Origin of the sequence: Hyphobacterium vulgare (assembly GCF_042643335.1) — a bacterium.
GTDB lineage: Bacteria > Pseudomonadota > Alphaproteobacteria > Caulobacterales > Maricaulaceae > Hyphobacterium > Hyphobacterium vulgare.
The window spans coordinates 112282-222622 of sequence record NZ_JBHRSV010000019.1 but is presented as its reverse complement, the minus strand read 5'-3'; the positions used below and the strand labels follow the sequence as shown (position 1 = coordinate 222622).

At 65.5% G+C, this 110341-nt stretch carries 113 protein-coding genes, 2 pseudogenes and 2 riboswitches (2 of these 117 running past the window's edge); of the genes and pseudogenes, 53 read left to right on the top strand and 62 right to left on the bottom strand.

The features are described from left to right. On the bottom strand, positions 1-163 hold the beginning of the coding sequence (gene mutY, locus ACFOOR_RS10640; RefSeq protein ID WP_343164348.1) for an A/G-specific adenine glycosylase. 884 nt of this gene lie to the left of the window's left edge; the window shows 163 of its 1047 coding nt (coding positions 1-163); its start codon is at positions 161-163; its stop codon lies off the left edge, out of view. A gap of 48 nt (positions 164-211) precedes the next feature. Between mutY and ACFOOR_RS10635 the strand changes: the two genes are divergently transcribed. From ACFOOR_RS10635 to ACFOOR_RS10595, 9 genes are all read left to right on the top strand, one after another. Beyond that, on the top strand, positions 212-721 hold the full coding sequence (locus ACFOOR_RS10635; protein WP_343164347.1) for a DUF721 domain-containing protein: 510 nt from the start codon (positions 212-214) through the stop codon (positions 719-721). Between the two features lie 13 nt (positions 722-734). Further along, positions 735-1547: a thioredoxin domain-containing protein gene (locus tag ACFOOR_RS10630; RefSeq protein WP_343164346.1), complete on the top strand. Its 813-nt coding sequence runs from the start codon at positions 735-737 to the stop codon at positions 1545-1547. Continuing rightward, positions 1540-2268 (top strand): thioredoxin domain-containing protein, encoded by a 729-nt coding sequence (locus tag ACFOOR_RS10625; protein WP_343164345.1) that lies wholly within the window; start codon positions 1540-1542, stop codon positions 2266-2268. The genes ACFOOR_RS10630 and ACFOOR_RS10625 overlap by 8 nt, the downstream gene beginning before the upstream one ends. Positions 2269-2336: 68 nt before the next feature. Further along, positions 2337-5771 carry a chromosome segregation protein SMC gene (gene smc, locus ACFOOR_RS10620; RefSeq protein ID WP_343164344.1) on the top strand — a complete coding sequence of 1145 codons (3435 nt, stop codon included), beginning with the start codon at positions 2337-2339 and terminating at the stop codon, positions 5769-5771. A 113-nt stretch (positions 5772-5884) separates the two neighbouring features. Further along, entirely contained in the window at positions 5885-6220 is a 336-nt protein-coding gene (locus ACFOOR_RS10615; protein WP_343164343.1) for an AtpZ/AtpI family protein, read from the top strand. Positions 6221-6261: 41 nt separating this feature from the next. Further along, positions 6262-7035 carry a F0F1 ATP synthase subunit A gene (locus tag ACFOOR_RS10610; RefSeq protein WP_343164342.1) on the top strand — a complete coding sequence of 258 codons (774 nt, stop codon included), beginning with the start codon at positions 6262-6264 and terminating at the stop codon, positions 7033-7035. 53 nt (positions 7036-7088) lie between these two features. Further along, a complete protein-coding gene (locus ACFOOR_RS10605) occupies positions 7089-7316 on the top strand; it encodes a F0F1 ATP synthase subunit C (RefSeq protein WP_039718586.1) in 228 nt (75 codons plus the stop codon). Positions 7317-7395: 79 nt separating this feature from the next. Further along, positions 7396-7968, top strand: coding sequence for a F0F1 ATP synthase subunit B family protein (locus ACFOOR_RS10600; RefSeq protein ID WP_343164341.1), 573 nt, complete (start codon positions 7396-7398; stop codon positions 7966-7968). 10 nt (positions 7969-7978) lie between these two features. After that, entirely contained in the window at positions 7979-8473 is a 495-nt protein-coding gene (locus ACFOOR_RS10595) for a F0F1 ATP synthase subunit B family protein (protein ID WP_343164340.1), read from the top strand. Positions 8474-8546: 73 nt separating this feature from the next. On the opposite strand, the gene ACFOOR_RS10590 is transcribed toward ACFOOR_RS10595, so the two are convergent. The 7 genes from ACFOOR_RS10590 to ACFOOR_RS10560 form a co-directional block, all read right to left on the bottom strand. Next, a complete protein-coding gene (locus tag ACFOOR_RS10590) occupies positions 8547-8855 on the bottom strand; it encodes a hypothetical protein (RefSeq protein WP_343164339.1) in 309 nt (102 codons plus the stop codon). A gap of 159 nt (positions 8856-9014) precedes the next feature. Continuing rightward, positions 9015-10580: an aminomethyl-transferring glycine dehydrogenase subunit GcvPB gene (gene gcvPB, locus ACFOOR_RS10585; protein WP_343164338.1), complete on the bottom strand. Its 1566-nt coding sequence runs from the start codon at positions 10578-10580 to the stop codon at positions 9015-9017. Between the two features lie 163 nt (positions 10581-10743). Then, positions 10744-12087 (bottom strand): aminomethyl-transferring glycine dehydrogenase subunit GcvPA, encoded by a 1344-nt coding sequence (gene gcvPA / locus ACFOOR_RS10580; RefSeq protein WP_343164337.1) that lies wholly within the window; start codon positions 12085-12087, stop codon positions 10744-10746. 144 nt (positions 12088-12231) lie between these two features. Beyond that, complete coding sequence (gene gcvH, locus ACFOOR_RS10575) at positions 12232-12597, bottom strand: glycine cleavage system protein GcvH (RefSeq protein WP_343164336.1); 366 nt, start codon at positions 12595-12597, stop codon at positions 12232-12234. A gap of 26 nt (positions 12598-12623) precedes the next feature. After that, complete coding sequence (gcvT, locus tag ACFOOR_RS10570; RefSeq protein WP_343164335.1) at positions 12624-13718, bottom strand: glycine cleavage system aminomethyltransferase GcvT; 1095 nt, start codon at positions 13716-13718, stop codon at positions 12624-12626. Between the two features lie 49 nt (positions 13719-13767). Next, positions 13768-13864, bottom strand: a riboswitch (glycine riboswitch). A gap of 3 nt (positions 13865-13867) precedes the next feature. Next, a riboswitch (glycine riboswitch) is annotated at positions 13868-13958 on the bottom strand. Between the two features lie 55 nt (positions 13959-14013). Then, positions 14014-15777, bottom strand: coding sequence for an arginine--tRNA ligase (gene argS / locus ACFOOR_RS10565; protein WP_343164334.1), 1764 nt, complete (start codon positions 15775-15777; stop codon positions 14014-14016). A gap of 4 nt (positions 15778-15781) precedes the next feature. Further along, positions 15782-16333 (bottom strand): hypothetical protein, encoded by a 552-nt coding sequence (locus tag ACFOOR_RS10560; RefSeq protein ID WP_343164333.1) that lies wholly within the window; start codon positions 16331-16333, stop codon positions 15782-15784. A gap of 144 nt (positions 16334-16477) precedes the next feature. On the opposite strand from ACFOOR_RS10560, the gene ispH reads away from it, so the two are divergent. From ispH to rnhA, 3 genes are read left to right on the top strand one after another with little or no spacing between them, the layout of a single operon-like run. After that, a complete protein-coding gene (gene ispH, locus ACFOOR_RS10555) occupies positions 16478-17416 on the top strand; it encodes a 4-hydroxy-3-methylbut-2-enyl diphosphate reductase (protein WP_380214486.1) in 939 nt (312 codons plus the stop codon). 11 nt (positions 17417-17427) lie between these two features. Next, the gene (locus ACFOOR_RS10550; protein WP_343164331.1) at positions 17428-17856 is read left to right on the top strand and encodes a DUF1801 domain-containing protein; all 429 of its coding nucleotides are present in this window, start codon (positions 17428-17430) and stop codon (positions 17854-17856) included. After that, on the top strand, positions 17853-18308 hold the full coding sequence (gene rnhA, locus ACFOOR_RS10545; RefSeq protein ID WP_343164330.1) for a ribonuclease HI: 456 nt from the start codon (positions 17853-17855) through the stop codon (positions 18306-18308). The genes ACFOOR_RS10550 and rnhA overlap by 4 nt, the downstream gene beginning before the upstream one ends. 3 nt (positions 18309-18311) lie before the next feature. Here rnhA and ACFOOR_RS10540 read toward each other — a convergent pair whose 3' ends face one another. The 3 genes from ACFOOR_RS10540 to ACFOOR_RS10530 are packed head-to-tail and all read right to left on the bottom strand — an operon-like array spanning position 18312 to position 20275. Continuing rightward, complete coding sequence (locus ACFOOR_RS10540; RefSeq protein WP_343164329.1) at positions 18312-18773, bottom strand: NfeD family protein; 462 nt, start codon at positions 18771-18773, stop codon at positions 18312-18314. Between the two features lie 6 nt (positions 18774-18779). Then, complete coding sequence (locus ACFOOR_RS10535) at positions 18780-19763, bottom strand: SPFH domain-containing protein (protein ID WP_343164328.1); 984 nt, start codon at positions 19761-19763, stop codon at positions 18780-18782. A 29-nt stretch (positions 19764-19792) separates the two neighbouring features. After that, complete coding sequence (locus ACFOOR_RS10530) at positions 19793-20275, bottom strand: peroxiredoxin (protein WP_343164327.1); 483 nt, start codon at positions 20273-20275, stop codon at positions 19793-19795. A 131-nt stretch (positions 20276-20406) separates the two neighbouring features. On the opposite strand from ACFOOR_RS10530, the gene ACFOOR_RS10525 reads away from it, so the two are divergent. Continuing rightward, complete coding sequence (locus tag ACFOOR_RS10525; protein ID WP_343164326.1) at positions 20407-20973, top strand: YqgE/AlgH family protein; 567 nt, start codon at positions 20407-20409, stop codon at positions 20971-20973. Positions 20974-21156: 183 nt separating this feature from the next. Here ACFOOR_RS10525 and ACFOOR_RS10520 read toward each other — a convergent pair whose 3' ends face one another. The 10 genes from ACFOOR_RS10520 to coxB form a co-directional block, all read right to left on the bottom strand. Further along, positions 21157-22284 (bottom strand): EAL domain-containing protein, encoded by a 1128-nt coding sequence (locus ACFOOR_RS10520; protein ID WP_343164325.1) that lies wholly within the window; start codon positions 22282-22284, stop codon positions 21157-21159. Next, a complete protein-coding gene (locus ACFOOR_RS10515) occupies positions 22281-22859 on the bottom strand; it encodes a GNAT family N-acetyltransferase (protein ID WP_343164324.1) in 579 nt (192 codons plus the stop codon). The genes ACFOOR_RS10520 and ACFOOR_RS10515 overlap by 4 nt, the downstream gene beginning before the upstream one ends. 65 nt (positions 22860-22924) lie before the next feature. Further along, the gene (locus ACFOOR_RS10510) at positions 22925-23596 is read right to left on the bottom strand and encodes an SURF1 family cytochrome oxidase biogenesis protein (RefSeq protein ID WP_343164323.1); all 672 of its coding nucleotides are present in this window, start codon (positions 23594-23596) and stop codon (positions 22925-22927) included. Positions 23597-23605: 9 nt separating this feature from the next. Beyond that, positions 23606-23974 (bottom strand): DUF983 domain-containing protein, encoded by a 369-nt coding sequence (locus tag ACFOOR_RS10505; protein ID WP_343164322.1) that lies wholly within the window; start codon positions 23972-23974, stop codon positions 23606-23608. Between the two features lie 4 nt (positions 23975-23978). Beyond that, positions 23979-24830, bottom strand: a complete 852-nt coding sequence (locus tag ACFOOR_RS10500; RefSeq protein WP_343164321.1) for a cytochrome c oxidase subunit 3 — start codon at positions 24828-24830, stop codon at positions 23979-23981. A gap of 77 nt (positions 24831-24907) precedes the next feature. Further along, a complete protein-coding gene (locus tag ACFOOR_RS10495; protein ID WP_343164320.1) occupies positions 24908-25483 on the bottom strand; it encodes a cytochrome c oxidase assembly protein in 576 nt (191 codons plus the stop codon). Then, on the bottom strand, positions 25480-25719 hold the full coding sequence (locus ACFOOR_RS10490) for a hypothetical protein (RefSeq protein WP_343164319.1): 240 nt from the start codon (positions 25717-25719) through the stop codon (positions 25480-25482). The genes ACFOOR_RS10495 and ACFOOR_RS10490 overlap by 4 nt, the downstream gene beginning before the upstream one ends. Then, entirely contained in the window at positions 25719-26693 is a 975-nt protein-coding gene (locus ACFOOR_RS10485; protein ID WP_343164318.1) for a heme o synthase, read from the bottom strand. Before ACFOOR_RS10485 ends, ACFOOR_RS10490 begins: the two co-directional genes overlap by 1 nt. A 73-nt stretch (positions 26694-26766) precedes the next feature. Continuing rightward, the gene (gene ctaD / locus ACFOOR_RS10480) at positions 26767-28395 is read right to left on the bottom strand and encodes a cytochrome c oxidase subunit I (RefSeq protein WP_343164317.1); all 1629 of its coding nucleotides are present in this window, start codon (positions 28393-28395) and stop codon (positions 26767-26769) included. A gap of 11 nt (positions 28396-28406) precedes the next feature. Next, a complete protein-coding gene (coxB, locus tag ACFOOR_RS10475) occupies positions 28407-29255 on the bottom strand; it encodes a cytochrome c oxidase subunit II (RefSeq protein WP_343164316.1) in 849 nt (282 codons plus the stop codon). A gap of 224 nt (positions 29256-29479) precedes the next feature. Between coxB and ACFOOR_RS10470 the strand changes: the two genes are divergently transcribed. From ACFOOR_RS10470 to ACFOOR_RS10455, 4 genes are all read left to right on the top strand, one after another. Next, on the top strand, positions 29480-30040 hold the full coding sequence (locus tag ACFOOR_RS10470) for a tetratricopeptide repeat protein (protein ID WP_343164315.1): 561 nt from the start codon (positions 29480-29482) through the stop codon (positions 30038-30040). A 140-nt stretch (positions 30041-30180) separates the two neighbouring features. Then, positions 30181-30747: a tetratricopeptide repeat protein gene (locus ACFOOR_RS10465; RefSeq protein WP_343164314.1), complete on the top strand. Its 567-nt coding sequence runs from the start codon at positions 30181-30183 to the stop codon at positions 30745-30747. A gap of 73 nt (positions 30748-30820) precedes the next feature. Further along, positions 30821-32233: a metalloprotease TldD gene (gene tldD / locus ACFOOR_RS10460; RefSeq protein ID WP_343164313.1), complete on the top strand. Its 1413-nt coding sequence runs from the start codon at positions 30821-30823 to the stop codon at positions 32231-32233. Positions 32234-32335: 102 nt separating this feature from the next. Continuing rightward, positions 32336-34477 carry a TonB-dependent receptor plug domain-containing protein gene (locus ACFOOR_RS10455; protein WP_343164312.1) on the top strand — a complete coding sequence of 714 codons (2142 nt, stop codon included), beginning with the start codon at positions 32336-32338 and terminating at the stop codon, positions 34475-34477. A gap of 97 nt (positions 34478-34574) precedes the next feature. Here the strand turns inward: ACFOOR_RS10455 and ACFOOR_RS10450 are convergent, their stop codons facing one another. From ACFOOR_RS10450 to ACFOOR_RS10440, 4 genes and pseudogenes are all read right to left on the bottom strand, one after another. After that, on the bottom strand, positions 34575-36386 hold the full coding sequence (locus ACFOOR_RS10450) for a peptide MFS transporter (protein WP_449272388.1): 1812 nt from the start codon (positions 36384-36386) through the stop codon (positions 34575-34577). Between the two features lie 106 nt (positions 36387-36492). Next, positions 36493-37866: a glutamate--cysteine ligase gene (locus ACFOOR_RS10445; protein ID WP_380214476.1), complete on the bottom strand. Its 1374-nt coding sequence runs from the start codon at positions 37864-37866 to the stop codon at positions 36493-36495. 90 nt (positions 37867-37956) lie between these two features. After that, positions 37957-38127, bottom strand: a pseudogene (locus tag ACFOOR_RS15275) (RsmE family RNA methyltransferase); the annotation flags it as partial. A 111-nt stretch (positions 38128-38238) separates the two neighbouring features. Continuing rightward, positions 38239-39225: pseudogene (locus ACFOOR_RS10440) on the bottom strand (RsmE family RNA methyltransferase); the annotation flags it as partial. 5 nt (positions 39226-39230) lie between these two features. Between ACFOOR_RS10440 and ACFOOR_RS10435 the strand changes: the two are divergent. The 11 genes from ACFOOR_RS10435 (at position 39231) to ACFOOR_RS10385 (ending at position 48839) form a co-directional block, all read left to right on the top strand. Beyond that, positions 39231-39410: an aldehyde dehydrogenase family protein gene (locus ACFOOR_RS10435; RefSeq protein ID WP_380214515.1), complete on the top strand. Its 180-nt coding sequence runs from the start codon at positions 39231-39233 to the stop codon at positions 39408-39410. A gap of 38 nt (positions 39411-39448) precedes the next feature. Continuing rightward, the gene (gene ubiA, locus ACFOOR_RS10430) at positions 39449-40375 is read left to right on the top strand and encodes a 4-hydroxybenzoate octaprenyltransferase (RefSeq protein ID WP_343164311.1); all 927 of its coding nucleotides are present in this window, start codon (positions 39449-39451) and stop codon (positions 40373-40375) included. Between the two features lie 80 nt (positions 40376-40455). Continuing rightward, a complete protein-coding gene (locus tag ACFOOR_RS10425) occupies positions 40456-41901 on the top strand; it encodes a M16 family metallopeptidase (RefSeq protein ID WP_343164310.1) in 1446 nt (481 codons plus the stop codon). Continuing rightward, entirely contained in the window at positions 41898-43304 is a 1407-nt protein-coding gene (locus ACFOOR_RS10420; RefSeq protein WP_343164309.1) for a M16 family metallopeptidase, read from the top strand. The genes ACFOOR_RS10425 and ACFOOR_RS10420 overlap by 4 nt, the downstream gene beginning before the upstream one ends. Before the next feature lie 69 nt (positions 43305-43373). Next, on the top strand, positions 43374-44033 hold the full coding sequence (locus ACFOOR_RS10415; RefSeq protein ID WP_343164308.1) for a class I SAM-dependent methyltransferase: 660 nt from the start codon (positions 43374-43376) through the stop codon (positions 44031-44033). Positions 44034-44074: 41 nt separating this feature from the next. Beyond that, positions 44075-44512: a MarR family winged helix-turn-helix transcriptional regulator gene (locus tag ACFOOR_RS10410; RefSeq protein WP_343164307.1), complete on the top strand. Its 438-nt coding sequence runs from the start codon at positions 44075-44077 to the stop codon at positions 44510-44512. Positions 44513-44571: 59 nt separating this feature from the next. Next, entirely contained in the window at positions 44572-45348 is a 777-nt protein-coding gene (locus ACFOOR_RS10405) for an enoyl-CoA hydratase (protein ID WP_343164306.1), read from the top strand. After that, entirely contained in the window at positions 45348-46265 is a 918-nt protein-coding gene (locus tag ACFOOR_RS10400; protein WP_343164305.1) for an aminotransferase class IV, read from the top strand. The genes ACFOOR_RS10405 and ACFOOR_RS10400 overlap by 1 nt, the downstream gene beginning before the upstream one ends. Next, positions 46262-46987, top strand: coding sequence for a sulfotransferase-like domain-containing protein (locus ACFOOR_RS10395; RefSeq protein ID WP_343164304.1), 726 nt, complete (start codon positions 46262-46264; stop codon positions 46985-46987). The genes ACFOOR_RS10400 and ACFOOR_RS10395 overlap by 4 nt, the downstream gene beginning before the upstream one ends. A gap of 82 nt (positions 46988-47069) precedes the next feature. After that, complete coding sequence (locus tag ACFOOR_RS10390; protein ID WP_343164303.1) at positions 47070-47363, top strand: GNAT family N-acetyltransferase; 294 nt, start codon at positions 47070-47072, stop codon at positions 47361-47363. A 108-nt stretch (positions 47364-47471) separates the two neighbouring features. Then, positions 47472-48839 carry a serine hydrolase domain-containing protein gene (locus ACFOOR_RS10385; protein WP_343164302.1) on the top strand — a complete coding sequence of 456 codons (1368 nt, stop codon included), beginning with the start codon at positions 47472-47474 and terminating at the stop codon, positions 48837-48839. On the opposite strand, the gene ACFOOR_RS10380 is transcribed toward ACFOOR_RS10385, so the two are convergent. Continuing rightward, positions 48836-49099, bottom strand: a complete 264-nt coding sequence (locus ACFOOR_RS10380; protein WP_343164301.1) for a hypothetical protein — start codon at positions 49097-49099, stop codon at positions 48836-48838. The two genes, ACFOOR_RS10385 and ACFOOR_RS10380, sit on opposite strands and share 4 nt — an antisense overlap. Positions 49100-49224: 125 nt before the next feature. On the opposite strand from ACFOOR_RS10380, the gene ACFOOR_RS10375 reads away from it, so the two are divergent. From ACFOOR_RS10375 to ACFOOR_RS10360, 4 genes are all read left to right on the top strand, one after another. After that, positions 49225-50724 (top strand): UbiD family decarboxylase, encoded by a 1500-nt coding sequence (locus ACFOOR_RS10375; protein ID WP_343164300.1) that lies wholly within the window; start codon positions 49225-49227, stop codon positions 50722-50724. 139 nt (positions 50725-50863) lie between these two features. Then, the gene (locus ACFOOR_RS10370; RefSeq protein WP_343164299.1) at positions 50864-51082 is read left to right on the top strand and encodes a hypothetical protein; all 219 of its coding nucleotides are present in this window, start codon (positions 50864-50866) and stop codon (positions 51080-51082) included. 149 nt (positions 51083-51231) lie between these two features. Beyond that, the gene (locus ACFOOR_RS10365) at positions 51232-52536 is read left to right on the top strand and encodes a hypothetical protein (RefSeq protein ID WP_343164298.1); all 1305 of its coding nucleotides are present in this window, start codon (positions 51232-51234) and stop codon (positions 52534-52536) included. Positions 52537-52613: 77 nt separating this feature from the next. Next, on the top strand, positions 52614-53030 hold the full coding sequence (locus ACFOOR_RS10360; RefSeq protein ID WP_343164297.1) for a hypothetical protein: 417 nt from the start codon (positions 52614-52616) through the stop codon (positions 53028-53030). A gap of 10 nt (positions 53031-53040) precedes the next feature. Here the strand turns inward: ACFOOR_RS10360 and ACFOOR_RS10355 are convergent, their stop codons facing one another. The 3 genes from ACFOOR_RS10355 to purD are packed head-to-tail and all read right to left on the bottom strand — an operon-like array spanning position 53041 to position 56709. Further along, a complete protein-coding gene (locus tag ACFOOR_RS10355) occupies positions 53041-54105 on the bottom strand; it encodes a phosphotransferase (RefSeq protein ID WP_343164296.1) in 1065 nt (354 codons plus the stop codon). After that, the gene (locus tag ACFOOR_RS10350) at positions 54102-55388 is read right to left on the bottom strand and encodes a metal-dependent hydrolase family protein (RefSeq protein WP_343164295.1); all 1287 of its coding nucleotides are present in this window, start codon (positions 55386-55388) and stop codon (positions 54102-54104) included. Before ACFOOR_RS10350 ends, ACFOOR_RS10355 begins: the two co-directional genes overlap by 4 nt. Positions 55389-55413: 25 nt before the next feature. After that, entirely contained in the window at positions 55414-56709 is a 1296-nt protein-coding gene (gene purD, locus ACFOOR_RS10345; protein ID WP_343164294.1) for a phosphoribosylamine--glycine ligase, read from the bottom strand. An 80-nt stretch (positions 56710-56789) separates the two neighbouring features. Between purD and xseA the strand changes: the two genes are divergently transcribed. From xseA to ACFOOR_RS10330, 3 genes are read left to right on the top strand one after another with little or no spacing between them, the layout of a single operon-like run. Next, a complete protein-coding gene (gene xseA / locus ACFOOR_RS10340) occupies positions 56790-58355 on the top strand; it encodes an exodeoxyribonuclease VII large subunit (RefSeq protein ID WP_343164293.1) in 1566 nt (521 codons plus the stop codon). A 31-nt stretch (positions 58356-58386) separates the two neighbouring features. Then, complete coding sequence (locus ACFOOR_RS10335) at positions 58387-58611, top strand: DUF2093 domain-containing protein (RefSeq protein ID WP_343164292.1); 225 nt, start codon at positions 58387-58389, stop codon at positions 58609-58611. Beyond that, a complete protein-coding gene (locus tag ACFOOR_RS10330) occupies positions 58608-59501 on the top strand; it encodes a M23 family metallopeptidase (RefSeq protein ID WP_343164291.1) in 894 nt (297 codons plus the stop codon). The genes ACFOOR_RS10335 and ACFOOR_RS10330 overlap by 4 nt, the downstream gene beginning before the upstream one ends. On the opposite strand, the gene ACFOOR_RS10325 is transcribed toward ACFOOR_RS10330, so the two are convergent. Genes ACFOOR_RS10325 through ACFOOR_RS10310 form a run of 4 tightly spaced genes read right to left on the bottom strand, consistent with a single transcriptional unit; the run spans position 59450 to position 63361 of the window. Then, on the bottom strand, positions 59450-60394 hold the full coding sequence (locus tag ACFOOR_RS10325; protein ID WP_343164290.1) for a lysophospholipid acyltransferase family protein: 945 nt from the start codon (positions 60392-60394) through the stop codon (positions 59450-59452). The two genes, ACFOOR_RS10330 and ACFOOR_RS10325, sit on opposite strands and share 52 nt — an antisense overlap. Continuing rightward, positions 60391-61410: a tetraacyldisaccharide 4'-kinase gene (gene lpxK, locus ACFOOR_RS10320; RefSeq protein WP_343164289.1), complete on the bottom strand. Its 1020-nt coding sequence runs from the start codon at positions 61408-61410 to the stop codon at positions 60391-60393. Before lpxK ends, ACFOOR_RS10325 begins: the two co-directional genes overlap by 4 nt. Next, on the bottom strand, positions 61407-62687 hold the full coding sequence (locus tag ACFOOR_RS10315; RefSeq protein WP_343164288.1) for a 3-deoxy-D-manno-octulosonic acid transferase: 1281 nt from the start codon (positions 62685-62687) through the stop codon (positions 61407-61409). The genes lpxK and ACFOOR_RS10315 overlap by 4 nt, the downstream gene beginning before the upstream one ends. Then, the gene (locus tag ACFOOR_RS10310; protein ID WP_343164287.1) at positions 62684-63361 is read right to left on the bottom strand and encodes a lysophospholipid acyltransferase family protein; all 678 of its coding nucleotides are present in this window, start codon (positions 63359-63361) and stop codon (positions 62684-62686) included. The genes ACFOOR_RS10315 and ACFOOR_RS10310 overlap by 4 nt, the downstream gene beginning before the upstream one ends. Before the next feature lie 179 nt (positions 63362-63540). Between ACFOOR_RS10310 and ACFOOR_RS10305 the strand changes: the two genes are divergently transcribed. Next, entirely contained in the window at positions 63541-64206 is a 666-nt protein-coding gene (locus tag ACFOOR_RS10305; RefSeq protein ID WP_343164286.1) for a fused DSP-PTPase phosphatase/NAD kinase-like protein, read from the top strand. A gap of 3 nt (positions 64207-64209) precedes the next feature. On the opposite strand, the gene ACFOOR_RS10300 is transcribed toward ACFOOR_RS10305, so the two are convergent. The 10 genes from ACFOOR_RS10300 to ACFOOR_RS10255 form a co-directional block, all read right to left on the bottom strand. Further along, positions 64210-65967, bottom strand: a complete 1758-nt coding sequence (locus ACFOOR_RS10300; RefSeq protein ID WP_343164285.1) for an ABC transporter ATP-binding protein — start codon at positions 65965-65967, stop codon at positions 64210-64212. 24 nt (positions 65968-65991) lie between these two features. Further along, positions 65992-66228, bottom strand: a complete 237-nt coding sequence (locus ACFOOR_RS10295; RefSeq protein ID WP_039718533.1) for a DUF4170 domain-containing protein — start codon at positions 66226-66228, stop codon at positions 65992-65994. Positions 66229-66250: 22 nt separating this feature from the next. Continuing rightward, on the bottom strand, positions 66251-67030 hold the full coding sequence (locus ACFOOR_RS10290) for an inositol monophosphatase family protein (protein ID WP_343164284.1): 780 nt from the start codon (positions 67028-67030) through the stop codon (positions 66251-66253). Next, positions 67005-68366: a TldD/PmbA family protein gene (locus ACFOOR_RS10285; RefSeq protein ID WP_343164283.1), complete on the bottom strand. Its 1362-nt coding sequence runs from the start codon at positions 68364-68366 to the stop codon at positions 67005-67007. The genes ACFOOR_RS10290 and ACFOOR_RS10285 overlap by 26 nt, the downstream gene beginning before the upstream one ends. 43 nt (positions 68367-68409) lie before the next feature. Next, positions 68410-68802: an MAPEG family protein gene (locus tag ACFOOR_RS10280; RefSeq protein WP_343164282.1), complete on the bottom strand. Its 393-nt coding sequence runs from the start codon at positions 68800-68802 to the stop codon at positions 68410-68412. Between the two features lie 9 nt (positions 68803-68811). Beyond that, positions 68812-69273, bottom strand: coding sequence for a hypothetical protein (locus ACFOOR_RS10275; RefSeq protein ID WP_343164281.1), 462 nt, complete (start codon positions 69271-69273; stop codon positions 68812-68814). A 66-nt stretch (positions 69274-69339) separates the two neighbouring features. Then, positions 69340-69999 carry a DsbA family oxidoreductase gene (locus ACFOOR_RS10270; RefSeq protein ID WP_343164280.1) on the bottom strand — a complete coding sequence of 220 codons (660 nt, stop codon included), beginning with the start codon at positions 69997-69999 and terminating at the stop codon, positions 69340-69342. Between the two features lies 1 nt (position 70000). Continuing rightward, complete coding sequence (locus ACFOOR_RS10265) at positions 70001-70390, bottom strand: hypothetical protein (protein ID WP_343164279.1); 390 nt, start codon at positions 70388-70390, stop codon at positions 70001-70003. A 64-nt stretch (positions 70391-70454) separates the two neighbouring features. Further along, a complete protein-coding gene (locus ACFOOR_RS10260; RefSeq protein WP_343164278.1) occupies positions 70455-70868 on the bottom strand; it encodes a hypothetical protein in 414 nt (137 codons plus the stop codon). Positions 70869-70892: 24 nt separating this feature from the next. Further along, on the bottom strand, positions 70893-72110 hold the full coding sequence (locus tag ACFOOR_RS10255; RefSeq protein WP_343164277.1) for an acyl-CoA dehydrogenase family protein: 1218 nt from the start codon (positions 72108-72110) through the stop codon (positions 70893-70895). Positions 72111-72198: 88 nt separating this feature from the next. On the opposite strand from ACFOOR_RS10255, the gene ACFOOR_RS10250 reads away from it, so the two are divergent. Then, on the top strand, positions 72199-72936 hold the full coding sequence (locus tag ACFOOR_RS10250; protein WP_343164276.1) for a sulfite exporter TauE/SafE family protein: 738 nt from the start codon (positions 72199-72201) through the stop codon (positions 72934-72936). 5 nt (positions 72937-72941) lie between these two features. Then, positions 72942-73535 carry a GNAT family N-acetyltransferase gene (locus ACFOOR_RS10245; protein WP_343164275.1) on the top strand — a complete coding sequence of 198 codons (594 nt, stop codon included), beginning with the start codon at positions 72942-72944 and terminating at the stop codon, positions 73533-73535. On the opposite strand, the gene ACFOOR_RS10240 is transcribed toward ACFOOR_RS10245, so the two are convergent. Beyond that, positions 73507-73953 carry a nucleoside deaminase gene (locus tag ACFOOR_RS10240; RefSeq protein ID WP_380214513.1) on the bottom strand — a complete coding sequence of 149 codons (447 nt, stop codon included), beginning with the start codon at positions 73951-73953 and terminating at the stop codon, positions 73507-73509. The genes ACFOOR_RS10245 and ACFOOR_RS10240 overlap by 29 nt on opposite strands. Before the next feature lie 74 nt (positions 73954-74027). Between ACFOOR_RS10240 and ACFOOR_RS10235 the strand changes: the two genes are divergently transcribed. After that, entirely contained in the window at positions 74028-75038 is a 1011-nt protein-coding gene (locus ACFOOR_RS10235) for a pseudouridine synthase (protein WP_343164383.1), read from the top strand. Further along, positions 75035-75595 (top strand): 16S rRNA (guanine(966)-N(2))-methyltransferase RsmD, encoded by a 561-nt coding sequence (rsmD, locus tag ACFOOR_RS10230; protein ID WP_343164273.1) that lies wholly within the window; start codon positions 75035-75037, stop codon positions 75593-75595. The genes ACFOOR_RS10235 and rsmD overlap by 4 nt, the downstream gene beginning before the upstream one ends. Positions 75596-75757: 162 nt before the next feature. Here rsmD and mutL read toward each other — a convergent pair whose 3' ends face one another. The 9 genes from mutL to ACFOOR_RS10185 form a co-directional block, all read right to left on the bottom strand. Beyond that, positions 75758-77581, bottom strand: a complete 1824-nt coding sequence (gene mutL, locus ACFOOR_RS10225) for a DNA mismatch repair endonuclease MutL (RefSeq protein ID WP_343164272.1) — start codon at positions 77579-77581, stop codon at positions 75758-75760. A 114-nt stretch (positions 77582-77695) separates the two neighbouring features. Further along, positions 77696-78250, bottom strand: a complete 555-nt coding sequence (locus tag ACFOOR_RS10220) for a DUF3035 domain-containing protein (protein ID WP_343164271.1) — start codon at positions 78248-78250, stop codon at positions 77696-77698. A gap of 72 nt (positions 78251-78322) precedes the next feature. Then, positions 78323-78826 carry a signal peptidase II gene (gene lspA, locus ACFOOR_RS10215; protein WP_343164270.1) on the bottom strand — a complete coding sequence of 168 codons (504 nt, stop codon included), beginning with the start codon at positions 78824-78826 and terminating at the stop codon, positions 78323-78325. Positions 78827-78829: 3 nt separating this feature from the next. After that, a complete protein-coding gene (gene ileS, locus ACFOOR_RS10210) occupies positions 78830-81790 on the bottom strand; it encodes an isoleucine--tRNA ligase (protein WP_343164269.1) in 2961 nt (986 codons plus the stop codon). A 159-nt stretch (positions 81791-81949) separates the two neighbouring features. Further along, a complete protein-coding gene (locus ACFOOR_RS10205) occupies positions 81950-82900 on the bottom strand; it encodes a bifunctional riboflavin kinase/FAD synthetase (protein ID WP_343164268.1) in 951 nt (316 codons plus the stop codon). Positions 82901-82908: 8 nt separating this feature from the next. Beyond that, positions 82909-83352: a MaoC family dehydratase gene (locus ACFOOR_RS10200; protein ID WP_343164267.1), complete on the bottom strand. Its 444-nt coding sequence runs from the start codon at positions 83350-83352 to the stop codon at positions 82909-82911. An 80-nt stretch (positions 83353-83432) separates the two neighbouring features. After that, complete coding sequence (locus ACFOOR_RS10195; RefSeq protein ID WP_343164266.1) at positions 83433-84287, bottom strand: TIGR01459 family HAD-type hydrolase; 855 nt, start codon at positions 84285-84287, stop codon at positions 83433-83435. Positions 84288-84327: 40 nt separating this feature from the next. Further along, positions 84328-85539, bottom strand: coding sequence for an EAL domain-containing protein (locus ACFOOR_RS10190; protein ID WP_343164265.1), 1212 nt, complete (start codon positions 85537-85539; stop codon positions 84328-84330). Between the two features lie 165 nt (positions 85540-85704). Beyond that, a complete protein-coding gene (locus tag ACFOOR_RS10185) occupies positions 85705-86373 on the bottom strand; it encodes an OmpA family protein (RefSeq protein ID WP_343164264.1) in 669 nt (222 codons plus the stop codon). A 221-nt stretch (positions 86374-86594) separates the two neighbouring features. Here ACFOOR_RS10185 and groES point away from each other — a divergent pair, with 221 nt between their 5' ends. The 4 genes from groES (at position 86595) to ACFOOR_RS10165 (ending at position 91454) form a co-directional block, all read left to right on the top strand. Further along, positions 86595-86885, top strand: coding sequence for a co-chaperone GroES (gene groES, locus ACFOOR_RS10180; RefSeq protein WP_343164263.1), 291 nt, complete (start codon positions 86595-86597; stop codon positions 86883-86885). Between the two features lie 57 nt (positions 86886-86942). Further along, positions 86943-88586, top strand: a complete 1644-nt coding sequence (groL, locus tag ACFOOR_RS10175; protein ID WP_343164262.1) for a chaperonin GroEL — start codon at positions 86943-86945, stop codon at positions 88584-88586. A 289-nt stretch (positions 88587-88875) separates the two neighbouring features. Beyond that, positions 88876-89460, top strand: a complete 585-nt coding sequence (locus ACFOOR_RS10170; RefSeq protein ID WP_343164261.1) for a hypothetical protein — start codon at positions 88876-88878, stop codon at positions 89458-89460. After that, positions 89457-91454, top strand: coding sequence for a hypothetical protein (locus tag ACFOOR_RS10165; protein WP_343164260.1), 1998 nt, complete (start codon positions 89457-89459; stop codon positions 91452-91454). The genes ACFOOR_RS10170 and ACFOOR_RS10165 overlap by 4 nt, the downstream gene beginning before the upstream one ends. A gap of 35 nt (positions 91455-91489) precedes the next feature. On the opposite strand, the gene ACFOOR_RS10160 is transcribed toward ACFOOR_RS10165, so the two are convergent. Then, the gene (locus tag ACFOOR_RS10160; RefSeq protein WP_343164259.1) at positions 91490-91963 is read right to left on the bottom strand and encodes an Lrp/AsnC family transcriptional regulator; all 474 of its coding nucleotides are present in this window, start codon (positions 91961-91963) and stop codon (positions 91490-91492) included. 104 nt (positions 91964-92067) lie between these two features. Here ACFOOR_RS10160 and ACFOOR_RS10155 point away from each other — a divergent pair, with 104 nt between their 5' ends. Both ACFOOR_RS10155 and ACFOOR_RS10150 read left to right on the top strand, forming a co-directional pair. Beyond that, positions 92068-93186 (top strand): serine hydrolase domain-containing protein, encoded by a 1119-nt coding sequence (locus ACFOOR_RS10155; protein ID WP_343164258.1) that lies wholly within the window; start codon positions 92068-92070, stop codon positions 93184-93186. A 68-nt stretch (positions 93187-93254) separates the two neighbouring features. Next, on the top strand, positions 93255-95171 hold the full coding sequence (locus tag ACFOOR_RS10150; protein ID WP_343164257.1) for a S9 family peptidase: 1917 nt from the start codon (positions 93255-93257) through the stop codon (positions 95169-95171). Here the strand turns inward: ACFOOR_RS10150 and ACFOOR_RS10145 are convergent. Further along, a complete protein-coding gene (locus ACFOOR_RS10145) occupies positions 95168-96253 on the bottom strand; it encodes a glycoside hydrolase family 3 N-terminal domain-containing protein (protein WP_343164256.1) in 1086 nt (361 codons plus the stop codon). The genes ACFOOR_RS10150 and ACFOOR_RS10145 overlap by 4 nt on opposite strands. A 299-nt stretch (positions 96254-96552) precedes the next feature. Here ACFOOR_RS10145 and ACFOOR_RS10140 point away from each other — a divergent pair, with 299 nt between their 5' ends. Next, positions 96553-97623, top strand: coding sequence for a hypothetical protein (locus tag ACFOOR_RS10140; protein ID WP_343164255.1), 1071 nt, complete (start codon positions 96553-96555; stop codon positions 97621-97623). A 94-nt stretch (positions 97624-97717) separates the two neighbouring features. Then, on the top strand, positions 97718-97876 hold the full coding sequence (locus ACFOOR_RS10135; protein ID WP_343164254.1) for a hypothetical protein: 159 nt from the start codon (positions 97718-97720) through the stop codon (positions 97874-97876). Positions 97877-98040: 164 nt separating this feature from the next. On the opposite strand, the gene hisS is transcribed toward ACFOOR_RS10135, so the two are convergent. Both hisS and pgi read right to left on the bottom strand, forming a co-directional pair. Further along, positions 98041-99519, bottom strand: a complete 1479-nt coding sequence (gene hisS, locus ACFOOR_RS10130) for a histidine--tRNA ligase (protein ID WP_343164253.1) — start codon at positions 99517-99519, stop codon at positions 98041-98043. Between the two features lie 16 nt (positions 99520-99535). Next, positions 99536-101143: a glucose-6-phosphate isomerase gene (gene pgi, locus ACFOOR_RS10125; protein ID WP_343164252.1), complete on the bottom strand. Its 1608-nt coding sequence runs from the start codon at positions 101141-101143 to the stop codon at positions 99536-99538. Between the two features lie 68 nt (positions 101144-101211). On the opposite strand from pgi, the gene ACFOOR_RS10120 reads away from it, so the two are divergent. Continuing rightward, positions 101212-101688: a hypothetical protein gene (locus tag ACFOOR_RS10120; protein ID WP_343164251.1), complete on the top strand. Its 477-nt coding sequence runs from the start codon at positions 101212-101214 to the stop codon at positions 101686-101688. On the opposite strand, the gene ACFOOR_RS10115 is transcribed toward ACFOOR_RS10120, so the two are convergent. From ACFOOR_RS10115 to ACFOOR_RS10105, 3 genes are all read right to left on the bottom strand, one after another. Further along, the gene (locus tag ACFOOR_RS10115) at positions 101685-103760 is read right to left on the bottom strand and encodes a protein-disulfide reductase DsbD family protein (RefSeq protein WP_343164250.1); all 2076 of its coding nucleotides are present in this window, start codon (positions 103758-103760) and stop codon (positions 101685-101687) included. The two genes, ACFOOR_RS10120 and ACFOOR_RS10115, sit on opposite strands and share 4 nt — an antisense overlap. A 156-nt stretch (positions 103761-103916) precedes the next feature. After that, positions 103917-104705 (bottom strand): SapC family protein, encoded by a 789-nt coding sequence (locus ACFOOR_RS10110; RefSeq protein WP_343164249.1) that lies wholly within the window; start codon positions 104703-104705, stop codon positions 103917-103919. Positions 104706-104862: 157 nt separating this feature from the next. Further along, the gene (locus tag ACFOOR_RS10105; protein ID WP_343164248.1) at positions 104863-105495 is read right to left on the bottom strand and encodes an OmpW/AlkL family protein; all 633 of its coding nucleotides are present in this window, start codon (positions 105493-105495) and stop codon (positions 104863-104865) included. A 183-nt stretch (positions 105496-105678) separates the two neighbouring features. Between ACFOOR_RS10105 and ACFOOR_RS10100 the strand changes: the two genes are divergently transcribed. Further along, positions 105679-106113: a transcriptional repressor gene (locus ACFOOR_RS10100; protein ID WP_343164247.1), complete on the top strand. Its 435-nt coding sequence runs from the start codon at positions 105679-105681 to the stop codon at positions 106111-106113. A 19-nt stretch (positions 106114-106132) separates the two neighbouring features. Beyond that, the gene (locus ACFOOR_RS10095) at positions 106133-107047 is read left to right on the top strand and encodes a thioesterase family protein (protein WP_343164246.1); all 915 of its coding nucleotides are present in this window, start codon (positions 106133-106135) and stop codon (positions 107045-107047) included. On the opposite strand, the gene ACFOOR_RS10090 is transcribed toward ACFOOR_RS10095, so the two are convergent. Together ACFOOR_RS10090 and ACFOOR_RS10085 are read right to left on the bottom strand one after the other, a co-directional pair. After that, positions 107044-107877: a tetratricopeptide repeat protein gene (locus ACFOOR_RS10090; RefSeq protein WP_343164245.1), complete on the bottom strand. Its 834-nt coding sequence runs from the start codon at positions 107875-107877 to the stop codon at positions 107044-107046. The two genes, ACFOOR_RS10095 and ACFOOR_RS10090, sit on opposite strands and share 4 nt — an antisense overlap. Positions 107878-107922: 45 nt before the next feature. Beyond that, positions 107923-108765 carry a hypothetical protein gene (locus tag ACFOOR_RS10085; protein ID WP_343164244.1) on the bottom strand — a complete coding sequence of 281 codons (843 nt, stop codon included), beginning with the start codon at positions 108763-108765 and terminating at the stop codon, positions 107923-107925. 48 nt (positions 108766-108813) lie between these two features. On the opposite strand from ACFOOR_RS10085, the gene ACFOOR_RS10080 reads away from it, so the two are divergent. Then, positions 108814-109482 carry a hypothetical protein gene (locus ACFOOR_RS10080; protein ID WP_343164243.1) on the top strand — a complete coding sequence of 223 codons (669 nt, stop codon included), beginning with the start codon at positions 108814-108816 and terminating at the stop codon, positions 109480-109482. A 78-nt stretch (positions 109483-109560) separates the two neighbouring features. Continuing rightward, a protein-coding gene (locus ACFOOR_RS10075) for an FAD-dependent oxidoreductase (protein ID WP_343164242.1) crosses the window boundary here: on the top strand, positions 109561-110341 show its 5' portion. It continues 422 nt past the right edge of the window; 781 of the gene's 1203 nt are visible here — the first part of the coding sequence; the start codon lies at positions 109561-109563; the stop codon falls past the right edge of the window.

Here is a 110341-nt window from a genome sequence, read left to right as displayed (position 1 = left end):
GCAACATGATCTCCGACAGCCAGACCGCATAAGGGTCGGCAACGCGGCCCGCGGTCCGGTCTTCCGGACGGATCCGCCACGGCAGCCTCCGCCCGGACCGGTCATACCAGTCCAGCAGCTCGCGGCGCAGACGCCGGATGGTGTCCCGTGACAGCTTTGTCATTGCCGCAGAACTTGTGCGGACCCCCGCTCCCGGACAAGGATGGTGTGCATGAAAACGCCGCCCCGCTCGATCAGCCTGGAATCCGCCGCCGCGCGCTATCTGGCACAGCGTCGCGGCAAGGCGGCCTTTTCCGGACCGCCGAGCGCCGGACGGGCCGCCGGCAAGATCCTGAAACCCCTGTCGGAGAAATTCGGCCCCGGCGCCGATGCCCTGGCGCGGCACTGGCCGGAAATTGTTGGCGAGACGCTGGCGCAATGGTGTTCGCCCGATTCCGTTCGCGGCGGCACGCTCTATGTCACCGCACGCGGCCCCGCCGCCGCCGTGATCGAGGCGGAATCGCGCCGCATCCTTCAGCGCGTCGCCCAGTTCGCGGGGAAATCGGCCCCGGTGAAGATCCGCATCCGGCAGGGCCGTCCGAACCGTCCGGCCGCGGCATCTGCCGCAACAACGCCACACAAGGCAGAAACCGTGCGAGAAGGGGTGGAGACGGATGCCGAAGCCCGGCTAAACTCCGCCTTGGAAAAATTCGGGCGCGGTGTACGCGCCCGCGAAAGCTGACAGGACAGGAAGCATGACCATGTTCGCCAATCGACGGCTGTTCACGATCGCGGCACTCGCCGCCTCTACCGCTCTGGCCGCCTGTGGCGGGGGAAACGACCCGGGCAGTGCATCGGGCACGTCCGGGCCGCGCACCCAGTATGAGCGCGCCGGCGACCGTGCGATCGGCAGCGCCGATGCGCCGCTGACCGTGGTCGAATACTCCTCCGTCGCCTGCCCGCATTGCCGCGACTTCCACGAAGAAGTCTTTCCGATGATCCGCGAGGAATTCATCGAGGACGGGGAAGTCCGCTTCGTGATGCGCGAAATGCTGACCGGCTCCGCGCCGATCGCCATGGCCGGCTTCATGATGACGCGCTGCGTGCCGGAAGAAGAGTATTTCGGCATGATCGACCTGCTGTTCCAGCAGCAGATCGCGATCTTCCAGTCGGCCCGCCAGCCGGGCGGTGCCCGCGCAGAACTCCTGTCGGTCGCACGCACCGCCGGCATGAGCGAAGCCGAATTCGACGCCTGCCTCGACAATGAGGAACACCGCCAGTCGGTGCGTGACGCTCACGATCAGGCGATCGAGGACGGCATCAACTCGACCCCGCTCTTCGTGATCAATGGCGAAATGCTCGAGGCCCGCCGCTCCAATGGCCAGAACGTCTATTTCTGGGGCGACGAACTGATCCTGATCGATGGCGAACCGGTTCCGGGCCGCGTCGATGAGGCGACTTTCCGCAGCCTGCTGAACTACATGCTGGCCGAAGTCGGTGGGTCCGCTCCGGCCCCCGCTGAAGAGGCCGAAGCAGAAACCGAAGGCGAGGGTGTCACCGGTGAATAAGCTTCTGCAGATTGCCGCAATCGCCGGCGCGGTGACCTTCACCGCCCCCGCCCTTGCCCAGGACGACACCGCCGCTCCGGCCGGGAATCCCGGCATGGAAAGAGAGGGCGACTGGGCGCTTGGCGACGCAGACGCTCCGCTGTTGATGATCGAGTACGCCTCGGTCGCCTGCCCGCATTGCGCGCACTGGTACGAAGACAACTGGGCGATGCTGTCGGACGAGTTCATCGCGACCGGCGAAGTCCGCTTCATCCTGCGCGAAATGCTGACCGGCGAGCCGCGGCTGGCGATGGCTGGCTTCATGACCGCGCGCTGCGCCGACCCGGATCTCTATTTCGACGCCATCCACCTGCTGTTCGAGGAACAGCACGCCATCTTCGAAGCCGCGCGCAATGGCGGGCCGCGTCCGCAATATCTCCAGATCGCCAGCGCGCTGGGCATGGACGAAGCGGCGTTCGACGCCTGCCTTGAAAATCAGGACGTGCTGCAAGCCGTCGTGGCCGAGCACGAACAGGCGATCACCGACGGCGTGAATGGCACCCCGTCCTTCTTTTTCAACGGCGTGCTTGTCGCCACCGGCGCCGCGCCGGACGGTCAGGGCTATGTCTGGCATGCCGACGGAGAGCCGCTGCGAATCGACGGCGAGATCATCCCGACGAATGGCGATGCAGACTCTTTCCGCCGAATCATTCTTCACTTCCTGAATCAGGCGGGGGAATGACATCCGCCAAGGGCAGTGATGTGTAAGGGACGGGTGGTGACATCCGCCCGGGGTCCGGCGGAGGCACCGTGAAGTTCACGGCACTCAAACTCATTGGATTCAAGTCCTTCGTGGACCCGGCCGAGCTGCGCATCGAGCCGGGCCTCACGGGAATCATCGGGCCCAATGGCTGCGGCAAGTCCAACCTGCTCGAAGCCCTGCGCTGGGTGATGGGGGCCACATCGGCCAAGTCACTGCGCGGCTCGGGCATGGAAGATGTGATCTTCTCCGGCACCGACGCTCGCCCCTCGCGCGACCGGGCCGAGGTCGTCCTCACCGTCGATAATTCCGACCGCACAGCCCCGGCCCGTTTCAACGACCATGCCTCGCTGGAAGTGATCCGCCGCATCACGCGCGGTGCGGGCTCGCTCTACAAGGTCAATGGCGAGGAAGTCCGCGCCAAGGACGTGCAGTTGCTGTTTGCCGACGCCTCCACCGGCGCAAATTCTCCGGCTCTGGTACGCCAGGGCCAGATCAGCGAACTGATAGCCGCCAAGCCCGAGAATCGCCGCCGCGTTCTGGAAGAGGCCGCCGGCGTCGCAGGCCTGCGCGCCCGCCGCCACGAATCGGAATTGCGCCTGAAGGGGGCCGAATCGAATCTCGACCGGCTGCAGGACGTGATCGACGACCTCGAAGCGCGTCACGAAGCGCTGCAGCGACAGGCACGCCAGGCCGCCCGCTACCGCAATCTCTCCGGCGACATCCGCGCACTCGAAGCCGCGCTGTGGCTTAAGCGCTGGCAGGACGCCCGCGACGCGGTGAACACGGCCGAAGCGCGCATGGCCGAAACCCGATCGGCTGCCGAAGAAGCGATTCGCAAGGCCGCTGCCGCATTGTCCGCCGCCGAAGCCGCCGCGGCTTCGCTCGAACCCGCTCGTACCGCCGAAGCCGAGGCGAGCGCCGCGCTGCGTCGGCTCGAACGCGAACGCGATACGCTCCAGCGCGACGCCGCGGACGTCAGCCGGAATATCGAAGCCCTCGATTCGCGCCTGAAGGATCTCGCCGCCTCGATCGAACGCGAAGCAGCGCTGCACGAGGACGCCCTGGCCGCTGCCGAACGGGCCGTCGCCGACGTAAAGGCGCTCGAAGACGCCGCCTCACACGAGGAGACGGCGCTGGCTGGTGCCGAAGCGGTGCGCGGCGATGCCGAGGCCCGGCGCCGCAAGAAGGACGAGGCGCTCGACGCCGCCTCTCGCACCGTCGCCGCGCTCCATGCCGCGCGCGATTCAGCGCGGCGCGATGTCGAGACGCATCGTCAGCGCCTCGAAAAGCTGACGCGCCAGCTCGAAACCGCAGAAACCGCCCGCGCCGACCTCGGCGAGATGTTCGGCGAAGCGCCCGAAACCGCCGAGGCCGCACTGAAAAGTGCCGAAGCCGAACTCGCCGCCGCCCGCGAAACGCTTGAAGCCGCGGAATCGGCACGCCGGGAGGCGGAGGATGCCGAGCGCACCGCCATCGACGCGCGCCGAGAAGCCGAGGGTGAGCGCTCTGCGCTGGAACGCGAGATCGCTGCGCTCGAACGCATGCTGGCGCAGGAAGCAGTGGAGAATCGCGCCCTCGACGCGATTCGTGCGGCCCCCGGTTTCGAAAAGGCGCTCGGGGCAGCGCTGGGCGAGGATCTCGACGCTTCGCTCGATCCCTTTGCCGGCCGCCACTGGTCTGTCTCGGATATCCGCGCCGACGCCCTGCCCGCCGGTGCGGCGCCGCTGTCGAAACATGTCACTGCGCCGAAAGAACTCGCCGCCCGTCTTGACGCGATCGGTGTCGTGGACGCCGGCAAGGCCGAAGCGCTGGCGAAGCAGCTGAAACCCGGTCAGCGCCTCGTCACCAGGGAGGGCGATGTCTGGCGCTGGGACGGCTATGCTGCCCGCGCCGACGCACCGTCCGCGGCCGCAGCCCGTCTCGAACAGCGCAACCGGCTCGACGAGGCCCGCGGCGAGCTGGAAACGCTCCAGCCCCGCATGGCCGAAGTGCTGGGCATTGCCGAGGCCGCCGCCGAAACCCTGCGCACGGCTCGTGACGCCGAAGGCCAGGCGCGCGCCGCGATCAGCCCGGCCGACCGGACGGCCCGCGAGGCGATGACGGCCTTGTCACGCGCCCGGGAAACCGCTGCGCGCGAAGCCGAACGCCGAGCCTCGCTCGATGCCGAAATCACCCGCCTGACCGGTGAAAAGCAGGAGGCCGAAGCCGCACTGGCGGAGGCCGAGGCCAAATTCACTGCGGCCGAAGGCAATACCGAAGCCGAAGCCGAACTGGTGAAGGCGCGTGACGAAGCCGAACGTGCCCGCCGCGCCGCCGATGATGCGCGCACCGCCTATGACGTCGCCCATCGCGAGGCGACCGCACGCAAGCAGAAACTCGACGCCGCGCGCCGCGAACGCGAGGACTGGACCCGCCGTGCCGCCGCGGCAGGCGACCGCATCGGCGCACTGCGCAGCGAAGTGACCGAGGCCGAGACCGCCCGTACCGCGCTTGAGGACCGCCCGGCGGAAATCGAAGCCAAACTCGATACGCTGTCGGACGCGCTGGAACGCGCCGAGCGCAAGGCGAATGACGCCCGCGAAGCCGTGCTCAGTGCCGAGGATGGCGCCCGCGGCGCCGATGCCGCGGCCCGCGCCGCCGAGCGCGAAGCCTCCGCCGCGCGCGAAGCCCGCGCCGCCGACGAAGCCCGCCTGACCGGCGCCCGCGAACGCCTCGAGGAGACCGCCGATCGCCTGAGCGACGCCTGTGGCGCGGGACCCGAAGCCCTGAAGGAACAGGTCGAGGAAAAGCATCTCGAACTCGACCTCGACGATCTCGAACGCCGGCTCGACACGGCGCGCCAGAGCCGGGAACGCCTCGGTGCGGTCAATCTGCGCGCCGACGAGGAAGCGCAGGAGCTGCAGGCAAAGAGCACCGAGCTGACCAGGGAACGCGAAGACCTGCTCGCGGCGATCGACCGGCTGCGCAAGGGTATCGACGCGCTGTCCCGCGAAGGCCGGGCGCGCCTTCTGGAAGCCTTCGAGAGGGTCGACGGGCATTTCCGCAAGCTGTTCGAGACCCTGTTCGAGGGCGGGCGTGCCGAACTGCGCCTGACCGAAAGCGACGATCCGCTGGAAGCCGGCCTTGAAATCTACGCCTGCCCGCCGGGCAAGAAGCTGGAAAACATGGCGCTTCTGTCGGGCGGCGAGCAGGCGCTGACGGCCTCGGCGCTGATCTTTGCCGTCTTCCTGTCGAACCCGGCTCCGGTGTGCGTACTCGACGAAGTCGATGCGCCGCTTGATGACGCGAATGTCGATCGCTACTGCCGCATGCTCGACGAAATGCGCCGCCTGACCGAGACGCGCTTCCTCGTGATCACCCACAATCCGCTGACCATGTCGCGCATGGACCGCCTCTACGGCGTGACCATGGCCGAGCGCGGCGTGTCGCAGCTGGTTTCGGTCGATCTCCGGAAGGCCGAGACACTGATCGCCGCTGAGTAATAAAAGGCACAGCATTTCAAGAATTTAGCTATGCATGCGCATTGCTTGACTTGGGCAGACCCCTTGTCTAGCTTGCGCGCGCTCGCCGGGGGGCCTGGCGGGTACGGAATATCATGTCTGACCAAGACGAATCGAACCATAGCGATCCCCGCGACAAGGCCTCGGATTTCGAGCGGCGTCTCAACGCCAAGCTTGAAGCCAGACGCGTCGAGGAGGAGCGCCGGAACCCGAGCCGCAGCGGCTGGTCCATCGGACTGCGCTACGGCAGCGACTTCTTCGCCGGGGTTCTGGTCGGAGCGGGCGGCGGTCTGGTCGTGGACAGACTGCTCGGCTGGACGCCCTGGGGGCTGATCGTCGGGCTGTTACTGGGTTTTGCGGCGGGGACGCTGAATGTCGTCCGGGCCGCACGTGACATCAACGCCAGTGGCGACACCGGCGCGAAAAAATAGGAAGAACGCGCGCGTTCTTCGCAGGTCAGAAGGGGCCGGGCGTGGCAGACACCAACCCGATCAGACAGTTCGAAGTCCATCCCGTGCTTCCCATGGAAGTGAATGGCATCGACCTGTCCTTCACCAATTCCAGCTACTTCATGTTCCTGGCCGTCGCGGGCGTGACCCTGCTGATGGCACTGGCCACCACGAAGCGTGCCCTGGTTCCCGGCCGCGGCCAGTCGATCGCAGAACTGCTCTACGAATTCGTCGCGGGCATGATCCGTTCGACGGCGGGCACCGAAGGCCTGCGCTTCTTCCCCTTCGTCTTCACCCTCTTCATGTTCATCCTGACGCTGAACATGCTGGGCATGATGCACTACATGCCGGCCCCCGGCTGGCATGGCTTTACGGTGACCAGCCACATCATCGTGACGTTTGCCCTGTCCATGCTCGTCATGGTCATCGTCGTGGGCTACGGCGTGTGGAAGAACGGCTTCAAATTCCTGAAGCTCTTCGTACCGTCGGGCGTGCCGCTTCCGCTCTATGCCATCGTGACGCCGATCGAGGTGATTTCCTTCCTCTCGCGTCCGCTCAGCCTCTCCGTGCGTCTGTTCGCCAACATGCTGGCGGGCCACATCCTCCTGAAGGTCTTCGCCAGCTTCGTCATCATGATGGGCACGGCCGGCGTGCTCGGCTTCCTCGGAGCCGCGCTGCCGCTCTTCATGGTCGTGGCGTTGACCGCACTCGAATTCCTTGTCGCCTTCCTGCAGGCCTATGTCTTCGCGATCCTGACCTGCATCTACCTCAACGACGCCCTGCACCCGGGACACTGATCCGGACGGGACGTTTCTTCTTCAACCGCAATCCATCCAAGAGGAGCAATCACATGGAAGCGGAAGCCGCGAAATTCATCGGTGCCGGTCTGGCCTGCCTGGGCATGCTGGGCGCCGCCATCGGCGTGGGCAACATCTTCGGGTCCTTCCTTCAGGGCGCCATGCGCAATCCGGCCGCTGCCCAGCAGCAGTTCGGCAACCTGATCTTCGGCTTCGCCGTGACGGAAGCCCTGGGCATCTTCTCGCTGCTGATCGCCCTGCTGCTGCTGTTCGTCGTCTAAGGACGGCATTGCTTAACTGACGGTCTTGCCGGCGGAACGCACGCGTTCCGCCGGCCTTGAGCCATAGAAGAGACGTCCCATGACGCTCATCGAAACGGTCATCGAAGCCGCCCCGGGTGCCGAACAGGCAGCCGAGCACGGTGCGGAACACGGCGCTTCCGGCGCCTTCCCGCCGTTCGACCCGACCTATTTCGCCTCCCAGCTTTTCTGGCTGGCGATCTTCTTCACGATTTTCTACGTCCTGATGTCGCGCTGGATCCTGCCCCGGATCGGCTCGATCATCGAGGAACGCCGCGACCGCGTGGCCGACGATCTCGACACCGCCCAGCAACTCAAGGCCCAGGCCGACGAGACGCGGGACGCCTACGAGAAGTCGCTGGCCGATGCCCGGGCCAAGGCGCACGCCCTGGCCGTGGAAACCAAGGCCAAGGTCTCCGCCGAGATTGCCGAGGAAACCGCTGCGCTCGAGGCCGAACTGGCCGAACGCACCGCGGAATCGGAAAAGACGCTGGACAAGGCCCGCAAGAAGGCGCTCGGCGAAGTGCGCGGCATTGCCGCTTCGACGGCCGCGCAGATCGCCGAACACCTGTCGGGTCTGACGGTGAGCGAAGCCGACGCCGAAGCCGCCCTGCCCGACACATCGGCCCGCTAGGAGGATCGACATGGCTTACCTACTTTCCGATCCGACTTTCTGGGCCATGGTTGGCCTGGTGCTCTTCTTCGGCGTGCTCGTCTGGCAAAAGGTGCCGGGTGCCATCGCCAAGATGCTCGACAACCGGGCCGACACGATCCGCAAGGAGCTTGAAGAGGCCCGGCGCCTGCGCGAGGAAGCCCAGGAGCTTCTCGCCTCCTTCCAGCGCAAGCAGCGTGAAGCCGAGGCCGAAGCCGACGCCATCGTCGCCCAGGCCAAGAAGGACGCGAAGTCCATGCGCGCGGAAGCCCGCAAGGAACTTGCCGAACGCCTCGACCGCCGCACGGCCATGGCCGAACAGCGTATCGCTCAGGCCGAGGTGCATGCCACCCAGGAAATTCGCGCCCTGGCCGCCGACCTCGCGGTCGACGCTGCGGCAAAGCTGCTCGGCGAGAAGCTGTCGAAGAAGCAGATCTCCGACCAGATCAAGGCTGATCTCGAAACGCTGGAACAGCGCCTCAACTAGGCGCAGGCCTCAGTCCTGAAACACGAAAGGCGGCCCGACGGGCCGCCTTTTTCTTTGCCGTATCGGCGGAACCTTATTCTGCGGCCTGACGCTGCGTCTCGGCCTCGTCCTTGTCGCCGCCGAACAGGCCTTTCACGCGGTTCCAGATCGCCGGATGGCGCTTCAGGAAATTGGTGATGTGCCGGTGCGCCGTCTTCGAACTGCCGGCCAGCAGCAGCACCCCGATGATGAAGAGCGGCAGGCCGAGCGGGATCGGCGTGATCGCGAACGGGATGGAAATAATCACCAGCGCAAGGCCGAGCGCCGCGCCGATCATCCGGAACACGGTGACGATCGCGCTGCCGATCGGGTGGCCATTCATGCGCCGAAGCGTCTCGTTCATCGTCTCAACTTTCCAACCGGTCCCTGAGATAGGGTGCCGGACCGTCCGCGGATAGGACGTTACTGCAACATCGGCCGGGAAAGAGACGGGATTGCGGCGTCTCTCCGTCCCTCCCGTGAAGAAGGAACGGAAAGACAGCCGCTCCGGTTTCGCTCGGGCCTACTCGGCCGCAGTGGCCACAGGCGGAGTCCAGCGCAGCACCGGGTTGCGCGCCGCCAGCGTCTCGTCGAGACGCTTGGTCGGGGCGTGGACCGGCGCGCTGCGGAATCGGTCCGCCTCGCCGGCCTTGGCGGCTTCAGCCAGCGCTTCCAGCACGTCGCAGAACCGGTCGAGACCCGATTTCGATTCGGTCTCGGTCGGCTCGATCAGCATCGCGCCGTGGACGACGAGCGGGAAATACATCGTCATCGGGTGATAGCCCTCGTCGATCATCGCCTTGGCGAAGTCGAGCGTGGTCACGCCCGTGTCCTTCAGGAAGCGATCATCGAACAGCGCCTCGTGCATGCAGGTGCCGTCGAAGGCCGGCGTCATGACGTGCTTCAGCCGCGCCAGGATGTAGTTGGCGTTGAGCACCGCGTCTTCCGAGGCCTGCTTCAGCCCGTCCGAGCCGTGCGACAGCATGTAGGTCAGCGCCCGCGAGAACATCCCCATCTGGCCGTGGAAGGCCGTCATGCGGCCGAAGGGTTCGCCATCGGCGTCCGCTTCCTGCTCGATCAGGCGCCAGCCCTCGCTCGTCTGCTCGACCCGCGGCACCGGCGCATAGGGCGCCAGCGCTTCGGAGAAGACGGTCGGGCCGGACCCCGGGCCACCGCCGCCATGGGGCGTTGAGAAGGTCTTGTGCAGGTTGATGTGCATCGCATCAATGCCGAGATCGCCCGGGCGGACGCGGCCGACGATGGCGTTGAAATTCGCCCCGTCGCAGTAGAAATAGCCGCCCGATTCGTGGATCAGGTCGGCGATTTCCTTGATGTCGCGCTCGAACAGGCCGCAGGTGTTCGGATTGGTCAGCATGATGCCGGCCACATCGTCGCCCAGCTTGGCCTTGAGGGCTTCCAGATCGACCCGGCCCGTCGCATCGGCCGGGATCTCGTCGGTGGTGAAGCCGCATTGCACGGCCGTCGCCGGGTTCGTCCCGTGGGCCGATTCCGGCACCAGCACGCGGCGGCGCTTGGTCTCGCCGCGCGCGTCGAGCGCAGCGCGGATCGCCATCATGCCGCACAATTCGCCATGCGCGCCGGCTTTCGGCGACAGGGCGACGCAGGGCGTGTTGGTCAGCGTCATCAGCCAGTGGGCCAGCTCGCCCATCAGCTCGATCGCGCCTTCAACCGTTTGCTGCGGCTGCATCGGGTGGATGTCGGCGAGACCCGGCAGGCGCGCCATCTTCTCGTTCAGCCGCGGATTGTGCTTCATCGTGCACGAGCCGAGCGGGTAGAGCCCCAGATCGATGGCGTAATTCTTCCGCGACAGGCGGACGTAATGGCGCATCGCTTCCGGCTCGGCGAGGCCCGGCAGGCCGATCGCCGCCGTGCGGTCGAGACCGCCGAGGCGGGTCTTGATGCCCTTCGGCTCGGGCAGGTCGACACCGGTATTGTCGGTGCGGCCGCGTTCGAAGATCAGCGGTTCGGACTGATCGAGACCGCGCGAGCCGGAGAAGGTGTCGGCATAGCCGCCGGTCGAGAGATTCTCGGCCATGCGGGTCGGGCGTCCTTGGGTGTTCAAAGGCATGTCGCGTCCTCGATGACTGCGCCAGCGCCATTCCCTCCCCTTGAGGGGAGGGTCAGGGTGGGGTGTAAAACGACTTCAGAACCGGTGGTGATGGCGAACTCCGGAACGCCCCCCACCCCGTCCCTCCCCCGCGGGGGGAGGGAGAAAGCGGTTGCTGCGTTCATCACAGCACCTCTTTCAGCGCATCGGCGAAGGCCGTGAGATCGGCCTCGGTATTGGTTTCGGTGGCAGCCACGATCAGCACGTCTTCAAGCGCGCCCGGGAAGAGGCGGCTCGCGGGAACCCCGCCCAGCACGCCCTTTTCCACCAGCGCATCGACGACGCCCGCGGCGGGCTTCGGCAGCTTCAGCGAGAATTCGTTGAAGAAGCGGTCGGTCAAAAGCTCGACACCCGGGACCGAGGTCAGCCGGTCGGCAAGGTCGCAGGCCGTCTCGTGATTGAGACGGGCCAGCTGCCTCAGGCCCTTCTCGCCCAGCAGCGTCATGTGGATCGTGAAGGCCAGCGCGCACAGACCCGAATTGGTGCAGATGTTCGACGTCGCCTTTTCGCGGCGGATGTGCTGCTCGCGCGTCGACAAGGTCAGAACGAAACCGCGGCGGCCATCGGCATCGACGGTCTCGCCGGCAAGACGCCCCGGCAGGTTGCGGATGAAATTGCGGTCGTTCTTGCACGCGAACAGGCCGACATAGGGTCCGCCGAAATTGAGGCCGACGCCGATCCCCTGCCCTTCGCCGACACAGATGTCCGCGCCCATTTCGCCCGGCGACTTCACAAGGCCGAGCGACACCGGCTCGGTGAAGACGGCGATCACCAGCGCGCCCTTGTCGTGCGCAGCCTTCACAACCGGTTCGAGGTCGTGCAGGCGGCCGAACACGTCCGGCGTCTGAACGACGACGCAGGCCGTCTCCTCGGTGATGTGGTCGAGCAGCTTGCCCAGCCCGTCATGGCGGGCCGGCTCGGACACGACGTCAATGTCGAGATACTTGCACAGCGTCTTGGTGGTGTCGGCATAGTGCGGGTGCAGCGAACCGGCGAGCACCGCCTTCTTCCGCTTCGTCACCCGGCTGGCCATCACCACGGCCTCGCCGCACGCTGTCGAGCCGTCATACATGGAGGCATTGGCCACATCCATGCCGGTCAGGAGCGCGACCTGGGTCTGGAATTCGAACAGGGTCTGCAACGTGCCCTGGCTGATTTCCGGCTGGTACGGCGTGTAGGCCGTGAGGAATTCCGAGCGCTGGATCAGGTGATCCACCGTCGACGGAACGTGGTGCTTGTAAGCCCCCGCGCCGACGAAGAAGGGCACGGACGAGGCCGGCGTGTTCTTCGCCGCCAGCTTCGAGACATGCCGCTCGACCTCGAGCTCGGTCATGTGGTTGGGCAAATCGACCGTGCCGCCGAGGCGCGCCGCCTGCGGCACGTCGGTGAACAGGTCGTCGATCGACTTGACGCCGATCCTGGCAAGCATGTCCGCACGGTCCTGCGGAGTCAGCGGGAGGTAACGCATCGGGCTAGGGCTCTGTCCTTTTCGCGTGTCTCCCCCCGTTCACGGGGGGAGTGGCCCGGAGGGCCGAGGGGGCTTGCCCCCTCCACCGCTTCGCGGTCCCCCTCCCCCGCTTCGCAGGGGAGGAAACCGGTCGGCGGGTCAATCTCAGGCGATGTGCTGCTTGTAGGCGGCTTCGTCCATCAGGCCGTCGAGCTGGGACTTGTCGGCCAGCTTGATGCGCACGAACCAGCCCTCGCCGGCCGGCGCTTCGTTGACGGTTTGCGGTGCGTCTTCGAGCGCGTCATTGACCGCGACGACCTCGCCGGAGACCGGCGCATAGACTTCAGAGGCGGCTTTCACGGACTCGACCACGGCCATCTCGTCGCCCTGGCTGAAGGATTTGCCGGTCGCCGGCAGCTCCACAAAAACGACATCGCCCAGCTGTTCGGCAGCATAGGCAGTAATGCCCACGACGGCCTCGTCGCCTTCGACGCGGATCCACTCATGGTCCTTGGTGAAATGGGTGCTCATGATCTTCCCTTCCCTGATGCGGCCCCTCAGCCGCGATAATAGCGTTGTTCGACAAACGGCATTTTCGCGATCGTGGCCGGACGGGCCTTGTCGCGCACGAGGATCTCGATTTCGGTGCCGGGCGCGGCGAACTCGGTGTCGACATAGGCCATGCCCACCGGTCCGCCCACCGTCGGGCCGAACCCGCCGGAGGTGACAACACCGATCGTGTTGCCGTCCTTGACGATTTCCGCGCCTTCGCGCGCCGGCGCACCGGCCATGGTGAAGCCGACCCGCTTGCGCTGCGGTCCATCGGCGAACATCGCCATGACCGTATCGGCGCCCGGGAAGTCCTTGCGCTCGCGGCGCGGCTTGGCGACCGCCCACATCAGCGTGGCCTCGACCGGCGTCTTGGTCTCGTCCATGTCATGGCCATAGAGGCAGAGCCCGGCCTCGAGGCGCAGCGAGTCTCGCGCACCCAGACCGATCGGCTTCACTTCCGGCTCGGCCAGCAGCGCGCGAGCAACGCGTTCGGCTTCGGCGGCCGGAATGGAAATCTCGAACCCGTCCTCGCCGGTATAACCGGAGCGCGAGATGATCGCGCCGGTGCCGAGAAGGTCGAAATGGCCGCACTGCATGAAGACCATATTGGCGGCGTCCGGAGCGAGGCGCGCCATCACGTCCTTCGCCTTGGGGCCCTGCAGCGCCAGCAGCGCGCGGTCGGCGAGCACTTCCAGCGTGCCCTTGCCCTGCGTCGCCTTCGCGATTCGCGCGAAATCGGCTTCCTTCGTGGCGGCATTGACCACCAGGAAGACGCCGTCGGCGTCGGGGCGCGAGACCATCAGATCGTCGAGGATGCCGCCCTGCTCGTTCGGCAGCAGCGTGTATTTCTGTTCGCCCGGCTGCAGCGCCGTCAGATCGGCGGTGATCAGCTTTTCCAGCGCACTCTCGTCGCCGGTATAGCGCGCCTGGCCCATGTGCGAGACATCGAACAGGCCGGCAGCGTCACGCGTGTGATTGTGCTCGGCCATGATGCCTTCGTACTGCACCGGCATCGAATAGCCGGCGAAGGGCACCATGCGTCCACCCAGCTCGATATGCAGCGCGTCGAGCGGCGTGTGATGAAGGTTGGCGTCGGACATTCAGGTCTCCAGACGGGTTACGGCGCGCTTGGTTAGCCCAAGCCGCCCCCGCTGTCTTCATGACCTGAGAGATTCCGCGGCGCCCGGCGAACCCGGCCCGCTTGCTCCGTCGGTGGGATGCGGTTGCCCGCACCCGCTTTCCAGCGTTTACGCGTCCCGCGGTCCTTCGGCCTGAGCGTTTCCGGGGCGGTTGCGCCTTCGGCGCCGGCCTTTTTTGCCGGTCTCTCCCGCGGGGGCGGTCGAGGCGCCACGTTTACGGCATGGCGTATAGGAGTCAATCGCGGGATATGCCGCCCTACATGCGTTCCGGCGCGTCGATCCCGATCAGCGAAAACACGGTTTCGAGCTGCTTCAGCGTCAGCGCGGCCAGCGCCAGGCGCGAGGCCTTCACGGCCTCGTCCTCGGCCCCGAGCACCGGGCAGTTGGCGTAGAATTTCGAGAACGCCTGCGCCAGCGTGAAGGCATGGTCGCACAGATAGTTGGGCGAACGCTTGTCATAAGCTTCCGAAGCCGCGAGCGCGAAACCGTCGAGCGCGCGGACCAGCGCGGCTTCCTCATCGGCGCCGATGACAATCTCGCCCGGCGCGACGCCCTGATCCTTCGCCTTGCGCATCATCGATTTGATACGCACCGCGGCGTAGAGCAGGTAGGGGCCGGTCTTGCCCTCGAACGCCACGAAGCGGTCGAGGTCGAAGATGTAGTTCGTGGTCCGCAGATTGGAGAGGTCGGCGAACTTGATCGCCGCGATACCGACCGCCCGGGCCACTGCCTCGCGCTCCTCGGCGTCGCCCTCCTGGCCCAGCCCGGCTTCCTCGAGGCGCGCGCGCGCCTTGTCGGTCGCCATGCGGATCAGGTCGGAGAGTTTCAGGACGCCGCCTTCGCGCGTCTTGAACGGCTTGCCGTCCGGCCCGTTCATCGTGCCGAAGCCGATATGCTCCAGCTGGGTGCGGTCGAAATAGCCGGCCTTGTCGGCGGCGCGGAAAACCTTCTCGAAATGATCGGCCTGACGCGCATCGACGACATAGAGGATCAGGTCGGGATCCTGCTCCTTCTTGCGGTCGAGAATGGTCGCGAGATCGGTCGTCTCGTAGAGCGCGGCTCCGTCCGATTTCAGGAGCAGGAAGGGCGGCAGCTCGCGCTTCTCGTCCTCGCGGGCAACGGGAATGATCCACGCGCCCTGGTCCTCGTGCGTGACGCCGCGCGACTTCAGATCCTCGACCATGCCGGGGACCAGCGCATCGACATCGCTTTCGCCCTTCCACAGGTCGAAATGCACGCCGAGCGCCGCGAAATCGGTTTCGAGCGCCGCCTTGGAAACGGCCGCGAAATGCCGCCACAGCGCAACATATCCGGCCCGGCCGGCCTGCAGTTCGCGGGTCGCCTGGCGCGCTTCTTCCAGCCGCGCCTTGTCTTCCTTGCACGCCGCCGAGGCGCGCGGATAGAGCAGCTGGAGATCGTCCATCGTGACGGGCGATTCGTCGGGATAGGGCCCGGTGAAGCTGGCGTCGAAATAGGGCAGGTCCGGCATCACGCGTGCGACTTCGGTGATCAGCTGGCCCATCTGCAGGCCCCAGTCGCCGAGATGGACGTCGCTGGTCACCCGGTCGCCGCGGAAACGGAACAGGCGCTGCAGGCTGTCGCCGATGATCGACGAGCGCAGGTGTCCGACATGCATCGGCTTGGCGACATTCGGTCCGCCGAAATCGATCACCACGCCGCGCGGCACCGCAACCGGCTCCGCACCTGCCAGCGCATCACCCGCGATCTCGGCAGCGCGCATCGCGTAGACATGCGTCTTCGGCGTCAGATTGATGAAGCCCGGCCCGGCAATCTCGACCGCCTCAATCAGGTCGTCGCCTTCGAGCGCCGCGGCGACCGCCTCGGCGATCGCGCGCGGGGGCTTGCCGGCAATCTTCGCGGCTGCCATCGCGCCATTGCACTGATAGGGCGCGAGATCCGGACGGCCGGATTCCACGACCCGGCCGAGCGAGTCCGGCAGGCCTTGCGCAGCGAAGGCCGCTCCGGCCCGGCGCGTCAGGATGTCTGCAATGGACGCCACGAGCCTAGTCGTCCTGTCCCGCATCGACGCGGAAGCGCTGGCCGGTCCGGTTCCAGGCCAGCTGCTCCGGGGTCAGTTCGAAGCCGACGATGATCTCGAAATTGTCGCCTGCAGTCTCGGCTGAGGCCCGCGGGATCGTGATCTCGTCGATCGTTTCCTGCAGATAGATCCGGTCTTCGCCCGCGCGGAAGGTCACCTCGATCGGGAAGACCTGCTTTTCGATCACGGCGACGTCGCGGCGGGTTACAGCCACGAAGAACTGGTAGGTGTGCGTCGAGCCGGTCGCGGCCGGGCCACGGCCGAAACCCATGTCGAGCTCGAGGCTCGCGACGATCGGGCGGTCTTCGTAATACCGGCACAGCGAACGCACGGCCATGATCTCGCCCGTGAAGCCGACATTGTCGTACACGGCTTCACCATGAAGATTCACCACGCGCGACGCGTCATAGAGCGTCAGCGCCGAGGGGCACGGCCCCGGATTGTCCGGCGCATCGCGCAACGAGGAACAACCGGCAAGGGCGATCACGGGAGCAAGAAGGACGAGACGCTTGAACATCGGCGAAGACCTGACCTGGTGAGTGCCCGGCGTGCATTTCGCCCGCCATCGGCTTAGATAGGCAAGGGTCATACGACGCACATCGCCGGGCCGCAACGGTCGGCCCGCAGGAGTGGTAATTTCGTGTCTTCCAAGCAGCCTCAAATGCGCCTCACCCTCGCCGCGCCGCGCGGATTTTGCGCCGGGGTCGACCGGGCAATCCAGATCGTCGAGCGCGCCCTCGCGAAATTCGGCGCGCCGGTCTATGTGCGCCACGAGATCGTGCACAACCGGCACGTGGTCGAACGCCTTGAACGCCTCGGCGCCGTCTTCGTCGAGGAATTGTCCGAATGCCCGGACGACCGCCCGGTCGTCTTCTCGGCGCACGGCGTACCGAAGTCGGTTCCGGCAGAGGCCGCCGCGCGTAATCTGCTCTATGTCGATGCCACCTGCCCGCTGGTGTCGAAAGTCCATGTCGAGGCCCAGCGCCATTTCGACGCCGGCAAGGAAATCGTTCTGATCGGCCATGCCGGCCACCCCGAAGTGGTCGGCACGCTCGGCCAGCTCCCGGATGGCGCGATCAGCCTCATCGAGACGGTCGGGGACGCCTCGACCTACGAGCCGCGCGACCCGTCCCGCCTCGCCTTCGTGACCCAGACCACTCTGTCGGTGGACGACACGGCGGCGATCGTCGCCGAGTTGCAGCGCCGCTTCCCGCAGATCGCGGCGCCGCACAAGGAAGACATCTGCTACGCGACGACCAACCGTCAGGCCGCGGTCAAGGCGATGGCCGCCGATTGCGACGCCGTCCTGGTGATCGGCTCGCCCACATCGTCCAATTCCCGCCGCCTCGTCGAGGTCGCGCTGCGCGCCGGTGCGAAACAGGCCTGGCTGGTCGATGACGAGAGCGGTGTCGACTGGTCCGCGCTTGAGGGCGTGCGTTCGGTCGGCATCACCGCCGGGGCGTCCGCGCCGGAGGAATTGGTCGAAGGCCTGATCGAGGCCTTCCGCAACCGCTTCGACCTCGAAGTCGAGGAATTGCGCGTGACCGACGAGGACGTGGTGTTCAAACTGCCGCGCATCCTCAGCGAAGACGCCGCCTGACGGAGGGGCGTATGGCCGAGAACAAGACGCAGGCGACCCGGCAGAGCGCCGAGGATTTCATCGCAACGGTCGAGCCGGAAAAGCGCCGCGCCGAGGCGCAGATTCTGCTCGCCCTGTTCCGCAAGGTCACTGGCTGGGAGCCGGTAATGTGGGGCCCGTCCATCATCGGCTTCGGCGAATATCACTACATGTATGACAGCGGCCGCGAAGGTGACTTCATGGCCACCGGCTTCTCCCCTCGGAAGGCCAGACTCTCGATCTACATCCTGCCCGGATATCAGGATTATTCGGAGATACTCTCCCGGCTCGGGAAGCACTCGACCGGCAAGTCCTGCCTCTACGTCAACAAGCTCGAGGACATCGATCTGGGCGTGCTGGCCGAACTGATCGCCGCGGGCGTCCGCGACCTGTCGAAAATCTACCCGGTGAAACCCAGTTGAGTTCGGAAATCCTGATCCACACCGACGGGGCCTGTTCCGGCAATCCCGGACCGGGCGGCTGGGGCGCGATCCTGGAATGGAAGGGTCACCGCAAGGAATTGTCCGGCGCGGAACCCGACACCACCAACAACCGGATGGAACTGCTCGCCGCGATCCGCGCCCTGCAGGCGATCCGGGGCAAGGACAAGCGCGTGCGCCTGGTCACCGATTCGGTCTATGTCCGCGATGGCGTGACGAAGTGGATTCACGGCTGGAAGCGGAATGGCTGGAAGACCGCCGCGAAGAAGCCGGTGAAGAATGACGATCTCTGGAAGGAGCTCGACGAGGCCGCCCGTCAGCACGACGTGACCTGGGAATGGGTCAAGGGCCATTCCGGCCACCCCGAAAATGACCGGGCTGACGAGCTGGCCCGCCTCGCCATCGCGCAGATGCGCGACGCCGCGAAGCTGTAGGACTCAGCCCGGCTGCACCACCAGCGTCGTGCCGCGCAATTCCGACACCGTGACCGACTGGCCGACTTCCAGCGCACTGCCGTCAAGGCTTTCCGCCGGCCATTCGGTGTCGCCGGCCCGGACCCGGCCCGTCGCACCCGAAGCGGAAACCACCGTCGCGCGCTGCCCGACCAGATAGGTCGCCCTTGTGTTCAGACCGGAATCGCTTCCCGCCTTGAGCCGCGGACGGACCCAGCGGTCCCCGGCCCACAGGAAGGCAAGGGCGATGGCCGCGAAGATCACGAACTGCCATGGCCAGCCGAGCGAGGCGAAGATCATTGTCAGCAAGCCGACCAGGAAGGCGGCCGCCGCGGGCCACAGGAGATAGGTCGTGCCGGTGATCAGTTCGCCGATCAGTAACAGGCCGGCCAGCCCCAACCACCACCACAGATTCAATCCTTCAAGGAATGTGATGACTGCATCCATGAGGGATTACTCCTTGCCCCACGGCGCCGGCTTGCGGCCTCCGCCCGGAGGCGTGGACGATCCGCCGCCGCCCGTCCGGCCGCTGCCGCCCGGATCCTCGACCAGCGTCTTCAGCCCGGCCACCATCCCCGTCAGATTGGCGAAATCGGCGGGCACGATGACGGTGCGCTGCTGCTCGCTTTCGGCCAGCTTGCCGAAGGCTTCGACATATTTCAGGCCGAGAAAGTAGTTGATGGCGTTGACATCGCCCTCGGCAATGGCCTTGGAGACCATGTCGGTCGCCCGCGCTTCGGCCTCGGCTTCGCGCTCGCGCGCTTCGGCGTCACGGAAGGCTGCCTCGCGGCGGCCCTCGGCCTGCAGGATTTGCGACTGCTTCTCGCCTTCGGCCTTCAGGATTTGTGACTGCTTCTGGCCCTCGGCCTCGAGGATTTCCGCGCGCTTCAGGCGTTCCGCCTTCATCTGCCGGGCCATCGCTTCGGTGATGTCGGGCGGAGGTGACAGGTCGCGGATCTCGATCCGGGTGACTTTCACGCCCCAGGGATTGGTCGCCGCGTCGATCACCGAGAGCAGGCGGGCATTGATGTCGTCGCGGTTGGACAACACCTGGTCGAGGTCCATCGAACCGACGACGGTCCGCACATTGGTCATGGCGAGGTTGATGATCGCGAAGTCGAGATTGTCGACCTCATAGGCCGCGCGCGCCGGATCCATCACCTGGATGAACACCACCGCATCGACCGAGACCATCGCGTTGTCGCGCGTGATGACTTCCTGCTTCGGCACGTCGAGCACGCGCTCGCGCATGCTGATCTTGTATCGCACGGCATCGAAGAACGGGACCAGGAAATGAAGGCCGGGCGAGAGTTTGCGGGTATATCGCCCGAAGCGCTCAACCGTGAACTCCATCCCCTGCGGCACGACCTTGATCGTCATCGAGACGATCAGAAGTGCCAGGACAACGACCACCCCGACCAGAATGAATCCGCCCATATCCGTCCCTCCTCCGAACCGTGGCCGCGCTAGAGCTGGCCGAGCATGAAGTCCGCAGAGCTGACCTTGAAGTCGCCCGGCTCCTCGATGTTGAGCTCGCTGACGACGCCGTCCTTGACGATCATGGAATAGCGCTTGGAGCGCTTGCCCATGCCGAAACCGGTACCGTCCATCACCAGGCCGGTGGCTTCCGCGAAACTGCCATTGCCGTCGGCCAGCATGATCACGTCTTCGCCCACGCCCTGGTCCTTGCCCCAGGCGCCCATCACGAACACGTCGTTGACCGAGGTGCAGGCAATCGCGTCGACACCCTTGGCCCGCAGCTCGGCAGCCTTCTCGACATAGCCCGGCAGGTGTTTGGCCGAACAGGTCGGCGTGAAGGCGCCCGGCACGGCGAACAGGGCGACCGTCTTGCCGCCGAACACGTCCTGCGTCGTCATCTTGGTCGGACCGTCGGACGTCATCACGGTGAAGGTGGCGTCGGGAAGGCGGTCGCCGGTGGAAATCGTCATGGATTGGCTCCGTTTGTCGGCATGTTGAGAGGATTAGACCCTGTTGCCTTGCAGGAGGGAAGCGGGATGCGATCTGGACGTGTCCCCATGCTTGGCGGCATGATTGTTATCCGAAAGATCGGAACACGCCCATGCCTGCTGACGGCTATATGACCGGAAAAATCCTCATCGCGTCACCCGCGATCGGCGATCCACGCTTTGATCGCGCCGTGATCTATATCGTCGACCACAGCGACGAGCATGCGATGGGCATCACGCTGAACAAGCCCATGCGCGACCTGCGCCTGCCCATCCTCCTGGAACAGCTCGGCGTGGAAGGGGCGATTCGCGTCCCCGACCGCGCCGTGCTCGATGGCGGCCCGGTGGATCGCGACCGTGGATTCGTCCTGCATACCGGTGAATTCGGCGATGACGATGCGACGCTGATTGTGGGCGACGGCTTCGCGCTGACCGCGACCAAGGAAGTGCTCGATGCGATGGCGTCCGAACATCCGCCGCGCCGGTCCGTCCTTGCGCTGGGTTATGCCGGCTGGGGCGCGGGCCAGCTGGATGACGAGCTTCAGGCCAATGCCTGGCTGGTCGCCGATGCGGACGAGACCCTGCTGTTCGATGAGCACTTTTCCGACAAGTGGGAACGCGCGCTGAAATCGCTCGGCGTCGATCCGCAGCACCTGACCGGCCAGTCGGGGCATGCGTGAATTGACTTATCGGGTTGTGCTCTCGCCCTCCCCCTTGAGGGGAGGGCCGGGAGGCTGAGCGCCAGCCAGCCGACCGGGGTGGGGGTGTTTTATAGGAAAGTTCACCCCACCCCGCTCCCGTCGCCTAGATGGGCGACGCTCGCGTCCCTCCCCTTCAAGGGGAGGGAATTTCAACGGTCGGGATCAGACCGCCCTCAGAAACCGGCCCTTCACGCCGTTCAGTGCCGCGTCGGCGGCGCTGTCCGGCTCCAGCGCACCGGAATAGCGGAAGCCTTGCACATAGTCGCAGCCGAGCTCGGCCAGCCGCTCGGCGACGTCCTCGCTTTCCACGCCTTCGGCGACGACCGTCATCCCGAAATGCCGCGCGAGTTGCAGCACCGACTCGACGACCTTGGCCGCATTCTCTCCGGCGGCCAGCGCGCGCACGAAATAGCGGTCGATCTTCACCGTATCGAAATTGAACCGGTCGAGCCGGGCGAGCGAGGAATAGCCCGTCCCGAAATCGTCGAGTGCCATCGCAATGCCGGCGGATTTCAGGTCCCGGATCACACCTTCGGCCCGGTCCGGGTCGCGCATGATCTCGGTCTCGTTGATCTCCAGCTTGAAACTGCCCGCGCGCAGGCCGGCAAAGCTGACCTCGTCGGCCAGCCTGCGGGCAAAACCCGGCGACACCAGCTCGCTGACCGTCGCGTTGGCGGCAACGAAAAGCGGCGCATCCGGCGCGGCCGTCCGCCACGCCGCGACATCGCGCACCGCCAGCGCCCGCACCTGGTCGCCGATCGCCCCGATCAGCTTCATGTCCTCGGCGAGATCGAGGAAATCGTCCGGACTCAGAATCCCGCGGCCGGGACAGACCCAGCGCGCCAACGCCTCGAAACCCGCAACCCGGCCGGTCTCCAGGGCAATGATCGGCTGATAGTGGGCAACCACCTCGCCCTTCGCGACCCCTCGCGTCAGCGAATTCTCGTCGTCGATCCGGCCCTTTGCGCCGGCATGGGCCGCACCGGCGGGGAGCATCAGGCCGCGGAATGCGCCGCTGTCACGGCGCCGTCCGATCAGACGTACATAGCGAACCCCGTTGTCGTCACCGATCAGCCGGACGCGGACATCGATCGCCACATCGAGAAATCCGCGCTCGACCGCGGCGCGGTCGGTCGGGGCGATCCGGGCGAAGAAGTCGGCGAGTTCGTAACGGTCGGCATGGAGCCCGAAGCGGTTGAGATCTCCGGCAAAATTCACGCACTCGAAATCGGCGCGGAACATCACGGCATGCGCGGAATCAAGACTCTTGGCGTAATCGTCGGGGGTCATGGCCGGGGATCGGTTGCAAGCAGGGCAAACTTGTCGTGGTCACGCCATTCACCGGCGATCCGCAGATACTGGCGCGCAACGCCCTCATGCCGGAAGCCGAGCGAAAGCAGCAGCGACTGTGACGCGTCATTCTCCAGCCGGCACGCGGCCTCGACCCGGTGCAGCCCGGCAGTCTCGAAGGCAAAGCCGCAGATCAGCTTCACCGCGGCCCGCGCATAACCGCGGCGGATATAGGGACGGCCGATCCAGTAGCCGATATCGGCGGCCTGAAGCACGCCGCGCCGGACATTGTTGAGATTGCACGCCCCGATCAGCACGCCATCCTTCCTGCGGAACACGAAGAAGGGATAGCCGCTGCCGTCCGACCAGCAGGTCTCGTAATGCCGCATGCGCCGCTTGTAGGCGGCGCGGGTCAGTTCGTCGGGGGCCCAGAGCGGTTCCCATGGACTGGTGTGCTCGCGGCTGGCCGAACGCAGTTTCGCCCACGAATCGTAATCATCCATGCGCGGCGGGCGCATCAGAACCGAGCGGTCTCGAAGTTCGGTATCGGGGGTGTCGTCTCGCCAGAGCGCCATCGGGTCTTCAACAGGGTCGCGCGTCCGATGGACGCCCAAGGGAGAAGGACGCTAGCACAAAGCGCCTAACGCCGGGTGAAGCCCAACCGCCCATGCGCAGCGTGAAACGCCAGAAAGACAGCCATCAGCACTGCCGCGAGACCGAACCAGGTCAGCGCATACCCCAGATGCCGCGAGGGCGGCACTTCGGCCAGTTCCGGCGGCAGTCCCCGGTCGGCAACGACCCAGTATTCGGCATTGAGCGAATCGACTCCGGCAACCTCGGCCATCTGCTCCGCATCGAAGCGATAGAATTCATTGGCTTCGGGATTGTTGGCCGCATCGAACAGGCCGTGAGCGGGAACGGGCATGATACGGAAATCGGGTCCGGCGTTCGTGGGCTCGTCTCCGCCGAACACCGTGAAGTCGACCTCCTGCAGGACATGCCCCCCCTCGGCACAGTCCGGCGGTTCGACCGCAACGAATCGCCGCCAGCCGCCATGCCCGTCCTCATTGCGGCCCCAGACCCGGATGCCGGAACCGGATCCGGCAGCCGGCTCGACCGGTACGCCCGGCCGGGGTGTCCCGCAGATCGCTTCGGTCAATGTGATCGGAGCAGCGTTGGCGACAGCCTCCCACGCGGCGATCTGCTCGGCCTTCTCGCCCATGCGCGACCATTGCCACTGGCCGAGCCAGATCAGTACGCCGAGGCCCAGAAGGGTCAGGATGGAGAGAACGGGATAGGGGCGGAAATACACCGCTGGTGCCTATTCGCGGCCGGGCGGGAAGCGCGCTTCTTCGGCCTTGTGGTGATACTGGTAGGCGAACAGCAGGCCCTTGACCGGGCGCAGCAGAAACACGCTCAGGAACAGGATGACCGGGATGCCGTAGGCGAAATGCACCCAGATCGGCGGCCGGTAGGCGACGTCGATCAACAGAGCCGGAATCACCGCGCCGAAACCGGCGATGAACATGACGAAGACGGCGGCGCCGTCGCCGATATCGGCGTTTCTGAAATCCTGCCCGCAGGCGTCGCAGGACGGAGCGATCTTCAGGAAGCCGGAGAACATCGCGCCCTCGCCGCAGCGCGGGCAACGCCCGGTCAGTCCTGCGGCGAAGGGCGAGATCTGGGTCACGGCGCTACTGGAACGTCACGTAGACGAAGGCGAACAGGAACAGCCACACCACATCGACGAAGTGCCAGTACCAGGCTGCGGCCTCGAGGCCGAAATGCTTCTGCGGCGTGAAATGGCCCGCAAGAAGTCGGAACAGGCAGACCGCCAGGAAGATCGTCCCGATGATGACGTGCGCCCCGTGGAAGCCCGTCGCCATGAAGAAGCTGGCGCCATACAGATTGCCCGAGAAGGCAAAGGTGGCGTGTGAGTATTCGTAGACCTGCACCGCAGTGAAGCTGAGGCCCAGCAGCACGGTGAACAGGAGACCCAGCTTCGCGCCGGCACGGTCGCCATGGAGCAGCGCGTGGTGCGCCCAGGTCACCGTCGTGCCCGACAACAGCAGGATCAGCGTGTTGATCAGCGGCAGATGCCAGGGATCGAAGGTCTCGATCACGCTGCCCGTCGACGGGTCGGTCACCGGCCAGGCGTCCCAGCCCTCGATCATGCGGACTTCGTGGAACAGCGCGCCTTCGAAGAAGATCCAGAACCACGCGACGAAAAACATCACTTCCGACACGATGAACAGGATCATGCCGTAGCGCAGGCCGATCTGAACGACGGGCGTGTGATCGCCGCCGCGGCTTTCCTTCACCACGTCGGACCACCAGCCGAACATCGTGTAGAACACGCCGAGGAAACCGAGGCCAAGCAGCCAGGGCTGACCTTCGCCGAAGAACACGTTCGACGGATCGTCCGAAAGGCCTTTCATCATGACGATGGCGCCAATGGCGAGAACGAAACCGAAGAACGAGCCGACGAGCGGCCACGGGCTCGGATTCACGAGGTGATAGTCATGCTTTACGGCTTGCCCAGCCATCGCGCGTCTCCTGCGATTCCCCAACCAGTCAGGCGGTCAGATGCTCCTGATACCCGTGGCCCAGCCCCGGATCAACGTCATGGTGCCGTGTCGCGGCCAGAGGTCGCGCCCGGCTCGGAAGTCTCCGCCTCGAAAAACGTGTAGGACAGAGTGATCGTGGTGATGTCGTCGGCCCGCCGATCGTTCTCGATCTCGGGATCGACGAAGAACAGCACCGGCATGTCGATCGACTCGCCGGGCTGCAGCGTCTGCTCGGTGAAGCAGAAACATTCCAGTTTCACGAAATACGGCGCCGCCTTGAACGGCGTGACATTGTAGGTCGCCACGCCGGTGATCGGCCGGTCGGACGTGTTCGTCGCGCGGTAATAGGCCAGCGCGCTTTCCCCGACATTGACGGTGATGGCGCGGTCGATCGGCTGGAATTCCCACGGCAGTCCGGCATTGCGGCTGGCATCGAAGCGAACCGTCACCTCGCGGTCGAGCACACGGTCTGCTGCTGCCACGCCAACCTGGGTCGTGCCGCCATATCCGGTCACGCGGCAGAACAGGTCGTAGAGCGGAACGGCGGCATAGGCCGCACCCACCATCGACACCGCGACCGTCGCGCAGATCGCCAGGAGGCGGGTGTTCCGGTTCTTCGGAAGCCAGCTCATCCTGCCTGCCCCGCGGCAATATTCTGCATCAGACGCAGGGCCGTGATCACGAACACCAGCACGGCAAAACCGATCAGGCCGAGCGCGATCGCCCGGTTACGCCGCTTGCGTGCGGAAATGAACGCCTCGCGCTCGACCGGCGACATGTTGCGCGGCGCGCCGCGCTCGTCCGGACCGGGGGTCTTGCCCTCGGATACCGTCGGCTTCTGGTGGGGGGGTGTCGGTATACCGCTCATCACATCACACCCATATAGGCGCCCAGCCCGTGTTCGGCGATCAGTGCGGCAAAGAGTAGCGCCAGATAGCCGATCGAATAGGCGAACAGGTCGCGGGCGACCTTGTCTCCGGCGCGCACGGCGTAAAGTTCACCGTCCTCCGCCGACCCAGCCTCGCCGGCGCGCGACCGGAAGACCCGGGCGGCCAGCACCAGGAACAGCGCGCCGCCGCCAAACGCTGCGGCGGCATAGACCCAGCCGCCGAGACCGGTGAAGACCGGCAGTGTCGCGAACGGCACAAGGATGAGCGAATAGAGAAGGATTTCCAGCCGGGTGCGCGCCGGGCCCTTGGCGACCGGCATCATCGGGACCCCCGCAGCGGCATAGTCGCCGGACTTGTAGAGCGCCAGCGCCCAGGAATGCGGCGGCGTCCACAGGAAGATGATGGCGAACAGCATCACCGCTTCGAGCGACACGCCGCCGGTCGCGATGGCCCAGCCGATCATCGGCGGGAAAGCCCCTGCCGCGCCGCCGATCACGATGTTCTGCGGCGTGCGGCGCTTCAATACCATCGTGTAGATGACGGCGTAGAAGAAGATCGAGAAGGCCAGAAGGCCGGCGGCGACATAGTTCGCCGACAGCGTCATCAGGATCACGGCCAGGCCCGACCCGACGAGTCCCATCCCATAGGCATCGGACCGGCTGACCTTGCCCGCGGGAACCGGGCGTTTGCGGGTCCGGCGCATCGTCGCATCGATGTCGGAATCATAGGCCATGTTCAGCGCGCCGGCCGCTCCCGCGCCCAGCGCCAGGGCGAAGATCGCGATCGCCGCCATCACCGGGTGAATGCCCGACGGCGCGGCGACATAGCCCGCAAAAGCCGTGAACACGACGAGCGTCATCACCCGCGGCTTCATCAGCGCGAGATAATCCCGCCATTCGGCGGGCAGGCTCCGCACCCCTTCGGCTGCGGACGTATGACGCGGGGCAGTCATGTCAGTTCAGGCCTGTTTTTCCTAGACCGGAAGAGGCGAACCCCGGACCGGGCCGGGGTTCGCTGATCTTCCGTCAGTGATGCTGGTCCGGCTCGATCTTCGGCAGTTCGTTGAACTGGTGGAAGGGCGGCGGCGAGGACAGCGTCCACTCCAGCGTGGTGGCACCGGCGCCCCACGGATTGGCGACCCCCTTGCGGCGGCGGATGAACACGTCCGCCAGCATCACGAAGAACACGACCGTGCCCACCATGGTCACCACGTAGCCGATCGACGAGACCATGTTCCACAGCGCATAGGCGTCCGGATAGTCCACATAGCGCCGCGGCATGCCCTGCAGGCCGAGGAAGTGCTGCGGGAAGAAGACCAGGTTCACACCGATGAAGGTGATCCAGAAGTGGGTCTGTCCGAGGAATTCGGAATACTTGTACCCGCTCATCTTCTCGAGCCAGTAGTAAAAGCCCGCGAAGATGGTGAAGATCGCGCCGAGCGACAGCACGTAGTGGAAGTGCGCCACCACGTAATAGGTGTCGTGCAGGGCGTTATCGACGCCCGCATTGGCGAGCATCACGCCCGTCACACCGCCGACGGTGAACAGGAAGATGAAGCCGATCGCCCAGACCATTGGGGTCTTGAACTCGATCGAACCGCCCCACATCGTCGCGATCCACGAGAAGATCTTGATGCCCGTCGGCACGGCGATGATCATCGTCGCGGCGACGAAATAGGCCTTCAGGTCGACGTCCATGCCCACGGTGTACATGTGGTGCGCCCAGACGATGAAACCGATGAAGCCGATCGAGACCATCGCGTAGGCCATGCCGAGATAGCCGAAGACCGGCTTCTTGGAGAAGGTCGACACGATGTGGCTGACAATGCCGAAGCCCGGCAGGATCATGATGTAGACTTCGGGATGACCGAAGAACCAGAACAGGTGCTGGAACATCACCGGGTCGCCGCCGCCGGCCGGGTCGAAGAAGGTCGTCCCGAAATTGCGGTCCGTCAGCAGCATGGTGATCGCGCCGGCCAGCACCGGCAGCGCCAGCAGCAGCAGGAAGGCGGTGATCAGGATCGACCAGGCGAAGAGCGGCATCTTGTGCAGCGTCATGCCCGGCGCGCGCATGTTGAAGATCGTGGTGATGAAGTTGATCGCCCCCAGGATCGACGAGGCACCGGCGAGGTGCAGCGACAGGATCGCGAAGTCCATCGACGGCCCGGGATGGCCGGTGGTCGACAGCGGCGGGTAGATCACCCAGCCCCCGCCGAAGCCGTTTCCGCCCGCAGCGCCCGGCACGAAGACCGAGATCAGCAGCAGCGTGAAAGCGAAGGGCAGGAGCCAGAAGGAGATGTTGTTCATCCGCGGGAAGGCCATGTCCGGCGCCCCGATCATGATCGGGACGAACCAGTTGCCGAACCCGCCGATCAGCGCCGGCATGACGACGAAGAACACCATGATCAGGCCGTGTCCGGTCACGAACACATTGTACATGTGCTCATTGCCGATCTGGCCGCCGAACAATTGCAGGCCCGGCTCCGCCAGCTCCCAGCGGATCACGCCGGACATGACGAAACCGATCACGCCCGCCACGATCGAGAAGATCAGGTAGAGCGTGCCGATATCCTTGTGGTTCGTGGAGAAGAACCAGCGGGTGAAGAAGCCCGGCTTGTGGTCGTGGTCTTCGTGATGAGCGACAGCTTCAGTCATGGGTCAGCTCCTCAGCGCGCGGCCATGCGCGTGTCGCGCTGTGCGGATTGGAATTCGGCGAGAATGGCATTGCCCGAGTCCGGGTCTTCCGCGACGGCGGCCGACCATTGCTCGAACACGTCCTGCGGAACGACATGGATCTCGATCGGCATGAAGGCGTGGAACTGGCCGCACAATTCCGAGCACTGGCCGTAGAACACGCCGGTTTCGCGCGCATTGATCCAGGTCTCGTTGAGACGGCCCGGGATCGCGTCGATCTTGTTGCCGAATGACGGCATCGCGAACGAGTGAATCACGTCGGCGGCGGTCACCTGAACGCGCACCGTCGTGTCGACCGGGATCACCATCGGATAGTCGACCGACAGCAGGCGGACCTGACCGGCGGCGGGATCGATCTCCTCGTCCGGGATCATGTTCGACAGGTATTCGCCGATTTCCTGGTCGGGATATTCATAGCCCCAATACCACTGGTAGCCGGTCACCTTGATCGTCATGTCCGCCTCGGGAATGACGTCATTATGGTAGAGCAGGCGGAAGGACGGGATCGCGATGACGAACAGGATCAGCACCGGAATGCCGGTCCAGATCACCTCGACCAGCGTGTTGTGGCTGAATTTGCTCGGCTCCGGATTCGCCTTGGCCCGGAAGCGGATCATCACATAGATCAGCAGGGCCAGAACCACGAGCACGATCACCGTGATGATGATCAGCACGAAGGTGTGGAAATTGGTGATGCCGTCCATCATCGACGTGACAGAGCGTTGAAGCCCGATGCCGCCATCGTGCGGCTGTCCGGCCTGTGCCAGCGCGCCGGATGCGGCGGCGGTCCAGGTGGCAAGTATCGCGGTCAAGAATCGCATGTCTTCCCCAGGTGCAATTCGGCTAAGCGGGAGCGAACCCCCTCGCCAGGCGCGGCGGAATATAGAGCCGTGAGACGGTCCTGTCAGGCCGCTAACAGCGTTGTTTTGTCGCAATAAGACGTCACGCCGCGCTTGTCGATGGCCGGGTGAAGCAACGGGCGGCTTTTTGCTGCGGTCCGAATTTGCTAGTGTGAAATCGAAATATGGCTTCAAGGGAGGGAGTCATGGTCTTCAGACTGGCCATTCTGGCTGCCGTGATCGGACTGTCCGCACCTGCCAATGCACAGGTCTACACCGCCTATCTGGCTGGCAGCCCCGCCCGCAACTGCTTCGAGGGCGCGATGCAGATCAACGCCCAGCGTCAGGCGCTGTACGAGTGCGACCGGGCGATCGCTCGCGCCAATCTGACCCAGCACGAACTGGCCAAGACCCACATCAACCGCGGCATCATCCTGATCAATATCGGTCATGCCGACGATGCCCTGGCCGATTTCCGGCGCGCCGACGAGATCGATCCGTCGCTGATGCCCGAATCAGCGACCAACCGGTCGGCCGCCCTGATCCTGCTCGAGCGCTACGCCGAAGCCGTCGAGGCGGCGGATTATGCCGTGGCGTCCGGCACGAATTCCCGCGCCAATGCGCTGTTCAACCGGGGCGTTGCCCTGGAATTGCTCGGCGATATCCGCGCGGCCTATGAAAGCTACCGCGACGCTGCCGAGATCGCACCGGATTGGTCACGCCCCCGCGAGGCGCTCGACCGCTTCCAGGTTCACTCTCTGTCCTGATCCGTGTGATCACAATCACTTCGGCGTGAGAGTTGACCCGCCTGAGTGCCGTTCTTCCACTGCAGCGCTAGCGTGGTGCGCATCATGGTCCGGCTGGCAACAGCCCTGACGCCACTGGACCGGCTTTCGGGAGGAACGCCATGAAGATCAAACTCGCTATCGCAATCACGTCGCTGGCCGCGGCGACCGCCCTGTCGGCTCCGGCCTTTTCCCAGTCGATGGTGGTGGTAGGCCGCAGCGCCGCTGCGGGCTGTTACCAGAATGCGGCCCTGCACCAGTATGACATGGCGGCCCTTCGCGACTGCAACGCCGCCTTCGACCACAACATGATGGACCGGAATACACGGGCTCGGACCCATGTGAACCGGGCCGTGATCCTGATGAATATGGGTCAGCCCCTCTCCGCGCTTCGCGATCTCGAAGATGCGGTCGGCCTGGGCTTCGAGGCTCCGGAAATCCAGCTCAACTTCTCCGCCGCCTATGTCCGGCTGAACCGTCCGCAGGACGCGGTCGATGCGGCCACCGCCGCGATCGAGGCCGGCATCGAACGTCCCGAGCGGGCCTATGTGAACCGCGCCATCGCCTACGAGATGATGGACAACAACGTGGCGGCCTATCAGGACTATCTGACCGCCCTCGAACTCGACCCGGACTGGACCGCGGTGCGCCGTGAACTCGACCGGTTTCGCGTCGTCAACAACAGCTGACTGACACGCAGGCCTCGCGCCTGCGCCATGCGTCGGTTATCCATGGAGCCTCATGCGACAACAGTGAGGCTCCATGACCGGCGACCCCTTCGCCCCGTTTGAATTCGATGCCGACTCCGCGCGCGCCCGGATCGCCGGCCCGCTCGATGGGGCCGACGACGGCGAACTCTTCCTTGAGCACGGCGTCAGCGAATCGCTGGTGTGGGACGATGGCCGGCTGAAGTCGGCGAGCTTTGATGCGCTGCGCGGCTTTGGTCTTCGGGTCGTCAGCGGGGAATCCACCGGCTACGCCCACACCTCCGATCCCACGCTCGCTGCGCTCGACCGCGCCGGAGAAGCTGCTTCCGCCGCCAAGCGCGGCCGCTCGGGTGTCCTGGCCGAACCGCCGGCCGGAACCAATCGCCGATTGTACGATTCGATCGACCCCGTCAGCGAACCCGATTTCGAAACCAAGGTGAAACTCCTGGCCGAGATCGATGCCTATGTCCGCGCGAAGGATGCGTCCGTCGTGCAGGTGTCGGCCAGCCTCGCCGGTTCGCGCCGCATTATCGGCATTCTCCGCGCCGACGGCGACCTGAAGACCGACGACCGCCCGTTGGTGCGCATCAATGTCTCGGTCACGGTCGAGCGCGACGGCCGCCGCGAATCCGGCTCGGCCGGTGCCGGCGGGCGCGATGCCTTCCATGTCTGGATCACCCCGGAAAGCTGGAAAGGTCTCGCCGACGAGGCGCTGCGCATTGCCCGCGTCAATCTCGATGCCATCGATGCCCGCGCCGGACAGGCCGACGTCGTGCTCGGTCCGGGCTGGCCGGCCGTCCTGCTGCACGAAGCGGTCGGGCACGGCCTTGAGGGCGATTTCAACCGCAAGGGCAGTTCGGCCTTCTCCGGCCGTGTCGGGGAGCGCGTGGCGTCTGCGGGGGTCACCGTGGTCGATGACGGCACGATCGAGAAACGCCGGGGCTCTCTGACCGTCGATGACGAAGGCACGCCGACCAACCGGACGGTGCTGATCGAGGACGGCATTCTCAAGGGCTATATGCAGGACCGGCTGAACGCCCGCCTGATGGGCGTCGCATCGACCGGAAATGGCCGACGCGAATCCTATGCCCACATGCCGATGCCGCGCATGACCAACACCTACATGCTGGGCGGCCGGGACGATCCGCAGGAGATCGTCGCCAGCCTCAAGGACGGACTCTACGCCGTGAATTTCGGCGGCGGCCAGGTCGATATCACCTCCGGCAAGTTCGTCTTCCAGTGCACCGAGGCCTACAAGGTCGAGAACGGGAAGATCGTCGCCCCGGTCAAGGGCGCCACCCTGATCGGCGACGGGCCGACCGCCCTCACCCGGATCTCCATGATCGGCAATGATTTCGCGCTCGATCCCGGAATCGGGGTTTGCGGCAAGGCCGGCCAGGGCGTGCCGGTCGGTGTCGGCCAGCCGACACTGAAGATCACCGGTCTGACCGTCGGCGGCGTGGCCTGACGAAGCCGTGAAGGCCCTTACGGACATGTAACGCACCAAACTGCGAATGCGGACTAATGTCGGCGGCGGCTAGGGATGGGCGCGTTCGCGAGGGAGACGCGCGTGACAGGAATCAGGGTCGCCGCACTGACAGGTGCGGCCACGGTTATCTTTGCATTTTTCAGCATGGCGGACGCCCAGGAGGGCGAGGCCGCGCTTCGGCAGATCGAGCCGGATGCTGCCGCCGTGACAGACGGCCGGCAGACCTATCCGGCTGACTTCTTCATCGGCTTCTCACCGGTCACCGCGCTCGACATGATCACGCGCCTGCCGGGCTTCTCACTGAATGGCGGGGATACCGAACGCCGTGGTCTGGGTGATTCCTTCGGGAATTTGCTGATCAATGGCCGGCGGCCGTCGAACAAGTCGATCTCGCTGGACACGGTTCTGCAACGCATTCCCGCCGGGGATGTGCAGAGCATCGAGCTGATCAGCGATTCCGCCGGCGAATTCGAAATGCGCGGCCATGCGCGTCTCGCGAACATCATCCTGCGCGAGGGTGCGGGAGAATCGACGTCGTGGAATTTGCGCCTGTCCTATTGGGACAACGGACGCGTGACGCCATCGGGATCGATCTCGATGTCGCGCCGGATCGGGGAACTCACCGAAATCACACTGGGTGTCGAAGGCGAACTTTCGGGCCGCCGTCTGAACCGGCGCGAGGCGCTCTATGACGGGGCCGGCAACTGGCTCGAACGCCGCAGCGAGAGCGACCAGCGCGGCTATTGGGAGATCAACCCGACTTTCTCGATCGACACCACGCTCGGCGACGGATCCGAGCTTCGCTTCGACGGCCGGGGCTGGATCTGGGAATGGCATCGCCAGAATGTCGGCTATGTCGACGGCATCCAGCCCGGCGGCGGTTTCGCGCCGATCCGGTTCGAACGCTCCGAAACCTTCAACTACGGCATGGGTGGCCGTGGATCGGTCACCTGGAGCCGCGACTGGTCGGACACGCTCGCCTCGGCCACAACCGGATTTGTCTCGTACGAGCAGTATGAAGACGGTCCCGAACCGTTCGAGGTCTACGATCCCGTCGCCTTCGTCGAAGCCGTGATCTATGAAGCCGAGGGCAACTCCACCGAACTCGCCCTGCGTCACGCCTTCACCTGGACGCCGAACCCTGTCCACACGCTTGAATTCGGTGCCGAGGGTGCCTTCAACGCGCGCGATTCCTTCGTTGCGTTGACCTATGACGACGGCACCACGCTGACCCCGATCGACCTGCCTGTCGCCAATGCCCGGGTCGAGGAGCGCCGCGCCGAAGTGTTCGGCCGCCACGTCTGGACCCTCAATGACGACGTGAACATCGAGAGCGGTCTGCGGCTGGAATTTTCCGAGATCAGCCAGACCGGCGATGTCGAACAGTCGCGGACCTTCTTCTATCCGAAACCGTCCGTCACGCTGAACTGGCGCCTCGACGACGCCAACCGGCTGCGTTTCGCGGTGATCCGGGACGTGGCGCAGCTCGAATTCGACAAGTTCGCCAGCTCGGTCGATCTCGACAACAACAACTCGACCTTCGGAAATCCGGACTACGAACCGCAGCGCACCTGGACGGTCGAGGCGGAATGGACCCGCACCTTCGGCGAAGACGCCACCGTGTCGCTGAAGGTCGGGCGCGATTTCATCGAGGGCCTCGACGATTTCGAACCGCGCCTCAACCTTGTCACCGGGCGCTATTTCGACGTGCCCGGCAATATCGGCGACGGCACGATCGACCGGGTGACGCTGAATGCGACCACCCCGCTCGACCGGATCGGCCTGTCGAACGCCGTGCTGACGACCTTCCTGGAATGGTATGGCACCAGCATCACCGACCCGCTGACCGGCCGCGACCGCGTCTTCACCGGCATCCGCGAATGGGAAGCCCGGCTCGACTTCCGCCAGACCTTCCCCGAGCAGCAATGGGCCTGGGGCTGGGACTATTACTGGCTGTCCAACGGCAAGGTGTTCCGCGCCAACGAACTGCAGCAGCAGGGCTTCGTCGACGGCGATTTCGACATCTATGTCGAAACCACGCGCTTTCTGGGCGTCACCACCCGCGTCGGCGCCGATTTCGTCTTCGACAATGGCCAGGATTTGCGCCGCTTCATCTTCGACCCGGACCAGGGCGGGCGTCAGGGCGGTGTGGTCGACTTCATCGAGGACCGCAATACCAGCGAAGGCGCGACGATCTATATCGAGATGCGTGGAACATTCTGACCCGCCCCGCCCCCTCCGACGCGACACGGTCAGAATGAAAAGGGCCGCGGAGATCACACTCCGCGGCCCTTCTTCATTACTCCCTTGGGAACGCCGGTTATGGCGCGCCGGAGGACCGGTCCATCGACGGACCGCCCGCCTCGGTGTCCTCGGGATGGGGTTCCATGCGCTGGTCCGCACCCGCCATCAGCCACTTGATGAGGGGCGAGATCAGCAGCATCACGACCGCGATCCCCACGGCGATGAGGCCCACCTGGGTATAGACGTCGATGTAGGTCGCTTTTGCGCTGGCGACATCGGTCAACTGTCCGCCGATCGTTTCCGCACCGGTCGTCGACGCGATCACGCCCGCCAGGAAGTTCGACAGTCCCGAATAGAGGAACCAGGCCCCCATCGTCATGCCGACGACCCGGGCCGGAGCCAGCTTGGTCACCGCCGACAGGCCGACCGGCGAGAGCATGAGTTCGCCCATCGTGTGGATGAAGTAGATCAGGAAGATGAAGTAGACCGCCGTCAGCCCCGCTTCACCGCTCATCCCCATGCCGCCGACCAGCGCGAAGAAGCCCAGTCCCGCCATCAGCACGCCGAGTGCAAACTTGACCGGCGTCGACGGATTGCGGTTGCGCTTGGCCAGGTAGATCCAGAGCCAGGCCATGATCGGCGCAAATATGAAAATGAAGCCGGCATTGAGGCTCTGGAACACCGGAGCGGGAACCGACCAGCCGAACATGGTCCGGTCGACCAGGCGGTCGGTGAACAGGTTCAGCGACGAGCCGGCCTGTTCAAACAGCGCCCAGAACGGAATCTGCGCCAGGACGAAATAGATCGCCGCGAACATCTGACGGCGCTCGATCCCCTTGGTTTTCAGGAAGGCATAACCTGCCAAGAAGATCAGCATGATGAGACCAAGCGGCCCGAGAATCCCGCCCATGTATTGCGGGTTCATCACGGCCAGCATCGAGATCGCAATGATGCCGAGACCCGCGAGATAGCAGGCCCATTCCACATTGATCGGCCCGAAAACCTTCTGCTTCAGCTTCTCTGCATCGGGCGGATCGGCCCGGCCCTCGAGCCAGCCCTGGAAGACGAGGAAAGTCAGCAGGCCGGCCAGCATACCGATACCGGCGAGGCCGAAACCCCAGGCCCAGCCGTAGGCAATGCCGATATAGCCGATGATCACGGACGACAGGAAGGAACCGAGATTGATCCCCATGTAGAACAGCGTGAAGCCGGAATCGCGCCGCGGATCGCCCAGCCCGTAAAGCGTGCCGACAATGGTCGAGATGTTGGCTTTCAGGAAGCCGACACCGGCGATGATCAGCGCGAGAGCGAGATAGAGAATGTTGACGTAAAGCGGCTCCTGGACCGTACGCGTCATGTCGCTCGAGAAGGGAATTTCGGCCGGCAGGCCGACGGCGTCAGGATCAGCCACCGTGATGACGGTACCGCCTTCGGCAAATTCGATCCGTGACTGCGCCTCTCCCAGAACGATGATCTGGTTGGCGTCGCCGCCTCGCCCATCGAGAGTCAGCTCGTATTCGGTTCCCTCGAATGTGAGGATTTCACGCGATCCGGCCCCTTCGAAGGCCATCATGCCGTGTCCGAGCACCAGCAGGATCGCGCCGAAGGTCACCGCCTTTCGCTGACCGAGATATCGGTCGGCCAGTGTGCCGCCGATGATCGTCATCACGTAGACCAGCGCTGTATACGCCCCGTAGATCAGCGTCGAACGCTCATCGGAAAACAGGAAGTGCTGGGTCAGATAGATGATCAGCAGGCCGCGCATCCCGTAATAGGAAAAGCGTTCCCACATCTCGGTGAAGAACAGGATGGCCAGCCCCTTCGGATGTCCGAAGAAACTCGTGTCCTGCGACGGATCGGGCCGCGCCCCGACTGGTGTATCGGTCAAGTTGATCTCCCCTTTCCGGCTTGTGTCGCCGGTGAGCCGTTTAGGTCGGCGCGCACTTGATCACGCGGGGGAGGCAGGCTCAAGCCTGCAATGTTTCAACACTTCGTCAGTAGGCGCACTCTTCGAAGGCCGGTTCGACCGACTGGTTCCAGCGCCCGTAATAGCGTTCGAGCAGGTCGTCCGCCGCCGTCTTTCCCGTCGCGGCCATCTCGTTGAGGTCGTCGAGGAAGAGGGTTTCGTATTCGCCGTGCATGTTCTGCTCGCCGCGGGCGCGCAGGCCCCTGCGGCTGATCGCCAGTGCGTCGCGCGCAATCTGTTGCACATTCGTGTTCCGGAAGGGTGTCTTGAGCGCGGTTCGCGTCACGCCCTCGCGCAGCGCGGTGCGTTCCTCCGCCGTCCAGTCCTTCACCAGCTGCCAGGCTTCGTCGAGCGCGGCGTCATCATAGAGCAGCCCGACCCAGAAGGCCGGCAGGGCGCACAGCCGGTTCCACGGCCCGCCATCGGCGCCGCGCATTTCCAGGAAGGTTTTCAGGCGCACTTCCGGGAAGATGGTCGAGAGATGATCTTCCCAGTCGCTCATCACCGGACGTTCTCCCGGCAGGGCGGGCAGCTTGCCTTCCATGAAGTCGCGGAAGCTCTGGCCTGACGCGTCGATGAACTGGCCACCGCGCTTCACGAAATACATCGGCACGTCGAGCACCCATTCGGCATAGCGCTCGAACCCCATCCCGTCCTCGAAGGCGAAGGGCAGCAGGCCGGTCCGGTTGTTGTCCGTATCGGTCCAGATGTGCCCGCGATAGGAGAGATAGCCGTTCGGCTTGCCGTCAGAGAAGGGCGAATTGGCGAACAACGCGGTCGCGATCGGCTGCAGCGCCAGCGAGACGCGCAGCTTCTTGACCATGTCTGCCTCGCTCGAGAAATCGAGATTGGTCTGCACGGTACACGAGCGGAACATCATCTGATGGCCCAGCGTGCCCACCTTCGGCATGTAGGCCTTCATGATGTTGTAGCGGGCCTTCGGCATCATCGGCGTTTCTTCCAGCGACCATTTCGGCGAGAAGCCGAGGCCGAGGAAACCCGCGCCGATCTCGTCGGCGACCGCCTTCACTTCCTTGAGATGGCCATTCACCTCGGCACAGGTCTGGTGAAGGGTTTCCAGCGGCGCGCCAGACAGTTCGAACTGTCCGCCGGGCTCGAGACTGACGCTCGCCCCGTCGCGTTTCAGCGCGATCGGCTTGCCATTCTCGAGGACCTCTTCCCAGCCGAACCGGGTCAGGCCTTCCAGCATCTTGCGGACGCTCGGCCCGTCGGACTCGTAGGGCAGCGGATGATGCCCATCGAGCGTGAAGCCGAACTTCTCGTGCTCGGTGCCGATGCGCCATGCCGCGCGCGGCTTGCAACCGCTTGCGAGGTGGCCCGCGAGGTCCTCGATCGTGGTGACCGGTGCGCCTTCGCCGCCTTGTCCGTAGGTTCCGCTCAAAGCCTGCCCTCGCTTGCCCGCGTGTCAGTTATGCGCGCAACACGGGATCGGCAAGGGCGGTTCACGCGCGATTGAACACTGTTCACGGATTTACGCCCAGTCGCCGCACACCGCCTGCCACAGCGTCAGCGCCGCCACCGCGGCTGTATCGGCTCGCAGGATGCGCGGCCCGAGACTGATGACGCGCACGAAAGGCAGGCTGCGCAGGCGTGCCCGTTCCTCCGGCGAGAACCCGCCCTCCGGCCCGATCAGGATGGCTGCCCTTAGCCCCCCACCCCTTCCCTCCCCCGGTGGGGGAGGGAGAGAAACGCTGTCAGGACTCCCTCCCCTTGAGGGGAGGGCCGGGGTGGGGTGGACTTCAAGCTCCGCACCGATCCGCTCGGCAATGCCCTCAGGATTGCTCGAAATCTCGTTGTTCCAGAACCGCAACACTCGATAGCCGTTCTCGTGGAACCAACAGTCTCGCTTGAAGTCGGATTCCTTACCGTGACCGCCACCGTCGGCTTCAACGATCAGTCGTGCCGAGAGACACGCAAAGTCCGCAATGTAAGGCCCGACGGCGACCTGTCGCCGGAAATGCAACCCCGGCCTCTTGAGCTGTTTCAGGATGGCCCAAAGCGCGTGTTCGGCCTCGGTCGGTCGTTCACGAAGGCGCTTTGCCTGGGCGAGGGTCCGGGTTTCGGAGAGCGGTCGCCCCCCACCCCGGCCCTTCCCCGATGGGGGAGGGAGTGAAGCGCCGTCCTGACTCCCTCCCCTTGAGGGGAGGGTCGGGGTAGGGTGAAGCGAGCGGAGCACCTCAATCGCCGGACCGGCGCGGCCCGTATCGCCACCCCAGGGCGCGTCCGGATCGTCGCCCGCCTCGTCGCAATAAAACAGGACGCGTGTCTCGTCCCAGCTATCGAGAACCCGGTCCAGGGTATCGGCGTCGCAAATCTCCGGGATATCCAGCCGTTCGGTCTGTTCCGCCGCCTCCTTGGCCAGCGCCTGAAAGCGGTCCGTCCGCACCCGTTCGGCCTGGGTGAAGCGGGTCATCACCGGGCGGATGCGCCGGACGCCCAGCTCAGTGGCCTTTTCAACGATGAAGTCCGTCCGCGCCTTCTTCACCGGCGCGAACAGCAGGTCGAGATCGGGGACGGGCTGCGCGGCGCGCAATTGCGCGCCCAGCGTGAGCACCGCCGCCTTGCGGCTCGCCTCTCTGACTTCCGCTTGCCATTCACCGTCGCGTGCGTTGAACACACGGACCGGATCGCCCGCGCCCCTCCGCATCACGGTCACCAGATAGTGCGTGTCCTCCTTGCCGAGGCGAAGCTCGCCGCCTTCGCGCAGCGGCTGATCGAGATGGAGGCGCGGTATGTTCATGCGCGATCCATAACCCGGATGGCGGCGAAGCGGAACGTGATGCCGCCGCGACCTCCGTGAACCAGAAAGTCGCTTCGACCCCGGAACTGCCGTTCGGCGGCGTGAAAGCGTCCGGCTATGGCCGCGAACTGGCGCGAGAGGGCCTGCTCGAATTCACCAACCGCAAGGCTGTGGCGATTAAGTAACTTTCCGCCCCGCCGGGCATTGGTTAACACTGCACGCGATGACACTCGCCTCAGACCGCCGCGTGGCGGATTCCGCTCCGAAAACCTGGGTCGACCGGATGCCGGCGCGTGTCCGGCCCTTCCTGCGTCTGGCGCGTTATGACCGGCCGGCCGGGTTCTGGCTGCTGGCGATTCCCTGCTTCCAGGGCATCGCGCTCGCCGCGGTCGGAAACGGGCTTGGACTCAATGACGCCTATTTCGCGCTCCTCTTCCTGGTCGGCGCGATCGCGATGCGCGGGGCGGGTTGTACCTACAACGACATCGTCGACCGCGAACTCGACCGCCAGGTCGCGCGCACACGCGATCGCCCGCTCGCGGCGGGCACGGTGACCCTGCGGGCTGCCTGGCTGTTCATTCTCGCCCAGGGCCTTGTCGGCTTTGTGGTCCTGCTCCAGCTGCCGCCGCTAGCGATCGGCATCGCGCTCGGATCGCTCGCGCTGGTGGCCGCCTATCCCTTCATGAAGCGCATCACCTGGTGGCCGCAGGCCTGGCTTGGCCTGACCTTCAACTGGGGCGCGCTCGTCGCCTATACGGCAATGACCGGCCTAATCGATGCCGCCGGGATCGCGCTCTACGCCTCGGGCTTTTTCTGGACGCTCGGCTACGACACGATCTACGCCTGCCAGGACATGGAAGACGACGCCCTGGTCGGGGTGCGGTCGACCGCACGGGCGCTGCAACCGAATCTGTATCTCTGGCTTTGGGGCTTTTACGGCGCATCGGCGGCCCTTGCGGGCCTCGCAGCCCTGCTGGCGGGCGCCTCGCCCTGGTTCGTGATCCCGTTCGCGATCTATGCCTGGCACCTGTTCGACCAGATCCGCCGGGTCGATCCGGCCTTCGGCGATCAATGCCTCGGCGTTTTCAAATCCAACCAGCTCACCGGACTGTTACTGGCCTTGGCATTGTCTGTCGCAGCGTTCATTTGACGCTTGGGGTCCGGCATGGCGTGATGGGACTTCATCTCCGCCGTCTTGAGGGTGGCGGCGGTCACTGGGGAGACTGAATTATGCGAATCCGGCTTCTTGCCGTACTCGGCGCGCTGACGCTCGCCGCCTGCGGCAATGGAACTGACGGCCCGCCTGCAGACGATCCGAATACCACGGACACCGGCACGCAGACGGGCGGCGCGATGGATAGCGGCATCGAGATCGATGTCAGCTATCACACGCTCGACAACGGCCTGCGCGTCGTTCTGTCGGAAGATCACACCATTCCGACGGCGACCGTCGCGGTCTACTACGGCGTCGGCTTCCGCAACGAACCGCAGGGACGCACCGGCTTCGCCCACCTGTTCGAACACCTGATGTTCCAGGGCTCGGAGAATCTCCCGGGCGGCGAGTTCGATCAGCTCATCTACAATTCCGGTGGCGTGAACAACGGCTCCACGCGCTTTGATTTCACCAACTACTATGAAGTCGTTCCCTCGAACGCGCTCCAGGCGATCCTGTGGGCCGAGGCCGATCGCATGGCCCGCCCGATCATCGATCAGGAAAGCCTCGACAATCAGCGCGACGTCGTCACCAACGAAGTGCTCGTCAACGTCCTGAACCAACCCTATGGCGGCTGGATCTGGATCGACCTGCCGATGCTCGCCTTCGAGAACTGGCACAATGCGCACAATTTCTATGGCGATCTAAGCGACCTCCAGGCCGCCCGGCTCGAGGACGCCCAGACCTTCTTCGACAACTATTACAGCCCGTCGAACGCCGTCGTCGTCGTGGCAGGGGATATCGACCCTGCCGCCACGCTGGAATGGGTCGAGAGCTATTTCGGGGACATTCCGGCGGGCAATCCCCTACCGGAAATCGACGTTACGGAACCGCGCCAGGAGGAAGAGAAGTTCGGTGTGAACCCGGACCCGCTCGCGCCGCAGCCCGCCCTCGCCTTCGGCTATCAGATGCCCGATCGCGGCACGCCGGAATACTATGCGATGGCCGTGCTCGATCAGCTTCTGGTGCAGGGCAATGACAGCCTTCTGCGCCAGGAGCTCGTGGTCGAGGAAGGCTACACGTCGGACGTGTTCGGCGGCATCAACCTCCTGGGCAATATCTACAATTACAACGGACCGATGCTCTGGACGGTCGGCATGATCCACGGCAGCGAAAACAGCCGCGAACAGATCATGACGTCGGTCGACACCGTCATCGAACGTGTCCGCACCGAGGAAATCACCGACGAGGAATTGAGCCGCGCGCTGACCAAGCTGCGTTCGGATTTCTACGGAATCGTCGATTCCGGTACGCGCTTCGGCCTTGTCGACCTGCTCGCCGCCTTTGCCCTGTTCGATGACGATCCCTCCCGCATCAACCGCATCGAGGAAGGCTTCGACCAGGTCACGCCCGAACTCGTTCTGGCGACGGCGCAGGAATATCTGCGACCGACCAATCGCTCCATTCTGGAAGTCGTCCCGGCCCCCTCGCAGCAGGCCGGTGAAGAGGAGGACGCGCAATGAACCGCTCCATCCTGATTGCCGGGCTGACGGCAGCCGTCTGCATCGCGCTTCCCGCCTTCGCACAGTCCGGGCCGCCGCGTCCGGAAATCGGCGAGCCGCGCCCCTTCAACCTGCCGGACACCCGGACCGTGGCGCTCGACAACGGCCTGGAGATGACCTTCATCGACTTCGGTCTCGCACCGATGGTGAACATCCAGGTCCGCGTCGATGCCGGCAATATTGATGACGGCGAGCAGACCTGGCTCGCCGACCTCACTGGCGCGATGATGGAGGAAGGTGCCGCCGGTCGCGCCTCCGACGAGATCGCTCGCGCCGCTGCCGCCATGGGCGGAAATCTCGATGTCGGCGTCGGCATCCATGAGACGACGCTGGCGCTCAACGTGCTCGCCGAGAACGGTCCGGAAGCCGTGGCGCTGCTGGCCGATGTCGTGCGCCGTCCGGACCTGCCGGAATCGGAACTCGACCGCGTCCGCCAGAACCTCATCCGCAACGTGACCGATGCGCGTTCCCGGCCGCAGCCGATTGCCAACGAGGCCTATGCCCAACTGCTGTACGGCACCGACCACCCCTATGGTCACACCTTGCCGACGACCGAGCAGCTGAACAGCTACACGATGGCCGATATTGTTCGCTTCCACGACGAAAACTTCGCCGCCGCGCGCACCCGGATCTACGTCGCCGGACGCTTCGACGAAGCTGCAATGGAGGCCGCGATCCGCGAAGCCTTCGGCGACTGGGAAGAAGGCAGTGAGCGCACGGCGGAGCCGATCCCGCCGCAACCCGGGCCCGTGGTTCGCATCATCGACCGTCCCGGCGCACCGCAATCCACCATCCGCGTCGGCTTCCCGGCCGTCGGACCGGATCACCCGGACGCGATCCCGCTCGCCGTGATGAATGCCATCCTGGGGGGATCCTTCACCTCGCGCCTCACGCAGAATCTTCGCGAGGACAAGGGCTGGACCTACTCGCCGGGTTCCGGAATCACCAGTCGCCCGGGCTCGGGCTACTGGACATTCAACGCCGACATCCAGTCCGCCCAGACCGCTCCGGCACTCGCGGAGACCTTCGGCGAGATCAACCGCATGCAGATCGATCTCGTGCCGGAAGCCGAGGCGCAGGGGATGCAGACCTGGATTTCGGGCATCTTCATCCTGCAGAACGCCTCGACCGGCGGACTGATCAACCAGATCGCCTTCCGCGATTTCTACGACCTGCCCGACGACTATCTCGAGACCTATGTCCCGCGCGTCATGGCTGTGACACGTGAAGACATCGCCCGCGTCACCAACGAATATCTCGATACGGACAATCTCGTCCTTGTCGTCGTCGGAGACGAGGCATCGGTCTCGGACGAAATCCACCTCCTCCCGGCCCTGTCCGGCGCGGAATTCATCGAGGACTGATCGCCCTTGCGATCGGGATGGCGGCCGGGTCCGGAAACGGATCCGGCCGTTTCACATGGGAGACCCGGCGTGATCCTGAAGCACGGCGAAACCCCGGCAGCGTTCATTGCGCGCGTGACAGGCATCCTCTCGCCGCCGCTGCTGCCGGAATTGCGTTTCCACCTTGCCGAGGAAACCGTGGCCCTGTGGAACCAGACCGAGGAGGCCTTGCAGGAACAGGGACTGCCGCCCCCCTTCTGGGCGTTCGCCTGGGCGGGCGGGCAGGCGCTCGGTCGCTATTGTTTCGACCGGCCGGAGATCGTCGCGGGAAAGCGCGTGCTTGATTTTGCCGCCGGGGGCGGTATGGCCGGCATCGCGGCAGCGCGCGCCGGGGCCAGCACGGTCACGGCCAGCGAGATCGACGCCTTCGCGATCGAAGCCTGCCGTCTGAACGCCGCTCTCAACGACTGCGCAGTCGAAACCGTCCTGGGTGACGTGACGCAACTGGACCGGCACTGGGATGTCATTCTCGCGGGTGACGTCTTCTACGAAAAGGGACCGGCCGAGCGCATCGACCGTTGGCTCTCGACACAGCACACACGCGGGGCGACGGTCCTGATCGGCGATCCCGGACGCAGCTTCCTGCCAACCGGCAGGCTGGAGAAGCTCGCCGAATACGACGTCCCGGTGACCCGTGATCTCGAAGACCGCGAAATTCGTCACGCCAAGGTCTGGCGCTATTTCGCCTGAGCTCTCTTTCGCAGGCGAAGGAATCGCCGCAATTTCCCGTCATGGCAAAGGCACGCGCCGTCGATCGGCGGCTCTTCCTCCTGATCGAGATCGCTGCCCGGCGCATGAGCCGGGATGCCGACGCCCGGTTGAAGACCGAGGCTGGTGTCAGCGCGTCGCAGGCCGCGGTGCTCTTCCTGCTGCTCCGGCGCGGCGATCGTCGCATGGGAGCGATCGGTGAAACCCTGTCGCTGAATCCGCCCGCCGTGACGGGACTCGTCAACCGCATGGAAAAGGCCGGTCTGGTAGCCAAGCGGACCGACGCCTCCGACCGCCGCGGCGCGCTCGTCACCCTGACCCCCAGAGGGCGGGACGCCGGGGAAAAGGCCGATGCCTCGCTCAAGGCACTCAATGCCGAGCTTGAGGAAGCGCTCGGCGAGGACGCTGCCGACGCGCTTCACGACGCATTGACGGCGATCGTTACCCGCACGGCGGAATAGGCGTTTTCGCTTCGCGCAACTCCCGTTAGTCTCCGCACCGAACCATGCGAGGGATGACGATGACGGATCTGGTGACGGTCGAGAACTCAGGCGGTGTGCGGACCATCCGCTGGAACCGGCCCGACAAGAAGAATGCCCTGACCCGCGCCATGTATTCGGCTGCCGCCGAGGCGCTGGAAACCGGTGACTCCGACAAGTCGGTCCGGGTCTTCGTGCTGGGCGGTCAACCGGGCGTCTTCACCGCCGGCAATGACCTGATGGATTTCATGGAGGCACCGCCGCATATCGGCGCGGCCGAAATGCCGCCGGTCGAGCGCTTCATGCGCGCCCTGCTCAACGTCGAAAAGCCGGTGATCGCCGAAGTCGACGGAGTCGCGGTCGGTATCGGCACCACGCTGTTGATGCATTGCGACCTCGCCTACGCATCCGAACGTGCGCAGTTCAAGGCGCCCTTCGTCGATCTCGCCCTCGCCCCGGAATATGCCTCCAGCCTTCTTTTCCCGGCCCGGCTGGGCCGGTCTCCGGCCTCCGACCTGCTTTTGCTCGGTTCGGTCTGGGACAGCGAACGCGCACTGCAGACCGGCATGATCGCCGGCATCTTCCCGTCGGGCACGCTGGCTGACGAGGTCCACCAGCGCGCCCTTGCCCTGGCGGCGAAATCGCCGGGTGCGGTGCGCCAGGCCAAGGCGCTCATCAATGCCGAACCGGAATCGGTCGATGCGCGAATTCTGAAGGAAGGCCAGCTTTTCGCTGAAATGCTGCAATCGCCGGAATTCGCAGAAGCGGCCACCGCCTTCATGGAGCGGCGCAAGCCCGACTTCTCGAAGTTCGGCTGATGGGCACCGGCGCGCACACCTATCTGCCCGATCCGCGCAACGAGGCGGTGAAGGTCTGGATCAACGGCACGCTGAAGCCGCGCGCCGAAGCCACGGTCTCGGTCCTCGATTCCGGCTTCGTGCTGGGCGATGGCGTTTGGGAGGGCCTGCGTGTCCATCACGGCCATGTCGCCTTTCTGGGCCGCCATCTCGACCGGCTCTACGAAGGCGCGAAGACGCTCGACTTCGACATCGGTCTGTCACGGGACGAACTCACCGCCGCGATCCGCGACACGCTCGAGGCCAATGACATGGTGTCCGGCGAGGGCGTCCATATCCGCCTGATGGTCACGCGCGGGGTCAAGGCGACGCCGTATCAGGACCCCCGGGTCACCATCGGTCCGGCCACCATTGTCATCCTGCCGGAATGGAAGACCCCGGACCCCGAGGTCGCCAAGCGCGGCCTGAAACTCTTCACCGTCCATGTCCGCCGCGGATATCCGGACGTGCAGGACCAGAAGCTGAACTCGCACTCCAAGCTGAACTGTATCATGGCCTGTATCCAGGCCACCAAGGCCGGTGCCGACGAAGCCCTGATGCTCGACCCGCACGGCTTCGTGGCGACCTGCAACTCGACGCATTTCTTCATCGTCCGGAAGGGCGAGGTCTGGACCTCGACCGGGGATTTCTGCCTCGGTGGCATCACGCGCGGTGTGGTGATCGAAATGTGCGAGGCGGCGGGTATTCCGGTCTTCCAGAAGAATTTCTCGCTCACCGATGTCTATGGTGCCGACGAGGCCTTCACCACCGGCACCTTCGCCGGCGTCGTCCCGGTGACGGAGATCGATGGCCGTTCGGTCAGCACCGGGCGCGGTCCGATCGTTGAACGCCTGCAGCGCCTTTACCGCGAGCGCATCGAACGGGAGTCGCGGGGATGACGATCCGCATCTGCCTGTGGTCGGGACCGCGCAACATCTCCACCGCAACGATGCGGTCGTGGGAGAACCGGCCCGACTGCGAGGTGTGGGACGAACCCTTCTACGGCCCCTATCTGCTCCAGACCGGCCTCGACCATCCTGGCCGCGATCACATCCTGCAATCGGTGCCGCTCGACGCGCTGACGATCGCGTCGGAATGCGCCGGTGACGCGCCGGGCGGCAGTCCGCTCTTCTTCCAGAAACACATGGCCCAGCACATGCTGCCCGGCTTCCGGCGCGACTGGATGGCGGTATGCCGCCACATCTTCCTGATCCGCGACCCTGCCGAAGTCGCCGCCAGCTTCAATGCCGCGGCCGGAGGCGTCACCGCCGATGATCTCGGCATGGCGGTGCAGCGCGAACTCTACGACGTCGCCTGCGCTCTCAGCGGCTATGCCTGGCCGGTTGTGGAGGGCATCGACGTGCTGCGCGATCCCGAGGGCATGCTGCGAAGGATCTGCGCGGCGGTCGACGTGCCGTTCGACGAACACATGCTGTCCTGGCCGGCCGGCAAACGCGACAGCGACGGGCCGTGGGCGCCGTGGTGGTATGGCCGCGTCGAAACCTCGACAGGCTTCGAACCGCCACGCACCAGCCCGCACGACTTCCCCGACAGCCTTGAACCGGTTGTCGCCGAATGCCGCCCGCACTTCGAGGCGATGCGTGACATGAAACTGACCTGACCCGGCGAATGCTGATCGCGAGGCGCTAGCAAAGCGCGCCGCAACGCCTACATGGGGTTCAGGCCAGTTGAGGAACAAACCCATGTCCGAGATTCACGATGTCCGCCACGAACAACAGGAAACGCGCGGGCGGTTCGTCATCGATCTGGACAATGGCGCAGAAGCTGAACTGACCTATTCGCGCGCTGGCGCAACCAAGTGGATTGCCGACCATACCGGTGTGCCCGACGCCTATGCCGGCCGCGGCATCGCTGGCCAACTGGCCCGGGCACTGGTGCGCGAAGCACGCGCGGCGGGCGTGAAGATCGTCCCGCTCTGCCCCTATGTTGCCGCCTGGTTCCGCAAACACCCCGAGGAAGCGGATCTTGTCGCCTGAACCCTGGCTCCGGCCCGTCAGGAAGTCTGCTGAATTTTCCGCACAGGCTTGACCCGGCTTCCCGCCGCCTCACACTGAGCCCTGTCTGAACGGCGACAGGGGAAATCGATGGGCCGGATATTCGCGTGGATCGGCGGCGGATTCGCCGCGGTGATCGTCATTGCGCTGATTGCGCTCAACGTGTCGCCGCTGGGACGGATTTATCTCTGGGCCGGGACCGGTCTGGTCGCCAAGCAGAATTGCTCGCTCGTCTTCGTCTCGGGGATGGAGGAGGCGCAGGCCAATACGCTTTACATCACGCCGCTCCTCGGCGACGCGGCCAGCCTGATCCAATACGAGATCAACCGGGAGGAGCGCGAGGTCACGGCAAGTGTGCTCGGCGTGTTCTGGCGTCAGCGCGCCGTCTGGCGGGACGGGCTCGGCTGCACGCTGGTCCACGGCACCGGCGATTTCGATCCCGACCTCGCGATCGAGAACGAAGCCCCCGTCTATTTCGACCTCGACACCGTCCATCGCGATGCCAATTTCGACACCGGCGCCTTGCAGGCTGCGGTCGATGCCGCCTTCGACGACCCGAACGGCACGCGCAACACGCTGGCTGTCGTCGTCCTGCACGACGGCCGCCTCGTCGCCGAGCGCTATGCCGAAGGCCTGACGCGCGAAAACCGTCTGCACGGCTGGTCGATGACCAAGACGGCGATGGTGACGCTGGCCGGCATCCTCACCGAGCGCGGCGAAATCGATGCCTTCGAACCGGGTCAGGTTCCGGCGCTTCAGGGCCGCGGCGAAGACGCCGAGGCCACAACGATCGACCAGCTTCTGCGCATGACGGGCGGCCTGGCCATCGCCGAGATCAACAACGGCTTCGACCCCAACTCCGACATGCTGATGACCGAGTCCGACATGGCGCGCTTCGCGGCAACCCGCGAACGCCTTCACCCGCCGGGCGAGCACTGGCAGTACATGAGCGGCAACACCATCCTCGCCACCCATGCCATGCAGCAGCGCCTCGGCGACGGGCTGGCCGAACAGGCGCGCGCCCTGCGCGACCTCTTCTTCGAACCGCTCGGCATGCATTCCGCGATCCTGGAACCCGACGAAACCGGCACCTTCCAGGGCTCGTCCTACCTCTACGCCACGCCTCACGACTGGGCGCGGATGATGCAGCTCTATGTCGACGATGGCCTGACGCGGTCAGGACAGCGCCTGATCCCGGACTGGTGGGACGACTACGTGACCACGCCGACACCCGGTTCGGAAGGCGATTACGGCTCCGGCGTCTGGCTGGACGGCGACTATCTGCCCGATGGCAGCTTCCACGCGCAGGGTTTCCAGGGCCAGTACGGCTACGCCATTCCGGAACGCGGCCTGGTCGTCATCCGCATGGGCGCAACGTATTGGGTCAGCACAGGCTCGCGCGACCTCGCCGTCGCAGTCGTCGCAGCCATGCGACCCCAGGAGATTTCGGAAGACTAGGACTTCGGTGGAATATCCGTGCGTTTCAATATCCGGTCGAAAGGATGCGGCACGATCTTTTCCGCCTTCAAGAGCCAGCGATTGAAACCGTGATGTTTTTCCCGCTCGCGCCGGACGACACCGCGCGCCGTGTCCGAATTCGCGATGATCAGCGACAGTCCGACCGCGATCATGATCAGGCCCACCGGTACGGGAGTCCAGAACAACGGGACCCCGCCAAAGATCAGCAGGATTCCCATCAGCTTGTAGACGGTCGACATGGCAGGCAGATGCGTGGCTCATCTGGCTAACGAATGACGGCAAGCGCGGTTCCGCCGCAGCCTCCGCGACTGGACTTGAAGCGTCAAAGGGGCAGATTGAGCCGCGCACCAGGAAGAGGCAGGGCATGGCCTACAAATCGCTGCGCGACTTCATCGAGATGCTGGAGGCCGACGGCCTTCTGAAACGCGTGACCGAACCGGTCTCGACCGCGCTGGAAATGACCGAGATCCAGCGCCGCCTTCTCGCCGAGGGCGGTCCCGCCGTGCTGTTCGAGAACGCGGTGCACGAGGACGGCCGCAAGGCCGAAATGCCGGTGCTGGTGAATTTGTTCGGCACGGTCGAGCGCGTCGCCCGTGCCGTCACGCTCGGCGGCACACCGCGCACTACGGCAAAGGAACTCCGCGAAGTCGGCGAACTCCTCGCCTTCCTGCGCCAGCCCGAGCCGCCGCGCGGCCTGAAGGACGCCATCGCCATGCTGCCCATCGCGAAGGACGTGATGGCGATGCGTCCGAAGACGGTGAAGAAGGCGCCCTGCCAGGACATCGTCCTGACCGGCGATCAGATCGACCTCGACCGCATCCCGATCCAGACCTGCTGGCCCGGCGAGCCGGCCCCGCTCATCACCTGGCCACTCGTCGTGACGAAGGGTCCGTCGGCCGATCGCGAGGACGATTTCAATCTCGGCATCTACCGGATGCAAAAACTGTCGAAGACCCGCACGCTGATGCGCTGGCTGAAGCATCGCGGCGGGGCGCAGCACTATCAGCGCTGGAAGAAGGCCAAGCCCGACCCCCTGCCCGCCGCCGTCGTTCTGGGCGCCGATCCCGGCACCATCCTCGCCGCCGTCACGCCCGTGCCGGACACGCTCAGCGAATACCAATTCGCCGGCCTCTTGCGCGGCAAGAAGGCCGAGCTCGTCGACTGCAAGACCGTGCCGCTGAAAGTCCCCGCCGAGGCGGAAATCGTGCTCGAAGGCCATGTTCTCCTCGACGAGGATGGGCCGGAAGGCCCCTATGGCGACCACACCGGCTATTACAATTCGGTCGAGCGCTTCCCGGTGTTCGAGATCAGCGCCATCACGATGCGCCGCGATCCGATCTACCTCTCGACCTTCACCGGCCGCCCGCCCGACGAGCCGAGCGTGCTGGGCGAGGCGCTGAACGAGGTCTTCATCCCGCTCTTCCGCCAGCAATTTCCCGAAGTCGTCGACTTCTGGCTGCCGCCCGAAGGGTGCAGCTACCGCATCGCCGTGGTGTCGATGAAGAAGGCCTATGCCGGCCACGCCAAGCGCGTGATGATGGGTGTGTGGTCTTATCTCAGGCAGTTCATGTACACGAAATGGGTCATCGTCGTGGACGATGACATCGACGCGCGCGACTGGAAGGACGTGATGTGGGCGGTCTCGACCCGCATGGATCCGGGCCGCGACATCACCGTGATCGAGAACACGCCGATCGACTATCTCGACTTCGCCTCGCCGGTCTCGGGCCTCGGCTCGAAGATCGGCCTCGACGCGACCAACAAGCTGCCCGGCGAAACCAACCGCGAATGGGGCGAGAAGCTCGACATGGACGAGGCGACGAAACAGCGTGTTACGGAGATGTGGGGAAGGTTGGGGCTCTAGTCGTCATTCCGGCGAAGGCCGGAATCCAGAACCCCGGTCAATCTGGACTCCCGCCTGCGCGGGAGTGACGGAAACGCTCGTTTAACCCTCCGCGCCACTTTCCCTCGCGCGCGCCACGCGCCCGCACCATTCTGCCGTCATGAACAGTGTGTCCTCCACCTCGCTCGCCGCGATGACGGCGGCTCAGGCACAGGTCGCGCAGGCGGCCCGTGCCGTGGCCAATCCGCGTGCCGACGAGACCGGCGTGATCGAGGCGATGGTGGCGATCAAGCAGGCGGAGGCCACCCACTCCGCCGCCGCCGCGATCGCCCGCACCGCCGCGGAGATGGAAGACCGCGTTCTCGACATCCTCGCCTGAACTCCTTCGAGGCGACACCCCCGCCTTCCGGCCGATACCTCTCCCCTGAGCGGCCGGAAGGCGGACCCTGTTTGCATCCATTTTGGAGCGTCGAGGCATCCACTCCCGAGAGGCACGCCATGGGGCGTTGGCAAACGGGGGTCCGGTTCATGTCACTCAGATGTTTTTGCGCCGCGATGAGCGCGCTCGCCTGCCTGGTTGGCTTCGGTGCCACCGCGCTTGCCCAGACAGGCGACGCCGACTGGAATGCCGACATGGACTCCATCGTGGCCACGCTGGAAGCCGAGCACCCGAACCCATACTGGCTGACGCCCAAAGCCGAGTTCGATGCTGCGGTCGCCGCCTGGCGTCGCGATCTGCCCGGCATGAACCGCGCTGAGCGCATTGCCGGGATGGCCCGAATCGTCGGCCTGGTCGGCGACGGGCATACCGCCTTCCTTCTCCATGACCTGTCGCACGGCGACAATACGATGGGACCGGGTTTCCGGCTTCTGCCCGTGCGGTTCGAACTGTTTGACGACGGTCTGTACATCGTCGGAGCGACACCCGCGCATGCCGGTCTCGTCGGCGGTCGCGTGGAGAGCTTCGGCGGCCTGCCGCCCGACGAGGCTGTAGGCCGCATTCTCGTGCTGATGCCGCGCGACGCGGTCGGCATTGCCCGGGAACTGGCCCCGGAAACCTTGATGCTGGCCGAGATCGCTGCCGCGGTCGGTCTGTCGGACACACCGGAACGGATCGATCTGGTCGTCAGCCGCAACGGTGAAACCGTCGAGGTCGCCCTCGCGCCTCTGCCGCACGGGTGGAACTACGAGTGGATGAACCACATGGATACCGGTCCCTGGGGACCCGACGGCGTGGCGGATTGGGTGACGGCATCGCCCGACCGCCCGGACTTCCTCGATCCGTCCGATCAGCTTCGGTCGCTCGACACCGATGTCGGCGGTGCCGCCTATTTGCAGATTTGGGATATTCGCGCAGGCGAGGACGGTTTTGATGCCGCCGGACGGGCGCTTGCCGCGGCCGGAGAAGCTTTCGACCGCCCGCGTGTCATCATAGATCTGCGGCGCTGCCGGGGCGGTGACGGGTCGCTGAATTCCGGTTTCGTCGACGCGCTCGCCAATTCGGCCGCGCTGAACCGTCCGGGCGGTATCATTGTCCTTACAAGCCGCCAGACCCATTCCGCGGCCATCATGCTGGTTTCCGAACTGGAACAGCGCACATCAGCGATCTTCGTGGGTCAGCACACTGCCGACCGGCCGAACCATTATGGTGAAACCAATTTCGCGATGACGCCCAATCTGGGCTTCGCCTGGGTGCATTCCAGCATCTATTGGCAGACCTCGACGCCGGACGATGCGCGCCGCTGGCGCGATCCCGATATCGCGATCCCCTACCGTTTCGCCGACTACGTCGCCGGACGCGACCCGGTCCTCGAAGCCGCGCTTGAATACTGAAAACCGGTCTCCCCGCGTCCTGGCCCCGTGACTTGAACGCCCGCCGGAATACATCCGTGCGGTGACGGGAGATCGCCATGGACACACCCATTCTTCTGACCGGCGTCGCGGCCGGGATCGGCGCGCTGATGGGCGGGGCCAGCCTGCTTGTCCCGCGCTGGGGGGCGAGCGTCGTCCGCCTGATGCCGGACCCGCGCTGGCCCGGCGGCTGGGCGGAATTCCGGGCCCTCTATGGCGGCGGCTTCCTGATGGCGCATGGCAGCGTGCTGCTGACCCTCGCGATGATGGCACAGGCGGGCCGCAACAGCGTCGTCGCCGCCGGCTTCGCGGTCGGTGCGCTCTGGCTGGGCATGGCGATCGGGCGCGCGGTTTCGATGCTGGCCGACGGCAAGGCGTACCAGACACGGACGTCCTACAACCTCTTCTCAACCGGTTTCGAGATCGCCATGGGTCTGGCTCTGTGGGCGCCCTGGCTGAGGCATATCGGCGGCTAAACCCGACGGGTCACGCCCCCATCCGCTCCGCGAACGTCCAGGCATAGTCCGCCATCGGCTTGACCATCGCGCCGTATTCGCGCGCCTTCGCGTTCGAGGCATTGCCCTGCAGCGAGCGGTGATAGACGCCCTGAACGATGCCGGCGAAGCGGAACAGGTTGAACGCGAAGTAGAAGTCGAGCTTGGGCAGGCCGTCGCGCCCGGTACGCTCGCAATAGGCGCGGACATAGTCGTCCTCGGTCGGGATGCCGAGCGACTTCAGGTCCGATCCGAGGAAGCCGTTGCGCATCTCCTTCGGCGCGCGCCACTGCATCAGCTGATAGCTGAAATCGGCCAGCGGATCGCCCAGCGTCGAAAGCTCCCAGTCCAGGACCGCGATCACGCGGGGTTCGGTCTTGTGGAAGATCATGTTGTCGAGGCGGAAATCGCCATGGACGATGCCGGAGCGTTCCTGCTCCGGCGTCGCGCCGGGCAGCCATTCGATCAGCCGGTCCATCGACTCGATCGTGTCCGTCTCCGACGCCTTGTACTGCTTCGACCAGCGCGCGATCTGGCGCGCGATGTAATGGTCTGGCTTGCCATAATCGCCGAGCCCGGCCTTGGCGGGATCGACGCCGTGCAGCTGCGCCAGCGTGGCATTCATCGCGTCATAGATCGCGCCGCGCTCGTCCTTCGGCAGGTCGGGCAGAAACGGGTCCCAGAAGATGCGACCGTCGACGAAATCCATGACGTAGAATTCCGTGCCGATCACATCCCGGTCTTCGCACAGCCCGTGCATGCGCGGCACCGGAAACCCGGTCGTTCCGAGCGCGCTCATCACCCGGAATTCGCGGTCCACCGCATGGGCCGAAGGCAAAAGATTGCCTGGCGGCTTGCGGCGCAGCACATAGGACTTGCCGCCCGCATCGATCCGGTAGGTCGGGTTCGACTGCCCGCCCTTGAACTGGCTGACACTCAGCGGGCCGGCAAAGCCGTCGACATTCGCGCGCATCCAGCGGTCGAGGCCCGCCTCGTCGAAGCGCAGAGCGTCGGCAACATCCTTCGTGCCGGAGAAGGTTTCGTCCATCTGGCTCATTGGTCGCGATAGACCTCGCCGCCCTGCATCACGAAGGCCATGTCCATCAGCACCGAGACATCCGCCAGCGGGTCCTCCGCCACGGCAATGATGTCGGCATACTTGCCGGGTTCGATCGTGCCGATGTCGTCGGCCATCTGCAGGTGATCGGCCGCGTTGACCGTGGCAGCGGTGATCGCCTCCATCGGCGACATCCCGGCCTCGACCATCAGCTGGAATTCCCGGGCATTCTGCCCGTGCGCCGACACGCCGGAATCGGTCCCGAATGCGATCCGCACCCCGCCCGCATGGGCGCGGCGCAGCATGGCCAGCATGTTCGGCCCGACCTCTCGCGACTTCTGGCGCACTTCCGGCGTCATCCAGTCGGCGGTTTCGGCCAGCTCGGCGACGGTCACGCCTGCGATCACGGTCGGCACCAGATACGCCCCGGTGCGGCGGAAGAGGCGGATGCTTTCATCGTCAAGATAGGTGCCGTGCTCGATCGAATCCCCGCCCGCTTCGAGGAAGGCGTTGATGCCCGACACGCCATGCGCGTGCGCGGTGACCTGGCGGCCCATCATGTGCGCCGCCTCGACGATGCTGGCCAGTTCGTCGGGAAAGAATTGCTGCTCGGTGCCCGCCGCGGTCTGCGACAACACCCCGCCCGTCGCCGTGATCTTGATCACGTCGACCCGGGCGCGGATCAATTCGCGCACCGCACGGCGGCAATCGTCCGGACCGTTGCAGGCCGCCGGGCTCGACAGCGCATGCATCACATCGAGATTGTAGCCGTTGACGTCGGCATGGCCCCCGGTCGGCGTGACGGCCGGGCCGGACACACGCATGCGCGGCCCGTCGATCCAGCCATTGCGCTGCGCATCGCGCAGGGCGACCGACGCTTCCAGATCCCCGCCAACATCCTGCACCGTGGTGAAACCGGCCATCAGCGTCGTGCGGGCATAGGCAGCGCCCAGCAGCGCGTCGTCGGCGCTCGAACGGGTCACATTGTCCAGCCGCCGGGTCGGGCTCAGTTCGTGCTGAAGGTGAACATGACTGTCGATCAAGCCGGGCATCACATATGACGAGGTCAGGTCAATCACCGTCGCACCTTCGGGCGTGACATAGCCGTCCTCCACCGCCTCGATCCGCTCGCCGCGGATGATGATGGACTGCTCGCGTTCGGGCTGTTCGCCCGGCACGGCCAGCAGCCAGCCGGCGTGAATGACCGTCACGTCCTCATCTTGCGCAAATGCCGCAGACGCGGAGATCAGGACTGCCGCGGCAGCCGTCAGAATCCGGATCATCGATGTCCTCCCCTTTGCCCCGACCTTAGCGGGAATTGCCGAGCGCGCGCCACCCGACATCCCGGCGGAAAATGCCCTCCGGCCAGTCGATCAGGTCGACCGCCTCATAGGCCCGCTTCACCGCCGCTTCGAGCGTCTCCCCCGTCGCCGTGACATTGAGCACGCGCCCGCCCGCCGAGACAATGTCACCCGCGCCATTCACATCCGTACCGGCGTGGAAGATCGTGACATTCTCCAGCGCCGACGCCTCCTTCAGCCCCTTGATGACGCTGCCCTTCTCATAGGGGCCCGGATAACCCTTCGTTGCCATCACGACGGTGACGCAAGGCGTCGGACGCTCCGGCACCGGCAGCAGCCGCGCAAAGTCGCGCTGGTTCATCCCGCCCGTCGCCGACGCCAGCAGGGCCGGCACGATGTCCTCGTCCATCTGCGCCATCAGAACCTGGCATTCCGGGTCGCCGAAGCGGCAGTTGAACTCGACGACTTTCGGCCCCTCGGGCGTGATCATCAGCCCGATATAGAGCACGCCCTGATAGGCCATCCCGTCGGACTTCATGCCGGTCAGCATCGGACGCGTGACCTTGTCCTCGACAAAGCGCATCAGCTCCGGTGTCATGATCGGCGCCGGCGCATAGCTGCCCATCCCGCCCGTGTTCGGGCCGGTATCGCCGTCGCCGACCCGCTTGTGGTCCTGGGCCGGCGGCAGGGTGATGATGTTGGTGCCGTCGGTGATGACGAAGACGCTCGCCTCCTCACCGGTCATGAATTCCTCGATGACCAGCTCGGCGGAGGCCTCGCCGAACTTGCCCGACAGCATCTCCCCGATCTCGGCTTCCGCCTCGGCACGGGTCTCAGCGATGACCACGCCCTTGCCGGCCGCCAGCCCGTCCGCCTTGAGAACGTAGGGTGGTTGCAGCGTGTCGAGGAAGGCCGTGGCCGCGCTGGCGTCGGTGAAGCGGCCATAGCGCGCCGTCGGCACGCCATAGCGGCGCATCCGGTCCTTCGCGAAGCCCTTGGAGGCTTCCAGTTGCGCGGCCTGCCCGGACGGGCCGAACACGTCGAAGCCGCGCGCGCGCAGAAGGTCGGCCAGACCCTTCGCCAGCGGGGCTTCCGGTCCGATCACGATCAGGTCGGGCTCAAGCTGCAGCGCCAGCTTTTCGAGGCCCGCGACATCGTCAGCCTTCACGTCGAAGCAGGGTCCCAGCTTGTCCATCGCCACGGACCCGGGTGCGGACCAGATCTCGTCGACCAGCGGGCTTTGCGAGATCTTCCATGCCAGCGCGTGTTCGCGCCCGCCCGAACCGATCACCAGTATCCGCATGCCTGCCTCCGGGTAGTGTTGTGCGCCGCAGGGTTAGACCGGACTTGCGCCCCTGACCAGAGCGCGACTACCTATCTGTCATGTCCGAGGACGCCTCCAACGCCCACGAGTTTTCCGTCTCCGAACTGGCGCTTTCGCTCAAGCGTACGGTCGAGGACGTTTACGGCCATGTCCGGGTGCGCGGCGAGCTGGGGCGCGTCACACTGGCCAAGTCGGGGCACATGTATCTCGACCTCAAGGACGACAAGGCCGTCATCGACGGCGTGATGTGGAAGGGACCGGTCTCCGCCCTGTCCTTCCGCCCGGAGGAAGGACTCGAAGTCATCGCCGAGGGCCGGTTGTCGACCTATCCCGGCCGGTCGAAATACCAGATCATCATCGAGAAGCTCGAACCCGCCGGCGCGGGCGCGCTGATGGCGCTTCTCGAGGAGCGCAAGAAGAAACTCGCCGCCGAAGGCCTGTTCGCGGCCGAGCGCAAGCGCGCCCTGCCCTTTCTGCCCAAGGTGATCGGTGTCGTCACCTCGCCGACCGGCGCGGTGATCCGGGACATTCTTCACCGCCTCGAGGACCGCTTTCCGGTTCACGTCCTGCTCTGGCCCGTCGTGGTACAGGGAGAGACCGCCGCGGCGCAGATCGCCGCCGCGATCGAGGGCTTCAACGCCCTGCCTGCGGGCGGGCCGATCCCGCGCCCCGACGTGTTGATCGTCGCGCGCGGTGGCGGTTCAATCGAGGATCTCTGGGCGTTCAACGAGGAAATCGTCGTGCGCGCCGCCGCGGCGTCGGGCATTCCGCTGATCTCCGCCGTCGGTCACGAGACCGACACCACGCTGATCGACTATGCCTCCGACCGGCGCGCGCCGACCCCGACCGGCGCCGCCGAGATGGCGGTTCCCGTGCGCTCCCAGTTGATGGAGGAAACCGGCAGTTGGGGTGAACGCCTGACGCGCGGCCTCCTGCGTCTCGTCGACAGCCGCAAGACCGAGCTACGCTCCGCCGCCCGCGCACTGCCCCGGCCGGAAACCTTGCTCGGCCTGGCCCGGCAGCGTTTCGATTCGGCCGCCGACCGCCTGCCGGTCGCGCTCAACCGCTTGGTCGAGCGCCGCAAGGACCGTTTGCGCATCGCCTCGGCCAGCCTGCACAGCCCCAAAGCGCTGATCGCGATGGCCAGACAGCGCTATGCCGGGTCGAAAGACCGGCTCGCGCCCGCACTTCGCTCACTCACGCGCTCGCGCCGGGAACGGCTGAACACCGTCATGGCCGGGCTTCGGCCCGCCACGCTGAAACGCGAATTGCAGCGCGAACGGCGCAATCTGGGTCAACTCGTGGGCCGCCTTTCGATTTGTGCCGAAAGCCGGACGCGTGAACGGCGCAAGGACCTCGCCGCGCTGTCTGCCCGCCTGGACTCGGTGAACTTCAAATCCGTCCTCGGTCGAGGCTTTGCGTTGGTTCGCGACGGCGATGGCGCGCTCGTGCGGGCCGGCGCAAGCCTGCAACCCGGACAGGGTATCGAGATCGAATTCTCGGACACCAGACGCGACGCCGTGGTCGATGGCACCCGTCATTCGGCAACGCCATCCCCTGTGCCGGCGAAGAAGCGCGCCCCCGCTCCCAAACACCCCTCACCAAAGCAGGGCAGCCTGTTCTAGACTGGCCCGCCTCGTGCTAGAGACCTCCCTCATGACCTCTGCCTTCGATAGCGAATTCCAGGGCGAAGCCGTTCTCGAATTCTCCGATTCCGACTTCATGATCCTGAAGCCGGGCAATTTCGTGCGTTGCGCCGTGACCGGCGACCCGATTCCGTTGCGCGATCTGCGCTATTGGAGCGCTGAACTGCAGGAGGCCTACAAGGACGCCTATGTCTCGGTGAAGCGCTGGCAGGACACACAGGGAGCCAGCCGATGATCGATCTCCTCCTCGCCCTCGCGCTTCAGACATCGGACCCGATCGGCGACCTGCTTGAAGCCGACGCGGAAATGCCGCGCGCGGGACGGGAAGCGGAAATCCCGCCTGCGCCGGAGCCGCGCGAACGTCCCGTGCACTGTGCCGGCGAATTCATCCAGGGCGCGATGCTGGTCTGCCGCACCGCTCCGGGCACACGGATCGACTTCGGTGACCAGTCGGCGACGGCTGACAGCGAGGGCTGGGCCGTGCTCGGCCTCGACCGCGACCAGGGCGAAGAAATCACGCTGTCGGCGCGCCTGCCCAACGGCACGGAATTCCTGCAGACCCATTCCGTCACCCAGCGCGAATACAATATCCAGGTCGTTGAAGGCGTACCGCAGCGAACGGTCACGCCTTCCGAGGAGGACCTGATCCGCATCCGTGCGGAGAGCCAGCGCAAGGCAGCCGCCTACACCTCGCGGTGGGAAGGCGCCGGCTTCGCGGGCGGCTTCATCGCTCCTGCCGAAGGCATCATCTCCGGCGTCTACGGTTCGCAGCGCGTCTACAACGGTACGCCGGGCCGCCCGCATTACGGGCTCGACTTCGCCAATGATCCGGGCACGCCGGTCGTGGCCCCGGCGGCGGGCCTCGTCGTACTGGCCGATCCGGACATGTTCTATGAAGGCGGCCTGGTCTTCATCGACCACGGCCAGGGGTTCACCAGCGCCTTCCTGCACATGTCGGAAGTGACGGTCGAAGTGGGTGATGTCGTCGCGCAGGGCGACCAGATCGGCGCCATCGGCGCCGGTGGCCGCGCGACCGGTCCGCATCTCGACTGGCGCATCAAGTGGCGGAACCGCTACATTGATCCGGCGCTGGTGCTGGAGGTCGATCCCGCATCCTTGCGGTAGACCGCCTTGTCCCAGCGGCGATGCACCCAGAACCATTGCTCGGGCGCCTCGCGGATGCGGTCCTCGACCCAGCGATTGATGTTGGTCACCGTGTCGCGTACCGCCTCGACCTTGTCGGCGGCGGTGCTCTGCTCGATCGGGTCGTAGAAGGTCACCCGGAAATGCGCGCCTTCGAGGCGCCGCGTGACGATCGGGATCAGCGGCACGCCGGTGCGCATCGCCATCTTCGTCGGCCCCGGCGCGGTCATCGTCTCGTAGCCGAAGAAGGGCGCGGCGATACCGTCATTCATCTTCTGGTCGTTCATCAGCGCCACGGCCGTGCCATCCGACAGGCATTTCAGCAGCTCTTTCGCACCCGCTCCGCCCTTGGCCGTCATGATCTTCAGACCATAGGCCGCGCGGGTCGACAGGATGCGCTCGTCGATGATCGGGTTGTTGGCGTGGCGGTAGGTGACCCGGCAATTGAGGCCCAGATCGGCGATCACCGCCCCCATCACCTCCCAGTTCGAGAAATGCCCCGAGACGAGAACATAGGGCTTGTTCTCGCGGGTCAGTTTCAAAACCAGTTCCTCGCCGTGCACCTCGACGCGTTCGCGCGTCTTCGGCGGTGCCAGCACCGCCATGTTGGGATTCTCGCCCAGGAATCGGCCGAAACTGTCCCACATCCGCGTCAGCAGACGGTCGAGCTCCGGCGTTGTCGCTTCCGGGAAAGCACGCTGCATGTTGATGCGCGCGACATTCTGAACTGACGCCATGGGTCCCAGTCGGCGCAGGATGGCGGCCCCGGCATCGCCCGCCCGGTCGATCCCCATCGAGCGGAAAATCCCCTCATAGGTATCCCAGCCGAGCGCTTCGGCGCGCCAACCCAGTCTCTGTTGCCACGGTGCGTTCATCGTGCCGCGGCCTTTACCCCGCGCGCAGCGGCGGCGTCCAGACCGGCCTGCAAGATTGCGTCAAGTGCGCCCTCATCAGCGAAGCGTGCCGTGACGCGGCTGACAAAGACATCGGAAAGAAAATCGGCCGGCAGCCGGACCGCATCCTTCTCGGTCGTGACCAGTGTCGCGTCAGTCCCGGCAAGGTCTTCCAGACGGTCGAGTTCGAGGGGCTTGAAGCGGTGATGGTCCGGAAAGGACACCGACCCGGCGACATCCCCGCCCTGCCGGCGGATCGCGTCAAAGAATTTCTCCGGCCGCCCGATACCCGCGAAAACCACGAGCGGCCCCGGCGGCGGCGGTTCGGCGGGTTCCAGCCAGGCACGAAGCACAGGCATTTCGAGATCGGCCAGACCGAGTGCTTCGAATTCCGGCATGTCTTCCGGGCCGGGCATCATCACGACCACCGCGTCGGCGCGCCTCAACCCCGCCGCGACCGGCTCGCGCAGCGGGCCGGCAGGAAAGACACGGCCATTGCCCCAGCCGGTCTCTCCGTCGACGACAACCAGGGACAAATCCTTGTACAGGGCCGGGTTCTGGAATCCGTCATCCATGACGACCGCCTCGGCACCCGCGGCAACGGCGCGCAACGCGCCCGCTCCCCGGTCGCGGCTGATCCAGACCGGGGCATGCCGCGCCAGCAGCAATGGCTCATCACCCGTGTCATCCGGTCTGTGTCGCGAAAGGTCGACCCGTTCCGGACCCTTCAGCCGACCGCCATAGCCGCGCGACAGGCCGTGAACCGTGACATCGCGGGCCGCAAGGCGATCCATGACCGCGGCAGCGACCGGTGTCTTTCCGGTTCCGCCGACCGTCAGGTTGCCGATACAGATAACGGCGGCATCAACCCGTGCGCCGGGCTTCGCCACGCGCTGCGCGGTCGCAGCCGCCTGTATCGCGGACAATGGAGAAAGCAGCGCCTGCGCAAGCCGGCCGGCCGGTCCCGCCGATCCAGCCCAGAAGGCCGGCGGTTTCATGCGAGCGTTCCGGTCAGCATCGGGCGCAGGGCTGACATCGTCTGCGTCAGCGCACCGGACGACAGGTCCTTCACGGCTTGCCGCGCCGCCGGGACAGTATCGGACTGCCCGTTCCAGATCGCCGCGACCGCAGCGGACAGCGCATCGGAATGCGCCACGCGCGTGACGGCGTCATGGGCTTCATAGGCGGCGAAGACATCGTCGAAGCTGGCGGTGAAGGGTCCGGTCAGCACGGCGGCGCCGCCCTGGGTCGCCTCTACCGGATTATGTCCCCCGATCCCGTCAATCAGGCTGCCGGCGACAAAGGCGACGGGCGACAACGCGAACCACAGCGCCATCTCGCCCATCGTGTCGGCGAGCCAGACCGAATGCTCCGGACCGGGCACTTCTCCGGCCGACCGCCTGGCATGGCCGAAATCTCCGGCGGCCAGCTTGTCGCTCATCGCGTCGCCGCGCTCGGGATGGCGCGGCGCCAGGATCAGCAGGGCGCCGGGATGGCTCATCAGGAGGTTCTGATGCGCCGCCAGGACGATCTCGTCCTCGCCCGGATGCGTACTGGCGGCGAGCCAGACCGGACGCTCGCCGATCGCCGCGCGGAATGTTTCAAGGATTTCGGCGTCTGGTGGATCGGCTTCGGCATCGATCTTCAGATTGCCGACCATCGGCACGTCATCGTCGAGGATTGCCGACAGGCCTTCCGAAGTGCGCCGGTCGGCCGCCCCGATCCACGCGAAACAGCGCAGCAGACGCCTGGCACTGCCGCGATTGGCGAGCCAGTTGCGCACTGATTTCGAATTCATCCGCGCATTCACCAGCGCCATGGGAATGCCGCGCCGCTCCGCATCCAGCAGCAGGTTCGGCCACAGCTCGGACTCGGCGAATATCCCGAGATCAGGCTGCCAGTAGTCGAGAAAGCGGCGGACATAGCGCGGCCGGTCGATCGGCACATATTGATGGATCGCGCGCGACGACAGCTTCTCGCTCATCAGTTGCGCCGACGTCGTCGTTCCGGTTGTGACGAGGCAGTGAAGCGTCGGATGCTCTTTCAGCAACGCCCGCACGAGGGTCAGGATCACGCGAGACTCGCCGACACTCGCCCCGTGCAGCCAGACGAGATGCCCGTTCGGCCGGTTGCGCGACGGGCGCCCCTGGCGTTCATCAAGGCGAAGCGGATCTTCCTTGCCCCGCTTCACCCGGTAGTGCAGCGCCGGATGCGCCAGCGGCCCGGCCAGTCGCGTCGCCCAATGATAGACGAAGAGGCCGGGCGGCAAACTCATGACGCCGCCCCGGCGGCGTCCGGTAGTGGCTCCGGCTCGCTGACCGGTCCGCCGCAGGCCCGGTCGGCCTCGAGGGTGATCGCATTCAGCCGGTCTTCCAGCACCTGCCGCAGACGCTCCATCTCCTGCGCCGTCGCATCGTCCGGCACCACAATCGATTCGCCCCAGACCACCACACCGCGACCGAAGGGGAGCGGCAGGATGAAACGGTCCCAGGATTTGGCGACATGCTTGTTCGTCACCGACCAGGAAAAGATCATGATCGGCGCCCCGGTCGCCTTGGCGAGACGAAGCGCGCCCAGCGTGGCACGTTGACGCGGACCGCGAGGCCCGTCGATCGTCAGCCCCATGCAATTGCCGTCATCGACCCAGCGGTCCATGTCGCGGAAGGCAGCGACGCCGCCCTTCGCCTTGTCCTTGCGCCGGTTGCGCGAAGACCCGCGCACGGTCGCGATGTCCAGATGGCCGGCAAAACGGGCGATGAAATCGCCCTCCTTCGAGCGCGAGATCAGCATGGCCGGCTTCTGCGGCGCGGACCGCGGCCAGGCCATGAAGCTGAGCGCGATGCGCGAATGCCAGAACGCGGCGACGATCCCGTCGCCGCGTTCGGTCAGCGCATCGATGTGATCGCGGCCGCGATACTCCCACCGCGTGGTGGCGGCGCACAGCTGCATGTATCTCGCCAGAAGCCACGATACCGCAATCTGAAAGGGGGCAGAACGGGTCAGACGTTTTACCATGTTCACCTTGCTCGCAATGCCCGGCTTGCGGGTCAAGTCCGGGCGGGAGTTGCGAGGGGAGATAAGCCCGCCTAAACCCCCGCGAAAGGGTTTTAACGGGACGATTGCGCCTGATGGCTTACGATTTGACCAACGCGGCGGACCGGGAACGCGCCTGGCAGGATTATCTGTGGAAGGATCACGGCGTTCTGCGCCTGAATTTCCATAACATGCACCCCGTTGGCTCAAAGGGCATGTGGCGCGCCAACCAGCCCTCGCCCAACAGGATCAAGTGGCTGGCTGACAACGGCTTCAGGACGATCCTGAACCTGCGCGGCACCCAGCCGGGCCGACCCTATTACGACCTCGAACACGAGGCCTGCGAGCGCCATGGCCTCGCCATCATCGACCTGCCCTGGGGCTCTCGCGAGGCGCCCTTTGTGGAGCGGATCGAGACGCTGATCGAAGTGTTCAACACGATCGAGTATCCGGCGATGATGCACTGCAAGTCCGGCGCGGACCGGGCGGGCATCGTCGCGGTGATGTACATGCTGCTGCACGAGGGTGCGTCCTTCGAGGAAGCGATCGACCACCTCTCGTTCAAATACCTGCACGTGAAACAGGGCAAGACCGGCATGCTCGACTACTTCTTCGAGCAATACCGGCTGGCGAACGAGGCCGAGCCGATCGATTTTCTCGAATGGGTGCGCACGAAATATGACCGACAGGCGACCCATGACGGCTTCATGGCCAGCTGGTGGGGCAGCTTCCTGACCGAGAAACTCCTGCGCCGCGAATAGGCGTCAGCCTGCCGCGAACTGCAGCTTCGAAAGCCGGGCATAGAGCCCGTCCTTCGCGACGAGATCGTCGTGGCGGCCCTGTTCGGCGATGCGGCCCTGATCGAGCACATAGATCCAGTCGGCATTGCGCACGGTGGCCAGCCGGTGGGCGATCACGAAACTCGTCCGGCCCTCGGTCAGGCGCGACAGCGCCTCCTGCACCCGCGCTTCGGCTTCGGCGTCGAGCGCGCTGGTCGCCTCGTCGAGCAGCAGGATCGGCGCGTCGTTGAGGATGGCGCGCGCAATCGCAATCCGCTGGCGCTGGCCGCCGGACAATTGCCCGCCACGCGGCCCGACCGGTGCGTCATACCCGCCTGGCAGAGCGGTGATGAATTCGTGCGCATCGGCCGCTTTCGCCGCCGCGACAATCTCCTCGTCGCTCGCATCCAGCCGTCCAAACGCAATGTTCGCTCGTACTGTGTCGTCGAACAGCGTCACGTCCTGGCTGACCAACGCGATGGCTTGACGCACCGAAGCGATCGTCGCGGACCTGATGTCCTGCCCATCGATCAGCACCCGGCCTTCGGTCGGGTCGTAGAGCCGTGGAATGAGGTTGAGGATAGTGGTCTTGCCGGACCCGGACGGGCCGACGAAAGCGATCGTCTGCCCCGGCTCGGCCTTAATAGAGATACCATTAAGTGCTGGCGCGTCCTCGCCGTAGGAGAAGGAGACGTTGTCGAACTCAACCGCGCCTCCGGTGAGTTTCAGAAGCTTGGCGTCCACCGCCTCCGTCACCGCATCGGGCGTATCGATCACGGTGAAAACCCGGTCGAGAACAGCCAGACCCTCCTGAACGACGGCATTCAACGTGCCGAGGGCGCGCACGGCAGGGGCCATGACGCCGATTGCGGCGATGAAACCGACGAAGTCGCCGATGGTGGCCTGTCCCTGCGAAATCCGCCAACCGGCAACCCCCAGAACGCCGGCAAAGGCAATGCCGCCGACAACTTCGAGGATGGGGTCGACCCGCGCTTTGGACGCCGCAAGCTTAAGGGCAAGCCGGAAACGCTTCAGGAAAGCCACGTACGAGCGCTTCTCCTCGTACGCTTCCAGTTGATAGGTCTTCACCATCCGCGCGCCGGAGAAGCTCTCCTCCAGGAAACTCGTGACCTCGCCCATCTGCTGCTGCGCTTCGTTCGAGGTTTTTCTGAGCTTCTGGCCAATGCGGATCACCGGCTGGGCCGCGATCGGGTAGACGACGAGGACCAGGATTGCGAGCATCCAGTCGAGCCAGAACATCACCGCGACCATGGCAACGACGGTCAGCGTGTCGCGCAACAGATTGTTGGCCGCACGGATCAGCGCTTCGCGGAGCAGCGTGATGTCGTTGGTGAAGCGGGACACGAGCGATCCGACCGGCTCGGCAAGGAGGCGCGCGAAATCGGCGCGCACCAGACGCACGAACATCCGTTCCTGCAGGTCCTGCATGACTTTCAACGCCAGACGGTTGGTCTGGACGGTCTGCGCAAACAGGGACAGGCCGCGAACCGCAGTCATCGCAACGATTGCAATGGGCGCGATCCAAATCACCCGCGCGTCATTGCGCTCCAGCAGTTGCACGGCCCAGCTCACCACCAAGGGGTAGCTGGAGACCGAAGCCGCAGTCAGCGCCGACAGGAAAACCGCCAGTGCGACCAGCGGCCAGCGATGCGCCAGCCAGTCGCGCCACAATCGGGCGATCAGTTCACCTGTGGAACGGGCGCGGGGCGTTTCCGCGTTCAATCGGACCTCTTTCCCGCCCGCTGATCAGTGGTGATCCGAGGACGGATCGAGCAGCTTGTGGGCGTGAATAATGAAATAGCGCATGTGCGCATTGTCTACTGTCGCTTGTGCAGCCTGCTTCCAGGCGCGGCGCGCATCGTCGTAATTGGCAAAGGCCCCGACGAATTCGACCTTGGACAGATCCTTGAACTGGTTGGCGTGCGGGCTGACTTCGGACAATTCGCCGCCAATGACGAGGTGAAGCAGCTGACGGTCGGGCATGGGGGCTCCGTTGGGTAGATCTCTAGGCCGTGTTTTGAAGCCGGTCTCTTAGCAATGCGTGAAGCCTCGGACCAGCCGCCAGTGGCGGTCGGCACAGCACACTGTCCGTATTGTAGCGATAGACCTGTCCGGCGTGGTCTGTCAGAAGCCCGCCCGCCTCCGACATGATGATGTCCGCCGCCGCCAGATCCCAGTCCGATTTCGGTCGCGGCGAGACCGACGCATCGAACTGTCCGGCAGCGACCAGCGCGATCCGGTAGGCAATCGAATTGCGCGATTCGATCGTGGCGCCCTGTTCGAGCAGGCCTCGCGACAGATGCGGATCGCCCAGCAACCGCGCGCCAGCCAGCGTCGCATGTTCGCTTGTGTGGATCGCGTCACCGTTCAGCGTCGCCCCCTCCCCCTTGGCGGCGTCGAACATCTCGCTGGTGATCGGGTTGAAGATCGCGCCGGCCACAGGCCGCCCGTTCTCGACCACGCCGATCGACACTGTGAAATGCGGCTTGCCCTTGATGAAGGCGCGCGTGCCGTCCATCGGGTCGATCACGAAACTGCGCTGTGCGGTCAGGCGGGAGCCGTCATCGACGCTTTCTTCCGACAGCCAGCCATAGTCCGGACGCGCGGATTTCAGAAGCGATTCGAGGGTCTTCTCCGCCGCCAGATCGGCTTCGGTAACGGGATTGCCGCGGCTCTTCTCCCACGCCTCGGCGCCGCTCCGGAAAAAGTCCGCAAGAACCTCGCCCGCCGCGCGGGCCGCCTCGCGGATCAGGGCGCGATCAGGATCCGCCAACGGAGAGGTCATCGACCAGCACGCTTGGCGTATTCACCGCATGACGGAACAGAAGATCGTTGGCCGGGATCAGCCGGGCGAAGATATCGATCAGATTGCCCGCGACCGTGATCTCGCTGACCGGATGATCGACCGACCCGCTCGCGATCCGGAAACCCGAAACACCCACCGACCAGTCGCCGGTGTTGGAATTGAGCGACGGTCCGAACATGTCAGTTACCAGAAGCCCGTCCGTGATCCCGCCGATCAGGTCCTCGGGTGATGATCCTCCCGGTTCAAGATGCAGATTGCTCGGCCCCGCTCCCGGAGGCCCGCCGAGATTGCGCGACGCGCAGCCATTGGGCTCGAGCCCAAGCTGCCGCGCTGCGGGGAGGTTGAGGAACCAGTCGGTCAGAACGCCGTCCTCGATCACCGCCCAGTCCCGCGCCGGCAGGCCTTCCCCGTCCCACGGACGGGAGCCGAGCCCCCAGTCGCGGGTCGGCACGTCGAGAATGCGGATGCCGTCGGCGAAGACTTTCTGACCGCGCTTGTCGCGCAGGAAGGACACGCCGCGCGCCACCGCCGGACCGCTGATCGCACCGCACAGCGAGGACAGGAAGACGCTCGACACGCGCCGGTCGAACACGACCGGCCGCTTGCCGGACGGCAGGGTTTTCGGGCCGAGACGGGCGACCGTGCGTTCCCCGGCCTCCCGGCCGATTTCCTCGGCGGAGCGCAGATCGGCTTCGCGGCGCGCCTGGGTGAAGGCATAGTCGCGCTCCATCGCGCCGTCGCGCGCAGCGATCATCACCGCGCCATAGCCCATGGTGGATTTCCGCCAGCTGCCGGCGAACCCGTTCGATGCGGCCACCGCGCCGGTGGCCGTTCCCCGGCTGGCCGTCGAGGATTCCGTCATGGTGACGCCGTCGACAGCGCGGCCGGCCTTTTCCGCTTCCGCGGCAAGGGCTTCGAGATGTTCGGGGCTCCACTCACCGTCCTCGAACATGGCGATGCCGGGCGCGTGTTCGCACAGCTGTCCCGGTTCGGCGAGCCCGGCCCATCTGTCCTCAGGCGCGATGCGCGCCATCGCGATCGCCCGCTCCACAACGGTTTTCAGTCCGTCTGGCGAGAGGTCGGAAAACGACACACCCGCCTGGCGTTTGCCGATCAGCACGCGCAAACCGGCGTCCTGCGATTCGGAGCGCTCGATGTCCTCCAGCTCCCCGTCACGCAGGGAGACTTCGGTCGAGCGGGATTCGATCACCGCAGCCTCGGCGGCGTCAGCCCCGCCCATTCGGGCGAGCGCGACGAGCTCGTCGGCGATGGATTGCAGGCGTGCGGGATCGGGGGCGTCAGTGTGCTGGCTCATGCCGCATGCCTAGCCCCCGCCCGGGATTCAGGCAACGCGGTGTCTACATCACCGCATACCAGAACAGGGCTCCGGTCATCACGAGATAGACCAGCGCCGTCAGAAGCGCGCCGATCGTCCGCCCCGGACCCGACTGCTTGCCGAGCCCCATTGTCAAGGCGTGGGCCACGCGGGCGAGGGACAAGGCGACGCCCAGTACGTGGATCAGGAAGGCTGGCGCCCCGATCAGGGCGAGGATAACCAGGCCGACGAGGGCGGCCGGTATCCACTCCGCCGCATTGGCATGCGCCCGGATCCTGAGCTCCATGTCGGGGACGCCGCCACTGCCGAAATTCACCTTGTGGCGGCCACGCGCAAGCCCGGTGCCGAGGCCAAGAACCAGCAGAATCAGGATGTTGATCGCCGCATAAAGTGCGGCCGCTTCGATCGCGGTCATGCTCGATTCCTACTGGTTGAAGCCGCGTTCGGCGCAGTCGCGCGTCCCGTTCGTCATGAACATGGCCGAGCTGGTCACGTCCTCGATTGACATGCGGGCGCGGATTTCCGTGGCTTCATCGGCGCGCTGGTTGAGCGTGGCGACGAGGAAATCATGCGCACTTTCGCTCAGCTGCTCGCGTGCCGAAGCCGCCAGACAGACACACATTTCGCGCGACATGTTCGAGGACATGAGACAGCCATCGATGAATTCCGGGTCCGTCCCGGCCGAATTCATCGGCTCATCACCGCCTGACGTTACGGCATCATTGCCGGCATCTTCGTCATCATAACTGGCATCATTGCCGTCTTGATGATCCATCTGGCCGTTGACCGCTTCCGGCGCATCATCGGCCGGCTCGTCCGAACCGCCACAACCGGCCAGCACGAGCGCAATCGCCGCGGCCCCGAAAATCGAAACGAAAGACTTCATTTTCTTCCTCCCCGGAAAAGATTTCGGGGAAGACTAGGACGAAATCCGGTCGTCTGCTGAAAATATTTAATCCCCGTCGGCGAGGGCTTCCTGCGCCGCCTCGACCAGTGTTTCCGGCGCAACCGCGCCGGGGACGGCGAACTTGCCGTTGAAGATATAGGTCGGCACGCCGTTCACCCCGAGCCGGGCGAAGAACATCGCCTCGTCGCGCACCGCCGCGGCATCGCGGTCGGTGGAAAACAGGTCGGTCAGGATTGCCCGGTCGAGTCCCGCTTCCACGCCGATCCCGATCAGAACCTCCGGGTCGCCGATATCCTTCAATTCCTTGAAATGGGCCGAGAACAGCTTGTCGGCGATCGTCTCGGCCGCATCATTGTCCTGACCGCGCGCCCAGCGCATCAGCCGGTGCGCATTGACCGTCGAGGGCCGGTGTTCGATTTCGGAAAAGCGGAACTCGATCCCGGCGGCCGGCGCGGCGGTTTCGAGATGTTCGCGCATCTGCTGCCAGCGCTCCCGGTTCGTGCCGGAGAATTTCGCCTCCATATACGCCTTGTAGGGCAGACCCTGCGGAGGGATGGACGGATCGAGTTCGTGCGGACGGAAGATCGTCTCGGTCGCGACCTCCGGCATCATCTCGCGTGCCTTCTGCCAGTTGCGATGACCCAGCCAGCACCACGGGCAGACAAAGTCGACGACCAGATCGACCTGAAGCGTGTCGCCTGCCACGCTACTCACTCTGCGCCGGTGCCAGGGCGATGCAGGCCATCAACCCGTTCTGGATCACGTTCGCGGCCGACAATTGTTCTTCCGGCTCCAGTCCGCCGAAGACGCGTTCGCTCTCCTCGCGCGCCGCTTCCCAGTCGTCGACCATCGCATTGTCCTGCAGCGCGCCCTGGCTTCCGAGCGCCATTGAACGATAGAGGGCCTCGCTGGAGTTCTCGGCCAAGTCGGCGCTGAGACAGTCGCAGAACCCGGCGTAGTCCTCGGGCATGCCGCCCTGATTGCTGGCCTGCTGCACGCGGCAGGCATGCGCCATGTAGCCGTGCAGGACTTCGGGGTCCTCGCTCAGGGGTATGCCCTGCAAAACGGCGGCAGCGATCAGACTGGCTAGGGGCATGGACGCAACTCCGTGACAACCGGCGCACCTTGGCGGTCCCGGACCGCCTGCGTCAAATCCCGGTTCAGGGCGTGGGCCGTCCAGCCAGGACGAAGGCCGCCACCGGTGCCGCGAAGATCGCCGTCATCACGATTTCGATCGCGACCGAGACATAGGTGTGCTGAACCCGCACGCCCTTGTCGCCATCGAGAAGAAGCGAGACGACGCGGCCGAGCGCCGCACCGCCCCAGCCGGCCGCCAGCACCGCCGCCGCGCCGATCGCCCCGAACCCGGTGACGGCGGCCCCGATATAGGCGAGGTGAAGGAGCAGCATCATCCCGCCCAGCGTGGCGCGGAACTCGGCATAGCCGCCGGGCCGAAGCGGGTCGGCCTTCAGCCGTGTCAGGTTCGACCCGAATTCGGGCCGGACCAGAGCATACGCCCCGAGCCCCGCGCCGAAGACGGCGGCGATCACCGCCAGTATCGTGAAGATATCCATCTGCTCCCCCCCGGAAAATCGGGCCTAGCCCTCGTTCGACAGGCGTTTCATTTCCATTCGGGCGATGGCGCGCTCATGTACCTCGTCCGGGCCGTCGGCCAGGCGCAGCGTGCGGATGCCCGCCCAGGCGCTGGCCAGCGGGGTGTCCTGGGACACGCCCGCGCCGCCGAACACCTGGATCGCGTCGTCGATCACCTTCAGCGCCATGGCCGGCGCCGCGACCTTGATCATCGCGATTTCCTTCTGCGCCACCTTGTTGCCGACCGTGTCCATCATCCACGCCGCCTTCAGCGTCAGCAGGCGGCAGGATTCGATGTCGATCCGGGCGCGGGCGATGCGGTGGTGCCACACCGACTGGTCGGCGATCCGCTTGCCGAAGGCGACCCGGCTCATCGCGCGGCGCACCATGAGTTCGAGTGCCCGTTCAGCGGCACCGATTGTGCGCATGCAGTGGTGGATGCGGCCCGGTCCGAGGCGGCCCTGGGCGATCTCGAACCCGCGCCCTTCACCCAGCAGCATGTTCGATGCGGGCACGCGGACATTGTCGAGCCGCACTTCCATGTGGCCGTGCGGCGCGTCGTCATAACCGAACACGTTGAGCGGCCGCACGACCGTGATGCCCGGTGTTCCGGCCGGGACCAGGATCATCGACTGCTGCTGGTGACGTACCGCGTCCGGATCATTCTTTCCCATCAGGATATAGATCTTGCAGCGCGGATCACCGGCGCCGGACGACCACCATTTGCGGCCATTGATCACGTATTCGTCGCCATCGCGGGTGATCGAGCAGGAGATGTTCGTCGCATCGGACGACGCCACGTCCGGTTCGGTCATCAGGAAGGCGGAGCGGATTTCGCCGGCGAGAAGCGGCTTCATCCACCTCTCCTTCTGCTCGGCCGTGCCATAGCGCGCAAGCACTTCCATATTGCCGGTGTCCGGCGCGGAACAGTTGAACACTTCCGACGACCACAGCACTCGGCCCATCTCTTCCGACAGCGGGGCGTAGTCGAGATTCGACAGCCCGGCCCCGTCTTCCGATTCCGGCAGGAAGAGATTCCACAGGCCCGCCGCCTTCGCCTTTTCCTTCAGTTCCTCGATGATCGGCAGCGGCTGCCAGCGCTCCAGCCCGTTCGCGGCCAGCTGTGCGGCATAGGTCGCTTCATTCGGGTAGACATGCGCGTCCATGAAGGCGCGAACCTTGTCGAGATAGTCCTGACAGCGCGGCGAATAGGCAAATTCCATGTGTCGTCCCCTTCAGTTTCGTGGCGGCCGTATGGCCAGCGTTTGGACGCGACTATAAACCTCCTGACGAAAAAGGGAGGGGATTCGCATGACGTGGCCGATCATTATTGTCGCAGCCCTCGTCACCTCCTTCATTTCCGGAATTTTCGGTATGGCCGGCGGGCTGATTCTGATGGGCGTGCTGGCCTTTCTGCTTCCGGTCTCAGCCGCGATGGTGGTGCACGGGGCCATCCAGTCGGTCTCGAATGGATGGCGTGCGATTTTGTGGCACCGCTGGATCGACTGGCGCAACCTCGGGCTTTACCTGGTCGGGTCGGCGGCCGCGGCTGCCCTTCTCTTCGCCTTCATGATTCGCCTGCCGGAAGCCTGGCTCTTCATCGTGCTGGGGCTCGTGCCCGCCCTGCTCTGGCTGCCGCTGAAACGCTTCGCCCTCGACGCCCGGAAGACCTCGCACGCCGTGGCATCCGGCATCGGCGTGACGGGGCTGGGGATCGTGGCGGGCGTGTCCGGCCCGCTGCTCGACGTCTTCTACGTCACCACCGACATGGACCGGCGCACCGTGGTGGCGACCAAGGCCGCAACCCAGGTGATCGCGCACGGCTTCAAGATTGCCTACTACATCGTCCCGGCCTTGGCCGCCGGTGCGTTGGCGGAACCATACTGGCTGCTCGCCGCCATCCCGCTGGCCATGCTCGGCACCACGCTCGGGGGGCAGGTCCTGAAGCGGATGAGCGACATCCAGTTCCGCAATGCAACGAAATGGATCGTGACGGTGATCGGCGCGATCTACGTGGTAAGGGGCGTGCTCCTCCTCACCACGGGATGACCGGCATGGATTTGCGTCCGAGGGTTCTTGAAAACGAATTCGTCCGCCTCGAGCCGATGGAGGAACGCCACCGCGAACCGCTGCGCCCGGTCGCCGACGACGAGGACATCTGGACGCTGATGACGCTGCCGGGCTTCGGGCCGCATTTCGACACCTGGTTCGACATGATGCTGGCGGCGCAGGACCGCGACCAGATCAGCCATGTCGTCCACCGCAAGAGCGACGGGAAGGTGGTCGGGCATTCCGCCTATCTGCTCATCGCGCCGGCGCATCAACGCGTCGAGATCGGCTGGACCTTCTACGCCGCCGAGGCCCGCCGCACGGCGGTCAATCCGGCCTGCAAGCTCTTGCTGGTCGGCAATGCCTTCGACAGCGGGGCGCAGCGCGTCGAACTGAAGACCGGCGGGAAGAATCTGCGCTCCCAGGGCGCGATGACCAAGGCCGGCTTCGTGCGGGAAGGCACCTGGCGCAGCCATCTCAACACCTGGCGCGGCGAACGCCGCGACACGGTCTATTTCTCGGTCCTGCCCGAGGAATGGCCCGGGGTGAAAGCGGGGCTCGAAGCGCGGCTCAGCGCGTTTTCCCGCGACGCTGCCTGAAGAAATCCTTCAGCATCGCCGAGCTTTCCTCCCACATGACGCCGTGTTCGACCGCCGGCCGCCAGTGACAGGTCGGCTGGTCGAAGAATTTCGGGCCGTGGATTACCGCCCCGCCCTTCGGGTCGGTCGCGCCGAAGACGAGGCGCCCGATGCGGGCATGGCTGATCGCCCCGGCGCACATCGCGCACGGCTCGAGCGTGACGAACAGCTCCAACCCCGTCAGGCGGTAATTGCCCAGTTTTTCCGCTACCAGGCGCATCGCGCGGATCTCGGCATGACCGCTCGGATCATGGGTGGAAATCGGCGCATTGCCTGCCGCGGCAATGATGCTATCCGTCGCCGGATCGACGATGACAGCCCCGATCGGCGCCTCGCCTGCAGCGGCGGCGGCTTGCGCCTCGTGCAGGGCTGCCCGCATAAACCGGTTGTCGCGCGCCTCGTCCATGTCCGGGCGGTACGGCGCGCCCGCGAAAGGGTCAAGTCTTGAACGATATGCCGGAAGACGGAGAACGCATCGCCAAGGTGCTGGCACGCGCCGGCGTCGCCAGCCGCCGCGAGGTCGAGGCGATGATCGAGGCCGGGCGCATCACGCTCAATGGCAAGCCCCTGACAACGCCCGCCGTCAAGGTGACGGACCGGGACCGGATCACGGTCGACGGCCAGCCGGTCGGCGAGGCCGAGCGCACAAGGCTGTGGCGCTATCACAAGCCCGACGGCCTGGTGACCACGCACAAGGACCCGCAGGGCCGCGAAACCGTTTTCGAGAAACTGCCCAAGGAGATGGGCCGGGTGATTTCGGTCGGACGCCTCGACCTGACCTCGGAAGGCCTGCTCCTGCTGACCAATGACGGCGAACTGGCCCGCGCGCTGGAATTGCCGGCGACCGGCTGGACGCGGCGCTATCGCTGCCGGGCGTTCGGCGATCTGACCGATGACGGCATCGCCAAACTCCGCAAGGGCATCACCGCCGAAGGCGTCCATTACGGTCCGATCGAGGTCGAGGTCGAGCGCAAGCAGGGCGGCAATGTCTGGCTTCTGGTGTCGCTGAAGGAAGGCAAGAACCGCGAGGTCCGCAAGGCGCTGAACGCGGTCGGCCTGACCGTGAACCGCCTGATCCGCACCGCCTATGGCCCCTTCCAGCTCGGCAGTCTCGACAAGGGCGAGGTCGCCTCGGTCAACAACCGGGTGCTGGTCGACCAGTGCGGCCACCTTCTGCCCAAGCTGAAGGACCAGACCGGCGACGACCCGGCCAGCGGCCAGGCCCGGGCAAAAGCCCCGGCGCGCAAGAAGCCCCCGATGGGCGACTCGCGCAAGACCGGCGGACGTCCGGCCCGGACGGGCCCGGCCAAGCCGAAGGATTCGGGCAAGCCTCAAGGCTCCGGCAAGCCACAGGACGCCGGGCAACGGCCCGGGGCCGGCAAGCCACAGGGCGCGCCGCGCGGCAAGCCGCCGGCCCGCTCCGGTGAGCGACCGTCCGGTCCGCGCGGTACCCGCAGCCGATGAGAATTGTCGCCGGACGTTTTGGCGGACGCCCGCTCGCCGCGCCGAAAGGATCGGGCACGCGCCCGACCTCGGACAAGGCGCGTCAGGCCCTGTTCAACGTGCTGGAACATGCCGACTGGACCCCGCCGCTCGAAGGCGCGCGGGTGATGGACATCTATGCCGGGTCGGGCGCGCTCGGCTTCGAGGCGATCAGCCGCGGCGCCAGCTTCTGCCTCTTTGTCGAGACCGCCGCCGCCGCGCGCGGCGCGATCCGCGACAATGCCGAGGCCTTCCAGCTGTTCGGCATCACCCGCATCCACCGCCGCGACGCCACCGCGCTCGGGACGAAGCCGGCCGGTGTCGGCCCGCCATTCGACATCGCCTTCATGGACCCGCCCTATGGCCACGATCTCGGCCCGAAGACGCTGCGGACGCTGAAGGAGGGGGGCTGGCTGCAACCCGAAGCCCTCGTCGTGCTCGAAGTCGGCGAGGACGAGACCCCCGACACGAGCGGCTGGACCGTCCTCGACGAACGCAAATGGGGCAAGGCGAAGGTGTTGTTTTTGAAGGCGGGGTGACGTCGCTTCAGCGTCTTCCCGACGGAAGTCGGGATCCAGAGGACACTGGGGTCCCCATGAAAATGGGGACCCGAAGCAAGCACCTAGTTTCGGATTCCCGCGTTCGCGGGAACCCCGGTGCTGTTGGGACTGGATTCCGGCGTACGCCGGAATGACGGCGGACTACCGCCTCCCGAACAGGCGTTCGATGTCTTTCAGCTTCAGCTCGACATAGGTCGGGCGGCCGTGATTGCACTGGCCGGAGTGGGGCGTCGCCTCCATCTCGCGCAACAGGGCATTCATCTCCTCGCCGGTGAGGCGGCGGCCGGAGCGCACCGAGCCGTGGCAGGCCATCGTGCCGACGACCTCTTCCAGCTTTTCCTTCAGCGACAGCGCCGCGTCATATTCCGCGAGCTCGTCGGCGAGGTCGCGAATGAGGCCCTGGACGTCGAGCTTGCCGAGCAGCGCCGGCACCTCCCGCACCGCCAGCGCGCCGGGGCCGAAGGGCTCGACGGCCAGGCCGAGTTCGGCCAGCTCGCCGGCGCGTTCGAGCACGCGCTTCAGATCGGCCTCGTCCAGTTCCACGATTTCCGGCACCAGCAGCGACTGCTTCGGCACGCCGCGGTCCGCCATCGCCGCCTTCATCTTTTCGTAGACGAGGCGTTCGTGGGCGGCGTGCTGGTCGACGATCACGATGCCGTCGCCGGTCTGCGCCACGACATAGGTTTCGTGCAGCTGCGCTCGCGCCACGCCGAGCGGACGGTCGGGCTCCGGCGCGGCAAATTCGGCCTCCGGCCCCGGCTGCCAGTCCGGCTCGACCCGGGCGGAATGCCCGCCGAGCAGCGAGGACGCGGCCTCGGCGAATTGCGACCGCGGCAGTGCGCCCCAGCTCTGCATCGGGCGGTAGTTCGGCGGCATGGGCTGACTGCCCTGCGGCCGCGCCGCGCCCAGCGCGAAACCGGACACCGTCGTCGAGGCCCGGTGCCCCGCCCCGGCGAGCGCATGGCGCAGCGCCCCGACGATCAGACCGCGCACCAGGCCCGCATCGCGGAAGCGCACCTCCGCCTTGGCCGGGTGGACGTTCACATCCACCTGCCCGCCTTCGAGGTCGACGAACAGCGCCACCACCGGATGCCGGTCGCGAGCGAGGAAATCCTGATACGCCCCGCGCACCGCGCCATTGAGCAACTTGTCGCGCACCGGCCGGCCATTGACGAAAAGATACTGGTGCATCACCGAGCCGCGATTGAAGGTCGGCAGCGAGGCAAAGCCCGACACCCGCACCCCCTCGCGCTCCTGATCGATCTCAAGCGCATTGTCCCCGAAATCGCGGCCGAGGATCGCTGCCATGCGGGCCTTGCGCGCCAGCGCCTCCTCGCCCGCTTCGGCCGCGAGATTCAGCCGCGAGCGCCCGTCGAGCATCAGCTGGAAGGCCACATCCGGACGCGACAGCGCGATGCGCTTCATCATGTCGGCGATGGCGTTGTCCTCGGCGCGCTCGGTCTTCATGAATTTCAGCCGCGCCGGCGTCGCATAGAACAGGTCCCGCGCCTCGATCCGCGTGCCGGGCCGCCCCAGCGGCGGGGCGGGGCGAACCTGCGACGTCTCGCCGCCTTCGACCGCGATCGTCCAGGCATCGCCTTCGCCCTCGGCCTGCGAGGTGATCGTCAGGCGCGAGATCGAGCCGATCGAGGGCAGCGCCTCGCCGCGGAACCCCATCGTGGTGATGTGGAGGAGATCGTCCTCGCCGGCGGCATCGACGGGGAGCTTTGACGTCGCATGTCGCTCGACCGCCAGCGCCAGCGTTTCCGCATCCATGCCGCGTCCGTCATCATCGACGACGAGCCGGTTCAGCCCGCCACCCTCGGCCGTGACGATGACCCGCCGCGCTCCGGCGTCGAGCGCGTTTTCCACCAGCTCCTTCACCGCCGCAGCCGGTCGCTCGATCACCTCGCCCGCGGCGATGCGATTGACGGTTCCCGGGGACAGGCGGCGGATCACGCTCATGGGTCCAGCCTTTCGCCGCAGGGCGAGTCGGTCAAGCCGCGCACGCGGTCTGGCGAGAAATGAAAAAGGCGGCGGGCCGAAGCCGCGCCGCCTTGATCGCGAACAGTCTGTGGATCAGAGACCCGGCAGCTTGCCGATCCGGCTGCGGTCGCGTTCGATCTCGACCGGCTGGCCACCCGTCACGGCTTCGATCCGGGCCTGTTCTTCGGCGAGGCGCGCGGCCTCTTCGTCGGCGTCGATCGGGGTTTCGGCATCGCGATAGGTCGTGCCCGGACCCTGCCAGAACAGGATCTGGTCGGTGAAGCTGCGCGTCTTGCGCACGAGACCGGCCGTCTCCCCGTCCACGATCTCGCGGATGAAGGGGTCGGCTTCGCTGGCACCGGCGCGGGCCACGAGAAGCGCTTCGCCGTCGCTTCCCGCGAAGTCGGCCTGCTGGCCGAACAGAGCGGCGCGCGCCGCCTGATCCGGATAGACGTCTTCAGGGCGGGGCTCGCCCGGCCGCGGCGGACGCAGATTGTATTCCGGCGGCACGGTCAGCGGCGCGATGGTCACGACCCGGAACTCGTCCGGTGTGACTTTTTCCGCACCGAGCGCCTGGCGCACATTGGAACAGCCGGTCACCGCCACGGCGGCGATGGCGAGGCTTATGAAGAGGGCGCGTTGACGCATGGTGTTACGCTCCGGTGTTGTCGTTCGGACAGGAGTTTTAACGAAGCCGGCCCGTCCTTGCCAGCCTCTGGCTCATTTCGATTTTTCGCTGTTCAGCACGAGGTCCAGCAGAAGCAGGCCGACACCGATATTGATCGCCATGTCGGCCACGTTGAAAACCCAGCTGAATCCGAGGTCGGAGAAGTCGAGAAAGTCCGCCACTGCTCCATAGATGGCCCGGTCGATCGCATTGCCGATCGCGCCGCCGATGATCGCGCCATAGGCAAACACCTGCAGCCGCCGCTCCGCGCGCATCATCCAGGCGCAAAGGAGCCCGGACACGGCGAGCGAGAAGGCGATGAGGATCAGGCTCTGCCAAAGCGCCTGGGCCTGGAACAGACCGAAGCTGATGCCGCGATTCCACACCATGGTCAGGTTGAAGAAGGGCAGCACCTCGATCGAACTGCCCGCCCCGCCCGCGTCGAGATCGAGGATGTAGAGGATCCAGTATTTCGACGCCTGATCGAGCGCGATGATCAGAAACGCGAAGGCAAAGCCGATGATGGCCAGCGTCGAGGATGAGCGGCGGCGAAACATGGATCAGACACGCTCCTTGCGGGAATCCCACCACGCCACGGCATCGGCGTCGCGCGGGCTCAATTCAGGATAGCGCGAATCGCGGCCCACGTCGGGAGAGATTTTCCACGAGCGTGCGCATTTCCGCCCTTCGGCCGGTTTCACCTCGACCGCAGCGTCGGTCACGTCCTCGAGACGCCAGGCCGAAACCGGGAGCGTGCCCTCGACCAGATGCGCCGAACTGGTGATCGCGATCTCCGCGAGGAAATCGTCGACCCCGCCCGGTGCTTCCGCTTCCAGCGCCGCCCGGTAGTCACCGGTCGAGACATGGATGACAGGAGCCGCCTCGAGCGACGAGCCGATGCGCTTTTCGCGGCGCTCGACCTCGAGCGCCCCCGTCACCACGCGGCGCAGACGGCGGATCGTCTGCCAGCGCGCGGCGCGATCGGCATCGAGCCAGCCGGCGGGCGTTGCGGGAAAGTCCTGCAGATGGACCGAGCTGTCCTTGCCCGGATGGCGGCTGACCCAGGCCTCTTCCATGGTGAAAGGCATGATCGGCGCGAGCCAGGTCACCAGCCGGTCGAACACCGCGTCCATCACCGTGCGGCAGGCGCGGCGGCGGTTCGAGTCCGGACGATCGCAGTAAAGACTGTCCTTGCGGATATCGAGATAGAAGGCCGACAGATCGACGATGCAGAAATTGAACAACGCCGCATAGACCCGCTTGAAGTCGTAGGTCTCGTAGCCCTGCCGCACCGTGCGGTCGAGCTCGGCCAGACGGTGCAGGATGAAGCGTTCCAGTGCCGGCATCTCGGCCTCCGGCAGACGCTCTTCCTCGCCGAACCCGTCGAGCGCACCGAGCAGGTAGCGGATCGTGTTGCGGATCTTCCGGTAGGCATCGACCGAGGTGTTGATGATCGCGTCGCTGATGCGCAGGTCGGCGGTGTATTCCTGGGACGAGGCCCACAGGCGCAGGATTTCCGCCCCGAACTTGTCGGCGACCTCGTTCGGCGCGACGACATTGCCCATCGACTTCGACATCTTGCGGCCTTCGCCGTCCATGACGAAGCCGTGCGTGACGACCGCATCATAGGGCGCGCGGCCGCGCGTGCCGCAGGATTCCAGCAGCGAGGACTGGAACCAGCCGCGGTGCTGGTCGGAGCCTTCGAAATAGACGCTGGCCGGCCATTTCTGGCTATCCGCGCCTTCCAGCGTGAAGACGTGCGTGCACCCGGAATCGAACCAGACATCGAGGATGTCGGTGACTTTTTCCCAATCGCCGGCATTATGTTCGGACCCGAGGAAATCCTCCGCCGGGCGGTCGAACCAGGCGTCCGCGCCGTCCGCCGCGATGGCGTCGATCACGCGGGCATGCACCGCCTCGTCGTCGAGGATCTCGCCCGTCGACTTGTTGACGAAGATGGTCAGCGGCACGCCCCAGGCGCGCTGGCGGGACACAAGCCAGTCAGGGCGCCCCTCGACCATCGACCGGATCCGGTTCTTCGCGGTCGACGGCGTCCATTCGGTATCGTCGATCGCCTGAAGCGCCAGGTCACGCAGCGTCTTGCCGTCAAGGAAGGGCGTGTCCATCGCCACGAACCATTGCGGCGTGTTGCGGAAGATGACCGGCGCCTTCGACCGCCAGGAGTGCGGATAGGAGTGCGCCAGACGTCCGCGCGCCAGCAGCAGGCCCGCCTCGACCAGCTTCTCGATCACCGCGCCATTGGCGGGGCCGTCCTCCCCGGTCTTCTTGCCGGAGGTGCGGATGATTTCGAGCCCCGCGAACATCGGGATGTGCGGCAGGAATTCGCCGCCCTCGCCCACCGTGTGCGGGATCGGTTCACCCTTGTCGTGCCACTCCTTCGCGCCCATCCAGGCGACATAGTCCTCCGCGCCGTGTCCCGGTGCGGTGTGGACAAAGCCGGTGCCGTCCTCGTCGGTGACGTGATCGCCGTCCAGCAGCGGCACCGGATAATCCCAGTACTTGTCCAGCCTGGCGAAGGGGTGCGAGCAGACGAAGCCTTCCGGGTTCACGTCGCTGACGCGTTCCCACTTGGTGATTGCGGCCTCGCCGGCGACCTTTTCCCACAGCGCATCGGCGCAGATCAGGAGGTCGCCCGGCCGCGCCCACGGCGTGAATTTCTCCGCGTCGGCGGCGATGACCTTGTACGCCCCATAGGCGACACGCGAGGAAAAGCAGATCGCCCTGTTGCCCGGGATCGTCCACGGCGTCGTCGTCCAGATCAGGACATGGGCATGGGCCAGTGCGTGCGGGATGCCCGACCCGTCCTTCTTCACACCGCGCAACGGAAAGCGGACCGTGATCGTGGACGACACCTTGTCCTGGTATTCGACCTCGGCTTCGGCCAGCGCGGTGCGCTCCACCGGCGACCACATCACCGGCGACGAGCCGCGATAGACAAGCCCGTTCCTGACGAATTTCAGGAATTCCGACGCGATCACGGCTTCCGAGCGATAGTCCATCGTCGTGTAAGGCTCGGCCCATTCGCCGATCCCGCCGAGGCGCTGGAATTCCTCGCGCTGCACGTCGAGCCATTTCTGGGCATAGGCCCGGCATTCGGCACGGAATTCGCTCAGCGGCACCTCGTCCTTCGACTTGCCCCTGGCCCGGTATTCCTTCTCCACCTGCCACTCGATCGGCAGGCCGTGGCAATCCCAGCCCGGACGGTAGGGCGAATCGTGGCCGAGCATCTGGCGCGAACGGACGATGAAGTCCTTGAGGATCTTGTTCATCCCCGTGCCGATATGGATGTGATTGTTCGCGTAGGGCGGGCCGTCATGCAGGTTGAAGCGCGGCCGGCCTTCGGACTTCGCGCGCAGGCGGCCATAGATGTCCATCTCCGCCCAGCGCTTCAGCCATTCGGGCTCGCGCTGCGGCAGGCCGGCGCGCATCGGGAAATCGGTTTGCGGCAGGAATAGCGTCTCGCGATAGTCGCGGCCGGTTCCGTTCGGGGAATCCGTCATCGCGTTCAGGTCCTTGTCTGTATCGTGGTCTGGAAAAACGGGTTGCGCATGTCTCCCGGCTCCCCGGCGCGATTCAGCGCGCGAGGACCGGGCCGGTAATTCGCCCGATGACCGGATGTATGAGAAGCGCGAGGACCATGCGTGAGGCTGTAACAGAGGCTATGCAGACGGTCCAGTGACGCTGGCGGCCAGGATGCCGCTTGCCGCCTCGGCATCCTTCGCGATCTGATCCTTCAGCGCGTCGAGGCCGTGGAATCTCTGTTCCGGCCGCAGGAAGGCATGGAAGGCGACTGCCGCCGGTTCGCCATAGATGTCGCGGGCGAAGTCGAACAGGTGAACCTCCAGCCGTTCTTCCTGGCCGGCGACCGTGGGACGAATGCCGACATTCGCGACGCCCTTCAGCCATTCGCCGGAACCACCCAGCTGCAGCGTGACGGCATAGACGCCGAATTTCGGGCGCTGGTAGCGCGCCAGCGGAATGTTCGCCGTCGGGAAACCGATCGTGCGTCCGCGCCGGTCGCCCTCCTCGATCACGCCGTCGATCACCCAAGGCCGCCCGAGAAGCGTTTCGGCCTCGTCCACCCGGCCGTCCGACAGGGCTTCGCGAATACGCGAGGACGAGATGATGTCGGAACCACCCGCCAGCAACTCGGCGGCATGCGCCGAAAACCCATAGCTTTCGCCCAGCTGTTTCAGCGTGGCCGTGTCGCCCGCCCGATTGGTGCCGAAGTGGAAATCCGCGCCGGTGAAGACCGCATCGGCCCTGAGCCCGTCATGCAATACCTCACGGGCGAAAGCGCCCGGGTCGCGGGCCTTCATCTCGTCATTGAAGGGCAGGACGTGCAGCCGGTCGATCCCGAGCGCGGCCAGCGTCTTCGCCCGGCGCGCCTGGCTCATCAGGTGGAAGGGCGGGCCGTCGGGCCGGAAAAAATCGCGCGGATGCGGTTCGAACACGATGACATTCGCGCTCATGCGGTGCTCGGCGGCGAACGCCTTCATCTGGGCAATCAGCGCCTGGTGTCCGCGATGGACGCCGTCGAAATTTCCGAGCGCGAACGCCCCGCCCTTCCGGGCGGCGTCGAGACCGGAAAAGCCGCGAACCAGATCCATACGACGCGCTACTCCGCCGACTTCTTGCGCCGCGTGCGCACCATCACGGTGGCTGTGGCGGTCATCGCGATCTCGCCTTCCACCGTGCACACGCAATCCATGGTCACCATGCGCGATTTCAGATCGACTTCGAGCACCGTCGCCTTTGCAGTGATCGTGTCGTCGATCCGCACCGGACGCTGGAAGCGGATGTCCATGCTGACGAAGATCGCTCCCGGTCCGGGCAATTCATTGCCCAGCACGCCAGAAATGTAGGAGGCGATCAGCGCACCATGCGCAATCCGGCCGCGAAACGGCGTGCGCCGGGCATATTCCTCGTCGAGATGAAGCGGGTTGAAGTCGCCCGACACCTCGGCAAAGGCCCTGACCGCCGCATCGTCGACAAGGCGGGTGACTTCGGCGGACCGGCCGATATGCAGGTCTTCCAGCGGGATGGGGTCTTTCACGCTCATGTCGGGGCGTCTCTCCAGAAATCTGGTGACGGTTTAAGCGGAGTTGCGGCGGGCTTGTCCAGCCCGATCGGCGCGCCGGACTACCATTTGAGTTGTGCGGCGGCCCAGCGGCAGGACGTGCCGTATTCCTCGATCGCCGGGCGAACCGCGTCGAGGTCGAACGTGTCAAGATCGATATCCCCGCCGAGAATGCCGCCCGCAACGAAGAAACCATCCAGTCCGTTGCGCTCCGCGCCGATCAGATCGGTCTCGGGTCCGTCGCCGATGGCAAGGACACGCGACCGGTCGAGATGATGGCCAGCCTCGGCGAGTGTCTCGAAGGCCAGTTCATAGATCGGCCGGTGCGGCTTGCCGGATATCACCGTGTCGCCGCCCATCTCCCGGTAGAGCCGCGCCAGCGCGCCAGCGCACCAGAGAAGGTCGTCGCCCCATTGCACCACGATGTCGGGGTTGGCGCAGACCATGGGCAGGCCGCGCGCCTTCATCGCCGCCAGCATCTCGCGGTAGTCGTCGGGGTGTTCGTCGCGGCGATCGAATTTCAGCCCCGTGCAGACCACATAGGCCGCGTCCTCGAGCGGCGCGAAGTCGAGTTCGGCATGTTCGAACAGCGCATCGTCATAGCCCGGCGGACCGATATGAAAGACCGGACCGGGTCCGAGCTCGCGGATCGCCGCGAGCGTCGTGTCACCGGAGGTCACGATATCGTCCCAGGCATCGTCCGGAGCGCCCATCGACCGGAGCTGCGCCGCCACCCGAGGCGCGGGCTGGGGCGAGTTCGAGATCAGCACGACCGGTCCGTGGTCCGCGCGATACCGCCGCAGCGCCTCGATGGCTTCGGGCAGCAAGGCCCGGCCGTCGCGGATCACGCCCCAGACATCGCAAAGGATGGCGTCATAGCGGTCGGCGATTTCGGACAGGTGCGGCGCATATTCCATGCCGCGCCTTGTGGCGGGTCGGACCGGGGCTGACAAGGTGTCAGCTGGCCATGCGCACCGGTTCGGACGCCGCGTCGAGCACATCCTCGCGGACCGGCCGCGGCTCCCCGAACAGATGGCCCTGCGCGTAGGCGATATCGATGTCGAGGATTTCCACGATCGTCGCCTCGTCCTCGACCTTTTCGGCGATCAGGTCGATGCCGTGCCGGGCGAACAGGCCGGCAATGTCGCGCGGCTCGATCGAGCCGGCCTCGATACCGCCGATCGCACCGCCATTGCGGATCGTGTCGATCAGGCGGGTGCCCTCGATCTTGGCGAAGCGGATGCCCGCGCGCTGCATTTCGGCGATATCGACATCGAGGTCGCGGATCTGGTCGATCGAGAAGCGGAAGCCGTAATCGGCGAGCCGCGCCATGTTGCGTGCGGCGGCGGTCGAACGCGACTCGAACACGCCCTGCGGAATCTCGAAGATCAGCGAGCCGCTGAGCTCGCTGTGCCGGCGCATGAAATCGAGGAAGGCGGGGAAGAAGTTCTCGTCCGCCAGCGAACGGAGCGAAAGATTGCAGAAGATGCCGATCCGCCGGTCCGACTTGGTCAGCCGCTTCACGATCTGAACGCAGCGGAACAGGAGGAGATTATCGACCTCGGCCACGATCCCTGCTTCTTCGGCAGCGTGGATGAAGCTGGCCGGGGCGATCACCTGGCCGGCCGCGTCGCGCAGGCGCGAATAGCTTTCGTAGAAATAGATCTTGCGCTGCGGCAGCGAGACGACCGGCTGCAGGTAAAGATCGATCCGGTTGTTGGCGAGCGCATCGCGCACGGTCTCGATATCGACGCTGGACTGGCGCGGCTGCGGCGCGGCATTGGCCGCCGGCGCGATGGTGCGTCCATTGCCCATACGCTTGACCAGGTCTTCCAGCATGCGCACTTCGCCGGTCAGCGTCGCTTCACGTTCGCTGGCTTCGGCGCGGATCGTCTCGGTGATCGTGTCGATGCGCGCATTGGCGGCCTCGACCTCTTCGAGCAGGGAGAGGTTCGACGCCTTGAGCTCGTGGATCTGGTCATCAAACGCCTTGCGCTCGATCGAACGCGCGGCGGCGGAGTGCGCCTGCCCGGCGATCAGGAAGACGAACGCCCCCATCAGCCAGGCGAAGCTGGTCGACATCAGGCCGAAACGCTCGAACGCCAGCGCCGCGACGATCGCGATCATCGCGTAGGTCAGGACGATGAGTATGTCCGTGGCCCGGATCAAGATGCCCCCCGGAGGCGTGGCTGACGAATCACCAAAGGTTAACCCGCCTGCCACTCTCCCCGCGGGGCGTTTTCAGATCGTTAACGAATTCACCGTGCCCTGGAAAAGGCAACGGGGCGCGCCAATGGGCACGCCCCGTCATTCGCATTCAGTCCGCCAGACGTCTTACGAGGTCGTGTGCGGACGGATGACGATTTCCACACGGCGGTTCTGCGCCCGGCCCTGCGGTGTCTCGTTCGACGCGATCGGCGAGGTTTCGCCAAGGCCGCCGACATAGAAGCGGTCGCGCATCACGCCCTGGGCGATCAGATAACCGGCCACCGACTGGGCCCGCTGCTCCGACAGGCGCTGATTGTAGCCCGCATCGCCGGTCGAATCGGCATGGCCGACCACATCGACATACGTCGCCGGATACTGCTGCAGCACGCCCGTCACGTCGTTCAGCACCGCGTAGAATTGCGGTTTGATCTCGGTCGAATTGGTATCGAAGGTGATGTCGCCTGGCATGATCAGGCGCAGGTCATTGCCTTCGCGGCGGACACCGACACCCGAATCGCGCAGCGCTTCGCGCATCTGGCGTTCCTGGCGGTCCATGTAATTGCCGACCGCGCCGCCGGCGAGCGCACCGACGCCCGCGCCGATCAGCGCGTTGGTACGGCCCTCTTCGGAATTGCTCGTATTGGTGAGATAGCCGAGCGCGGCGCCGGCGGCGGCACCGATCAGCACACCGCGGCCGGTGTAGTTCGGGCGCGTCTCGCCAGTATAGGGATCAGTTGTCGTGCAGGCTGCCAGCGTCAGTGCCGCGGCAATCACTGCGAAAATACGCATCTTCATCGGGAAATTTCTCCGTTCAGCCACCCTCGACCGCGCACAGCATAGCGCTGCGTGCGTCATCCGCTCAACGCCCATCTCCGTGAATTGTTCCTGACAGCGCGCCGCAGCCCCTTGACGCCCCTGCGGCACATGCCTATCTCCGCGCCGTTAGCAGCCGTGCCGGTCGAGTGCTAACGCGACCTCCGGCTGATGCGATCAACGAATTTACAGGGTGAACTCACATGAACTTTCGTCCGCTGCAGGACCGCGTGCTCGTGAAGCGCGTGGAAGAAGAAGCCAAGACCAAGGGCGGAATCATCATTCCGGACACCGCCAAGGAAAAGCCGCAGGAAGGCGAAGTCATCGCCGTCGGCAATGGCGCGATCAAGGAAGACGGCTCGGTCCGTCCGCTGGACGTGAAGGCCGGCGACCGCATCCTGTTCGGCAAGTGGTCGGGCACCGAAGTCCGAGTCGATGGCGAAGACCTCCTCATCATGAAGGAGTCGGACATTCTCGGAATCCTCGAGAAATAGTCCCTCAGCGCCTCCCGAACGATCTGAACACATAGCGAAAGAACGGAATCTACAGCCATGGCTGCGAAAGACGTGAAATTCTCCGCCGACGCCCGCGAGCGCATGCTGCGCGGCGTCGACATCCTCGCCAATGCCGTGAAGGTCACGCTCGGTCCCAAGGGCCGCAATGTCGTGATCGAAAAGTCCTTTGGCGCACCGCGCACCACCAAGGACGGCGTCTCGGTCGCCAAGGAAATCGAACTGACCGACCGGTTCGAGAACATGGGTGCCCAGCTGATCCGCGAAGTTGCTTCGCGCACCAATGACGAGGCCGGCGACGGCACCACCACCGCCACCGTCCTGGCTCAGGCCATCGTCCGCGAAGGCATGAAGTCCGTCGCGGCCGGCATGAACCCGATGGACCTGAAGCGCGGCATCGACAAGGCCGTCATCAAGGTTGTGGAATCGATCAAGGCCTCCTCGACCCCGATCAAGGGTTCGGGCGAGATTGCCCAGGTCGGCACCATTTCCGCCAACGGCGAGACCGCGATCGGCGACATGATCGCCAAGGCGATGGAAAAGGTCGGCAATGAAGGCGTGATCACGGTCGAGGAAGCCAAATCCCTCGAGACCGAGCTCGACGTCGTCGAAGGCATGCAGTTCGACCGCGGCTATCTCTCGCCCTACTTCGTGACCAACGCCGAAAAGATGCAGGCCGATCTCGAAGATCCCTACATCCTGCTGTTCGAGAAGAAGCTGTCCTCGCTGCAGGCGATGCTGCCGGTGCTCGAATCCGTGGTTCAGTCCTCGCGTCCGCTGCTCATCATCGCGGAAGACGTGGAAGGCGAAGCGCTCGCCACCCTCGTGGTCAACAAGCTGCGCGGCGGCCTGAAGGTTGCGGCGGTGAAGGCTCCGGGCTTCGGCGATCGCCGTAAGGCCATGCTGGAAGACATCGCCATCCTGACCGGCGGCCAGGTCATCTCCGAAGACCTCGGCATCAAGCTGGAAAACGTCACGCTGGACATGCTCGGCACCGCCAAGAAGGTCACGCTTACGAAGGACGACACCACGATCGTCGACGGTGCGGGCGAAAAGTCCGCCATCGAGGCGCGTGTCGGCCAGATCCGCAAGCAGATCGAGGACACCTCCTCGGACTATGACCGTGAGAAGCTGCAGGAGCGCCTGGCGAAGCTCGCCGGCGGTGTTGCGGTGATCAAGGTCGGCGGTGCCACCGAAACCGAAGTGAAGGAAAAGAAGGACCGCGTCGATGACGCGCTCAATGCCACCCGCGCCGCGGTTGAAGAAGGCATTGTCGCGGGCGGCGGTGTCGCGCTCCTGAAAGCCATCAAGGGTCTTGAAGGCCTGAAGGGCGACAACGAGGACCAGACCCAGGGCATCGGCATCATCATGCGCGCCCTGCAGGCTCCGATCCGCCAGATCGCCGAAAATGCCGGCGTGGAAGGCTCGATCGTGGTCGGCAAGGTGCTCGAGAACAAGAGCCCGACCTTCGGCTACAACGCCCAGACCGAAGAGTATGGCGACATGCTCGAGTTTGGCGTCATCGACCCGGCCAAGGTCGTCCGTCACGCGCTTCAGGATGCGGCGTCCATCGCCGGCCTGCTGATCACGACGGAAGCCGCGATCGCCGAGAAGCCTAAGAAGGACTCCGGCGGCGCGCCCGACATGGGCGGCATGGGCGGAATGGGCGGCATGGACTTCTAGTCGCTCGGCACCGCAAGGTGCCAAGCGTCCCGGACCTGATCCGGGACCCAAGCCTGATAAATGCGAAAGGGCGGCCTCCGGGCCGCCCTTTTTTGTCGCGGAGATTGTTCAGTCGGCATATTTTAGGCTCCGTTCTGACGGTTGATGGGAGACGCCCATGACAAGGGCAAGACGGCAGCAAACACCGCGACCGTTCCCGGTCTGGCTGACGGGCACACTGTTCACTGTGCCGATTGGCCTTTGGGCTTTCACCCTCGTCGGAACAGAGAGCTGGACAGGCCGGTTCATCGTGCTGGTGATCGGCGGGTTCGCAACGCTAGTCGCCGCCCTGCTGGCGCGAACGACAGTCGAAGGCATCTTGAAACGGCGAGGCTGGTCGAATGGCGCAGCCGTCACCAATCTGAGCCAGGCAATGCTCGCCGGTTTGCTTGCCGGCTGGTCGGCTTTTGTAGTTATCCCGGAAGGTGCAACAGCACGCGTTGAAAATGCACTTCGAAACCTCGCGCAAGGTCAGGAAGACATTCTTGCCCGCCTGCCACAGCTTCCCGAAACCGCACGGATCGTCGAACGAATCCCCGGCTATTGGGGCGAACCTGGGTGCAGGATTGTCTGGCGTTTCACGTTGCTGGAAAACACTTTGACGGCGGAAATCGTGGAAACGCTCCCCGGACTGCCGCCCTATCGCATGTTGGCCTCGGTAACGGCGGCGCAAGATCATCGGCTCGATGTTACGGGTGAAGAGCCCATCGAGGCGCGTGGCATGGCGGCAACTTTCACGCTCGATGAATCCGGCTCCATACCCCGCCTGAGCTGGATGGACCGGTCACGCGCAGCGCCTCTACTTCTGGAACCCTGTCAGGAACCCGCGCGATGAAAATCGCGCCTATCGTCAGTTTTGCACTCGCTCTTGTTCCCGCCGCCTGGATTGCCGCGGCGCCAGTCTTGGCGCAAGAAGCAGGCACGTTGCATCCGGCCTATGCCGGGCTGACCGCGTCCCAGGCATATGATCTTCGCCTCACGATCGAGCGGTTGACGCAGGAACGGGACGTCCGCGAAGCGACGCTGATGACCATCGCGGCGCGCCTGCGTGTATCGCTTGGCGAGACCTCCTTCGCGCAACTGATAGAACTGATCCAAATCCGCGCCGAAGAAGCCGCAGCTCTGCGCGCAGAATTGGCCGATCTGCGCACACGGTTCGAGGACATTGCCGCTCAGCCGGATCGAGATGCAGCCCAGGACGCGCTTGCCCGAGCGCAGCTCGCCTTTGACGGCGGTGACCTTGCGGCTGCCGATGCGCTGCTCGCCGAACTCGCCCCGCTTCGTGCCGACAGTCTGCGGATCGGTATCGACCAATGGCAGGAGGTCGTTGCAGCCCGCGCCCGGGTCATGGTTATCGACGGCCGCGTCGAAGAGTCTGTGCGCTTCCGGCGCGAGGCCAGCCGCGCCATCGCGGAACTGGCGCGGCGGTCGCAGTTCCAGTTGATGGCGCAGGCGGTGCTTGATGCGCTGACGGAAGGGGAACGACTTCCCGGTCTCGATCTATTCCAACTTGGCGTCGACACTCTTGAGGAAGACGTATTGCCGCTGGCGCCACGCGACGTTGCGCCAGCCGATTGGGCCTGGTCGCAGAACGCTCTCGGTAATGCGTTCCAGTCTCTCGGTACGCGAACAGGCGGAGAAGAGGGAGCACGTTTGCTCGCTCGCGCGGTCGGTGCTTATGTTCAAGCACTGTCGGTACAAACTCGCGTTGACACTCCGGTCGACTGGGCAATCACTCAAAACAATCTCGGCAATGCACTTTCATCCCAAGGCGAACGGGTCGGTGGGGCAGAGGGTGCAGCGCTGCTCGCGCGCGCCGTCGAAGCCTTCGAGGCTGCCCTGACCGTGTTCACACGCGAAACCATGCCGGTTGACTGGTCAATGACACAGAACAATCTCGGCGTGGCACTGCGGTCCCAGGGTGAATGGTCCGAGGGAGCTGAGGGCACAGTGTTGCTCGCACGTGCTGTTGAAGTCTTTGAGGCACTGCTTGGCGAATATACACGCGAAGGCCTGCCGACCGAATGGGCGAGGACGCAGAACAATCTTGGACTTGCGCTGCATACCCAGGGGGAGCGAACGAGCGGATCGACAGGCACTGCCTTACTTGCCCGCTCGGTCATGGCCTTTGAAAAAGCATTGGAAGTGCGAACGCGCGAGGCCATGCCGGTCGACTGGGCGAGAACCCAGAACAATCTGGGCATAGCCCTGCGTACGCACGGAGAGCGCGCCGGCGGGCGAGCAGGAACAGCGTTGCTCGAGCGAGCCGTTGATGCATTTGAGGCTGCACTGACGGTGCATACGCGCGAAACGATGCCCGCCGACTGGGCGGCTGGTCAGACCAATCTCGGTAATGCGCTCGTGGCACTGGGCAGACAGACCGGTGGAACTGCGGGGGTCGCGCTATTCGAGCGCGCAGTCGAAGCCCAGGAATCTGCGCTCACGGTGTTCACACGCGAGACCATGCCGGCCAATTGGGCAATGGCGCAGAACAATCTCGGTTTGGCACGTTCATCACTGGGCGAGCGAATCGGCGGCGCGGCTGGAGTGAGACTGCTGGAGCGTGCTGTCGAAGCCCACGAAGCAGCGTTGAGTATCTACACTCTGAACGACATGCCGGTCGATTGGGCAGGGACACAGGTCGATCTTGGTTTCGCACTTTTGCTGTTGCACGAGCAGAGAAGCGAGGCCGCTGATTCTCCGCTGCTTTCGCGCGCGCTTGGTGCCTATCGCACGGCGCGCTCGATTATTGCGGACGAAGATCCGCGAGCTGCTGCGCTGGACAATTTGATCACCAATCTCGAATCCTGGATCGAGCCGTCTGACTGACGCTCGGAGAACCTCACAGCAAGCTTTGTTGGTCGTTAGACCGGGATCGCGGTTTCGTATTTGACCGTCGAATAGACCACCGCCGTGTCGTAGCGCCGGATCGCGGGGTCGGACATGATCGCTTCGTGCGCCCAGCGCTCGAACTCGGCCGGGCTGGCGGCATGAGCGATCACAATGAAATCCGCCGGACCGGCGACGGAATAGCACGCGCTGACACAGTCCTCGGTCTGCATGCGTGCGCCGAATGCCCGGTACGCTTCCGGACTGTCGTCCTTGAACGTGATCGTGACGATCAGTGTGACGCCAAGACGGGCCCGGTCGAGCAGCGCCACGTCGGCTCGGATCACGCCCGCCTTTCGAAGCCGGTCCAGGCGGCGGCGCACGGACGGTTCGGACAGGTGCACGGCTTCCGCGATATCGGTGTTGGTCCGGCGGTTGTCCGCCTGGACAAGGCGCAGGATCTTCCGGTCGAAATCGTCGAGTTCCATCGAATGAGCTTGGTCATTCATCGAACCTTGTGCAACGAAATTCGTCGCAATGGCGACGAAAATCGATCACCCTCGCCGAGCAATACCGCCTATCGTCATTTCGACTGTTGCACCGGATATCGAGCATGACCCGCACTCTTCTCGTGCTTCTGGCCTCAGCCTGGGCCTGTGTCTTCGCGGTCGCAGCCGCCGCCCAGACCGCGCTGACCGACCTCGAACCCGAATTCGACGCGCTGATGGGCCAAGTCATCGAGCGCGGTGTTCCAGGCGCAATCCTGCGCATCGAAAACGAGACCACCGTGCTGGAATTCGCAAGGGGCGTCGCCGATCTGGAGACCGGCGAACCGATCCGCGCGAGCGACCTGATCCGCATGGGCAGCGTGACCAAGCTCTACACAGCCGCCGTCATCCACGCGCTCGTGGGCGAGGGCGAGCTGGATCTCGACTGCCCGGCCGCGAATTATCTCCCAGCCGCAACGCTAGACGGGATCGCCAATGGCGACACCGTCACCCTGCGCCAGCTGCTCAATCACACCGGCGGCGTTCCGGACTTCTACGACGAGGACGGACACACGCCGTTCGACCTGGCGCACACGCCTCTCGTCCCTGAACTTGTCCTTGAGACGGTTCGCGGCGAGCCCGCGACGAACGCACCGGGCGAGGCCTATCACTACTCCAATACCGGATATCACATCCTCGCACTCGTCGCTGAAGCGGTGACCGGCGAAGCGATGGACGCTCTTTACCGGCGCCACGTTTTCGAACCCGCCGGCCTGCAAGCCACGCAATATGAAACCCTCTTTACCGAGACCGACCGCATCCATGGCTATTCAGGTGACGTCGGCGCGCTGACCGACCACTACCGTTGGCTCGAAAACACCGGTCCTGACGGCGGCATGCTGGCCACGACGGCAGACATCTCGGCGCTCCTCGGCGCCCTCTTCACCGAGACGGGCAGCCTGCGCGATATCGGCGCGGCCATGCTGTCGCAGCGGGTCGAAGCGTCACGATCCGAGGATTACGGACTGGGCGTCTCCATCCTGAAACGCCGCCGCACGGGCGAGGAATTCCATGGCCACACAGGCGGCATCCACGGCTATCTGACGATCGCGGTCCATGACCCGCAGCGCGGCGTGCGCATTGTCCTCCACATCAACAGCGAGGATGAAGAGGCGCTGATCGCCTTCTATGGCGGAGTACTCGATACACTCGCCGGATCCCCGGCATTGCCGGCCGGTCGATAGCCGGTTTCGGTTGCTGCCTTCCCCCGGCCCGGCGTTATAGTCAGCGCCAACTCATGGGGAGAAATGACATGAAGTCCTTGCGCCTTGCCTTCGCCGCCGCGCCGGCAGCTCTGCTGCTGACCCTGCCCGCCAGTGCGCAGGAAGAACCCGTCCGACATGATGCCGCGACCTTCCACATGACGACGAGTTTCGGCATGGCCGCGAGCGCCGGCTTCGCCTTCTCGCCCGACGACAGCCGCATACTGATTTCCAGCGACGAGACCGGCGTGTTCAACGCCTATGCCGTCGATCCGGACACCGGCGAGCGCACGGCCCTGACGGAGTCCGAAACCAACGCGACTTTCGCCGTCAGCTACTTCCCGAATGACGACCGCGTGGTCGTGACCGCCGACCAGGGCGGCAACGAGCTCAGCCATCTCTACATCCGCGACGAGAACGGCCAGCTCTACGACATCACGCCGGGCGAGGAGACGCGCGCACAATTCCTCGGCTGGTCGCCGGACGGCTCCGACATGTGGGTGATGACCAATGAGCGCGATCAGGCCTCGATGGACATCTACGCCTACGACACGGTCAGCTTCGAGAGCCAGACCGTCTTCCAGAACGACGACTCGCTGGAGATCGGCGATGTCAGCCCGGATGGCCGCTGGCTGGCGCTGGTGCGCAATCGCACCTCGGCCGACAGCGACATCCTCCTGCTCGATCTCCGGTCCGGTGAGACCGAACCGACGCTGATCACCGAGCATGAAGGCAATATCGCCTACGGCGTCTACACCTTCACGCCGGATTCCTCGGCGCTGGTCTATGCCACGAACGAACATGGAGAGTTCAATCAGGCCTGGACCTACGACCTCGAAACCGGCGAGACCGCCCCGCTGATCGAGGCGGACTGGGACGTCTCCTTCGTCACCTATTCACCTTCGGGCCGGTACCGGGTGTCGGGTATCAACGCCGATGCACGGACCGAGGTGTCGATCCTCGACACAGCCACCGGGGAGGCGCTCGGCCTGCCTGAACTGCCAGCCGGCGATATCGGCTCGATCCGCTTTTCCCGCGACGAAGGCCGGATCGCCTTCCTGATCGACAGCGCCACCTCGCCGTCCAACCTGCATGTCGTGGATCTCGAGAGTCAGGCTCACGCCCAGCTGACCAATGCGCTCAATCCCGCCATCTCCGAAGACGAGATGGTCGACGCGGAAGTCGTCCGCTTCGAAAGCTTCGACGGGCTGGAAATTCCCGGCATTCTCTACCGCCCGCACGGGGCCAGCGCCGACAGTCCGGTGCCGGCGCTCGTCTGGGTGCATGGCGGTCCGGGTGGACAGAGCCGGATCGGCTATTCGGCGACCATCCAGCACCTCGTGAACCATGGCTATGCCGTCTACGCGGCGAACAACCGGGGCTCGTCGGGGTATGGGAAAACCTTCTTCCACATGGATGACCGCCGCCATGGCGAGGAAGATCTGCGTGACATCGTCGCCGCGGGCGACTGGCTGCGCGAGCAGGACTGGGTGAATGCCGATCAGGTCGGCGTGATCGGCGGGTCCTATGGCGGCTTCATGACCGCCGCCGCGCTCACCTTCCACCCCGACGCCTTCGAGGTCGGCATCAACATCTTCGGCGTCACCAATTGGGAACGCACGCTGGCTTCCATCCCGCCCTGGTGGGAGAGCTTCCGTGAGGCGCTCTACGACGAGATGGGCGACCCGGCGACCGATGCCGATCGCCACCACGCCATCTCGCCGCTCTTCCATGCCGACCGGATCACAAAGCCGCTTCTGGTCATCCAGGGCGCCAACGATCCGCGCGTGCTGCAGGTGGAAAGCGACGAGCTGGTCGCAGCCGTCGAAGCCAATGGTGTGCCGGTGGAATATGTCCTCTTCCCCGACGAGGGCCATGGCTTCCGCCGCCGTGACAACCGGATCACCGCGTCCGAGGCCTATCTCGACTTCCTGAATGCGCATCTGCGGGGCGAAGGCGGGAACTAGCCCGTCCGGCCGCGCAGGGTTTCGATCCGGGCGAGCGAGCGGTTCACCCGCTGCTCGCTCAATCGGCCCTCCTCGACCGCCTCTTCCACCCAGCGGGCGAATTTCTGCGGCAGGGCCGGATCCGGCGCGGCCGAGTTCGACATCATGATGATGTCGTTGCCGGCGACCAGCGAGCGGATCACCGCCTCACGCTGCGGGTAGTGGTCACGGATCGCGCCCATGTCGAGATCATCGGTGATCACCGCGCCGCGATAACCCATCCGGCCGCGCAGAAGCTCGTGCAAGATCGGCCGCGACAGCGTCACCGGATCGCCGCTCGGATCAAGCCCGCGATGGATCAGATGCCCGCCCATGATCAGATGCGCCTTGCCGCGCTCGATCAGTTCAGAGAAGGGCGACAGCTCGGCTTCGCTCCAGCTCTCGGAAATGTCCACGAAGCCCTCATGGCTGTCGCCTGTTGACCGGCCATGACCGGGGAAGTGCTTGATTGCGCAGACCGCACCCTCGGCTTCGAACGCGTCGATGAAGGCCCCGGCATAGGCAGCGATCGTCTCACCGTCCGTGCCATAGCCGCGACCCCAGCGCCCGATCACGCCATTGGCTTCGTCCTGGACGTCTGCGACCGGCGCGAGATTCATGTCGAAGCCGGCGGCGGCGAATTCGCGCGCCGCGGCACGATAGGTCTCGCGGGCCTCCTCCGGCGACTGGCCTTGCGCCAGCACATGCGCGCGCGGGATCGGCGTATAGCCGAGATCGCCGGACAGGCGCTGGACCGCGCCGCCCTCCTGGTCGAGCGCCAGGAAGACGTCCGGGTCGATCTCACGGAAGCGGGCGGCCAGACCTTCGGCGCCTTCGCGCGAACGAACATTGTGGCGCAGGAAGAGGACGCCGCCGATCCGGCCATTGGCCAGATGGTCCGCGACGATATCCGCGCCATCGGTATCGGGATTGTCACCGATGAATCCCATCAGCAGCATTCGTGCCGCCCGGGCCGCGGTCATCCGGGCCGAGGCCCGGGCAATGGACGGAAAGGCAAGGCTCGCCGCCCCGCCAGCCAGAATGTGTCGGCGATTCACTGTCACGCACTCTCTCCCGTCCGTCCCGGCATCACGATTGAAGACCGGCGACGTCGATGCAAGGCCTGCGCCGCAGTGGACGAGACCTGTCCGGCATTTCATGCCCTCGCCAGTATTGCGTAACGCCGGTGAACCGATGCTGTCCGGGCTGCTGAGACCCTGCCCGGCGGCGGTCCCTGTCTTCCCAACGGGGCCGCCGCCGGAACTTTTGACCGGCGCGGCATGACGAAAAGTTCAGTTCGCCGCACGCGCCACGTAATCCGCACAGCCGCAGTCTGACCTCCACACTTCACAGGGGACTCCGAATGAAAGCCTTTCTTCTCTCGGCATCCGCGCTGGCACTGACCGCCTGCGCCGCCACCTCTGCGGACGAGCCGCAACAGGTCCGCACCGAACACCGCGTCCACGTTGTGCGCTCCGGCGACATGCACCATGGCGGCCATGCCCGCGTGGTCGAAGTTGTCGGTGACCGCGGCGACCGCACGGTTCATGTCGTGTCCGGCGACGGCACCAGCGTGATCAGCGTCAATGGCCGGCGCATCGAGGTTGTGGATGGTGCCGTCATCGTCGACGGCGAGCGCCACGACTTCGACGGCGGCCGCATCGTGATCGACGGCGACGACGTCCATGTCAGCGAGGGTTTCGGCCCGCACATGACTTGGGCCTGGTCAGACGATGACGGTCATGTCCGCGTCGAGATCGCCCGCGCGATGGAAGAAGTCGAACGCGCCATGGCGGAAATCGACTCGATCGACTGGGTCACCCACGATGGCGCGCTGGCGGAGGCCCTGGCCGAGATCGAGGATATCGATATCGACATCGATATCGACGAACCCGGCGAGGACACCTGGATCCACCGCGATGGCGAGCGGCTGCGCTTCGGCGACCTGTCGCCGGAGGAACAGGAAGAGATCCGCGAGGAAATCGCCGAAGCGCGAATTGCCGCCCGTGACGCGCTGCGATCGGCCCGAGACCAGGGCCGTCTTGCCCGGGTCGAAGTGCGCCGCGCCCGCGACGAGGCGAGACATGCGGCCCGCGAAGCCCGCAATCACATGCGTTGGGAATTTCGCGGCATGGGCGATGCGAGCGAGATCCGGATCGAGGACGAGAACGGCAATACCCGGGTCTGGCTCGACGAGCGCGAACTCGAAGGCGCCGAACTCGAGGAATTCCTCGACCGGATGGAAGCGCGCAATGAGCGCCTCGCAGAAATGCATTTCGGCGGCGAACCCCGCGTCATGGTCTTCACCGATGAGGACGGCGGGACCGAAGTCCTGCGCAGCCGCCGGGTCATTGTCGAAATCGACAATGACGGCGAGCGCCGTCTGATCGAGATCGAGCCGGGCGACGAACCTCGCCTCGATGGCGACGACTGATCAGCGAATACCGTGACCGGCTGCCGGGGCGCAGCCGGTCACGGAGACCACCACTGCCGGGGGGCATCCGCGCTTCAATCAAGAGGGATACCCAATGCGCATCAAATCTTTCGTGACCATGCTGGTTCTGGCCACTGCCGCACTTGCGGCGTCGGCCTGTGCTTCAACCAGCAACATGTCTGACGACAACGATGCTCCGCGTGCCGAGCGCAGCGAGCGTGAACAGCCGCGCGTGCCGAGCGGCTTCTATTGATCCGATTGAACAAAAAAAGCGGGCCGGCGAAACGCCGGCCCGTTAAATCGGTTGGTCGATTGAGGCGTCTCCTCCCCGAAACGCCGAAGGACTGAACGGTCAGGTCCTGTCCTGCAGTTAATGAAGCAGGCGAAAGGGGGGACGTCAAGCGCCCAAATCCCGCCTCAACCGTTAGCGCCCTTGATCCGTCCAAGGATCGCCTTCACCAGATCGCCGCGCGCCACCGTCTCCTGCGCGGGCTGTTCTTCCCGCCAGGTGCGGTTGTCCTCGATTTCGGCCGCCAGCTTGGCGCCGAGCTTCAGGTCCTTGATCGTCGCCTGACCGTTCTGGCGCTCGTCTTCGCCAATGATTACAGCGATGTCGGCGCCGCGCCGGTCGGCATATTTCAGCTGCTTGCCCATATTGCCGCCGCCAAGGAAAGCCTCGGCCCGGACCCCGCCGGCACGCAGTTCAGCGGCCAGCGCCAGATAGTCCGCCGCGCGGTCCTTTTCGAGATTGAGCACGATGACCAGCGGCTCGCTCCCCTCCGCCACGCCGCGCTCGAGCGCCGCCAATGCTGCGGCGAATCGGCTGACCCCGAAGGAAAAGCCGGTCGCGGGCACCAGCTGGCCGGTGAAGCGCGCGACGAGATCGTCATAGCGCCCGCCCCCACCGACCGATCCGAACTGCATCGGTTGTCCGTCGGCATAGCTCGCCGTCGCCAGAAGCTCGGCCTCGAACACCGGACCGGTGTAATAGCCGAGCCCGCGCACGATGGACGGATCGAAGACCGCCCGGTCCTCGCCGACCTTCAGCGCGGTCAGGACCGCATCGATTTCGGTCAACGCGGCCAGTCCCGCCTCACCCGTTTCGGATGAGGAGACCAGCGGCGCCAGGCGCGCGATCACCTCGCCGCGCGTGCCACCGGTCGAATCAAGGAAGGCGAGCACAGTCTCGATGCTGGCGTCGGGCAGCTTCGCGCCCTCGGTGAAATCGCCGGACTCGTCCTTGCGCCCCGCGCCGAGCAAAGCGGCGACCCCGTCGCGGCCCAGCCGGTCGAGCTTGTCGGCCGCGCGCAGGACTTTCATGCGGAGGTCGGGATCGCTCGCGCCGATACCCACCAGCACGCCATCGAGAATCCGCCGGTCATTCACCCGGACGACGTACTCGCCGTCCTTCAGGCCCGCCGCGCGCATCACTTCGCTGGCCAGCGCGATCATCTCCGCATCGGCGGCCGGACCGGCGGCCCCCACGGTGTCCGCATCGCACTGGACGAATTGCCGGAAACGGCCCGGGCCGGGCTTTTCGTTGCGCCAGACATCGCCGTACTGGTAGCGGCGGAACGGCTTGGCGAGATCCTGAAAATTCTCCGCCGCGAAGCGGGCCAGCGGCGCGGTCAGGTCGTAACGCAGCGCCATCCACTGCCCGTCATCGTCCTCCAGCGCGAAGACGCCTTCGTTCGGGCGCTCCTCGTCGGGCAGGAATTTCCCGAGCGCATCGGCATATTCGAAGGCCGGAGTCTGCAGCGGCTCGAACCCCCAGGCGTCATAGACCTTCACCGCCGCCTCGATCAGCCGGCGTTCGGCGCGCAGCACGCTCGCCGGCTTGTCCTCGAAGCCGCGCGGCCGTCTTGCCTTGGGCTTGAACGCCTTCTTGCCGCTCATTGTCTCGCTCCGGATGTCATTTCTTGCCGCCAAGGCGCGCGATCAGCTGCGCCGTGGAGGGGTCATGTACGGCGATCTCGCCGGTTTCAAGTTCGCGTTCCAGCGCGCTGGCCAGTGTCTTGCCCAGTTCGACGCCGTACTGGTCGAAGGCATTGATGCCGAACAGCACGCTCTGGACGAAGACCGCATGCTCGTAGAGCGCCAGCAGCGCCCCGACGCATTCCGGGTCGAGCCGGTCGAGCATCACGAAATTCGTTGGCCGCCCGCCGGGCATGACGAGGTGCGGGGCCAGGCGCTCGGCCTCGCCTGCATCCGTTCCGCGTGCGACCAGCTCTGCCTTCGCCGTCTCGAGGTCGCGTCCGGTCAGCAGCGCTTCGGCCTGTCCGAGCGCATTGGCCAGCATCATGCGGTGGCGGACCTGATCGCCGTGCCCGTCGCGCACCGCCATGATGTCGACCGGCACGACCGTCGTGCCCTGATGGAGGAGCTGGAAGAAGGCGTGCTGGCCGTTGGGGCCTTCCGCGCCCCAGATCACCGCGCCGGTCTCGCCGCGCATGTCGTCGCCCTTGAGGCCGACCCGCTTGCCCAGCGATTCCATCGAGAGCTGCTGCAGCCAGGCCGGGACAAGGGCAAGACGGGTGGCATAGGGCACCACGCCCTGGCTCTGCCCGCCGGCAATCACCCGGTTCCACCACGCGCAGACCGCCATCAGCACGGGCATGTTCTGTCCGAGCGATGCCGACATGAAATGCTCGTCCATCGCCGCTGCGCCGCGCAACAATGCGCGGAAGGCGGTCTCGCCGAGAACCGCCATTGCCGTCAGCGACACGGCCGACCACAGCGAATACCGCCCGCCGACCCAGTCCCACATCTCGAAGACACGGTCCGCCCGCACGCCGAAGGCTGCCGCCTTTTCAGGTGAGGCACTCGCGGCCGCGAGATGCGCGGACACGTCCATCGTTCCGAGACCGGCTTCGAGCCACGCCCGCGCCGCTTCGGCATTGGCCTTCGTTTCGGCCGTGCCCATCGACTTCGACACGATGAAGACCAGCGTTTCCTCGGGATCGAAGGCCGCGGCGCAGCGGTCGAAAGCATCCGGGTCCGGGCTGGCCAGGAAGCGCGCCCGCACGGGGGAATCGGCCTGACCGAGCGCCTTAACGATCAGGCGCGGGCCCAGGTCCGACCCGCCAATGCCGATATGCAGGATGTTGCGCAACGGCTTGCTGGTCGCGCCCTTCAGCTTGCCGGCGCGCAGGTCTTCGGCGAAGGCCAGCGCGCGCGTCAGTTCTGCTTGCGCGGCCGCCTGCCCCGCCGTGTCCAGGCCACCACCGCGCAGCGCCATGTGCGAGGCAGCCCGCTTCTCGGTGACATTGACCGGATGCCCGGCGGCGAGATTGGCGATCGCTTCGTCGACGCCGGCATCGTCCGCGAGCCGGATCAGTGCCTCGAATCCCCCGGCGGGAATGTTCTGCTTGGAGAAGTCGGCGAACAGACCTGCGGCCGCCACGCTCCAGCGCCCGGCGCGACCGTCCTCGGTCCGCAGGAAGTCGCGCGCATCGCGGCCGGACGTCGCCGCACGGATCGCTTTCAGCGCCGCAACGGCTTGTTCAGCTCCGTCTGTCATCCTTGTCCCTCGTCCGCGCCTTCAAGGCCCGATTATTGCGTGCCTATCGCGTCGGAAAAGGAAAGACCATGTTCAGAACGCTCGTCATAGCGCTTTTCGCCGTTTCTGCCGCGCCGGCCTTTGCCGGACCGGGGGCTGATCTGGGCGAAGAAGCCGCTGCGCTGCGTGACGAGGCGCAGTCCCGCGCGGACGCGCTCGCCGCCGCGCCCGCGGCTCCGGCAGGGCCTGCGGACGATGCCTTCGTTGTGCGTGTGGAAGAGTTCGCGGCGGCGGCGGCCATCCTCTCGCGCCGGATCGAGGACGCGGACGGGCCGCAGGATCTGCGTTGCATCTTCCGCGGCATGTCCGCCGATGCCGGCGCTCGTCTCGACGATTTCGCCGAGGCCGAGACCCAGGCCGATACGGCGCGCGTCTATCTCGAATATGTCTATCTTTTCAATCAGGCCGCCGAGATCGCGCCGGAAGCCGACGCCGACCTGCCCCGGGTCGAGCCCGATCCGGGCTTTGCCTGCCCGGCCAGCCGCGACCCGCTCGGCGAAGGCTAACCCGCCGCCGTCTCCAGCGCCTCGACGATCATGTCGGGGGAAATCACCGGCGGCAGCACGACCGGTTCGCCGCCGTCGGCGGGATAGACCACGTAAAGCGGCACGCCCGCCGCGCCGTGGCTGCGGATTTCCCGCGCGATCGCGTCGTCATGATTGGTCCAGTCCGCGACCAGTTCCACCACGCCGGTGCGCTCGAAGGCCTGACGCACCGCGCCACTGTTCAGCGTGACCTGTTTGTTGACCTGGCAACTGACGCACCAGGCCGCAGTGAACTCCACGAAGATCGGTGTGCCTTCCGCGCGCAACTCGGCGACCCGCGCCGGGGACCAGGCTTGCGCGCGCTGTTCGATCGACGGCACGTCGGCCTGCGTGACGGCGGCCAGCGAGCCAATCAGCGCCAGGGCACCAAACACGGCCGCGACCTTGCCGAGCACTCCGGATTCCTTCAGCGCCCACACGATGAAGCCGAAGCTCAGCGCCGCGATCAGCACGAACAGCACGCCCGCCGACCCGGCCTGGAAGGACAATACCCAGACCAGCCATACCGCCGCACCCATCATCGGAAAGGCGAGGAATTGCTTGAACCGGATCATCCAGGCGCCGGGCTTGGGCAGGAAGCGCAGCAGCGACGGGAAGAAGCTGAGGATGAGGTAGGGCAAAGCGAGACCCAGCCCCATGGCCGCCGATACCGCGACGATGAAATAGCCCGGCTGCGCCAGTGCGAGGCCCAGCGCGCCGGCCGCGAACGGACCGATGCACGGCGCCGCCACCACGACCGCCAGCAGGCCCGTCATGAAGGCCCCGGCATCGCCTTCCGCGCTGGCCCATTTGCCGCCCAGCCCCTGCAGGCTGGTGCCGATTTCGAAGACCCCGAGCAGGTTGAGGCCGATCGCCAGCATGACGAGGGCCAGGATGGCGACGATCAGCGGCGACTGAAGCTGGAAGCCCCACCCGACCGTGCCGCCCGCCGCCTTGACGAAGGCGAGGACCAGCGCCAGTCCGACAAAGGCCGACAACACGCCCGCGAGGAAGATCAGGCCGTGCCGGCGCAACTCTGCCTCATGGCCGTGCGCGCGCTGTACGAAGCCGAGCGCCTTGATCGACAGCACCGGGAAGACGCACGGCATCAGATTGAGGATCAGCCCGCCGAGCACGGCCAGGACAAGCGACCAGGCCAGGCCACCGAGCGACACCGGGGCAGCAGCCACCACGCCCTCGACCTCGAACAATTGTCCGCGGCGCGGGTCGATCTCGACCGCCCTTTGGACCCAGCGCCCGTCGACGCGGGTTTCGAACGCGATAATGCCCTCACCGTTCTCATTGCCGGTCCCGCGCCCGGACACGGCGGTCCGGATCGCAATCCCGCCGGCCTCGGTCGAGACCGTCTGTGCGGCGGCGTGATCGAGCACCATCGCGGAGTATGGGAAATAGCGGGCATTGCGGATCGCGTCCGTATCGAGCCCGGTCAGGGTGACGATCACCTCGTCGCCGGCGCGTTCGAGTGCCGCCTCGACCGTCTCGTCGGCCTGTGGCGATTGCTCCAGCGCCCGGGCGATCAGTCCCGCCCCGCGCCGGTCCGGCGCGGCCTCGTCCCCGATTTCAAGGAAGGCGGAAACCTGCGCGCATTCCGGCACGCAGATGTCTTCACAGACCAGCCAGCGCGCCTCGCCGCTGATCAGCAGCGGGCCGGGCCGGGCATCCTCTGCGACGGTCAGTTCGACCGGCAAGACGACATCCCACGCATAGCCGTAATTGGCGAGCGGTCCGAAGGGGAAGACCTCCGGAGCCGGCCAGGTGAACGCGCCAGCCGAAACACTCTCCGGCAAGTCCCAGACGATCTGCGTGGCTTCACCGCTGTCACCGGGATTGCGCCAGTAGGTGTGCCAGCCTTCCGGCATGACCAGTCGCAGCCCGGCGGTGAAAGTCTGGCCCGGCACCACACTCTGGTGATCAGCGATCAGGCTGGCCTCGACCATCGGATCGGCAGGGCACGGCATCTGCGCCTCGGCGCGCCCGGTGAACGCAAGCAGGAGGCCGGCGGCAAGTCCCGCGATTTCTGGCAGGCGTGTCATCACTCGGGCATCCGTCCGGTGTCTGGTCTCGCGATGACATATAGCGCGGCACGGCAATTGTCGAAGGGCGTTGCCGCAGAGGTGATCAGGCGTGTCCTGAAACGGAAAACGCCGGCCCCGAAGGACCGGCGTTTGTCAGACGGATCGTGTCTGAAATCAGTTGGCCGGCTTGGCGGCCTGGGCCTGACCCACCGCACGGAAATAGCGGTTCAGGATCCGTTCCCAGCGAGACAGCGACAGCATGTGCGCGTAGATCGGACCGAGCAGGCCGTCCTTCTTCGCCGCCAGGAAGACATCGTCCGGCAGGGCGAGCAGCTTTTCCTCGGACACGCCGTAATAATCGGCGACCTTGATCGACTTTGAGCGGTCGTTCGGGTCGGCGACCTTCACTTCCTTCTTCTCGAACAGGTCGAGCTCGATCAGGCGGGCGACAAAACGTTCGGTGACGCGCGAGTCCGACTCGAAGGCGCTGACGAAGTCGATCGCTTCCTGCGTGACGCTGGTCGGTTCGCCCGTCTCGTCGAAGAAGGGGAAATCCGGCTTGTCGGAGATCACGGCGGCGGCGCGGTCAAAGCAGAAAGTCGCCGGCTGGTCCGGACCGTTGGACGCCGACACGAAGGGATAGCGGCGGATGAAGGCCGGCACCATGAATTCGTTGTCGAACTGGCCATCCTCGGTGATGAACAGGTTCTGGCCCTTCTGCAGGCCCATCACCAGCGCCGGCATCTTGCGGTCGCCGATGAAGATGATCGGATAGTAGGCGCTGCCGAGGCCGAACTCGCCCACAACCGTTGGCACGAAGTGGGTTTCACGTACGAATTCATACGGCTTTTCGATCGACTTCAGGCCGAGCGAACGGTGATCGTTCTTGTTGAGCGGCACCGGATCCTTGTAGAGCGGCACATTGCCGGTCAGGCGCGGGCCGTTCGCAGGTGCGTCAGTCATGGTCATTACCCCCGAAAATCAAGTCGCGGCTTGATAACCCATGACCCGACACACGACAACGCGGGCCTGCACCCGCTTCAAGGCGAAATGGAGTGCAAGAAGTTCGGCGCCCCGGAGGAGGGTCCGGAGCGCCGAGGCAAGCCGCCTGCAGGGGATATCAGAAGCGGCGGCCGAAACCGATGCCGAACACCCAGGGGTCGATATCCACATCCGCCTGGATGGTGCCGTTGATGGTCACGTCGGTATTGATGTCGATCTTCTTCACGTCGACGTTGAAGAACCAGACATCGTTGATGTCGAAATCGATACCAGCCTGAGCGGCGAGGCCGAAGCTGTCGTCATACTGGATCGAGGTCGCGATGCCGCCGGTCGGCAGGTCTTCATTGAAGAAGTGCGTGAAGTTCACGCCAGCCCCGACATAGGGACGCACCCGGCCATTGGCGTTGAAGTGGTATTGCAGCGTCAGCGTCGGCGGCAGCAGCGTGACCGAACCGAGATCGACATTGCCGGCCGCGGTGTTCACGGCCATCACGTCGTGCGGCGTGACGCCAAGGATCAGCTCAACCGACCAGGCCGGTGCGAAATAATAGCTGATGTCCAGCTCCGGCACGATGCCGCTGTCGATGTCCACATCGCCGCCGATCGGCGTGATCGTGGCCCCCTCGTCAGGGCTTACATTCAGGACACGAAGGCGGAACTGCCAGTCGCCGGCTTCGGCGCCCTGAGCGTGCGCCCCCGCGCCAAACAGCGTGAAGGCGGCCACAGCGGTAAGAAGAAGTGTCTTTTTCATTGGATCTCTCCATATCCCCAGAAAAGATAGGGACTTTATGCGCCGCCTTGCGCCTGTTGTCCCTGCGCGGTTTGCCGCGCGTCAGCCTGCCGCACCCATTGCGACGGAACGGGGCCGAACCGATATCGCAATGGCGGCGGCGCTCGCCTGCCCGCGCATTTGGGATTAGAATTGAAGATTATGATGACCGCCGATTCCATCGAGAGAACGCTCGACCACGCCGAAGCGCTGTGCCGGAAGCGCGGCGAGCAATTGACGCCGACGCGCCGGCGCGTGCTCGGCTTGCTTCTGCAGGCTGAAGGTCCGATCAAGGCCTATGACCTGCTCGAACAGATCCGGCCCGACGGCAAGGCCAAGCCCCCCACCGTGTATCGCGCGCTGGATTTCCTGATGGCAGCGGGCCTGGTCCACAAGGTGGAGGCGCTCAACGCCTTCATTCCGTGCGTGGAACACGATCATGTCGGCCATGGCTGCAGCGCCGAGCTTTATATCTGCGGCGATTGCGGCACGGTCGAGGAACGTCACGGCATGCCGCGTCCGGACAATGCACCGGACGGGTTCAAGATCGACCGCTCGGTCGTCGAATATTACGGTGTGTGCGACCGCTGTTCTCACTGATTTCCAGGACCCGCTGACGATGCACGAACTCTGGCGCGGCAATGCGAACGCCTGGGAATGCGACGAGATGGGCCACCTCAATGTGAAGGCCTATCTCGGCAAGGGCATGCAGGCGATCGCGCGCCTGACTGAGCAGGCCGGACTGGCCGGTGCCTTTTCTGCGGGTGCGATGGCGACGTTGCGCCCGGTCGAATGGCATGTCCGCTTTCTGGGCGAAGCGCGCCCCGGCGCGCCGCTTTTCATCGAGGGTGGAGTTGCCCGGATCGGCGACAGCGATGCCGATATCGCGCTGGCCATGCGCCATTCCGGCGATGGCCGGCTGGCCGCCACGCTGACGGCCCGGGTCGAGCATGTCGTCCCCGATTCGGGCCGTGTCTTCGCCTGGCCGTCACGGTTTCGCGGCACGGCCGAAGCGCTGATGGTCGAACCACTTCCGGAAAGCGCGCCGCGCGGCCTGCCGCCCGCGGACTGGAGCGAGCTGGTCTCGCTGAAACGCGCCGAAGCGCTGCGCCTGTTTCCGATCGGGCTGGGCCGTATTGGCAGCGAGGACGCAGACGTGTTCGGTCGCATGCGCCCCGAATTCCTGATCGGCAAGGTTTCCGATTCGGTGGCGAATTTCGTCCAGGCCTTTCCCGATCGCAGCCTGAACGACGAAGCTGATCCGAAAGGCGGAGCGCTGCTGGAATGCCGTATCCGTGTCCGCCGCTATCCCCGGCCCGGAGACGGATTCGCGGTCCGTTCAGCCTTGTCCGGCGGCACCGACAAGGTGCGCCAGATCGTGCACTGGGTACTCGATCCGCTGACCGGCAAGCCGTGGTGGACGGTCGAAGGCATCGCCGCGACGCTGAACCTGCGCACCCGCCGGATCGAGGCGGCAACGCCTGCGGAACTCCAGGACATTGCGAAAGCCGTCCGCGACGGTCTCAAGGGTTAGTCGGACAGCGCCCGCATTCGCGCCATCGCGGCGGCGGCCTCGCCATCGGTCCGGGCCGCTTGCGCCGCCATTTCGTAAAACGCGCGTGCAGCATCGCGATCGCCGGATTCGGCTTCGATCTCGGCGAGCATCAAAAGCGCGCTGAACCGCTCCGGATCCATCGCCGTGACCCGTTCGAGCAGGGCTGCGGCTTCGGCAGCATTTCCGTCGGAACGCGCGCACTCGGCTTGCACGATCATCGCGTCGAGATCCCAGGGGTCGTCGATGATCCGCGCGTCTGCTTCGTCGCAGGCATCACCGCCGGGCGTCAGCTCTGCCGGGCGACCGTCCTCGACCGTGGCGATAGGGATGTCCGTGCCGGGTACCGGATCCGGTGTTTCGCTTTCCGCCGCGGTGCCCGATTGCGCATCGGGCGCGACCCCGCCGGCCTGCGGGGTTGTGAGATGCGACGCGGGCAGTTCGTCACCGGATGCAGCCAGCCCGGACAGACGCACGATGATCCGGTTGCCCTCGATCCGAAGGCGGGCATCCGTCCACGCGACGGCCAGGTCGAATTCCGCCCGGATCCGGCCATCCTGGTCCGAAAAGCGGATCGCACGCACGACGTCTCCGGACGCCGTTTCGACCGCAGGCGGCATGATGCCGGGAGCACTGAACACGACGGCTAGACCGCCCGGTTCCGTGAGCACGTCCCCGTCGGAAGGGGCTGCGTCGAAGACGAGCTGTATCCACGCCGTCTCGCCATCGCGCGACAGGACAACGTCGCGCAGATCGGCCGACGCCGGCGCGGCAAGGGCGAACAGAATGGCGAGGGCAGAGACGCAGCGCATGGCCTTCGCCTGCGCTGCGCCGGTTAAAACCCGATTAAACGGGCGTCAGCCGACCGCGCCACCCGGTCCGACGCAGGTATCGTATCCGAACGCCCCGATCAGACGGCCATCGCCAAATCGCACCGCCTCGTAGGCGTAACAGCCCTCCCCGTTCGGCGGCAGGTCGCTGCGCACGAAGATCGGGTCGCCCTCGCCCAGAAGCACGTCAGCGGGATCCAGCGCCCGCACCGCGTTGACCGTGCCATCGCTGCGCGTCGTGCACTCCCAGCGGCGGCCTTGCGTATCGGACAGGCGCACGCCGGTCCCGCCCCCGCTCGGCTGAGCCATCGTGACATGCTCGGCGTCGGGCACTTCGCGGGAACACGCATCGATCGCCGCAAGGTAACGCATGAGGCCGCGCGACCAGCGTTCGGTCTCGGCACTCTCGGACGCGCAGCCGCGCATTGCCGAAGGGCCGACCTCGATGCTGGCATAGTGGGTTGGTTCGGTACCTGCGGTGCTGCATGGTCCGGCCTGCAGCGCGACATGTACCGGCACGCCGGAATTCGTCTCGCCGGAGAAGCTGCGCATCCCGTTGCCAAGATAGGGCATGTCGATATTGAGTTCGGCCGCCGTCGGCGCGCCGTCAGGTCCGTACAGCGTCAGCACGATGACCGGCACGCCGCCCTCGTCGATGAAGCGCATTTCGCCGGACCAGCCGTTTTCGCCCGCCAGGTCATAGCCGAAGCGCGAAGAGGTAATGCGCGGTGCGTCGTCGCGCGAAGGGGCGTAGTCAAACGCCGCGGTCGCTGCGGACGGCATGGCCATGCCGTCGCCAGTCGACGATCCCGTCGTGGCGCACGCCGTGACGGCGAGCCCCGCGACAATTGCCGCAATTGCGTGTTTCATGGAGTCCCCCCTGAATACTCTGAAGTCCCTGCCGTGAAGGATATTGCCATGAAGTACCGTCACATGCACCTGATCATCCCGGCGCTGGCCCTGATGGCAGCGGGATGTTCCGATTCCGCCACGCCCGAGACCGAGGATGCAGCCAGTCCCGCTGCCAGCCTGCCGGACGGGTCGACAACCGCGGAGCCGCAGGGCGGCGCAGTGTCGGACGATCCTGATCCCGACGCGACGCGGGCCTGGGAAATCACCGCGCGCGCATTCGGCCCCTTCGATCCGGCAACGCCCTACACATCCGGGGCGCTCGCAGCCGCCCTGCCCGGCTATGACCTCGTGGAAAGCGAACTGGAAAGCGAAGGCAGCCCCTATCCGGTGACGATGGCGGTGCCTCGCGGCGCCAGCGAGCCGGTGATCGTGGTCGCGGGCATTCCCGGATCCGACCTGATCTTCGCGGTTGCGGTCCGCGAGCGCGACAAGATCGCCAATCCCGCAGGCCGCATCGGACAGACGTACGGCGAGGCGCAATTCGAAGGCATGGCTTGCTGGCCCGGCGCCGAGGAACGGTCGGGCAATGTCGTCTGCCTCGATCCGCGTAACAGCGCCGTCGGCTACTGGCTGCGGCCGGAGGGCTATGAAGGCCCGGACGGCGAACTGCCGCCTGCCGAAATTCTCGCCAACGCCGTCATCTACGAGATCCGGTGGACTCCGCCGGCGGAGTAGTTTTCCCCGCGCGCCTTCACGGCCTTCCCCCAGGCTTTTCGACCGCGTCTTCACAGGGTTTTCCACAGGGAGTCTGCAGTGAGGGTAGCAATTGCCGGCTGCGGAATCGCCGGACTGGCAGCGGCGTCGGCGCTGGCCCGGGCCGGTCACGATGTAACGCTCTACGAACGCTTCAGCGAACCGCGTCCGCTCGGTGCGGGCTTGTTGCTCCAGCCATCGGGACTGGCCGCGCTGCGTTGGCTCGGGCTCGAACCGGCCGCATGTCAGGCGGGCGCGCGCATCGAACGGCTGTACGGCCGAACGCCCGCGGGACGGCGGGTGATGGACCTGCGCTACGCCGAGGCGGCGGCGGATGACCATGGTGTCGGAATTCACCGCGCCAGCCTGTTCGGCCTGCTCCACACTTCGGCGCTCGAAGCGGGTGCACGGATCGAAACCGGAGCGGAGATCGCAGGCCTCACCGAAGGCGGCCAGCCGCGCTTCATCCTGGCGAACGAAGACGAAACCCCTCCAGCCGATCTCGCCGTCATTGCCGATGGCACCCATTCGACCCTGCGCCGCGCCATCTGCCCCGGCGCGCGCGAGCGGCTCTATCCCTGGGGTGCGGTCTGGGCGGTGGTTGAAGACCGGGACGGGCGTTGGACCCGCGAGGGCGAACTGGCACAGATCTACCGCGGCTGTGAGGTCATGATCGGCATCCTGCCCGTTGGCCGCGACCCCCTTCATCCGGACCGGGACGCCTCGGTCAGCCTGTTCTGGTCATTGCGCCCGGCCGATGAACCGGCCTGGCGGACCGACGGCCTGTCAGCCTTTCGCCGTCAGCTCAACCGGCATTGGCCCGAAAGCGCCACGCTGCTCG

Coding starts and splice junctions, on each gene's coding strand:
- ACFOOR_RS10635 (WP_343164347.1), top strand. CDS start 212: ATGAAAACGCCGCCCCGCTCGATCAGCCTGGAATCCGCCGCCGCGCGC.
- ACFOOR_RS10630 (WP_343164346.1), top strand. CDS start 735: ATGACCATGTTCGCCAATCGACGGCTGTTCACGATCGCGGCACTCGCC.
- ACFOOR_RS10615 (WP_343164343.1), top strand. CDS start 5,885: ATGTCTGACCAAGACGAATCGAACCATAGCGATCCCCGCGACAAGGCC.
- ACFOOR_RS10605 (WP_039718586.1), top strand. CDS start 7,089: ATGGAAGCGGAAGCCGCGAAATTCATCGGTGCCGGTCTGGCCTGCCTG.
- ACFOOR_RS10600 (WP_343164341.1), top strand. CDS start 7,396: ATGACGCTCATCGAAACGGTCATCGAAGCCGCCCCGGGTGCCGAACAG.
- ACFOOR_RS10595 (WP_343164340.1), top strand. CDS start 7,979: ATGGCTTACCTACTTTCCGATCCGACTTTCTGGGCCATGGTTGGCCTG.
- ACFOOR_RS10590 (WP_343164339.1), bottom strand. CDS start 8,855: ATGAACGAGACGCTTCGGCGCATGAATGGCCACCCGATCGGCAGCGCG.
- gcvPB (WP_343164338.1), bottom strand. CDS start 10,580: ATGCCTTTGAACACCCAAGGACGCCCGACCCGCATGGCCGAGAATCTC.
- gcvPA (WP_343164337.1), bottom strand. CDS start 12,087: ATGCGTTACCTCCCGCTGACTCCGCAGGACCGTGCGGACATGCTTGCC.
- gcvH (WP_343164336.1), bottom strand. CDS start 12,597: ATGAGCACCCATTTCACCAAGGACCATGAGTGGATCCGCGTCGAAGGC.
- gcvT (WP_343164335.1), bottom strand. CDS start 13,718: ATGTCCGACGCCAACCTTCATCACACGCCGCTCGACGCGCTGCATATC.
- ACFOOR_RS10560 (WP_343164333.1), bottom strand. CDS start 16,333: ATGTTCAAGCGTCTCGTCCTTCTTGCTCCCGTGATCGCCCTTGCCGGT.
- ispH (WP_380214486.1), top strand. CDS start 16,478: ATGCGCCTCACCCTCGCCGCGCCGCGCGGATTTTGCGCCGGGGTCGAC.
- ACFOOR_RS10550 (WP_343164331.1), top strand. CDS start 17,428: ATGGCCGAGAACAAGACGCAGGCGACCCGGCAGAGCGCCGAGGATTTC.
- ACFOOR_RS10540 (WP_343164329.1), bottom strand. CDS start 18,773: ATGGATGCAGTCATCACATTCCTTGAAGGATTGAATCTGTGGTGGTGG.
- ACFOOR_RS10535 (WP_343164328.1), bottom strand. CDS start 19,763: ATGGGCGGATTCATTCTGGTCGGGGTGGTCGTTGTCCTGGCACTTCTG.
- ACFOOR_RS10530 (WP_343164327.1), bottom strand. CDS start 20,275: ATGACGATTTCCACCGGCGACCGCCTTCCCGACGCCACCTTCACCGTG.
- ACFOOR_RS10525 (WP_343164326.1), top strand. CDS start 20,407: ATGCCTGCTGACGGCTATATGACCGGAAAAATCCTCATCGCGTCACCC.
- ACFOOR_RS10520 (WP_343164325.1), bottom strand. CDS start 22,284: ATGACCCCCGACGATTACGCCAAGAGTCTTGATTCCGCGCATGCCGTG.
- ACFOOR_RS10515 (WP_343164324.1), bottom strand. CDS start 22,859: ATGGCGCTCTGGCGAGACGACACCCCCGATACCGAACTTCGAGACCGC.
- ACFOOR_RS10500 (WP_343164321.1), bottom strand. CDS start 24,830: ATGGCTGGGCAAGCCGTAAAGCATGACTATCACCTCGTGAATCCGAGC.
- ACFOOR_RS10495 (WP_343164320.1), bottom strand. CDS start 25,483: ATGAGCTGGCTTCCGAAGAACCGGAACACCCGCCTCCTGGCGATCTGC.
- ACFOOR_RS10490 (WP_343164319.1), bottom strand. CDS start 25,719: ATGAGCGGTATACCGACACCCCCCCACCAGAAGCCGACGGTATCCGAG.
- ACFOOR_RS10485 (WP_343164318.1), bottom strand. CDS start 26,693: ATGACTGCCCCGCGTCATACGTCCGCAGCCGAAGGGGTGCGGAGCCTG.
- ctaD (WP_343164317.1), bottom strand. CDS start 28,395: ATGACTGAAGCTGTCGCTCATCACGAAGACCACGACCACAAGCCGGGC.
- coxB (WP_343164316.1), bottom strand. CDS start 29,255: ATGCGATTCTTGACCGCGATACTTGCCACCTGGACCGCCGCCGCATCC.
- ACFOOR_RS10470 (WP_343164315.1), top strand. CDS start 29,480: ATGGTCTTCAGACTGGCCATTCTGGCTGCCGTGATCGGACTGTCCGCA.
- ACFOOR_RS10465 (WP_343164314.1), top strand. CDS start 30,181: ATGAAGATCAAACTCGCTATCGCAATCACGTCGCTGGCCGCGGCGACC.
- tldD (WP_343164313.1), top strand. CDS start 30,821: ATGACCGGCGACCCCTTCGCCCCGTTTGAATTCGATGCCGACTCCGCG.
- ubiA (WP_343164311.1), top strand. CDS start 39,449: ATGACACTCGCCTCAGACCGCCGCGTGGCGGATTCCGCTCCGAAAACC.
- ACFOOR_RS10425 (WP_343164310.1), top strand. CDS start 40,456: ATGCGAATCCGGCTTCTTGCCGTACTCGGCGCGCTGACGCTCGCCGCC.
- ACFOOR_RS10420 (WP_343164309.1), top strand. CDS start 41,898: ATGAACCGCTCCATCCTGATTGCCGGGCTGACGGCAGCCGTCTGCATC.
- ACFOOR_RS10410 (WP_343164307.1), top strand. CDS start 44,075: ATGGCAAAGGCACGCGCCGTCGATCGGCGGCTCTTCCTCCTGATCGAG.
- ACFOOR_RS10405 (WP_343164306.1), top strand. CDS start 44,572: ATGACGGATCTGGTGACGGTCGAGAACTCAGGCGGTGTGCGGACCATC.
- ACFOOR_RS10400 (WP_343164305.1), top strand. CDS start 45,348: ATGGGCACCGGCGCGCACACCTATCTGCCCGATCCGCGCAACGAGGCG.
- ACFOOR_RS10395 (WP_343164304.1), top strand. CDS start 46,262: ATGACGATCCGCATCTGCCTGTGGTCGGGACCGCGCAACATCTCCACC.
- ACFOOR_RS10390 (WP_343164303.1), top strand. CDS start 47,070: ATGTCCGAGATTCACGATGTCCGCCACGAACAACAGGAAACGCGCGGG.
- ACFOOR_RS10385 (WP_343164302.1), top strand. CDS start 47,472: ATGGGCCGGATATTCGCGTGGATCGGCGGCGGATTCGCCGCGGTGATC.
- ACFOOR_RS10380 (WP_343164301.1), bottom strand. CDS start 49,099: ATGTCGACCGTCTACAAGCTGATGGGAATCCTGCTGATCTTTGGCGGG.
- ACFOOR_RS10375 (WP_343164300.1), top strand. CDS start 49,225: ATGGCCTACAAATCGCTGCGCGACTTCATCGAGATGCTGGAGGCCGAC.
- ACFOOR_RS10370 (WP_343164299.1), top strand. CDS start 50,864: ATGAACAGTGTGTCCTCCACCTCGCTCGCCGCGATGACGGCGGCTCAG.
- ACFOOR_RS10365 (WP_343164298.1), top strand. CDS start 51,232: ATGTCACTCAGATGTTTTTGCGCCGCGATGAGCGCGCTCGCCTGCCTG.
- ACFOOR_RS10360 (WP_343164297.1), top strand. CDS start 52,614: ATGGACACACCCATTCTTCTGACCGGCGTCGCGGCCGGGATCGGCGCG.
- ACFOOR_RS10355 (WP_343164296.1), bottom strand. CDS start 54,105: ATGAGCCAGATGGACGAAACCTTCTCCGGCACGAAGGATGTTGCCGAC.
- ACFOOR_RS10350 (WP_343164295.1), bottom strand. CDS start 55,388: ATGATCCGGATTCTGACGGCTGCCGCGGCAGTCCTGATCTCCGCGTCT.
- purD (WP_343164294.1), bottom strand. CDS start 56,709: ATGCGGATACTGGTGATCGGTTCGGGCGGGCGCGAACACGCGCTGGCA.
- xseA (WP_343164293.1), top strand. CDS start 56,790: ATGTCCGAGGACGCCTCCAACGCCCACGAGTTTTCCGTCTCCGAACTG.
- ACFOOR_RS10335 (WP_343164292.1), top strand. CDS start 58,387: ATGACCTCTGCCTTCGATAGCGAATTCCAGGGCGAAGCCGTTCTCGAA.
- ACFOOR_RS10330 (WP_343164291.1), top strand. CDS start 58,608: ATGATCGATCTCCTCCTCGCCCTCGCGCTTCAGACATCGGACCCGATC.
- ACFOOR_RS10325 (WP_343164290.1), bottom strand. CDS start 60,394: ATGAACGCACCGTGGCAACAGAGACTGGGTTGGCGCGCCGAAGCGCTC.
- lpxK (WP_343164289.1), bottom strand. CDS start 61,410: ATGAAACCGCCGGCCTTCTGGGCTGGATCGGCGGGACCGGCCGGCCGG.
- ACFOOR_RS10315 (WP_343164288.1), bottom strand. CDS start 62,687: ATGAGTTTGCCGCCCGGCCTCTTCGTCTATCATTGGGCGACGCGACTG.
- ACFOOR_RS10310 (WP_343164287.1), bottom strand. CDS start 63,361: ATGCAGCTGTGCGCCGCCACCACGCGGTGGGAGTATCGCGGCCGCGAT.
- ACFOOR_RS10305 (WP_343164286.1), top strand. CDS start 63,541: ATGGCTTACGATTTGACCAACGCGGCGGACCGGGAACGCGCCTGGCAG.
- ACFOOR_RS10295 (WP_039718533.1), bottom strand. CDS start 66,228: ATGCCCGACCGTCAGCTGCTTCACCTCGTCATTGGCGGCGAATTGTCC.
- ACFOOR_RS10290 (WP_343164284.1), bottom strand. CDS start 67,030: ATGACCTCTCCGTTGGCGGATCCTGATCGCGCCCTGATCCGCGAGGCG.
- ACFOOR_RS10285 (WP_343164283.1), bottom strand. CDS start 68,366: ATGAGCCAGCACACTGACGCCCCCGATCCCGCACGCCTGCAATCCATC.
- ACFOOR_RS10280 (WP_343164282.1), bottom strand. CDS start 68,802: ATGACCGCGATCGAAGCGGCCGCACTTTATGCGGCGATCAACATCCTG.
- ACFOOR_RS10275 (WP_343164281.1), bottom strand. CDS start 69,273: ATGAAGTCTTTCGTTTCGATTTTCGGGGCCGCGGCGATTGCGCTCGTG.
- ACFOOR_RS10265 (WP_343164279.1), bottom strand. CDS start 70,390: ATGCCCCTAGCCAGTCTGATCGCTGCCGCCGTTTTGCAGGGCATACCC.
- ACFOOR_RS10260 (WP_343164278.1), bottom strand. CDS start 70,868: ATGGATATCTTCACGATACTGGCGGTGATCGCCGCCGTCTTCGGCGCG.
- ACFOOR_RS10255 (WP_343164277.1), bottom strand. CDS start 72,110: ATGGAATTTGCCTATTCGCCGCGCTGTCAGGACTATCTCGACAAGGTT.
- ACFOOR_RS10250 (WP_343164276.1), top strand. CDS start 72,199: ATGACGTGGCCGATCATTATTGTCGCAGCCCTCGTCACCTCCTTCATT.
- ACFOOR_RS10245 (WP_343164275.1), top strand. CDS start 72,942: ATGGATTTGCGTCCGAGGGTTCTTGAAAACGAATTCGTCCGCCTCGAG.
- ACFOOR_RS10240 (WP_380214513.1), bottom strand. CDS start 73,953: ATGCGGGCAGCCCTGCACGAGGCGCAAGCCGCCGCCGCTGCAGGCGAG.
- ACFOOR_RS10235 (WP_343164383.1), top strand. CDS start 74,028: ATGCCGGAAGACGGAGAACGCATCGCCAAGGTGCTGGCACGCGCCGGC.
- rsmD (WP_343164273.1), top strand. CDS start 75,035: ATGAGAATTGTCGCCGGACGTTTTGGCGGACGCCCGCTCGCCGCGCCG.
- mutL (WP_343164272.1), bottom strand. CDS start 77,581: ATGAGCGTGATCCGCCGCCTGTCCCCGGGAACCGTCAATCGCATCGCC.
- ACFOOR_RS10220 (WP_343164271.1), bottom strand. CDS start 78,250: ATGCGTCAACGCGCCCTCTTCATAAGCCTCGCCATCGCCGCCGTGGCG.
- lspA (WP_343164270.1), bottom strand. CDS start 78,826: ATGTTTCGCCGCCGCTCATCCTCGACGCTGGCCATCATCGGCTTTGCC.
- ileS (WP_343164269.1), bottom strand. CDS start 81,790: ATGACGGATTCCCCGAACGGAACCGGCCGCGACTATCGCGAGACGCTA.
- ACFOOR_RS10205 (WP_343164268.1), bottom strand. CDS start 82,900: ATGGATCTGGTTCGCGGCTTTTCCGGTCTCGACGCCGCCCGGAAGGGC.
- ACFOOR_RS10200 (WP_343164267.1), bottom strand. CDS start 83,352: ATGAGCGTGAAAGACCCCATCCCGCTGGAAGACCTGCATATCGGCCGG.
- ACFOOR_RS10195 (WP_343164266.1), bottom strand. CDS start 84,287: ATGGAATATGCGCCGCACCTGTCCGAAATCGCCGACCGCTATGACGCC.
- ACFOOR_RS10185 (WP_343164264.1), bottom strand. CDS start 86,373: ATGAAGATGCGTATTTTCGCAGTGATTGCCGCGGCACTGACGCTGGCA.
- groES (WP_343164263.1), top strand. CDS start 86,595: ATGAACTTTCGTCCGCTGCAGGACCGCGTGCTCGTGAAGCGCGTGGAA.
- groL (WP_343164262.1), top strand. CDS start 86,943: ATGGCTGCGAAAGACGTGAAATTCTCCGCCGACGCCCGCGAGCGCATG.
- ACFOOR_RS10165 (WP_343164260.1), top strand. CDS start 89,457: ATGAAAATCGCGCCTATCGTCAGTTTTGCACTCGCTCTTGTTCCCGCC.
- ACFOOR_RS10160 (WP_343164259.1), bottom strand. CDS start 91,963: ATGAATGACCAAGCTCATTCGATGGAACTCGACGATTTCGACCGGAAG.
- ACFOOR_RS10155 (WP_343164258.1), top strand. CDS start 92,068: ATGACCCGCACTCTTCTCGTGCTTCTGGCCTCAGCCTGGGCCTGTGTC.
- ACFOOR_RS10150 (WP_343164257.1), top strand. CDS start 93,255: ATGAAGTCCTTGCGCCTTGCCTTCGCCGCCGCGCCGGCAGCTCTGCTG.
- ACFOOR_RS10140 (WP_343164255.1), top strand. CDS start 96,553: ATGAAAGCCTTTCTTCTCTCGGCATCCGCGCTGGCACTGACCGCCTGC.
- ACFOOR_RS10135 (WP_343164254.1), top strand. CDS start 97,718: ATGCGCATCAAATCTTTCGTGACCATGCTGGTTCTGGCCACTGCCGCA.
- hisS (WP_343164253.1), bottom strand. CDS start 99,519: ATGAGCGGCAAGAAGGCGTTCAAGCCCAAGGCAAGACGGCCGCGCGGC.
- pgi (WP_343164252.1), bottom strand. CDS start 101,143: ATGACAGACGGAGCTGAACAAGCCGTTGCGGCGCTGAAAGCGATCCGT.
- ACFOOR_RS10120 (WP_343164251.1), top strand. CDS start 101,212: ATGTTCAGAACGCTCGTCATAGCGCTTTTCGCCGTTTCTGCCGCGCCG.
- ACFOOR_RS10115 (WP_343164250.1), bottom strand. CDS start 103,760: ATGACACGCCTGCCAGAAATCGCGGGACTTGCCGCCGGCCTCCTGCTT.
- ACFOOR_RS10110 (WP_343164249.1), bottom strand. CDS start 104,705: ATGACTGACGCACCTGCGAACGGCCCGCGCCTGACCGGCAATGTGCCG.
- ACFOOR_RS10105 (WP_343164248.1), bottom strand. CDS start 105,495: ATGAAAAAGACACTTCTTCTTACCGCTGTGGCCGCCTTCACGCTGTTT.
- ACFOOR_RS10100 (WP_343164247.1), top strand. CDS start 105,679: ATGACCGCCGATTCCATCGAGAGAACGCTCGACCACGCCGAAGCGCTG.
- ACFOOR_RS10095 (WP_343164246.1), top strand. CDS start 106,133: ATGCACGAACTCTGGCGCGGCAATGCGAACGCCTGGGAATGCGACGAG.
- ACFOOR_RS10090 (WP_343164245.1), bottom strand. CDS start 107,877: ATGCGCTGCGTCTCTGCCCTCGCCATTCTGTTCGCCCTTGCCGCGCCG.
- ACFOOR_RS10085 (WP_343164244.1), bottom strand. CDS start 108,765: ATGAAACACGCAATTGCGGCAATTGTCGCGGGGCTCGCCGTCACGGCG.
- ACFOOR_RS10080 (WP_343164243.1), top strand. CDS start 108,814: ATGAAGTACCGTCACATGCACCTGATCATCCCGGCGCTGGCCCTGATG.